114 protein-coding genes are annotated in these 113,787 nt (G+C 70.3%); 55 read left to right on the top strand and 59 right to left on the bottom strand.

The window, feature by feature from the left end:
• Positions 1-273: a hypothetical protein gene (locus tag OG357_RS38595; protein ID WP_329625950.1), complete on the top strand. Its 273-nt coding sequence runs from the start codon at positions 1-3 to the stop codon at positions 271-273.
• 484 nt (positions 274-757) lie between these two features.
• Here OG357_RS38595 and OG357_RS38590 read toward each other — a convergent pair whose 3' ends face one another.
• From OG357_RS38590 to OG357_RS38560, 7 genes are all read right to left on the bottom strand, one after another.
• Positions 758-2,431: an IclR family transcriptional regulator domain-containing protein gene (locus tag OG357_RS38590; protein ID WP_329625949.1), complete on the bottom strand. Its 1,674-nt coding sequence runs from the start codon at positions 2,429-2,431 to the stop codon at positions 758-760.
• 5 nt (positions 2,432-2,436) lie between these two features.
• Positions 2,437-3,045, bottom strand: coding sequence for an RNA polymerase sigma factor (locus OG357_RS38585; protein WP_329625948.1), 609 nt, complete (start codon positions 3,043-3,045; stop codon positions 2,437-2,439).
• Entirely contained in the window at positions 3,039-3,347 is a 309-nt protein-coding gene (locus tag OG357_RS38580) for a hypothetical protein (protein WP_329625947.1), read from the bottom strand. The genes OG357_RS38585 and OG357_RS38580 overlap by 7 nt, the downstream gene beginning before the upstream one ends.
• A gap of 263 nt (positions 3,348-3,610) precedes the next feature.
• On the bottom strand, positions 3,611-3,964 hold the full coding sequence (locus OG357_RS38575) for a hypothetical protein (RefSeq protein ID WP_329625946.1): 354 nt from the start codon (positions 3,962-3,964) through the stop codon (positions 3,611-3,613).
• Positions 3,965-4,109: 145 nt separating this feature from the next.
• Positions 4,110-4,862: a GntR family transcriptional regulator gene (locus OG357_RS38570; protein ID WP_329625945.1), complete on the bottom strand. Its 753-nt coding sequence runs from the start codon at positions 4,860-4,862 to the stop codon at positions 4,110-4,112.
• Positions 4,863-5,067: 205 nt separating this feature from the next.
• On the bottom strand, positions 5,068-6,192 hold the full coding sequence (locus tag OG357_RS38565) for a hypothetical protein (protein WP_329625944.1): 1,125 nt from the start codon (positions 6,190-6,192) through the stop codon (positions 5,068-5,070).
• A gap of 9 nt (positions 6,193-6,201) precedes the next feature.
• Entirely contained in the window at positions 6,202-6,873 is a 672-nt protein-coding gene (locus tag OG357_RS38560; RefSeq protein WP_329625943.1) for a histidine phosphatase family protein, read from the bottom strand.
• 48 nt (positions 6,874-6,921) lie between these two features.
• Here OG357_RS38560 and OG357_RS38555 point away from each other — a divergent pair, with 48 nt between their 5' ends.
• The 5 genes from OG357_RS38555 (at position 6,922) to OG357_RS38535 (ending at position 10,936) form a co-directional block, all read left to right on the top strand.
• On the top strand, positions 6,922-7,866 hold the full coding sequence (locus OG357_RS38555; protein ID WP_329625942.1) for a phosphotransferase: 945 nt from the start codon (positions 6,922-6,924) through the stop codon (positions 7,864-7,866).
• Entirely contained in the window at positions 7,859-8,875 is a 1,017-nt protein-coding gene (locus OG357_RS38550) for a hypothetical protein (RefSeq protein WP_329625941.1), read from the top strand. Before OG357_RS38555 ends, OG357_RS38550 begins: the two co-directional genes overlap by 8 nt.
• 26 nt (positions 8,876-8,901) lie before the next feature.
• Positions 8,902-9,720: a class I SAM-dependent methyltransferase gene (locus OG357_RS38545; protein ID WP_329625940.1), complete on the top strand. Its 819-nt coding sequence runs from the start codon at positions 8,902-8,904 to the stop codon at positions 9,718-9,720.
• Complete coding sequence (locus OG357_RS38540; RefSeq protein WP_329625939.1) at positions 9,717-10,499, top strand: class I SAM-dependent methyltransferase; 783 nt, start codon at positions 9,717-9,719, stop codon at positions 10,497-10,499. The genes OG357_RS38545 and OG357_RS38540 overlap by 4 nt, the downstream gene beginning before the upstream one ends.
• A gap of 182 nt (positions 10,500-10,681) precedes the next feature.
• The gene (locus OG357_RS38535) at positions 10,682-10,936 is read left to right on the top strand and encodes a hypothetical protein (RefSeq protein WP_329625938.1); all 255 of its coding nucleotides are present in this window, start codon (positions 10,682-10,684) and stop codon (positions 10,934-10,936) included.
• A gap of 48 nt (positions 10,937-10,984) precedes the next feature.
• Here OG357_RS38535 and OG357_RS38530 read toward each other — a convergent pair whose 3' ends face one another.
• On the bottom strand, positions 10,985-11,875 hold the full coding sequence (locus OG357_RS38530; RefSeq protein WP_329625937.1) for a helix-turn-helix domain-containing protein: 891 nt from the start codon (positions 11,873-11,875) through the stop codon (positions 10,985-10,987).
• A 42-nt stretch (positions 11,876-11,917) separates the two neighbouring features.
• The gene (locus tag OG357_RS38525; protein WP_329625936.1) at positions 11,918-12,160 is read right to left on the bottom strand and encodes a hypothetical protein; all 243 of its coding nucleotides are present in this window, start codon (positions 12,158-12,160) and stop codon (positions 11,918-11,920) included.
• A gap of 587 nt (positions 12,161-12,747) precedes the next feature.
• Between OG357_RS38525 and OG357_RS38520 the strand changes: the two genes are divergently transcribed.
• Positions 12,748-12,966, top strand: coding sequence for a hypothetical protein (locus OG357_RS38520; protein ID WP_329625935.1), 219 nt, complete (start codon positions 12,748-12,750; stop codon positions 12,964-12,966).
• Between the two features lie 382 nt (positions 12,967-13,348).
• Here the strand turns inward: OG357_RS38520 and OG357_RS38515 are convergent, their stop codons facing one another.
• The 7 genes from OG357_RS38515 to OG357_RS38485 form a co-directional block, all read right to left on the bottom strand.
• Positions 13,349-13,726: a hypothetical protein gene (locus OG357_RS38515; RefSeq protein ID WP_329625934.1), complete on the bottom strand. Its 378-nt coding sequence runs from the start codon at positions 13,724-13,726 to the stop codon at positions 13,349-13,351.
• 64 nt (positions 13,727-13,790) lie between these two features.
• Positions 13,791-14,147: a hypothetical protein gene (locus tag OG357_RS38510; protein WP_329625933.1), complete on the bottom strand. Its 357-nt coding sequence runs from the start codon at positions 14,145-14,147 to the stop codon at positions 13,791-13,793.
• A 149-nt stretch (positions 14,148-14,296) separates the two neighbouring features.
• Entirely contained in the window at positions 14,297-15,181 is an 885-nt protein-coding gene (locus tag OG357_RS38505) for a hypothetical protein (RefSeq protein WP_329625932.1), read from the bottom strand.
• Positions 15,182-15,469: 288 nt separating this feature from the next.
• Positions 15,470-15,916 carry a hypothetical protein gene (locus OG357_RS38500; RefSeq protein ID WP_329625931.1) on the bottom strand — a complete coding sequence of 149 codons (447 nt, stop codon included), beginning with the start codon at positions 15,914-15,916 and terminating at the stop codon, positions 15,470-15,472.
• 168 nt (positions 15,917-16,084) lie between these two features.
• The gene (locus tag OG357_RS38495) at positions 16,085-16,612 is read right to left on the bottom strand and encodes a hypothetical protein (RefSeq protein ID WP_329625930.1); all 528 of its coding nucleotides are present in this window, start codon (positions 16,610-16,612) and stop codon (positions 16,085-16,087) included.
• Positions 16,613-17,396: 784 nt separating this feature from the next.
• Positions 17,397-19,202 carry a zinc finger domain-containing protein gene (locus OG357_RS38490; protein WP_329625929.1) on the bottom strand — a complete coding sequence of 602 codons (1,806 nt, stop codon included), beginning with the start codon at positions 19,200-19,202 and terminating at the stop codon, positions 17,397-17,399.
• Positions 19,203-19,389: 187 nt separating this feature from the next.
• Positions 19,390-19,920, bottom strand: coding sequence for a hypothetical protein (locus tag OG357_RS38485; protein WP_329625928.1), 531 nt, complete (start codon positions 19,918-19,920; stop codon positions 19,390-19,392).
• A gap of 556 nt (positions 19,921-20,476) precedes the next feature.
• On the opposite strand from OG357_RS38485, the gene OG357_RS38480 reads away from it, so the two are divergent.
• Positions 20,477-21,262 (top strand): zinc finger domain-containing protein, encoded by a 786-nt coding sequence (locus tag OG357_RS38480; protein WP_329625927.1) that lies wholly within the window; start codon positions 20,477-20,479, stop codon positions 21,260-21,262.
• Between the two features lie 538 nt (positions 21,263-21,800).
• Here the strand turns inward: OG357_RS38480 and OG357_RS38475 are convergent.
• From OG357_RS38475 to OG357_RS38450, 6 genes are all read right to left on the bottom strand, one after another.
• Entirely contained in the window at positions 21,801-22,427 is a 627-nt protein-coding gene (locus tag OG357_RS38475) for a hypothetical protein (protein ID WP_329625926.1), read from the bottom strand.
• Positions 22,428-22,751: 324 nt separating this feature from the next.
• A complete protein-coding gene (locus OG357_RS38470; protein WP_329625925.1) occupies positions 22,752-22,886 on the bottom strand; it encodes a hypothetical protein in 135 nt (44 codons plus the stop codon).
• A 92-nt stretch (positions 22,887-22,978) separates the two neighbouring features.
• On the bottom strand, positions 22,979-23,452 hold the full coding sequence (locus OG357_RS38465) for a hypothetical protein (protein ID WP_329625924.1): 474 nt from the start codon (positions 23,450-23,452) through the stop codon (positions 22,979-22,981).
• Positions 23,453-23,520: 68 nt separating this feature from the next.
• Positions 23,521-24,363, bottom strand: coding sequence for a DciA family protein (locus OG357_RS38460; protein ID WP_329625923.1), 843 nt, complete (start codon positions 24,361-24,363; stop codon positions 23,521-23,523).
• Positions 24,360-26,993, bottom strand: a complete 2,634-nt coding sequence (locus OG357_RS38455) for a hypothetical protein (protein WP_329625922.1) — start codon at positions 26,991-26,993, stop codon at positions 24,360-24,362. Before OG357_RS38455 ends, OG357_RS38460 begins: the two co-directional genes overlap by 4 nt.
• 980 nt (positions 26,994-27,973) lie before the next feature.
• A complete protein-coding gene (locus OG357_RS38450) occupies positions 27,974-28,234 on the bottom strand; it encodes a helix-turn-helix transcriptional regulator (protein WP_329625921.1) in 261 nt (86 codons plus the stop codon).
• Positions 28,235-28,348: 114 nt separating this feature from the next.
• On the opposite strand from OG357_RS38450, the gene OG357_RS38445 reads away from it, so the two are divergent.
• Positions 28,349-28,999, top strand: a complete 651-nt coding sequence (locus OG357_RS38445; protein ID WP_329625920.1) for an HAD family hydrolase — start codon at positions 28,349-28,351, stop codon at positions 28,997-28,999.
• Between the two features lie 4 nt (positions 29,000-29,003).
• Entirely contained in the window at positions 29,004-29,846 is an 843-nt protein-coding gene (locus OG357_RS38440) for an NAD(P)-dependent oxidoreductase (protein WP_329625919.1), read from the top strand.
• Between the two features lie 7 nt (positions 29,847-29,853).
• Here OG357_RS38440 and OG357_RS38435 read toward each other — a convergent pair whose 3' ends face one another.
• The 4 genes from OG357_RS38435 to OG357_RS38420 all read right to left on the bottom strand — a co-directional run bounded on the left by OG357_RS38435 (position 29,854) and on the right by OG357_RS38420 (position 33,238).
• Positions 29,854-30,423, bottom strand: coding sequence for a phosphotransferase-like protein (locus tag OG357_RS38435; RefSeq protein ID WP_329625918.1), 570 nt, complete (start codon positions 30,421-30,423; stop codon positions 29,854-29,856).
• Positions 30,420-31,457: an AAA family ATPase gene (locus OG357_RS38430; protein WP_329625917.1), complete on the bottom strand. Its 1,038-nt coding sequence runs from the start codon at positions 31,455-31,457 to the stop codon at positions 30,420-30,422. Before OG357_RS38430 ends, OG357_RS38435 begins: the two co-directional genes overlap by 4 nt.
• A 198-nt stretch (positions 31,458-31,655) precedes the next feature.
• The gene (locus OG357_RS38425) at positions 31,656-32,912 is read right to left on the bottom strand and encodes a helix-turn-helix transcriptional regulator (protein WP_329625916.1); all 1,257 of its coding nucleotides are present in this window, start codon (positions 32,910-32,912) and stop codon (positions 31,656-31,658) included.
• Entirely contained in the window at positions 32,909-33,238 is a 330-nt protein-coding gene (locus OG357_RS38420) for a putative quinol monooxygenase (RefSeq protein WP_329625915.1), read from the bottom strand. The genes OG357_RS38425 and OG357_RS38420 overlap by 4 nt, the downstream gene beginning before the upstream one ends.
• 219 nt (positions 33,239-33,457) lie before the next feature.
• Here OG357_RS38420 and OG357_RS38415 point away from each other — a divergent pair, with 219 nt between their 5' ends.
• From OG357_RS38415 to OG357_RS38355, 13 genes are all read left to right on the top strand, one after another.
• On the top strand, positions 33,458-33,847 hold the full coding sequence (locus OG357_RS38415) for a hypothetical protein (protein ID WP_329625914.1): 390 nt from the start codon (positions 33,458-33,460) through the stop codon (positions 33,845-33,847).
• A gap of 606 nt (positions 33,848-34,453) precedes the next feature.
• Positions 34,454-34,675, top strand: coding sequence for a hypothetical protein (locus OG357_RS38410; protein WP_329625913.1), 222 nt, complete (start codon positions 34,454-34,456; stop codon positions 34,673-34,675).
• A 5-nt stretch (positions 34,676-34,680) separates the two neighbouring features.
• Entirely contained in the window at positions 34,681-34,944 is a 264-nt protein-coding gene (locus OG357_RS38405; protein ID WP_329625912.1) for a WhiB family transcriptional regulator, read from the top strand.
• 294 nt (positions 34,945-35,238) lie between these two features.
• The gene (locus OG357_RS38400; RefSeq protein ID WP_329625911.1) at positions 35,239-35,568 is read left to right on the top strand and encodes a hypothetical protein; all 330 of its coding nucleotides are present in this window, start codon (positions 35,239-35,241) and stop codon (positions 35,566-35,568) included.
• A 116-nt stretch (positions 35,569-35,684) separates the two neighbouring features.
• Positions 35,685-36,053 (top strand): hypothetical protein, encoded by a 369-nt coding sequence (locus tag OG357_RS38395; RefSeq protein WP_329625910.1) that lies wholly within the window; start codon positions 35,685-35,687, stop codon positions 36,051-36,053.
• Between the two features lie 66 nt (positions 36,054-36,119).
• Positions 36,120-38,396: a hypothetical protein gene (locus tag OG357_RS38390; RefSeq protein ID WP_329625909.1), complete on the top strand. Its 2,277-nt coding sequence runs from the start codon at positions 36,120-36,122 to the stop codon at positions 38,394-38,396.
• Between the two features lie 130 nt (positions 38,397-38,526).
• Positions 38,527-39,048 (top strand): hypothetical protein, encoded by a 522-nt coding sequence (locus OG357_RS38385; protein ID WP_329625908.1) that lies wholly within the window; start codon positions 38,527-38,529, stop codon positions 39,046-39,048.
• Complete coding sequence (locus OG357_RS38380; protein WP_329625907.1) at positions 39,045-39,287, top strand: carbohydrate ABC transporter; 243 nt, start codon at positions 39,045-39,047, stop codon at positions 39,285-39,287. Before OG357_RS38385 ends, OG357_RS38380 begins: the two co-directional genes overlap by 4 nt.
• A 460-nt stretch (positions 39,288-39,747) precedes the next feature.
• Entirely contained in the window at positions 39,748-42,207 is a 2,460-nt protein-coding gene (locus OG357_RS38375; RefSeq protein WP_329625906.1) for a hypothetical protein, read from the top strand.
• 35 nt (positions 42,208-42,242) lie between these two features.
• Positions 42,243-42,632 carry a conjugal transfer protein TraB gene (locus OG357_RS38370; protein ID WP_329625905.1) on the top strand — a complete coding sequence of 130 codons (390 nt, stop codon included), beginning with the start codon at positions 42,243-42,245 and terminating at the stop codon, positions 42,630-42,632.
• 88 nt (positions 42,633-42,720) lie between these two features.
• Positions 42,721-44,856, top strand: a complete 2,136-nt coding sequence (locus tag OG357_RS38365; RefSeq protein ID WP_329625904.1) for a chromosome segregation protein ParM — start codon at positions 42,721-42,723, stop codon at positions 44,854-44,856.
• A gap of 85 nt (positions 44,857-44,941) precedes the next feature.
• The gene (locus tag OG357_RS38360; RefSeq protein WP_329625903.1) at positions 44,942-45,433 is read left to right on the top strand and encodes a hypothetical protein; all 492 of its coding nucleotides are present in this window, start codon (positions 44,942-44,944) and stop codon (positions 45,431-45,433) included.
• Positions 45,434-45,549: 116 nt separating this feature from the next.
• The gene (locus OG357_RS38355; protein WP_329625902.1) at positions 45,550-46,332 is read left to right on the top strand and encodes a hypothetical protein; all 783 of its coding nucleotides are present in this window, start codon (positions 45,550-45,552) and stop codon (positions 46,330-46,332) included.
• Positions 46,333-46,680: 348 nt separating this feature from the next.
• Here OG357_RS38355 and OG357_RS38350 read toward each other — a convergent pair whose 3' ends face one another.
• Complete coding sequence (locus OG357_RS38350; protein ID WP_329625901.1) at positions 46,681-46,911, bottom strand: helix-turn-helix transcriptional regulator; 231 nt, start codon at positions 46,909-46,911, stop codon at positions 46,681-46,683.
• 134 nt (positions 46,912-47,045) lie between these two features.
• On the opposite strand from OG357_RS38350, the gene OG357_RS38345 reads away from it, so the two are divergent.
• The 16 genes from OG357_RS38345 (at position 47,046) to OG357_RS38270 (ending at position 57,813) form a co-directional block, all read left to right on the top strand.
• Positions 47,046-47,474 carry an RRQRL motif-containing zinc-binding protein gene (locus tag OG357_RS38345; protein ID WP_329625900.1) on the top strand — a complete coding sequence of 143 codons (429 nt, stop codon included), beginning with the start codon at positions 47,046-47,048 and terminating at the stop codon, positions 47,472-47,474.
• A gap of 17 nt (positions 47,475-47,491) precedes the next feature.
• The gene (locus tag OG357_RS38340; RefSeq protein WP_329625899.1) at positions 47,492-48,004 is read left to right on the top strand and encodes a hypothetical protein; all 513 of its coding nucleotides are present in this window, start codon (positions 47,492-47,494) and stop codon (positions 48,002-48,004) included.
• 126 nt (positions 48,005-48,130) lie between these two features.
• Entirely contained in the window at positions 48,131-48,784 is a 654-nt protein-coding gene (locus tag OG357_RS38335) for a hypothetical protein (protein ID WP_329625898.1), read from the top strand.
• Between the two features lie 118 nt (positions 48,785-48,902).
• Positions 48,903-49,214 (top strand): hypothetical protein, encoded by a 312-nt coding sequence (locus tag OG357_RS38330; protein ID WP_329625897.1) that lies wholly within the window; start codon positions 48,903-48,905, stop codon positions 49,212-49,214.
• Between the two features lie 126 nt (positions 49,215-49,340).
• Positions 49,341-50,294, top strand: a complete 954-nt coding sequence (locus OG357_RS38325) for an ATP-binding protein (RefSeq protein WP_329625896.1) — start codon at positions 49,341-49,343, stop codon at positions 50,292-50,294.
• A gap of 91 nt (positions 50,295-50,385) precedes the next feature.
• A complete protein-coding gene (locus tag OG357_RS38320; RefSeq protein WP_329625895.1) occupies positions 50,386-51,231 on the top strand; it encodes a hypothetical protein in 846 nt (281 codons plus the stop codon).
• Positions 51,232-51,693: 462 nt separating this feature from the next.
• On the top strand, positions 51,694-51,999 hold the full coding sequence (locus OG357_RS38315) for a hypothetical protein (RefSeq protein WP_329625894.1): 306 nt from the start codon (positions 51,694-51,696) through the stop codon (positions 51,997-51,999).
• 92 nt (positions 52,000-52,091) lie between these two features.
• Positions 52,092-52,775 carry a GGDEF domain-containing protein gene (locus tag OG357_RS38310; RefSeq protein ID WP_329625893.1) on the top strand — a complete coding sequence of 228 codons (684 nt, stop codon included), beginning with the start codon at positions 52,092-52,094 and terminating at the stop codon, positions 52,773-52,775.
• The gene (locus OG357_RS38305; protein WP_329625892.1) at positions 52,772-53,233 is read left to right on the top strand and encodes a hypothetical protein; all 462 of its coding nucleotides are present in this window, start codon (positions 52,772-52,774) and stop codon (positions 53,231-53,233) included. The genes OG357_RS38310 and OG357_RS38305 overlap by 4 nt, the downstream gene beginning before the upstream one ends.
• Positions 53,230-53,745 carry a WhiB family transcriptional regulator gene (locus tag OG357_RS38300; RefSeq protein WP_329625891.1) on the top strand — a complete coding sequence of 172 codons (516 nt, stop codon included), beginning with the start codon at positions 53,230-53,232 and terminating at the stop codon, positions 53,743-53,745. The genes OG357_RS38305 and OG357_RS38300 overlap by 4 nt, the downstream gene beginning before the upstream one ends.
• A 9-nt stretch (positions 53,746-53,754) precedes the next feature.
• Entirely contained in the window at positions 53,755-54,573 is an 819-nt protein-coding gene (locus tag OG357_RS38295; RefSeq protein WP_329625890.1) for an Lsr2 family DNA-binding protein, read from the top strand.
• Positions 54,574-54,576: 3 nt separating this feature from the next.
• On the top strand, positions 54,577-55,053 hold the full coding sequence (locus OG357_RS38290; protein ID WP_329625889.1) for a hypothetical protein: 477 nt from the start codon (positions 54,577-54,579) through the stop codon (positions 55,051-55,053).
• A gap of 111 nt (positions 55,054-55,164) precedes the next feature.
• Complete coding sequence (gene dnaN / locus OG357_RS38285; RefSeq protein ID WP_329625888.1) at positions 55,165-56,283, top strand: DNA polymerase III subunit beta; 1,119 nt, start codon at positions 55,165-55,167, stop codon at positions 56,281-56,283.
• Between the two features lie 85 nt (positions 56,284-56,368).
• Positions 56,369-56,800, top strand: a complete 432-nt coding sequence (locus OG357_RS38280; RefSeq protein ID WP_329625887.1) for an NUDIX hydrolase — start codon at positions 56,369-56,371, stop codon at positions 56,798-56,800.
• Positions 56,801-56,896: 96 nt separating this feature from the next.
• Entirely contained in the window at positions 56,897-57,310 is a 414-nt protein-coding gene (locus OG357_RS38275; protein WP_329625886.1) for a RapZ C-terminal domain-containing protein, read from the top strand.
• Positions 57,307-57,813: a hypothetical protein gene (locus OG357_RS38270; protein WP_329625885.1), complete on the top strand. Its 507-nt coding sequence runs from the start codon at positions 57,307-57,309 to the stop codon at positions 57,811-57,813. Before OG357_RS38275 ends, OG357_RS38270 begins: the two co-directional genes overlap by 4 nt.
• Before the next feature lie 75 nt (positions 57,814-57,888).
• Here the strand turns inward: OG357_RS38270 and OG357_RS38265 are convergent, their stop codons facing one another.
• Both OG357_RS38265 and OG357_RS38260 read right to left on the bottom strand, forming a co-directional pair.
• On the bottom strand, positions 57,889-58,956 hold the full coding sequence (locus OG357_RS38265; protein WP_329625884.1) for a ParB/RepB/Spo0J family partition protein: 1,068 nt from the start codon (positions 58,954-58,956) through the stop codon (positions 57,889-57,891).
• Entirely contained in the window at positions 58,953-60,101 is a 1,149-nt protein-coding gene (locus tag OG357_RS38260; protein WP_329625883.1) for a ParA family protein, read from the bottom strand. Before OG357_RS38260 ends, OG357_RS38265 begins: the two co-directional genes overlap by 4 nt.
• A gap of 411 nt (positions 60,102-60,512) precedes the next feature.
• On the opposite strand from OG357_RS38260, the gene OG357_RS38255 reads away from it, so the two are divergent.
• From OG357_RS38255 to OG357_RS38245, 3 genes are all read left to right on the top strand, one after another.
• Positions 60,513-62,120 carry a hypothetical protein gene (locus OG357_RS38255; RefSeq protein WP_329625882.1) on the top strand — a complete coding sequence of 536 codons (1,608 nt, stop codon included), beginning with the start codon at positions 60,513-60,515 and terminating at the stop codon, positions 62,118-62,120.
• A 182-nt stretch (positions 62,121-62,302) separates the two neighbouring features.
• A complete protein-coding gene (locus OG357_RS38250) occupies positions 62,303-62,557 on the top strand; it encodes a hypothetical protein (protein WP_329625881.1) in 255 nt (84 codons plus the stop codon).
• A gap of 249 nt (positions 62,558-62,806) precedes the next feature.
• On the top strand, positions 62,807-64,558 hold the full coding sequence (locus OG357_RS38245; protein WP_329625880.1) for a DUF2637 domain-containing protein: 1,752 nt from the start codon (positions 62,807-62,809) through the stop codon (positions 64,556-64,558).
• A gap of 508 nt (positions 64,559-65,066) precedes the next feature.
• Here the strand turns inward: OG357_RS38245 and OG357_RS38240 are convergent.
• The 16 genes from OG357_RS38240 to OG357_RS38165 form a co-directional block, all read right to left on the bottom strand.
• Complete coding sequence (locus OG357_RS38240; RefSeq protein ID WP_329625879.1) at positions 65,067-68,717, bottom strand: LysM peptidoglycan-binding domain-containing protein; 3,651 nt, start codon at positions 68,715-68,717, stop codon at positions 65,067-65,069.
• 6 nt (positions 68,718-68,723) lie between these two features.
• Entirely contained in the window at positions 68,724-69,164 is a 441-nt protein-coding gene (locus OG357_RS38235; protein ID WP_329625878.1) for a pilus assembly protein TadG-related protein, read from the bottom strand.
• Entirely contained in the window at positions 69,161-69,589 is a 429-nt protein-coding gene (locus OG357_RS38230) for a TadE/TadG family type IV pilus assembly protein (protein ID WP_329625877.1), read from the bottom strand. The genes OG357_RS38235 and OG357_RS38230 overlap by 4 nt, the downstream gene beginning before the upstream one ends.
• A 32-nt stretch (positions 69,590-69,621) precedes the next feature.
• On the bottom strand, positions 69,622-70,032 hold the full coding sequence (locus OG357_RS38225) for a TadE/TadG family type IV pilus assembly protein (protein WP_329625876.1): 411 nt from the start codon (positions 70,030-70,032) through the stop codon (positions 69,622-69,624).
• Positions 70,033-70,054: 22 nt separating this feature from the next.
• Complete coding sequence (locus OG357_RS38220; protein WP_329625875.1) at positions 70,055-70,294, bottom strand: hypothetical protein; 240 nt, start codon at positions 70,292-70,294, stop codon at positions 70,055-70,057.
• 40 nt (positions 70,295-70,334) lie between these two features.
• Positions 70,335-71,219, bottom strand: coding sequence for a type II secretion system F family protein (locus OG357_RS38215; RefSeq protein WP_329625874.1), 885 nt, complete (start codon positions 71,217-71,219; stop codon positions 70,335-70,337).
• A complete protein-coding gene (locus OG357_RS38210) occupies positions 71,216-72,136 on the bottom strand; it encodes a type II secretion system F family protein (protein WP_329625873.1) in 921 nt (306 codons plus the stop codon). Before OG357_RS38210 ends, OG357_RS38215 begins: the two co-directional genes overlap by 4 nt.
• Positions 72,136-73,578 (bottom strand): CpaF family protein, encoded by a 1,443-nt coding sequence (locus OG357_RS38205; RefSeq protein WP_329625872.1) that lies wholly within the window; start codon positions 73,576-73,578, stop codon positions 72,136-72,138. The genes OG357_RS38210 and OG357_RS38205 overlap by 1 nt, the downstream gene beginning before the upstream one ends.
• Positions 73,579-73,645: 67 nt before the next feature.
• Positions 73,646-74,488, bottom strand: a complete 843-nt coding sequence (locus OG357_RS38200) for a hypothetical protein (protein ID WP_329625871.1) — start codon at positions 74,486-74,488, stop codon at positions 73,646-73,648.
• Entirely contained in the window at positions 74,488-75,192 is a 705-nt protein-coding gene (locus tag OG357_RS38195) for an SAF domain-containing protein (RefSeq protein WP_329625870.1), read from the bottom strand. The genes OG357_RS38200 and OG357_RS38195 overlap by 1 nt, the downstream gene beginning before the upstream one ends.
• A 43-nt stretch (positions 75,193-75,235) precedes the next feature.
• Positions 75,236-75,613, bottom strand: a complete 378-nt coding sequence (locus OG357_RS38190; RefSeq protein WP_329625869.1) for an ATP/GTP-binding protein — start codon at positions 75,611-75,613, stop codon at positions 75,236-75,238.
• 512 nt (positions 75,614-76,125) lie between these two features.
• Complete coding sequence (locus OG357_RS38185) at positions 76,126-76,590, bottom strand: secreted protein/lipoprotein (protein WP_329625868.1); 465 nt, start codon at positions 76,588-76,590, stop codon at positions 76,126-76,128.
• Positions 76,591-77,026: 436 nt separating this feature from the next.
• Positions 77,027-77,974: a replication-relaxation family protein gene (locus OG357_RS38180; protein ID WP_329625867.1), complete on the bottom strand. Its 948-nt coding sequence runs from the start codon at positions 77,972-77,974 to the stop codon at positions 77,027-77,029.
• Positions 77,974-80,310 (bottom strand): hypothetical protein, encoded by a 2,337-nt coding sequence (locus OG357_RS38175; RefSeq protein ID WP_329625866.1) that lies wholly within the window; start codon positions 80,308-80,310, stop codon positions 77,974-77,976. The genes OG357_RS38180 and OG357_RS38175 overlap by 1 nt, the downstream gene beginning before the upstream one ends.
• Entirely contained in the window at positions 80,310-80,810 is a 501-nt protein-coding gene (locus OG357_RS38170; RefSeq protein WP_329625865.1) for a hypothetical protein, read from the bottom strand. The genes OG357_RS38175 and OG357_RS38170 overlap by 1 nt, the downstream gene beginning before the upstream one ends.
• A complete protein-coding gene (locus OG357_RS38165; protein WP_317592715.1) occupies positions 80,810-81,154 on the bottom strand; it encodes a hypothetical protein in 345 nt (114 codons plus the stop codon). Before OG357_RS38165 ends, OG357_RS38170 begins: the two co-directional genes overlap by 1 nt.
• Positions 81,155-81,695: 541 nt before the next feature.
• On the opposite strand from OG357_RS38165, the gene OG357_RS38160 reads away from it, so the two are divergent.
• The 3 genes from OG357_RS38160 to OG357_RS38150 all read left to right on the top strand — a co-directional run bounded on the left by OG357_RS38160 (position 81,696) and on the right by OG357_RS38150 (position 84,218).
• Entirely contained in the window at positions 81,696-83,267 is a 1,572-nt protein-coding gene (locus tag OG357_RS38160; RefSeq protein WP_329625864.1) for an outer membrane protein assembly factor BamB family protein, read from the top strand.
• A gap of 175 nt (positions 83,268-83,442) precedes the next feature.
• Positions 83,443-83,598: a hypothetical protein gene (locus OG357_RS38155; protein WP_329625863.1), complete on the top strand. Its 156-nt coding sequence runs from the start codon at positions 83,443-83,445 to the stop codon at positions 83,596-83,598.
• Positions 83,599-83,750: 152 nt separating this feature from the next.
• Positions 83,751-84,218, top strand: coding sequence for a hypothetical protein (locus OG357_RS38150; protein ID WP_329625862.1), 468 nt, complete (start codon positions 83,751-83,753; stop codon positions 84,216-84,218).
• Between the two features lie 389 nt (positions 84,219-84,607).
• Here the strand turns inward: OG357_RS38150 and OG357_RS38145 are convergent, their stop codons facing one another.
• From OG357_RS38145 to OG357_RS38110, 8 genes are all read right to left on the bottom strand, one after another.
• Positions 84,608-85,786 (bottom strand): NlpC/P60 family protein, encoded by a 1,179-nt coding sequence (locus tag OG357_RS38145; RefSeq protein WP_329625861.1) that lies wholly within the window; start codon positions 85,784-85,786, stop codon positions 84,608-84,610.
• Positions 85,783-88,461, bottom strand: a complete 2,679-nt coding sequence (locus OG357_RS38140) for a hypothetical protein (RefSeq protein ID WP_329625860.1) — start codon at positions 88,459-88,461, stop codon at positions 85,783-85,785. The genes OG357_RS38145 and OG357_RS38140 overlap by 4 nt, the downstream gene beginning before the upstream one ends.
• Positions 88,461-91,025 (bottom strand): ATP-binding protein, encoded by a 2,565-nt coding sequence (locus OG357_RS38135; RefSeq protein WP_329625975.1) that lies wholly within the window; start codon positions 91,023-91,025, stop codon positions 88,461-88,463. The genes OG357_RS38140 and OG357_RS38135 overlap by 1 nt, the downstream gene beginning before the upstream one ends.
• A 2-nt stretch (positions 91,026-91,027) precedes the next feature.
• Positions 91,028-91,630 (bottom strand): hypothetical protein, encoded by a 603-nt coding sequence (locus OG357_RS38130; RefSeq protein ID WP_329625859.1) that lies wholly within the window; start codon positions 91,628-91,630, stop codon positions 91,028-91,030.
• The gene (locus OG357_RS38125) at positions 91,627-91,971 is read right to left on the bottom strand and encodes a hypothetical protein (RefSeq protein ID WP_329625858.1); all 345 of its coding nucleotides are present in this window, start codon (positions 91,969-91,971) and stop codon (positions 91,627-91,629) included. Before OG357_RS38125 ends, OG357_RS38130 begins: the two co-directional genes overlap by 4 nt.
• Positions 91,971-92,975, bottom strand: a complete 1,005-nt coding sequence (locus tag OG357_RS38120; RefSeq protein WP_329625857.1) for a conjugal transfer protein — start codon at positions 92,973-92,975, stop codon at positions 91,971-91,973. Before OG357_RS38120 ends, OG357_RS38125 begins: the two co-directional genes overlap by 1 nt.
• Positions 92,976-93,064: 89 nt before the next feature.
• A complete protein-coding gene (locus OG357_RS38115; protein WP_329625856.1) occupies positions 93,065-93,289 on the bottom strand; it encodes a hypothetical protein in 225 nt (74 codons plus the stop codon).
• Between the two features lie 110 nt (positions 93,290-93,399).
• Complete coding sequence (locus OG357_RS38110; protein WP_329625855.1) at positions 93,400-94,212, bottom strand: hypothetical protein; 813 nt, start codon at positions 94,210-94,212, stop codon at positions 93,400-93,402.
• Between the two features lie 259 nt (positions 94,213-94,471).
• On the opposite strand from OG357_RS38110, the gene OG357_RS38105 reads away from it, so the two are divergent.
• From OG357_RS38105 to OG357_RS38080, 6 genes are all read left to right on the top strand, one after another.
• Positions 94,472-95,191: a prepilin peptidase gene (locus tag OG357_RS38105; RefSeq protein ID WP_329625854.1), complete on the top strand. Its 720-nt coding sequence runs from the start codon at positions 94,472-94,474 to the stop codon at positions 95,189-95,191.
• A gap of 504 nt (positions 95,192-95,695) precedes the next feature.
• Positions 95,696-99,739, top strand: coding sequence for a hypothetical protein (locus OG357_RS38100; RefSeq protein WP_329625853.1), 4,044 nt, complete (start codon positions 95,696-95,698; stop codon positions 99,737-99,739).
• Positions 99,740-99,918: 179 nt separating this feature from the next.
• Positions 99,919-100,758 (top strand): hypothetical protein, encoded by an 840-nt coding sequence (locus OG357_RS38095; RefSeq protein WP_329625852.1) that lies wholly within the window; start codon positions 99,919-99,921, stop codon positions 100,756-100,758.
• Positions 100,759-101,078: 320 nt separating this feature from the next.
• On the top strand, positions 101,079-102,140 hold the full coding sequence (locus OG357_RS38090) for a DUF6292 family protein (protein WP_329625851.1): 1,062 nt from the start codon (positions 101,079-101,081) through the stop codon (positions 102,138-102,140).
• A 605-nt stretch (positions 102,141-102,745) separates the two neighbouring features.
• Positions 102,746-102,949 carry a hypothetical protein gene (locus OG357_RS38085; RefSeq protein ID WP_329625850.1) on the top strand — a complete coding sequence of 68 codons (204 nt, stop codon included), beginning with the start codon at positions 102,746-102,748 and terminating at the stop codon, positions 102,947-102,949.
• A gap of 400 nt (positions 102,950-103,349) precedes the next feature.
• A complete protein-coding gene (locus tag OG357_RS38080) occupies positions 103,350-103,748 on the top strand; it encodes a hypothetical protein (protein ID WP_329625849.1) in 399 nt (132 codons plus the stop codon).
• A 69-nt stretch (positions 103,749-103,817) separates the two neighbouring features.
• On the opposite strand, the gene OG357_RS38075 is transcribed toward OG357_RS38080, so the two are convergent.
• Positions 103,818-103,940 carry a hypothetical protein gene (locus OG357_RS38075; RefSeq protein ID WP_329625848.1) on the bottom strand — a complete coding sequence of 41 codons (123 nt, stop codon included), beginning with the start codon at positions 103,938-103,940 and terminating at the stop codon, positions 103,818-103,820.
• Positions 103,941-103,959: 19 nt separating this feature from the next.
• Here OG357_RS38075 and OG357_RS38070 point away from each other — a divergent pair, with 19 nt between their 5' ends.
• Positions 103,960-104,163 carry a cold-shock protein gene (locus OG357_RS38070; protein ID WP_329625847.1) on the top strand — a complete coding sequence of 68 codons (204 nt, stop codon included), beginning with the start codon at positions 103,960-103,962 and terminating at the stop codon, positions 104,161-104,163.
• Between the two features lie 263 nt (positions 104,164-104,426).
• Here the strand turns inward: OG357_RS38070 and OG357_RS38065 are convergent, their stop codons facing one another.
• Together OG357_RS38065 and OG357_RS38060 are read right to left on the bottom strand one after the other, a co-directional pair.
• A complete protein-coding gene (locus tag OG357_RS38065) occupies positions 104,427-105,431 on the bottom strand; it encodes a DNA polymerase Y family protein (protein ID WP_329625846.1) in 1,005 nt (334 codons plus the stop codon).
• Positions 105,428-105,661, bottom strand: coding sequence for a hypothetical protein (locus OG357_RS38060; protein ID WP_329625845.1), 234 nt, complete (start codon positions 105,659-105,661; stop codon positions 105,428-105,430). The genes OG357_RS38065 and OG357_RS38060 overlap by 4 nt, the downstream gene beginning before the upstream one ends.
• Positions 105,662-105,779: 118 nt before the next feature.
• Between OG357_RS38060 and OG357_RS38055 the strand changes: the two genes are divergently transcribed.
• Positions 105,780-105,962, top strand: a complete 183-nt coding sequence (locus tag OG357_RS38055) for a hypothetical protein (protein ID WP_329625844.1) — start codon at positions 105,780-105,782, stop codon at positions 105,960-105,962.
• On the top strand, positions 105,962-106,300 hold the full coding sequence (locus tag OG357_RS38050; RefSeq protein WP_329625843.1) for a DUF6233 domain-containing protein: 339 nt from the start codon (positions 105,962-105,964) through the stop codon (positions 106,298-106,300). The genes OG357_RS38055 and OG357_RS38050 overlap by 1 nt, the downstream gene beginning before the upstream one ends.
• A gap of 37 nt (positions 106,301-106,337) precedes the next feature.
• Here OG357_RS38050 and ku read toward each other — a convergent pair whose 3' ends face one another.
• Together ku and OG357_RS38040 are read right to left on the bottom strand one after the other, a co-directional pair.
• On the bottom strand, positions 106,338-107,285 hold the full coding sequence (gene ku / locus OG357_RS38045) for a non-homologous end joining protein Ku (RefSeq protein WP_329625842.1): 948 nt from the start codon (positions 107,283-107,285) through the stop codon (positions 106,338-106,340).
• A gap of 522 nt (positions 107,286-107,807) precedes the next feature.
• The gene (locus tag OG357_RS38040; RefSeq protein WP_329625841.1) at positions 107,808-109,121 is read right to left on the bottom strand and encodes a hypothetical protein; all 1,314 of its coding nucleotides are present in this window, start codon (positions 109,119-109,121) and stop codon (positions 107,808-107,810) included.
• Positions 109,122-109,416: 295 nt separating this feature from the next.
• Here OG357_RS38040 and OG357_RS38035 point away from each other — a divergent pair, with 295 nt between their 5' ends.
• Positions 109,417-110,784, top strand: coding sequence for an AlbA family DNA-binding domain-containing protein (locus OG357_RS38035; RefSeq protein ID WP_329625840.1), 1,368 nt, complete (start codon positions 109,417-109,419; stop codon positions 110,782-110,784).
• A gap of 62 nt (positions 110,785-110,846) precedes the next feature.
• Here OG357_RS38035 and OG357_RS38030 read toward each other — a convergent pair whose 3' ends face one another.
• On the bottom strand, positions 110,847-113,231 hold the full coding sequence (locus tag OG357_RS38030) for a DEAD/DEAH box helicase (RefSeq protein WP_329625839.1): 2,385 nt from the start codon (positions 113,229-113,231) through the stop codon (positions 110,847-110,849).
• Positions 113,232-113,787 lie beyond the last annotated feature (556 nt).

The following is a 113,787-nucleotide window of genomic DNA, read 5'->3' as shown; positions in this document are numbered from 1 at the left end:
ATGACCTTCGCGCTCGTCGCAGCAACGCTTCTCGCGGTGACCCTTCCCTCTTCCGCCTCAGCTGCGGAAGGCGTCCTCACCGTGAATGGCGCCGCGTACGAGAACCCGAGTGGTTGCTACCCGATCGACTGGTTCCCCTCGTCGGTGGCCAACCACACCGATGCGATCGCAGAGGTCCACTCAGGCCCCGATTGCACTGGTCAGGTGGAGTGGCTCGTGTACCCGGGCGAGACGTACAACACTGAGACCGCCCAGAGCGTCTTCATCCTCTAAGACAGGCGACTGACGTTGCGGGCGCCAAGCCCCGCTGTCTGGCGGTCTGCCACGTGGCCAGCTCCCGTTCGTCGTTCTCCACGTGTGCGTACGAGGACCGGAAGGCATATGCCGGGGCCGGTTCGTGCAGGACCCTGGCGTACCTGACCGGCCCGGTGGCAGGGTGAACAGCAAGCGGCCCCCGCAGCCCCGTTCCTGCGGTGCGCGGCCGCCGGCCCGGCCCCGTGTCACCCCGCGGGGGCCGGGCCGCGCCCGCCTCCCGGCTCCCCACGGGAGGCCACCGGCGCGCCGCCATACCCAGCCGTCCTAGACGGCCGTGTCAGTGCCCCGTGGCACCCTGACGGAGCCCGGCAGCGCCCATCCTTGAAGCCGATGCCGCCGCCGGGCACCACCCCAGAGAGCGGATGCAGCCGGGTCCCCCCAGTGCGCCGGGCATGCCGCTGCGTCCAGCGGCGCGCGCTACCACCAGGCCCAGACGCGCCCCCTACGGCAAGGCGCGTCGGCGTCGAGGTTCTGCCTGTGGCCATGCGCTCCCCGCGTTCTCCTGAATGCCGTCGCCGAGCAGGTGGACCAGGAGGAGGCCGGTGGCGCGTCGGCTGAGGATGGTGGCGGTGTCGATGAGGCGTAGGTGCTCGTGGACGGGCAGAGAGAGGGCGACGCTGGAGGCCCGGCCGGGCAGGCCGAGGGAGAAGGCGACGCAGAGCACCGTGTCCGAGTACTCAAGGAGGTCGAACTGGGCGGAGTGGGGGCCGGGTCCGTCGAGTTCCTCGATGAGCGTACGCGGGTTGGTGATGGTGCGGCCGGTGAGCTGGACCGAGGGGTAGCGAGTGAGGTGGTCCATGCGGGAGTCGAAGTCCAGCTGGGCCAGGAGGCTCTTGCCGTTGGCGCTCGCGTGCCCGGTGCCGCTGAACGGGGCCACCTCCTCAACGGGGGGTGCGCTCGTGCTGAACGCGGACTCCCGGACCGTGATCTCGCCGTCGGTGTAGGTGCTGAGGTAGACGGCCGCGCCGAGCTCGTCGCGCAGAGAGGCGAGCGTGTCTTTGAGGAGCGAGTGGTCCGGGTCGGCGCGCGTGGCCAGGGCCATCAGATCTCCGGGGAAGTGGGCGCCCGCGACGGTGTCGATGAACCGCTCGCCGCGGAGCCAGTCCAGCAGCCGGACCGCGGAGTTCATCGGCATCCGGGTCCGCCGGGCGAGGGTGCGGGTGTCGATGCCGTCGGCCTCGTGGATGAGCAGGAGCATGTCGCGTGCTCGTTGCGTGGTCTGCCACCGTGCCGGGACGAGGGCTGGGGTGGTGCTGTGGCGTGCCATGTCGGTGAGGACGGCCGGGCGCAGGGCGCTGGCCGACCACCACGGCTCGCCGCGGGAGTCGATGGAACCGTGTACGACTTGGGGGCGCGCGGGGGCTGTGGAGCTCAGGTCGGGCATGGGCAGGGCCAGTCCGCCGGCGAGGGCGGTCAGCCGGGGCCGACCGGTATCCGTCGCCGAGCGAGGGCGCGGGGCGGGTCCGTACGGGGTGGGCAGTACGGGGGCGGGAACGAGAACGAGTCCGGTCCCTCCCGGCTGCCCGTCCTCGTCTTGTGGCTCGGCGGCCAAGGAGGCCTCCGGAGCGGTGCCGGGCTGCCGCCCGGGATCGGGCAGGGCCGGGTGCGGGTCCGGCTGAAGCAGGTGGAGGGGCATATCCAGCAGGCCGCGGAGCTCCTCGAAGAAGGACGGGTCCTCGGGCGGCGCCGGTGCACTGGTGGAGGGGAAGCGGCCGGCGGCCGCGGCGAGCAGCCGTTTGGCGTCGCCGTGTCCGTGGCGAGCGGCTTCGTCGACGAGGAACCACGCGTCGTCCGCGGACCCGGCGCGGGCCCGCAGCACGACCAGGGCGAGACGGAACAGCGCTCCCGGGTGCCCTGCCGAGGCCGCCTCGCCGAGCCAGTCGGCCGCGGCGGGCAGCTCGCCCCGGCCGAGCGCCTTGGAGCCGAGCCGGTACAGCGAGTTCGCCCGCTCCCGCTCCTCTACGTCCAGGCCGTACAGGCGGGTCAGGGATCCGAAGTCGCCGTCCGGGCGGTCCCAGAAGTCCGGTGGCCCGGCGAGCCGGTCGATGAGCGTCCAGAGCTCGGCCCGGGCCTCCGGCGCCGGGCGGCCGCCGCTGTCCTCGTTGAAGCGGCTCACAGCCCTCATCCTTCCTTCTCCACGCGTCGTGTCTTCTTCTTCCGGTGCCCGTCCCGGATGTATCCGCCGAGCCGGCCACGCAGCTCGATCACGGCCATGTACCGGTCCCGGTGAACGCGGTCCGCGCCTATGCCCAGGACCTTGGAGATCTGCGTGTCGTTCAGGCCCTGGCTCTGGAGCTGCACCACCTTGCGGGGTCGGCTCAACGGCATCGCGTCGATCGTGGGGACGACCAGCTCCTCCAGCGGATCGAAGTCGTCGACCGGCTGCCGCTGACCAGGGACCGCCACGACGAGCCCGATGTCGTCCAGCGGCTTCAGCCGCGTCTGCGCCCGCAGGGTGTCGATCGCCAGATTCCGCGACGTCCTGCGCAGGTAGCCGGCAAGCTGCACATCGGGCCCCAGCTGGCCGTTCATGACCTTCCTCGCCACCTTCAGGTACGCCTCGTGCGCGACGTCCTGACATGCCTGGTACGAGAGCTGACGGTTCGTCTTCCTGCGCAGAATTTGCGGTTCCGCCTTCATGAACGTCTCGTAGCAGTCCCGCAGCCGCTGGACCAGGTCCACGTCGGCGACCGCGCAGGGCTCCCCCGGACCCTCGTCACCCGCTACCACGGGCTGTACTCCTTCGCTGGCGGCAGCGCCTGCCCGTCCGCACCGCCGGCCTCGCCCACCCGCACGATCACCGACACCGAAGCGCCGGAGGCCTGGGGCGTGGCGATCTGGACGTGGACGGAAAGGGAGCCGTGCGCCGCGTGCTCGACGCGCGCGGGCACGGGTTCGCCGAAGACAGGGTGCTGCGTCATCCAGGCCCCGCGCTCTCGCCGGTCCCAGTACACCTGCACCACGACGGCCGCCGTCTGCACGGCGGCCGCGATGGCCGGGACGAGCCCGGCCCAGTCCAAGGACGACATCATGTGAGTCGCTCTCCATCTGAGGTTTCAGAGGCGCTTGAGGTGCGCCTTCGACCTCTTGACGGTCGAGCTCCCTGCGTTCTCCTCCCAGGACCGGAGAAAACCGGAACTGACCGGACCGGCGACGAACCTGACCGCTCCTGATCGGATGACGTGCCGGGCAACGTGGACCCGTACCCCGAGCCGCTGTACGTGCTGCCGACTCCCAGTCCTTCGCTTCACCCCTGCCGCCAGACGCCGCTCAGGAGGCACCTGTCCTGCCGGGGTTAGCTGGGCTTGAGGGCGAGGCCTTCGCGGGAGATGACGATCTCGCCGGTGCTCGCCCCGGTGGTGGTGGCGGTGAGGTAGCGGCGCTGGACGGACTCCTGGACGAACACCTCCACGTCGCCGCCCTCCAGAAGATGGGCGAGCGCCACGAGGAGAGCACGCTCCTCCACCTCGGCCTCGATCTGCACTACAACGTCAACGCGGCCGAACCAGGGGCTCTCCTGCTGGGACCGACGGAGCCGTCGGCCCTGACGGCCGGCGTCCTCGGTGGAGATGCGGCGGCGCAGGATCTCGTCGACGATCGCGTCCGCGGCGTCCTGGGGAGCGGCGAAGCCGCCCTGCGGGGTGCTCATACCGTGTGAACGAGTGTCACCACTCACCGGATGCCCTGGAGCCCCGTCCGGCGATGCGGGTCGGTGTTCGGGGTAGGAGCCAGCCGGTACGAGCGCGGCGTCCTACCAGGCATGCCATTGGGACACCGCGCTCGTATCGGCTTGTTCAGCCGATGATGTTCAAGGTGACGCGGTGGTGCAGCTGTGCCGAGGTGATGGTCACGAAGACGGTGCCGCCCCGGGAGCTGCGGGTGATGCCGACGATCCGGAAGCCGGGCGCACCGGCCGGGATGCCCAGGGCTGCGCAGACGGTCTCGTCCATCGGCTCGGCGGTAATCACTGACTCGGTGCCTGCGACGTCCCAGCCGAGCCAGTCCGCGACGCGTACGCCGACTGGTGCCTTCGGTGACGTCTCCCCGGCGGGGGTGAGCATCGGCGGGGTGCCTTCGTACCCGTCGGGCACCTTGGCCGCGATCTCGTACGGCATCAGCGTCATCTTGTGCTGCACGGGCACACCGTCGACCGACCGGATGCGGGTGCGTTCGACGACGGTCGTGCCCTCGGTGATGCCCCACGCTGTCATCTGGGCCGGCGCGTCGAGCTGGCGCACCAGCGTCGTCTCCTCCGTCGCGGTCCCTTGGGCGGTGGGCTTCCACGCCTGGGCGACCGACAGGTCCGGGGGCGTGAAGGTCCCCAGGTGGGCGTCGGACTGCTTGGACGCTGCCACGCGGGTTCCGCTGCGGGCATCGGTGCGGACCAGGCCGAGCGCGCCCAGTGCGGTGTAGGCGGCGGATACGGTCTGCTGGCTTACTCCGTGCTCTGCTGCGAGGTCTCGTACGGTCGGGAGTTTGCTCCCGTGTGGGTACTCCCCTTCGATGATCTTCTGCCGTAGTTGCGCTGCGATCGTGCTGGCGTCCATGTGCCCTCCGACTCGGCGGCGTTCCCTGGCTCGCGCCCTGATCCTGTGTCAAGCCAGGACTTCAACTGTATTGACAGCGTGGGTTGCTGAGAACCGGCCACCGGTGACAGGGCAGATGCGAACTGTGTTGACAGGGTATCGGGGCGTCCCTACTTTCGAGGAACACCCATCGCTCTCAAGGGCGACGCTGCCGGGTCGGCCAGGTTCACCGCCGCCGGCCGACGGCGTCCCGGCCGGGGAAGGCGGGAAGCAGATGTGTCACCGTACGCGCGTCCATCAGCCAGCCCATGTCCCCGCTGCGCACCGCACGCCGCACGTCGCCAGCACGGCCTTCGGTTTCCGAGCCGGAGGGGGCCAGGGAGATCCGGCGGAAGAACTTCACCAGCGCGGGCAGCTTGCCGGGGTGGATGCCGCCCCGCTCACGCATCGCGTACAGCGGCAGGAACCACGACTCGAAGAGCGTGCGCTGCGCGTCGCCCAGCCGGTGGACCTCGTAGAGCCGGCCGAGCAGAGGGTCGCCGTAGGGAACCTTCCCGTGGACGGCGTAGCCCAGCCGGATGCCGCCGTGGCTCCTGAACGGCAGGCCGTAGGCGGCGACGTGCGCGGCGGCGGTCTCGGTGGCCAGCATGACGGCGTGCTCGGCGCCGTGCGGCCCGGCCGCGGCCAGGATCGCGATGTGAAGAGCGGCACGGGGGTCGAGCACCGTCCCGGTCAGTCCGAACGGCGACAGGCTGATTCCGTGCGCGCGGGTGCGGGAGAGGATGAGCTGGTCGGGGACGTTGCGGGCGATGTTCTCCAGGTGCGCCAGGCGGCGCCCGTGAACATCGTCCGGGCCCAGGACCGGGGCGCCGGCGGGTCTGCGGGCCGTCAGCTGGGGCGCGAGCGCCTCCGCCAGTTCGGTGCTGCCGCATGCCTTGCAGGCGAGCGAGCCGATGCCCGCCATGTGATCGCAGGACGAGCACACCACGGTGGCCGTCCTCTCCACGCTCAGGACGCCCGCCTCGAGCCGGTCACGGATCATGTCGTGGGCGAGGCGGGCGACTGCCGGGTCCGCGTCGGTGAGCACTCCTGCGGCGGGCAGCAGGCCCTCGGGGTACTTCGCGCGTATGCGGGCCTGTTCGTGCTGATGCCTGTCCGTGCCGGCGGCCGGTTCCGTCTGGTGCCGCAGGTCCCCTTCGAGGGTGACCGTGTTCCACAGGTGGGGGACCGCGGGCTCACCGAGGAGGGCGTTCAGGGCGGCGGCCGCGCGTATGCCGACGGCCTTGCCGGGCTTGTCGGCGAAGGTGAAGTCGCCGTTCTGGACGGGACCGTTGAAGAAGGCGAGGCGCATGGTTTCCCCTTACGCGGGAGGCTCGATGACCTGCTGGAGCTCGTATCCGCCCGCAGTGGCCCGGTAGACGATCACGGCGGCGTTTGGCAGCTTGCGGGCGCGCGATTCCTCGACGACCTCGGTCACCGGGCGCTTCTCCAGGACGGCGCGGAGACCGAGGATCGCGGTGTGGTGGGTGAAGGCGACCACGTTGCGGCCGGCCTCGACGGCGCCGGACGAGAGCAGCGCCAAGAACGCGGTCACCCGCCCGTGGACCTCGAGGGCCAGGGACTCGCCGCCCGTGCCGGGCGGGGTCCACAGGTGTTTGCGGTTGCGGCGGTCGTCCGCCCCTTCGGGGAAGGTGGCGAACAGCTCACGCATCGTCATGTAGGTGGCGTCCCCGTAGTGCTGCTCGTTCAGCAGCCCCGTGACCTCCGCCTGAACCGCCGGCATTGCGAGCTCGGCGGTGTCCCGGGCACGCCGGTACTGCGAGGTGAACACCACCGGCTGCTCCCCCACCACCGGCGGCAGTGTCCCGCCCAGCCACACCGACTGGCGAAAGCCCCGGGCCGTCAACCCCACGACATCCCGCGACAAGGCGTGCGCCGCCTCACCCGCCCACGGCCGGGGGTCCTGATAGAAGCCGTTGTACTTGTCGGCGTTCTCGACCGACTCCGCGTGCCGCACCACAGCCAGGATCATGCCGCCGCACGCTACGCCCCGATACCTCCCGAGAAAAGAGGAAAGTTCGTGAAAGATGAGTGGACGTTCGTCAAGAAGCGGACCGCGGCCGAAGGCGCCGTCTGGGTGAACCAGGACCGCTCCCGTTACCGGCGCACCGGGGACAGCCGGCTCAAGGCGGAAGCCGCGTTCCAGCAGCGGATCGCCGCCCTGGGCTACCCCGTCCCCGCCGTCTTGGAGACCGGATCCGTCGGCGCGGAGTTCTCCTTCGTGGAGCCTTCGCTCGGGCCGGCCTCGCTGCACGACACGGCCTGGAACGCTGTCGGCGGAGCCTACGGGCCGATGCCCGACGCCGTCGTCGACGCCGCCGCGGCCGTCGGCGCACAGCTGCTTGACGCCCAGGCGAAGCACGCACAGCCCGCCACCCGGGCCGCGCTGCGCTCCTGGTTCGAGGAGGCGGGGTGGACGGGCAACGTCTTCGCGGAAAACCCCGACCTCGACACCCCCCACACCCGCGCCGTCGTGGACGCCGCGCTGGACCGGCTGTCCCACACGCCCATGTGCTGGGCCCACTACGACTACGGGCTGCCCAACGCCTTCCCCGCCGGCGTCATCGACTGGCAGCACCACGGTCTCGCCCCGGTCGGCTACGACACCTTCCCGGCCCTGGAGATCATCGCCTTCAAGGGCGGCACCAAGGGCTACTACGCCACCGGGGCCCAGCGCGAGCGGTACGTGGCCGCGCTCGACGAAGCCGCCCTGAGCGTCCTCGGGAGCCGGCCGAGTCGGCACCTGGGCGAGTTCCTGCTCATCAAGGCCCTGTTCTTCCTCGCGCTCATGAAGCCGGCCGACCTCACGAACACCGACAAGGTCCTGAAGTGGAACTACCGCCGCACCCTGTTCACGATGGGAGTCGAGCAGTATGAGCGCACCGGCCGTATCGACACCGGGACCTTCCCCAGCCTCGACGACTTCGCCGCTCAGCCTGAGCACTGCCGTACCGGCGGTGCGTGACCGGGACTACTTACTCGACCGGCACGGCGTGGTGTTCAAGGTCATCGGCGACGTCCACCCGCCCACCCACTACCTCGGGTACGTGAAGTACTACCCGGACGACAAGGGCGACCGGACCCTGTTCGGCCGCACCTACCGGCAGAACACGATCGTGTCCAAGGCGTTCGGCATCCTCGCCGACCGGCCCGAGTGCTACCTCTACTCCGACACGATCGGCTGTGTCATCACCGGCGTGCCCCGCCAGGACGTCACCCGGCACTACTCGTGCCGCCACGCCCTGACCGCCCTGCACCAGACGCCGGAACTCCTCGGCAGCGCGCCGGTCGCCCGGGACCTGAAGGCCGTCATCGACCGCGTCGTCGACCTCGGCGCGCAGGACGTGATCGGCGTGACCGGCTCGTTCCTCGTCGGCTGCTTCAACGCGCGCTCCGACGTCGACCTCGTCTGCTACGGACGCCGCGGCTACGAAGCCGCCCGCGAACTCTTCTCCGACCGCACGCTCATCCGCCCGTACGAAGGCGACGCCCTCACCCGGCTCTACCTGCGCCGCGCCAAGTACATGACGGGCAGCTCCTTCGACGTCCTGATGCGGCAGGAGACCCGCAAACTGCAGGGACTCACGGCCGGGGCCGACGCCCACATCAACTGCGAGCCCCTGCGCGAGGACGGCGACCGCACCTTCACCGACGTCACCACCAAGGAGGTCGGGGCCATCAGCGTCGTCGCCACCATCACCGACGACGTCCAGGGCCTGGCCACGCCGGCCCTGTACGGCATCGACGTGGACACCGTCATCCAGTCCACCGTCGACGACCCCGAGATCTTCGCCCGCCGCATCACCCACATGCGCTCCTACCTGGGCGCATACACCGGGGCGTTCCGTACGGGCGACACCGTCTACCTGTCGGGCAAGCTCGTTCACACCAAGGACGGGCCCCGCTCCGGCTTCGGCATCGAGCTCACCCCCTGGACCGCCGCCGAGTCCTACCTCGCCACCCTCGCCCGATGACCCCTCCCCCGTGCAGGAGGCACGCCGTGACAGCCAACCCGCCCGAGCTGTTCGCATCGGCAGCGGAGCACTACGTCCGCTTCCGCCCCTGGTACCCCGACGAGCTCTTCGCGCTCCTGACCGAGCGGTTCGACCTCGACGGCACCCAGACGGCCCTGGACCTGGGCTGCGGCCCGGGCATGTCCGCCCTACCGCTGGCGCCCCACGTCGCCCGCCTCTACGCCATCGACCCCGAGCCCGGGATGCTCGCCGCCGGCGCCCGCCTCGCCGAAAAGCGCGGCGTCACGAACATCCAGTGGATCAACAGCGACTCCACCCAGATCACCGCCCTGGATCTGCCCCCGATCGACCTGTGCGTCATGGCCAAGTCGTTCCACTGGTTCGACCGGCCCCGCCTCCTGGCCGACCTCGACCACCTCATCACCCCCGGCGGCGGAGTCGTCATCGCCTCCGCCGGTCCCCCCGGCACCACGCCCCTGCCCGCCTGGGCGGCCGTCATCGCCCAGGTCCGCACCGCCTACCTGGGACCCGTCCGCCGCGCCGGAACCGGCACCTACCCCGAACCCGAAGACCGCTTCACCGACACCCTGCGCCGCTCGCCGTTCTCCCGCGTGGAGCTCACGTCCCTGGACCAGCACGTGACGCGCGACCTCGACCAGCTCGTCGGACTCCAGCTGTCCAACTCTTACTCCACCCCCGCCCTCCTCGGGGACCGTCTGGACGCGTTCACCCGCGACCTGCGCCGTGCGCTCCTCGACCACGACCCCTCGGGCCTCTACCACGAGGAGATCCGCACCGAAGTCCTCATCGCCACCCGCCCCGACCGAAGGAGCACCACCCCGTGACGACCTTCGCCTCCGCCGCACACCACTACGCCGCCTTCCGCCCCCGCTACCCCGAGGAGTTGTTCACGCTCCTCACCGAACGCTTTCAGCTCGACGGGACCCAGACGGTTCTCGACCTCGGCTGCGGACCGGGCACCATCACCGTCCCCCTCGCCTCACGCGCCGGCCACGTCTACGCGGTCGACATCGAACCGGCCATGATCAGCGAAGGACGCAAGGCCGCCGCCTCACACGGCACCGGCAACATCACCTGGGCGTGCGGCGACGCCGCCGACCTCACCGGCATGGGCCTGCCCCCGCTCCACCTGTGCACGATGGGCAAGTCCTTCCAGTGGATGAACCAGCCTCAGGTCCTGGCCGACCTCGACACGCTCATCCGCCCCGGAGGGGGGATCGCCCTCGTCTCCACCGGTCCCAGGAGTAGCACGGTCAGGCCGGCGTGGCTCGACATCATCGAGAGCGTCTGCACCGGCGTCATCGGACCCGGCTATCGGCAGGAGCACGGACCCGTCGCCCACCCCGCCGAAGGACGGGACGACGCATTGCGCCGGTCCGCGTTCCCCCGCATCGAGACCGCCCGCTGGGACCAGACCTTCACCCGCACCCTGGACGAGCTCGTCGGCCTGCAGTACTCCTTCTCCTACTCCAGCCCCGCCGTCCTCGGCCACAAGCAGGCCGCCTTCGAAGAACTCCTGCGCCGTGACCTCACCGCGTTCAGCCCGACCGGCATCTTCGAGAACACCGTCCCCATCGAAGCCGTCATCGCCACCAGGCCGTAGCCGTCCGTCCGCTTGATGAACCGCCGCTCGCCGCCCCTTGCGAGGCACACGACTCGGCAGGCCGGCCTGCGGCGGGGAGCGGCCGGTGTGCCACGCTGGAGGTGCCCGGTGGGGTCGCGCCCGTGAAGCCGACGCCGCTCCGCCGGGCACTGGCCCCCCGATCAGCGCAGGAAGGCCCCTCTGTGGACGGCACCGGTCTCGAGGGCAAGGACGTCGAGTACGAGGTCGTGCTCCGCTTCCGTCCGGGCGGGCCGGCCATCTTCGGCGTGTGGTCCAGGCCCGAGACGGCCGACGAGAAGTTCCTGGAGTGGCTCGGGGCGCATGGACAGCCCGGCGCCGTCCTCACCCTCACCGCCATCGTCGACGGCGTGGTGCACCCGGTAAAGCACTGGACCGCCGAGGGTGGGGTCCAGGCCGGAACGGCCAGCTCCGTGTAGATCCCGCCAGGACGGGACCTACACGGAGATGACGGCGGTCGCCGGCCTCTAACAGGCGCTGCAGTCGAAGCGGCCAGGCCGCTCCTGGGCCACGGCGATGGGCCGTCTGTCACGGACGTGTCCGATGTCCTGACCGCACAGGGGGCAACCGGCGCGTTCCTGCACGACGCGGGTCAGCCGGACCCGGCTCACCTGACCGCAGCGGGAGCAGCGCGCCGACCAGGGGGCGCCGGGGGACCGGGGCGGCCGTTCGACCGGGTCGAGACCGGCCGCCCGCAAAACGGCTTCGGCCCGGCTGCGCCCCGCCCACCCACTCCACTGCTCCCGAGCCTCCTTCGCGGCCCTCTTCTTGGCCACCGCCTCCTCGTGCTCCTTGGCCTTGACCCTGTGGTAGGCCGCGATCCAGTCCCGGAACTGACGCTCGGGAACGTGACACGCGTGCAGGTAGGAGCAGAGCTGCCGGATGCTGCTGGGAAGCTGGCGACGGTTGTAGATCCGGTTCGCCGCGCTCCGGGAGAGGGGCGCGAAACGGTCCTTGTTCCGCCGGAAGGCGGCCTCGGCCCGCTCCTCCATGGCCGCCATGGACGGCGGCTGGTCGCTGCTCTCCTCGCGTACCCGACGCAGCGCGTCGCTGAAGTCGTGACGGTGCTGCACCAGGTGCACCGCCGGCGCGGGGGTGAGCGTACGCCGCTGCCGTCCCGCCGGACGCGACGCCTCCACCCACATCTGCTCCGCCTGGTCGGAGTTCAGGCCGAGGCGGCGGACGTAGCTGTCCACCACGTACTTCTCCGGGGCGCGCCTGCCGGCCTCCGCCCGCTGCACGGTGGAGGAGGAGACGTCCATCACCTCTCCGGCCTGCTCCTGAGTCAGGCCCTTGGCCTGGCGGGCGGCCCGCAGCGCCTGGGCGAGCTGGCCCAGGGCGCTGTCAGGCCGCGGCATCGGCTTCAGGCGCCGAGCCCGATACGGCTTGTCCTCCATGGGTCAGACCTGCGGGGGCGCCTGGAGGACGGCCACGGCGGAGCGGACGAGCCGGGTAAGCGCCCCGCTCGTGGCCAGCCGGACCGTCACCGCCCCGGCCGCGCCCGCCCCGGCCGCGAACAGCACGGCGTCGAGGGGCGGCGTGCCGGTGCGCGCCAGGACGAGCGCGATGACGGCCACGACCACGATGACGACCGCGTCGGGGAAGAGCAGGTGCCGCGTGTGGCGGCGCGTGATGATCCTCATGGGGGTACACCCTTCGTAGATGGGTCCGGCCGTACAGGGAAGCGGCCGAACCGGTGTGCCGCGGAGCCGGATCGGCTCCGCGGCTGTACCGCACTGCATCCCGCGGGGCGTGCCCTGCCCTTGTCGCGGTGACAGAGATCGTGCCACTCCGTGACGGGGTGTTACGACGAATGGGTGCACTTCCTTCACGTCCATCTCACCCGGGAAACCTGGATTCTCCAGAAATTCCTGTAGCCGTATCGGGTCGAACCGTGGCTAAAAGATCATGCTCCGGGTGCACCTCACCCTTGTGACCAGCACATCTGCTCTACCGTCCACACGTTCGGATTGATGGTGGCGGCCTTCATCGTTAGACGATCGTGTAAACACCCATCCGTAAACCAGTTTGGGTTGCCCAGGTCCCGCCGCCGCTGCGAGGATCCGACCACGCCCCTGTACCGCATGGCATAGCTCAGGGACAACGTGGCCCCGGAGTGCCCCCGGACCACGACATCGAGCCGGCGGCCTCCATGGCCGCCGGCTCGACGCGCGTCAGCCCCCCGGACGGCCGGGCCCGCCTGCGAGCTCGATCCTCCCGTACCCCCGCTATGGCGACCGGCGTTGAGAAGGGCATGGACCACGACAACGCCGCCGCACCGGTGGCCGGCACCTACCCGGACGAGACCCGCCTCGCCCTGCTCACGCACGCCGAGGCCCGCGAGACGATCGAGTACCTCCAGCTCCTGGAGCGGCTCGCCCCGGACAGGCGCGGCCAGGCGGCTGGGCAACTCGCCGCCAACCTCGCCCGCCGCCTGCCCGCCCCGTAGCCGTCGCGCCACGGCGGACACCGATGTCGGATCAGCCAGGACGCGCGGCTGCACGTCGGACCGACAGACGAACTCCTCGACCGGGCGGCGGTAGTCGAACTGCAGGCGGCGCTGAGCGCGTGGCTGCACTTCACGAAGGACACCGGACATCCCGCCCCGCAAGGCGACGGCCCCACCTCACCCCGCCGCCGCCCCGAGCCCGGGACGGCGGCCGGTTGACGGACACGTCCGTACGCAAGACCCGCGAAGAGACAGCCGGGCCACAAGAGCCGTCACTACCGTGGCTGACCTGCTGACCCTGGTCTTGGACGTCCTCGAGGAGCTGACCGTCCGCACCTCGTAGTTCTGGCGCAGCACGTGGCGGACCAGGCCGGCTACTTCCTCATCCCCACAGCATCGTCCCTGCCGCGGCCGTCGCACTCGCGCCCGTGGCTCGGGGGATGTAGGCAAACGTCCCCTTCCAGACCACGGTCAGGTCGTCAGGAAGTTCGACGCCAGCGATCCCGCGCACGACCTGCCGCAGGAAGTGCCAGTCCTGTGCCAGGTCGGCCAGCACCGGCAAGCCCGGCACGGTTTCGGCATCCCGCCGTGCCAGCTGCTCGCGTACCCTCCTCTCGGCGAACTGCGCAGTCGCCAAGACGCCGGGCGCCTTGGGATCAAGGCGGGGGAAGAGCCAGCCCAACAGCCTCTCAACCTCCTCGATGGTCAGCTCCTCGACACCGCGCACCACCGCATCCGGCCCTGCCGCTCTCACAGCCACACCCGCTCCCCTCGTTGCTGATCGGGATCTTGGCACGTCAGGGGGGCCAAGGCGACTGTGCGGTTCAGCGGATGCCCTGAAATCCGGGTCCGAGACCGCGCCGCCTGGGCCGAGGACTGCGGGCAGGGCGCGGGTCCGACACCCGCTCTGCCCCGGCCGGCGCCGGATCGGGCTCGACGGGCAGGCCGAAGCGGCGGCGGGCCGTGGACGTCGCGGCAGTCACCGCGGCCAGCACCTCGGCCACCTCCGGGTCGACCTGGGCGAGCGCGGCGGCCAAGGTGTCGATCGCGACCAGGGCGTCATCGACGGCCGCCAAGCTCCAGCCGGACCCGGCTGCGGCGTCCGCGAGCTCGCACGCCGCCTCCGCCACCTGATCCGCCTGCTCCTCGATGCCGGGCCCTGCCCGGTCCACCAGCCCCATGCCGTCCCCAACGCCGCGCGCGGCCGCGGGGACACTGCCAGGAACCCCGGTGCTCATCGCTCGCCCCGGCCTGCGAGGCCGACATGGTCTCCGACCGCGCCCAGCCGACGTATCGATCGGTCTCGGGCTGCTGAGATGTCTGTTCCTGGTCAGTCAGCCATGGGTGCGGGCAGGTGTGGGTGGCCGAACTCTGCGTCGGTGAGCCACCCGAGTCGGGGGGCCGGGAGCTGCAGCGCGGGGGTGGGCGCTTCGCAGAGCGGGCCAGTGTCGTTGCCGGGCGAGACCCATACACCGTTCCATCGCGGGTGTCGGTCGGTGATGGGATCGCCGCAACCGGCGCAGAGGATGACCGGTACCCCGTGGTCGCGCAGCAGCCGTGCGAGCTGGAGGGGCTGGAGCTCGGGCACGTCGTCCGAGTCCCCGAGGAAGCCGGACATCATGGTGGAGCTGTTCCAGGTGGCCGTGTCGACGGTGTCGTCCCAGGTGGTGTTCGGGCCGACGCTGTGGAAGGTGCGCCATCCGAACACCGGGGTGCCCGGGCCATGGGGTTCAGGCGCTTCCTGGAAGGACTCGAGTACGGCAGCGGTGTAGCCGGGCTGGAAATTGCGGACATCCGATTCCGTAATCGGGCGGATCACGGTGTGCAGGACATCGAGAGCGACGAGCACTCCGGCGTGCAGTTCGTCCCGGCCGTGTTCGCCGGCCTGGTGCGCGGCGCACAGCACCATCTGTTCCAGGGCGCCGTCGAGGAAAACGGCCTGCTCAATGAGAGCTTCGCTGTTGTCGGTCAGGACGACGCGGTGGCGCATCTTGGCGCCTTCGACGCTGCCGATCCACTCCACCTCTTCGCCAGCCTGAACGGTTTTCACCGCGTCAGCAGGAGTGGGAAACCGGTCCTTAAGGGATGCGAGCGGGTTGAACTCCTCCTCCGGGGCATCGTCCCAATCCGCCAGTTCTGTGTATTGGGTCGGGGCTGTACGAACTACGGCAGGCTTGTGGGGCGCCTTGCGGTCCTTCTTGCGCTTCTTCGGCATCCTCGTCGCTCTCCTCACCTTTTCGTGGCTCGATGATCCTTGCAGTGGCCAGGTGGCACCTGTACCTCGATCAACTGAAAGGCCTATGTGATCTGCCGGTTGATCGTCCTGCCGCAGTGCTGTCACCCGGCCTGGCGCAGGGCGGGAGCCACGGTCGAGACACCGTCCCTCCCGGCCGCTCGGCGCCGGCCACAGGATCGCGGCGATGCGTACGGCCTCGTCGGCCCAACGCTGCTTAGCCCGGACATCCTCAAGCAACGTCCTTCCGTGCCGTACTCCGGCAGGTGGTTACCGGTCGGGGTGGAAAGCATGGACGCCTGTTCCCTCATACAGCTCGGGGGTGAGGGTGAGGAGGCAGCGGCCGGTGGGGAAGTCGGCGCTTGGACGGGCGGCGTGGATGGCGTGGATGGCGGCCCAGGAGTATCCGGCGTATTGAATCCCAGTGGTGGTGAGCGCGACGGCGGTGTCGAAGGCTTCGATCTGGATGAACCGGCGGCTGTTGATGGAGGCGAGCAGGCCCGGGTGGCAGGCGTCCGCGGCAGTCAGGCAGAGCGCGGGGACGTACAGGGCGCCGAAGCCTTTGCTTGCTTCGTCGTAGAGCTGCTCCATGGCCTTGTGGAACGGGTTGTGGGGATCGTGCAGCGCGGTGGCGGTCGTGTGGTCCAGGACAACGGCGATCGGTGCCGTCGCGCGGGATCCGGGTGTGGCCGGGGCGGGGTGTACCGGGGCGGTCATGGTTCCTCCAAGGGAGAAGCTGGTTGGCTGAGCTGGACGGGGCGCACCAGGGCCGGTTTGTGGCGTGGCATGACCTGGGCGGGGGGCGTGCGAGCGTCCCGCCGTTGTGGCGGGGCGTTCGCACGCACGCCGGTGTGACGGGACCGGCCGGCACCGGGGGCGGCGGGTTCAGGCGGGTGGCTGTCGCAGCGCCAGGAGGGCTGCGATGACCTGGCCGATCGGTTCGCCGTCACGCAGCCGTCGACGGGCGGGCGTGCCGTCGACCGGTACGTCCAGGTCGTCGGTGCCCAAGTTGTGCAGGCGCAGTTGAAGGGCGACGTCGGGCCGGTATGCGCCGATCGTGTCCATCCAGCGGCGCACCCCCTCGGCGGAGGGGTCGACTTGCAGCCACCGGCCGGCCAGCTCGGCGGCTTCCTGGCGCGGGCAGCCGGCTTCGAGGAGGTGGTCCATCACCACACGCAGGGCCGAACGACGGGGCGGGCAGGGGCCGGAGCGCCGCTCGGAACGGGGCCTGCGGGTCATGTCGCCGAGGTCGAGGCCTTCGGCTCGGGCGATGTCGGCCGCGCTTCGGGGGCGCTGGATGCGCCGCGGCATGTTGGCTGGGGTGGGGCGCTGCCCGGTGCGGGGCGGCTCGGCGGCACCGGTCAGGTAGCGGTAGACGGCCATGATGCTGGGGTCGTCGAACGTCGGGTTCATGGAGGTGGCCTCCTTGGAGTGCCCGGATCCGGGCATGCGAAAGGCCCCGTCCGAGATTCGGAGCGGGGCCTGGGGAAGAGAGAGGTGTCCTTGCCCCTTGGGCAGGGCAACAAAAAAGGCGGAGGTCGAGGTGACCTTCCGCCTGTCATGGACAACGCCCTGGATGAGGGCATACGCGATCTGCTGGCATCAGTGTTGCGCTAGCTCCGCAGAGGATCAACCTCCTTTTGTGTCGTGGTGCCGGACACGACGAAGGCCACCGTCCCCGGACGATGGCCTTTACTCCGGCGCAAGGCCTTCGTCGTGACGGGCCGCGCTGCTGTGCCCGATGCCGGTCCAGCGCACCGCGCGGCCGCGAGGCGTCCCGGAGCGCCGCTGTCCGTGAAATGACGAAGGGCCACCGTCGTTGGACGATGGCCCGCATCTCTGGCGCCGGCCGTTTCCGGGCACGCCGGGGCCGCCCTCAGTGTGACACGGAAAACGCCCTGGGGAAAGAGGCTGGCGAAGCCGTATGACCGGCAGTCGGCGGCTCGCCGAGCCGCATATGACAAAGGGTCACCACCCGGATGGGCAGCGACCCTGTGAAGATACGAGTCACGCAAAGCGCAGCTTAGCGAAAAGCCGCGTCAGCCCGCCAGAGCGTCCTCGAAGCCAGGCGGAAGGTCGTCGCGGTGCGGCCTCCATCCCTGCACTGCGGCCCCGTTGTGCCAAGGGCAGGGAGGCAGATCCTGACGGAACACGCATGAACGGCTTCGACGTACCTCTTTCCGGTCGGACTGAGGTCTCAGAAGCGCGGCTCTTGCTGCTCGGTGCGTTCCTTGGCGCGCCTGGAACGCGAGGAGTGCGGTCTGCCAGGTGTGAGGCACCAGGCCCCGGCTTTCTGGTCGCAGTCGGGGCAGGCCACGTCGTACACCTGCCACACGGTCCGGGCCACCTCGTGCTTTTTCTGCTGCTCCTGGAGCTCGCGGATGGTGGACCGCAGCCGATCGGCATGCGGCACCTTCCGTGCCTGACCGGTACGTCGCCCTTCGTCGATGACGCACTGCTGGCCGGGGTCCACTCCGCAGTGCGGGCACGGCCTGGTGTTCCAGTACGCCTGGCCGACCTGCTGGTGGAGCGGTGCGGTCTCCTGCGGCTTGAGCGGCCTGAGTGGTGTGGAGGGTTGGGGCGGGAAAGGCATGTATCGCAGGCGTTGGCTCCACAGCTCGAGCTGAGCCTGCCGGTGCTCCCCGAGTTTGCCGATCCCGGTGGCTGCCTGGAACAGCTGCTGGACTTTGGCCTTCAGGCGCCATGGGTCCTCGTTCGCAGGCAGGCGACTGATGTCCTCAAGGAGGGTGTCCAGGCGTGCGAGCGCGGCCGATACCACGGCGGCCAGGTAGTCAGCGGCCGCGCGGACCGTGTGCTCCTCCTCCTCGGACCGGCCGTCCCGGGTGACCGTCTTCACTTCCGCCAGGAGCGCTTTGACCCTGCCGGTCTTCTGATCGGCCATGGCCTGGTTCAAGCGGGCAAACAGTTCCTGGCGGGCCTCTGTCTCCTTCTTCACCCAGAGCAGGGCGTTGCGGCGGGCGGCGTCCAGTTGGCGCTGGAGCTGTGGGCTCACCCCGGCCAGCTCGGTGATCTCGCGGCACACTTCTTGCGCCAGATCGGTGGACTCGGTCCGACGGGCGTAGAGCAGCCGGCGCATCAGCTCGTGCGCCTGAACGTCCTGCTCCGGTTCCTCCTGCTTCTTGCCCGGAGTCCACACGGTCGAGGAAGGCGTGTTACGGGCCTGGACGATCCGCTCGACCGCCGGGGTGGACAGGCCCCGGTCGGTGATCTCGCATTCGTCCAGGGCGAACCACTCGGTGGGCCGGGCGAACGCCTCGGTGCCGATCCGCACCCGGCGGGTGGTGCCTTCGCTGTCCAGACGGATGCGGTGCACGTACCAGCGGTCGATCAGGGTGTCGGAGTCCACCGGAACAGACACCCCGAGCACCGGCTCGTGCTCCGCGTCCCAGTCCGGCGCCACCTCTTGGTCCAGGTGCACGCGCAGCCTCTTGTGCGGGAGCTGGATGTCGACGACCGACCCGATCGGCACCCCATCCGGCTGGACGAAGTCGAAGCCGGCCTGCGTCCCGCGCCCGCGCAGCCAGGCATCGGCTGCGGCCTTCACGTACAGGTGGTCGGCGCTCGCCACGCCGCGGGCACGGCGTCCGCACAGGTGAGGGTGCCCGTCAGGGTTCGGGAAGTGAGAGAAGTGGCAGACGCGGTCGGTGTAGAGCTTGGTGGTCAGCTGCAGGCCGCAGCCTCCGAGCAGCAGCCCGCACCAGTACGTGTCGTGCTCGTGCTGCCGGCGGAAGGCGTCCAGCTCGATCGCCTCCAGCGGCAGCATCAGCGGCTCCTCCGAGTCCGCGCTGCCCAGAACCGCCGTCTGAATCTGCCGCCTGTCACCTCGCACGAACCCCCACCTTTCGTCCCAACTCAGCGTGCCACCACACACGGCGGCTCCGCAGCCGATCCCGCGTCCGTCTCGCCCGACGCGATTACCAGAGCACTCATCCGGTTCGGCGGAGGGCGCGAGCGGCGGTCTGGCGCTGCTGGGCGCGGACATCTTCGAGCGGTATCGGCACCTCGTCCTCCTGGCCGTCCTCGATGTCGGGGGAGACGATGCCAGGCGAGGTTGTGGCGGCCCCCACCCGCGACACGAACCTCTACCCGTCGCCGATCCCTGGTCCGGACGCGGCCGTGGGCGCGGAGGGGGAGCTGGAGAAGGCGCTCGATGCGCTGGTGGGCGCAGGCTATTCGTCCCAGTCGTCGTCTGGTTCGGATTCCCGGACGAACCACAGGTCGAGGGTGTACTGCTCAGTCGTGGGGCACTGGCTCCACGCTGCTCCGATCTGTTCCGCGTCCCATTGTTCCTCGGCACCGCGCTGGGTGCACGCGTTGTAGTAGGCGGCTGTGGCTTCTCGCCCGCTCCATGCCGCGTGGCCGTCGTAGACGCCGGGTCGAGGCAAGACCATCTCGCCCGCCGGCCCGAAGGTGACCTGGTTGATGACGAGCTGGCCCGTCTCTGATTGCAGAGAGACAGGGACCGTGCCCTCGGCGTCTTCCGGGGGGTTCTGGGGGGTGTCCCAGACCCTGATGATGACCTTTACCGCGATGTCGGGCTGGCGGGTCTGCAGGTAGAGGTGATAGCCGTCTCCGGCGACTACCTGGGTCCTTGACCGGTAGTACGCCTCGTCGCTGCCGACGTAGGCGTCCGAGTCGTACACCTCCACGAGCCCACGATCCGGCCGGGCGCTGGTGATGTACTCGGTGATGAGAGACACGAGGGCTCCGTCACTGATCAGGGGTAAGGCGCGTCTCCATCAAAGACGCGGTTCACGGTGAGCGTGCCGTATACGCGGCGGCCTCAAGGCCAATGTGTCTAGGACGGTCTGCTTTGGCCCCGCTGTGACGGGGTGAGTTCTAGAGCTCGTCGCAACGCAAGACCCCGAAGGTGTTGCAATGACGAGGAAGCGTCGACGAGATCTAGAACTTACCCCGTTCGCCTGGGGCCAACGGAAGCCGTTCAAGACACGCGGACGACCATGGCGCGGCGGTGGGCCGCTATGGCGGCTGCGAAAGCGGTGACGGCTTCGAGCTCGCGGTCGGGTGTAACCGCCGGTTGCTGGAATCCGCCGTCCTAGACACCCTGGCCCGCCGCGTCGGACAGCAGCTCTACGGGGCGGAGCGCGAGTCGTCACGGTCCGCCATGCCGCTCGACGTTGGTCCGGGCGGGTGACAGCAGCCAGACCGCAGGGTCGGGTCGGCCAGCTCGCGCGTTGATCCTCTGTGAGTACACAGAGCGAGGCGCCCGAGTGCGCATGTGCTTCCCCGAACCTCGTGGTCGAGGTAGCCGGCCACCTGTACGCCGCGGTCCCGCTGGAACCGGGAGCCCTGCCGTCGTGCGGATGCTGCAACAACCCCTATACCGGGCCGTGGAAGATGGGCCGGGCCGTCCAGTGGCGCAACCCGGACCTGTGCGGACATCCGAAGAAGACCGGATCGCCCTGCGGCTGGGTCGTGGCCGAGTCGCCCTGCCCGTTCCACGTGACGCCGCAGGAGAAGGAAGCCGAGCAGACCCGCAAGGAACAGGCGGCGGAGAAACTGCGAACCGAGATCGCCCAGGACCGAGCAGAGCGGCGAGACGCGCTGATCGACATCCTGTCGGTGACCTGCCCCCACTGCGGGGCCCCTGCGGCGGTGCTGTGCAAGACCCCGAAGGGCCAGTCCCAGCGGGGGCTACACAAGGCGCGCCGGCAACTGGCCGACTGGAACTGGCCGAAGGAGTTCCTGCTCCAGTCGTATGCGTACGGCCGCCCGAAAGAAGTGCCACCGCCGCTCGACGGCGACCTCCGCGCCATCCTCGACGATCCGCTGACGGACCGTACAGCCGAGATGAACGACGAATTCCAGAAGAAGAAGCAGGCGGAAGCCGAAAGGAAGCTGCAGGCACTCCAGCGCGACGTCTGGCTGGCCGCCGCCCACCGTGACGAGGCTCTTGCAGCGGTGCCATGCCCGCACTGCTCGGCCGCCCCGGGATCGCCCTGTACAGGCAGCGGCCGCAAGCACAGCAGGACACACCCTCAGCGCGTGGACGCCGCCATGGCCGCAGATGAATCCCTTTGAGCCGCGGCGGCATTCCAATGGTGTGCCTCCCGGCCGCCGCCTTGATCCGGATCCACGATGCGACCCGGTTCACCCGCGAGGTGGGTGCTGTCGCCCGATCGTGATCCCAGGGGCGCTGACGACAGCAACGCACTGCGTGCTGATGCCTCGCGGATCAGGTCAGCGCGCTTCCCACAGGTGTGGCCTCTCCGGAGGAGTCGACATCGGCTGCCGTTCGCGCAGCGCTGGACGGATGGCAGTCGGGGCATCGCGCCATGCGGGACGTGTCCTCGCCGGGGAGGGTGATCTGCACCCACCTGAGCCCGAGGTCCGGACCGTCGCATCGGCCGCACCAGTCCGGCAGTGGGGCAAGACGGGCTGTGGGTACCTGCGTCGGTTCCGGAAGAATCTGGCCACGGGCGCGAGCTGCCTTCATGAACCCGGACGCCAGCAGACAGTGGCTGTCGGCTGCCCGGTATCGGCCGCAGGACAGGAGTGCGCGAGCTTGGTGGAGGAGTTCCTCCGCTGCGGTCAGATGGTCGTAGGGGGAAGGCACTGTTCACCTCTCGTCAGGAAGTACAGGCGGACCAGGCCGTTGCCGCCGGTGAGGAAGGCGCCGTTCACGGTCACGGATCTGCGGTGGTGGGACCGCTGGTGCCACCCGTTTCTCATGGGCGACGCAGAAGAGACAGCGCGGGCCGCCGTGGGCCGTCGGGTCGATGGGGGCTCCGGGATGCTGAGGACACCGTGAGTACGAGCGTGGCCGGGACAGTTCACGGGCAATGATGAACGCGCCGTGCACAAGGTCGGCCGCGAACGAGAACTCCTCCCACTCCGACCGGAAGTGCAGGTCGAAGCTGATGTCGTTGATCAGCCGCATCCGCTCAAGCAGCATTTCGTGGGTGTACGGCGGCGGCGGGATCTCGTACACACCAGGCGACCTTGGCGCGCCGCGACGGGCTCGGGGATCGCCAACGCGCCGGTTGCTGTTGCAGAACAGGCAATGCCCCCATCCCTCGGGCGGCTCAGGGTCGACCGGACCGTTCGGATGGGAGTCGCAGTCCGTGGAGTTCCGGGTCGGAGCAAGGTTGCGGACGGTGAGGAACACCTTGTAGAGCGAGTCGGCGATCTCGTCGTACTCCGTCGGATCCCCTTGCCCAGGGATCGCACGGATCCGGTCGTCCACACTCGGGAGACTGGAGCGTAGCTCCGCGAGGAAGAACGGACGCTTGGTCGGCACGCGGTAGGTGGAGTGCTGCGGAAAGTCCACAGCCGACACGTCACCGTAAGTGGTTGATCGCGCGCCAGTAGATCAAAGGGACATCACTCGAATGCCTCGGGCATTCGCTCTTCTGTGTAGCGGTTCGCGTCCACCGACCGCATGACGGAGCGAGGCCCCACAAACCGGGCGCACGGGCCGGTCGGCACCTGTACCTGTGGCACCGGCCGGGGACAGGGGTCGGCCTGCGTCCCCCCCCGTTCCGGATTTCTGGAACGGGGCGACGGGTGGTCAGTCGAACAGGCGGGCCGCGAGGGTGACGAAACGTTCGGCGTCGCGGGTGGTGCGGACGGTGCGGCGCTGGATGAGGCCGGCGACGACGGCGCCGCGCAGGATGCCGATGACGGCGATCACGGTGGCGACCATGGGTCCCCCTCGCGCGCGGATGGTCAGTCCGGATGAAGTTGAAGCCCCGTACAGCGCCCGGATCGTGAGTGCAAGCGGGGCGCGAGAACGGATCAAGCGAAAGCCCATAGATTGCGATGATTGAGTAAGAGAACTCCTTCTTCGTGTGCTTCGCGGACTACATCGGCTTCGTTCTCGGCGAGTTCGAGAGGGTTGCTTAGAAGTTCCTCGACTTCGCGTGCCTGATTTGCGGTGAGTTTGCCGGCTTGGCCGGCCGCCTCCGCGATGAAGCGGAGGGTCGTATCGATCATCTGACCGATCTGCCGGGCTGTGCAGGCGGTGGGCCCTGCGAATGGGTTGTCCATCATGAAGGAGTCGCGCCGGATGGCCTGCTCCAGCTTGAACTCGGCAACGTTGAGAGGTCCTTGGTACTCGTCGAGCAGCCACTGAGCGCCTTCTTCGCTGAACTCCTCCACTAGCCGGTCGTTGTTGCAGAGCCGCTGATAGTCGGCGTGCCTCCTCGTCAGCGTGTCCGGGCTCGTCGTACGTGGAGGCTTCCTTCTGGCTGGCCGGCGCTTCTTCGGCATCAGTCTTTTCCCATCCGGTAGAAGGTGCTCAGGTCTATAACGCACACGCGGACGGGTTGTAGCAGGCTTCACCCGACTTGGCGCAGTACAGGAACGTCGGGCGTACCGGTCTGCCCGGCACGTTCGGCGCGAGCGCGGCGGATCGCGGCCGCGCGCACGGCTTCGGCAGCCTGGCGCTGCTGGGCACGGACGTCCTCGAGCGACGTCGGCACCTCGTCCTCCTGGTCCTGCTCGATGTCGGGGAAGACGGTGGCCGCGAGCTCGCGGCGGACTTCCTCCTGCCGTACGACGGCGGCGGCCAGGGCCGGGTCCTCCTGCCGGGGCGAGACGACCGCGCGATGGGCGGCGAGCGCGCGATGGTAGCCGGCCGACGCGCTCTCCCTCGTCTTCACCGGCCCAGCCGGAACGACTGGCCGCGGTGCCGGGTCGGCGGCGGCCGCCGGGGACGTCGCCGTGGTGACGGTGCGGGAGGCAGGCGCCAGGACATGCACGGCCCGGACATTCGCGTTGGGCACCGCGCTGTTCGCGGCCTCGATGAGCCTCGGGGCGATCCAGCGGACCTTCGTGCCGTACGCGGGGGCGTCGGGTACAACGTCCAGACGGCCGGACTCCTCGTCGAACGCCGTGGCCCGGACATGCCCGGCGAGTTCCGGCGCGGCCGCGGCGAGGATGGTCTCCCACTGGGCCAGGACGCTGCCGCCAGCGGCCGGGGCGACCAGGCCGCGCTCGGTCATCATCATCCCGATCGCCGTGCCGAACGCGAGCGGCGCGCGACCGTCGCGGACAACGATGGTGGTCCGCCGCTTCGGCTTCTGCCGGGCCTCGGTCTTCTTCGCCTTCGCCGCCTCGCGGGCGGCGAGGAGAGCCTGGCGGGCAAGGTCGACACCGCTCGTCTTCGGTGCGGAGCTCACGCGATCACCTCCAGGGTCTCGCCGTCCAGCGAGTGGGCGGCGAGCTCGGGCAGACGCCGTGACCACGGCGCGGGCCTCACCGGCTCGGGAAGGGCCTGGGTGCGCAGCTTCTCCAGCCGCACGGCGAGCAGGTACTCGGCAGTGCGGACCTGGGCCTGCGCGGCGGCTTCGGTCGCGGCACGCAGGGCGTCGTCGCTGTCGGGCAAAGCCTGGAACCAGGGCTTGGCGCGCTCGGTGGCGTACGCCTTGCGGGCCTCGGCCTGGGCCTCCTCGCTGCGGCCGAGCAACACCAGCGCCTGGTGCTGGTACTCCGCGACCGCGCTCTCGGCAGTCAGGAACGCGTTGTGCGCGGCGGTGTCTTCGACAACATCCGGGCCGGCCGCCTCCAGGTCGGCCAGGTCTGTGATCTGCTGGAAATGCTCCCACTCGGCGGCGATGTCGGCCTCGATGGCCGTTCGGACCTCGGCGGCGACGGCCGCGACGGCGGCCGGGTCGGTCAGGTCGGCCGACCATGTGGCGGCGAGGAAACCGGCCTCGGCGATCAGGGCATCGGTCTGCCGCCGGTGGTCGCACGCCTCGCACAGCCCGGTCGACCGCGCCCGGCCGCAGTCCGCGCACGCCACGACCTGCCGGGCCGCCGCCTCGGCCGCCGCCCGCTCCTGCTCGATGGCGGCCTGCGCATCGGCCTGGGCACGGGCCGCCGCTCGCCGCTCCTGCCGCTCCCGGGCCTCGGCCTGCCGGTCCACGAGGTCGGCGGCCTCAACCTCGGTGTGACGGCGCATCCGGGCCTCGATCTCCCGGTAGCGGGCGTCCGTCTCCAGGCCGGGCAGCTCCTGGTCGACCTTGGCGGCGATCCGGACCCGCCATGCCCGGCGCACGTGCAGCACGTTGTCGCAGTTGTCGCAGTCGGCGCCGGTGTCGAGCCGGACGCCGTCGTCGCACCGCCGGTCCGTGCACGACGGCCGGCGCACCAGCCCGCGGCGAGTGATCCACCCGAGCGGGCGGGTGATCAGGGCCTCCCCACCGGTCTCCTCGAGCCGGGACTTAAGCCGGGCGGCCAGCACCGAGGGGGCCTGCGCCGGCCACTCCAGCACGTGCCGCAGCTGCGCCAGCTCGAGCTTCGCGGCCTCCACGACGCGGTCCTGCTGCCAGCGGTTCAGCCCCTGCCACAGCCACGCCACCGGCGTCAGAGCCACCCGCAGGCCAAGATCGGCCGGGAGCTCCGACCTGCCCCGCTGCTGCGCCTTTCGACCACCCACGACCGTCAGCCGAGCACCGGCACCAGCAGCGACAGCGCCCGCCTGCTCCTGCTCGTCGACCGGTGACTTCTTCGGCTGTTCACCGCGAAGCGGGCCAACCCCGGGCACCGAGCTCCCGGACCCGGCAACGCCGGTCTCACCGTCGACGGCCTGGTCCTCGCGCACGCACGCACGCTCCGGCCGACGGCCTTGACCCCCACGGCCTTCGCCGGAAAAACCACAATCAAGCTGCGGAGGAACTACGGAAGTAACCACAGAAGCGTGGTCTGCGTGGAGCTCTGCACCATCGGGACGCTCCTGATCCACAGCATCTCCGGCACTCTCAGCACCGCCGATCCCAGACATACCAAGGGCACCAGCGGCATCGGCCGGAGCATGATCTCCGACTGCACCATCGGGACGCGCCGAAAACACGGGACCGGCGCTCTGGACAGCCTCCACAGAGGCCAGCGTGCGGCCGTACGCGCGGCCGACCGGCAGCACCATTACCCGGGCCCGGCCGTTCATCCGCGTCGACGTCGCCTTGCGCTGCCGCGCCACGACACCGGCCTCCGTCAGCCGCGCCAGGACCTTCCGGGCCCCCGAGGGCGAGCAGCCCAGCAGCCGGGCCAGCGTCGCCGCCCCGCGCCCCTCCTTCGCCTTCACCGAGCCGCCGCACAGCTGCAGCCAGCCCGACGCCCTCGTGTTCAGCACCATCAGCAGCAGCCCGAGCCGGTCGGTCGCCGCACCCTTGCCCCTGCGGCCGGCCAGCAGCCCCGGCGGCGTCGGCTCCTTGTCCTCCGGCGTCCAGCCGTGCCCGAACAGCGCCTCACACAGGCGCAGCAGCGTCGCCAGCTCCGCCTTCGACAGCGCCAACGGGTGCCCCGCTCCCCCGCCGTGGCGGGCGTTCCACAGCGGCATGACCAGGCAGTCCAGCCCGGTCGGATGCCCCTGCGCGTCCCGCACCACCTGCGTGTGCAGCGCGTCCGAGCCACGCAGCACCGGCAGCACCTTGTGGTGGACCGTGGACTCCTTCATGCCCAGCCACCGACCGAGCTCCGAGCCCCAGATCGAGGTCTGGTTGTCTTTCTTCTCGCCCTTCGGCGCCCGCGACTTCGCGTACAGCACCACCGCGGCCAGCTTCGGCGCGTCCTTCAGCCCGGCGATCGACGGGTCCGCCAGCAGCGCCTGGACCGCGTCGCGCAGCCGCAGCCGCATCGTCCGACCGAGGCGCAGCGGGTCGTCCAGGCCACCGTCGCCCGGCTGCCCGGAGGCTGGCACCGACCGCAGCGCGTTCCGCTGCGCGGGAAGCCGGGGCTCGTCGACGGAGTTGTCGACGTCCTCCCACAGGGGGTGGTCCAGCGCGGCGGCCGGTGCCGCCACGGCGCTCATCGAGCACCCCCGGCGGCCAGAGCGAAGGAAGTGACGGCACGGAGGGTCGCTCGGTAGTACGTCGTAGAGATCATCCGGACAGGCTCACCGAGCCGGTTTGTGGACAGAGACGGGCGACTCCAGCGCGAGACACGCACTCGGACCCCGCTGGTCGGGACGGCCACCAGCTTGTCGACGGAACCCAGCAAGGAAGCAGCCACCGCCACCGCAGTCTCAGAGGCCTGTCCTGTGATGAGAGGCGAGCGAGGGAGGAATGAGGCGTCACATGACCGGAAGGGTCGAGGAGACAGTGATTCGTGACCTCGAAGCTCCGTGGCGGGCGTCACATCGTCCGGTGGCGCCGCTGTGGCCGCGCCTCCGTCGGCAGTCGCGCGCTTGGAGGGTCCTGCAGGAAAACCTACTTCCTGCCCAAAAGACTTGAGAGCTGACGATTCGGGCATCGATCCCGCCGTGCGGAACGCGCTAACGAGGCGAACCGCAATGAAACGGTCATTGCTCGGCTTTTCAGGGGACACTAGATCGGGCACTATGAGGACGTCCGCCTCTCTGTATCACTCGGCGTATCGCCGGATGGATGTTTCAGCAGATGGGAGGGCGCGCCCCCTCCGTGAGGAGCGGGCAGACACCGAACTGGGTGGGAGATTTCTCCTCTCGTTTTGGTGGAGCTACGGAGCCCCTGTGGTGGGGGACCGGTGGTTCGACGCGCAGCTGGTTGTTGCTGCGGCCGTGGTGGCCGTGGTTAGTGGCCGGGTGTTGTGGTGATTTGGAAGTGGCTCGATGAGCCGAAGCTCAGGACCGGGTGCTACCGGGACTGAGCGCCGACTGGATGGTTAGTCCGGTCGGCGTGAAGGGCCGCGCGAGGCCGCAGTGGGCGGTTAATCCACTGAATGGCGCGCGCGGCCGGTGGCGGCTACGTCACCCCGACCCCCTCGATACCGAAGGCGAGTCGGCGTACCCAAAAACAGGTGCGAGGGCAGCCCTCATTCGGCAACCCCCTGAGCGACGGCCGGGTGTTCCTTCGCCAGGCGACGGAGCAGCTCCGCGTACTTCAGGCGATTCCCCCGGTGCGGCTGGGTGAGACCAGCCTCCCACCGCACGACGGCAAGGCGCTTGACGCCGATGGCCTCGGCGACTTCCGCCTGGGTGAGATTCGCAGCAACTCGCAGCTGCTGCCGGACGTGAGGCGGGGGCAGCGTGTCAGCATCCACCAGGGCATCAACTCGACGCAGCGGATCCGACATTCCAGCCTCCATCCAATCAACGGTTTCCCGAAAAGATACACCAGGTGATCTCCGCTCGGGAGACCCCGCCACGGCGAACTGTGGTCTGAGCCAGGCCCGGTAGGGTCCTTGACCGTGTCCCGCCTTGCGCTCTTCGATTTGGACGGCACGCTGACCGATCGTCAGTCGGCGCTCAGCGACGCAGTGACTGGCCTCTGTCGCGCCCACGCCCTCCCGCCGACTGCCGAGCATTGGCTTCGCACCGAGCTGGTTGACCGCGCGAACGCCGCCGACTTCATCAGGCTGCAGGAAGCCTTCGACCTGGAGGTACCTGCCGCAGACCTGTGGCACGAGTACGTCGACCTCATGGCGGCCGCCGTCACCTGCCGACCGGAGGTCCTCGAGGGCCTGGCCCATCTGCGCGCGGCCGCGTGGACGATCGGCATCATCACCAACGGGGCCGGCGATATCCAGCGCGCCAAACTCGCAGCGACCGGCCTCGCCGCCCTGGTCGACGGCGTCGCCGTCTCGGGCGACCTGGAGATCCGCAAACCGGACCCGCGCCTCTTTGAACTCGCCGCCTCCCGCTGCGGCGTGAACCTCACGGACGGCGGCTGGATGGTCGGCGACAATCCGAACGGGGACATCGGCGGCGGCCATCAGGCTGGCCTGCGCACGATCTGGCTGCGTGGACGCCCTTGGCCCGAAGACCTCCGTGCTGCGCACCACGTCGTTGATGACGTCACCGACGCCATCGCCATCCTGCTCAACGAGACTGCGGAGTAGCACCGTGGACCAGCCCGTCGTCGGCATCCTCCACCCCGGCAGCATGGGCGCCGCCGTGGCCGCCTGCGCCGCGAAGAACGCCGCCGCGGTCCTTTGGTGCGAGGAAGGCCGCAGCCCCGCCTCCGCGGCGCGCGCCGAGCAGGCCGGCCTGGCGCCGGTGGCCACGCTGTCCGTGCTGCTGGAGCGCAGCGACATCGTCATCAGCCTCTGCCCACCGGCCGCAGCGGAGGACGTGGCGGCTGAGGTTGCCGCAGGGGGATTCGGCGGCTGGTACGTAGAGGCCAACGCGATCTCGCCGGAGCGGATGCAGCGGATCAATGAGCTGTTGAGCCCGGGAGTGAGGGCGGTCGTCGACGGTGCTGTCGTCGGCTCGCCGCCCGTACGCGGTAAGTCGCCGACCTTGTACTTGTCCGGCCCGCTGGACGTGGTCGCCGCCGTTGAGGTGCTCTTCGCGGGTACGGCCGTACGGACGAAGACGCTAGGCGCGGAGGTTGGGCAGGCCTCCGCGCTGAAGCTGGCGTACTCGAGTTTCCAGAAGACGTCGCGGGTCCTGGCGGCGCTTGCGCTCGGGGTCGCGCGCGAGCACGGCGTCGACCAGGAACTCATCGAGGTCGCCTTCCGACGGACCGGCTCGTACCTGGCCGAGCCCGAGTACGTCGCCAAGACCGCAGCGCGCGCCTGGCGCTGGGGCCCCGAGTTGGAGGAAGCAGCGGACGCGCTCGCCGCCGCCGGCCTCCCGCCGGACATGCTTCGCGCGGCCGCGTCCACACTCGCCCGGTGGAACGACGCCAAGGACGACAGCTCGCTTACGCTCGCCGACGCCCTGGACCGGCTCGCCCACCCGTAGCCCGCGCTCATGCCGTCGCCGCTCCTGCCCGCTGCGCCAGCAACTGGTCGATGAGCCGCGCCGCATCCTGCGGGGCGGCCTTCGTGGTGTCGACGACCAGGTCCCAGACCGTACCCGGGTGCTCGTCCAGGTCCTTGCAGGTCGCGTCCCACGCCGCCAGACGTGCCGCTGTGTCACTGTCGCCGCGTCCCGCCGACCGCTGCTCGGTCACCTCGCGCGGGCACCACAGCAGCACCACCGACCAGTCGGCCGCATAGCCGTCGACCAGCGCGCGGATGCCGTCGACCTGCCCGAGGTGCACCACGGGCACCCCGGCCACGAACGCCGCGTCGACGCCGGGCCGGTCGATCACGTACGTGTTGCCGTACCGGAAGTTCGCGTAGACGACGTCGCCCGTGGCCTCCAGCTCGTGCAGCTGCTCCGCTGTGCCCATCCGGTAGCCGGCGGCCTTGCCGGTCCCGACCTTGAGCCGCGTGAACTGCGCGTACTTCGTGTTCAGCTCGGTGAGTGCGGCGGTGACGGTGTCCTTGCCCGACGCCGGCGGGCCGTACAGGATCACGCCCGGCCTCGGGTTCACGCGTTCATCGCCCCCATCGCCTGCCGGGCCTGGTCTGCGAGCGTCACCGCGGTTCCCAGCCGGTTGTCCACCACGAGGTGCGGCACCGCCGGGCGCAGCTCCAAGTCGATCGTGGCCATGTACTCGTCCCACCGCGCCAGCTTCCACGCGTCCCGGGCCGCAGAGCGGAATCCGATGTACTCGCGCATCGACTCTTCGTCGCAGCGCACCCACACGGGGAAGACGTCGACCCCCATCGAACCTGCTCGGTTGGTCAGGCGCTGCATCCAGGCCGGGTCGGTCATCTCGCCAATGAACGGGGCGGTCAGCACCGTGGAGATGCCGCACTTGATGTTTGCCATGGCCGACTGCATCAGGCAGTCGTACTCCACCGGCCGGACCTTCTCGCGGTAGAGGTCGGTGTGCCTGTCGTTCGCGTCGCCGCCCAGCGCGACCAGGAGGCGTTCCACCAGCGGGCGGGTGAGCGGGTCCTTGTCGAGCAGCGGCCAGCCGGTGAGCTGAACGAAGAAGCGAGCGAGCTCGGTCTTGCCGCTGCCAGCGAAGCCACCGACCAGGATGAGCACGGGGCGGTGCGGGTCACCGCCCGTGTGCCGGCGCTTCCACGCGTCGATGATCCGCTGCTGCAAGTCGAAGTGGTCGGCCTCCTCCGATCCCGGCGCGATGCGATGAATGGCGCGCTCAACAGCCAAAACGTGCGATCCGTTAAGGCGGTCGTCCAGCGGCGTGAGCTTGAAGGAGGACTCCTCACCGGGCAGGGCAGTGCGGAACCCCAAATCGGGCTCGGTGGCCCGATAGAGGAGGCAGTAGGCCCGCCGGTAGTGGGGACCGGGGAAGACCTCGCCCTGCTCGTGCTGCCACAACGTCTGAGGATTCGCGGCGGGAATGCCCTTGAGCTTGGCCTGCTCGGCAACCGCCCGTAGGCGCTCGCCCGCCTTCTCCAAGGTCAGGCCATGAGCCTCACGTTGCTCCCGGAGCAGGTCCGGCCTCCACCCTGCTCGCTGCTTCCCCACCCTCTGCCCCTCCGTCATCGTCATGGGCGCGAGCCTAGGGCTCGGGCCCCAAATCCCATGTGTACGTGGATGTTGAAAACCCGTGAACGGAAGTGTGCACGGGCTTCGACAAGCCTCTGTGATGTTTCTTCTCTGCCGTCGCCGGTGTGATTGCCCACACACAACGACGCGGTTGGCAGGGGGTGCAGACCAGTGGCTATCGACCACTCCAGTGGATTTGAACTAGTCCAGGGCATCCGCCCTTTCGGCGAGTTCCAGCAGCTCACGCGATGCATTCGGTCCTGCCACCAAGACGAGCTCTCGGATGGCTGCGCGAGCGGCCTGGTGGGTCTGGATGATCTCGGGGGCGATGGTCTCAGCATCCAGCAGGCAGCGGAGAGCCTCGCCGCCGTGGCGCCTCTGGGCGTGAGCACGACCCAGGTCCATCAGGAGCCGGCCCTGGCGCTCGGGCGAGAGTTCGGCGGCGTCGATGGTGAGGCCGATGTCCAGCGCCTCGCCCGCGTCGCCCAGATCCACGGCGGTGCTGACCGCCTGGATCTCGACGTTGACCGGACCGAACTCCAGGTTGAAGTCGTTGCGGTTCTCACCGAGCTGCGCGGCGATGGCGCGGGCCTTGGCGATCTCCTCCTTGGCTTCGGTTCGCGCACCGGCACGGGCCCGAACGAGGGCCAGGGCCAGGTGGAGGGAGCCGAGGACGGACAAGGACTCTGGCGACTGGCTGCTCTGCTCTCCCAGGGCGTTGATCGCGGTCTGGGCGGCGTGTTCGGCCTGTTCGAGGCTGCGCAGACGGACGAACGCCTGCACCATACGGAACACGCTGGCGCAGACGTGCAGAGGGTCGCCGGACCGCTCGGCTGCGAGGACCGCGCGGTCGGCGGCTACCCAGGCGGCATCTGCCACGTCCTGTCGCACGAACGCCGCGGACAGGGCCTGGTAGGCCCGGGACAGCAGCAGGTACAGCTCCGCCTGGTGCTCGCTGGGAGCTGTCCGAACCGTCCGCTCCAGCTCGGGGAGCAGCTGTACCGCGAGGGTGCTGACCTGTGCGAGCTGACCTGCATGGGTCAGGTCCCAGAGGTCATCGACGTCGCTCCGCAGGGGTTCGACGGTGCGCGCCGCTCCGGCGTTGTCACGGCCGGCGGCCAGCAGAGTCTGAAGCGCCGGGTGGCCGGACAGCAGTCGACGGGTCTCGTCCAGATCGTTGGAGAGCGACTGAGCGGTGGGTGCCTGTGATGGCCCGTCTGCCGGAACGCTGGGACGCAACTGCTGGACAGACACGCCCAGCTCGTCCGCGATCTGCTGGAGCAGGTCCATGCGTTGGACGGGCTGAACACCCCGTTCGACCTGGGAAAGCCAACTGCTGGTCTTCCCGAGCGCTGCCGCGAACTCGGCTTGCGTGCGTCCTCGATCCTTCCGGAATCTCTGGACGCGCTGCCCAAAGGCGCGATCCTGCGGATCGACATCCTTGCCGGTCGGCTTCACGACTGCTCCGTCTCGGGTCGCTTGCTCAGGTCCTCCAGCTCGTTGAGGAACGTCACTTCGACGTTGCTCAGGAGCGCCTCGCGGCCTGCGAGGAAGCGCTGAGTGTGGGCCTGGTCCTCGTGTGCCTGGAACGCGTCGCGGTCGGCGTACAGCTCGTAGAAGACCCGGACCAAGGGCTCGTCCACCGGGGTGTGCACGGCGTAGACGAGCGTGCCGGCCTCGGTGCGGATGCCCTCGATGGTCTGGGCGACCAGGCCGTCGAACTGCAGGGCTGCCGAGGTGTCTCGCAGGGTGAAGCGCACTACCAGTGCGTATCCGCTGGCCACGAAGTCTTCCTCTCCACGTCGCGTAAGCATGCACACATTCTCACACCTAAAGCAATGGTGCTAGGTCGCAGTCAAAGTGTTGACTCGCACTCACAGTGCTACTACTGTCCAAGGTGTTCCACCCCGCAAGGGATGGGCCGCCAGAAGGCGCTTATTTGGCCTGCCCGAATGAACCTGACCCGCCTCTGCGCGGGCTCCTACCGAAGGGAGCTCCACCCCATGAACACCACCACCACCACCCGCCGCCCCGCCGCCAGCCTCGCCACCGAGACCTTCGACGCGGAGACACTCGCGCTCCTGGAGGCGATCGAGGTGCCGCTCCCCGCCTTCACCGCCCTCGACATCGACCTGGACGTCACCTTCGGCACACCGCTTGAGATGTACGAGCTGTGGGCGACGCCCCGGGAGAAGGCGGAGTCCCTGGTTCGTCCGCACGCCGAGGTCCTCGGCGACTTCTTCGCGCGGCGGCACGCGGCCATGGACATCCTCGCGACCGACCCGTCGATCACCGCGCTGGTCCGCGAGCGCCTGGTCGATGTCCTCCTCCCCTACGCCGAGCAACTGCGCACCGCGCCGCTGGCCGCCGTACCCCTCCCGATCGCGGCCTGACTCTCCCTCGCACCACTGCCGGGTCTTCGGACCCGGCTCCCCCACCCGGAACCGCCCCGCAGGCGGCGCCGGATGAGGGAGCCGGAAGCGACTCCCGACACCATCCGCCCGGAACATCCAGCCCTCGGGCTGGCTCTGGAAGGCAGCGGCCGGTCTTTGAGAACTCCATAGCGTGATCCACCACCGCAGTACCGGCCGTGAACGCTCCGGCCGGGGGTGAGTGGAAACCCGTCGCGAGGTGCCATTACCGCTGGTGGTGGCAGCCGACACGTGCAACACCGCAGGGCTCATTGCTGTGGGAGAGCGCGGAGGGTCGACACCCTCGCGACGTTAAAGAACGACGCGGCCAACCTTCACCGCACATGCCCGCCCGGACGGATCTCCCGGTCGGAGCCGCGGTCCGCGTCTTCACGAGATCTGGCAGCCCGTCTCCGGGCTTGCCGCGCACCGAGGTTTTCGCAGCCCCGCGCTGCCCAGTCGCCCGCCGCCCGGCCTTCAAGCCGGTTCGGTGGGCGGTGGAGAGCGCGGTGGACACCCGCTCTACCAACGCGACAGCCCCAGGGATGAGGCCCCCGGGGCTGTCCAGGACCTGAATCGGAGGGCCTGATGCAGCTCAGCATGACACGTGCGGCGCCCCGGCCGAGCGCCGGGATCATCGACGACATCGAGGACGCGGACAACAAGAAGGGCTTCGAGCCTGACGACCTCACCGCGTTCCACCAGCTCGTCCGCCACCTCGTCGTCGACGGCGACCGCCGCGCGGCCGACGCCGGCCGCAGGGCCCGTCGCACGCTCGCCGACATGGCCCTCGTCGGACAGAGGCGGTGACCGGGATGGACTGGCGCCACAACGCGGTCTGCCGCGAGGAAGACCCGGACCTGTTCTTCCCGGTCGGCAACACGGGCCCCGCCCTGTTGCAGATCGAGGAAGCCAAGTCCGTCTGCCGCCGCTGCCCGGTTATGGAGGCGTGCCTGCAGTGGGCGCTGGAGTCCGGTCAGGACTCCGGCGTCTGGGGCGGGCTCAGCGAGGACGAGCGGCGGGCGATGAAGCGCCGTGCCGCCCGCAACCGGGCCCGTACCGGCCGGGAGGCGGCGTGAGCACCGTCCTGGCCAGGCTCTTCACTCCCCTGCGACACCTGTGGCAGTGCTCCAGGTGCAGCGGCTGGTACGAGAGCCCGCAATGCCCGGTCTGCTGATCTGACACACCGAGCGCCGCTTCGCCGGCTGTCGGGCTCCCGGCCACCGTGACCGCCTGCCGGGAGCTCGACCGAGATCCCTGCCCGCCTGACCGCACGCGCCTTGACCGGCCGCCCGCCTGACGGGCCGCCGGTCTTTCGCACGCCCTCTATCGGGGCATCGGCCTGGGCCGACGTCCTTCATCCAGGAGGCACCATGCGCACCATCCGCCGCGACGGCTGGACCGCCGCCGACTACGACTCCGAGCAGATCCTCCACCAGCTCGGGCACCGCGACGCCGCCGCCCGGGTGAACCGGGCCCGCCGTCGGCGCCCGCTCCGCCGGGCCTGGCACACGCTGCGCGCCCGGCTCCACCGCCCCGCCACCACCGTGACGCCGGCGGCGGGCATCGACTGGGACGCGGCCCGGGCGGCGGCCGACGCCGTCAACCGCGGCGACGTCGCCGAGGCCGACCGCATCGTCCAGGCCACCGCCGACCCCCGCACGACCGCCTTCGCGGCCTTCCGCTTCGTCGGCGTCAAGTGACCCCTTCCCGCCTGGCGGTTGCCTTCCCCGCCCGTCCCGGCCTGTTGTGCCGGTACGGACGGGGCGAGGGGAGCCGGGCAGCCCGGACCGCACCGCCAACTCCTTGAGGAGATGCCGTGGACATCAGCACCCAGAAGACCACCAACGAAGTCACCGTCTTCAAGGACGGCGACTTCGTCCTGTACCGCGCCCCGGAGCTGTACTGGACCGGGCAGAGCGGCCACACCTTCGTCTGCAAGGTCACGAAGGCGTGGGCGACCGGCACGTACACCCTGACCGCGCTGGTCTCCGGCCGCCTCGTCGAGTTCGTCAAGCCGGACTACATGCGGCTGCTGCCGCCGATCGACGCGATGCGCGACATCGACACCGCCCCGCTGCACACCGACGGCGCGGCCACCGACATGACCGCGGCCGCGCTCGCCTGGCTCACCCGGCAGCACGCCACCGCCAACATGCCGCCGGAGCTGCCCGCCCCGCGCGGCTGACCTCGCCCACCCCGCACAACCGCCGCCCCGGCCTTCGGGGCGGCACCCGACATGGAAGGAGGCGGCGTGGCCGCCACTCGAACCCGGACCAAGAGGGCCACCGCCCGGACCAAGAAGCCGGCCACGACGGTCGCGCAACCCGCCGCCTCCACCCTGCCCATCCCGGCCCCGACCCTGACCCCCGAGACGGAGACGGCCTCGGAGACGGCGGCGGTGCTGGAGACGGACTGGGCGGCGCTGGTCAGGGTCGCGGACGCCCGGGACCGGGCCGCCGACATCATCGACACCGCCCGCGACCAGGCCCTCGTCCTCCAGACGAAGGCCGAGGAGCAGGCGGCGCGCACCGTCGCCGACACCCACGAGCAGACCACCGTCCTCCTGGCCGACGCGCGCACCCACGCCGAGGCCGTCACCGCCGGCGCCCAGGAGGAGGCCACCGCCCAGCGGGCGGCGGCCACCACCGAGACCGAGACGGCGCGCGAGGAGGCGCAGAAGCAGCGCGGCGAGGCCGACCGGCTCCTGACCGAGGCCCGCGACCGCGCCGACCAGCTCCTCGCCCGGGCGCGTTCGCAGGTCGCGGAGCTGACCGAGCTGGCCGCCGCCGACCACCAAGCCACCGCGTCGGCGATCGCCGAGCTGCGGCGCCTGGCCGAGACCGACCTCACCGAGATCGGCGCCCTGGTCGAGGCCCGCCGCGCCGAGGCCGGGCAGATCCTCGCCCGCGCCCGAGAGGAGGCCGACGACCTGCTCGCCGCCGCGCAGAAGGAGGTTGACCAGGCCCGCGAGCGCCACGCCCAGCTCGCCAAGGCCGCCGCCGAGCAGTACGACGCCCGGCGCACGGAGGCGGAGGCGCTGTACGCGGACGCGGTCGAGGCCGCCGCCGAGCGGCGGCGCGAGGCCGACGCCCACGTCGCCGCCGTCCACACCGAGGCGGAGAAGGCCCGCGCCGAGCTCCGCGAGGAGCTGCGGGAGCTCGGCGAGAAGTTCGACACCGAGGCCGCGGCCAAGCGCCAGGCCCTGGCGGGGGAGCTCGCCGGACTGAAGACGGCGTGTGACCAGCAGCGCGAGCGGCTGCGGACCGAGGCCACAACCGTCGCCCAGGAGCTGCGCGCGGCCGCACAGAAGGAGGCCGAGCGCATCACCGCCGAGGCCGAGCGCAAGGCCAAGGGCATCACCGAGCGGGCGCAGGCCGACGAGGCCCGCGCCCGCCGACTGCTGACCGAGGCCCGCGAGGCCAAGCAGGCCGCCTCCCGGTGGCGCGGCTGGCGACAGGGCCTCAGCGGCAAGTTGTGGAAGGCGGCGCCGTGGGTCGCGCTGGCCGCCGGCGTCGGACTCGCCGCCTCTGGCGAGTACGAGCTCGCCCGGATGGTCGGCATCAACGAGTACGTTGCCCCGCTCCTGCCGGTGTCGATCGACGTCTACTGCGTCACAGCGTTCCGCACCAAGCGGGACATCGCGCCGGCGCTGCTGCTGATGGCATCGGCCAACGTCGTCTTCCACCTCTCCGAGCAGGCGCACCTCGTCCCCGAGGGCGGGGCGGCCCCGTGGCAGCTCACCACCTTCGTCGTGCTGATCTTCGTGGCCGTCATCTGGCGCGTACACACCCTCATGCACGACGACGGTACGGACGGACACGGCGGTACGGACACGCCGTCCGATACGGCCACCGGTACGCAGGGCCGCACCGGTACGGACGGCGGAAACGGAACACCCGCCCGTACAGGTACGCACCGCCGGACGGACGGTACGGACAGCGCAACGTCCGTCCGTACACAGCCCGCTCACAGCGACCTGTACGCCGCGAACAACGGCGGACGAGCGGACGGTACGGGCGCCGGACACGACGGTACGGACCCCGCACACGCCCTCTCTCACCCCTCGCACCATGACGGGAGCGAAGGTTCGCTGACCAGCCCGTACAGCGACCGTACATACGGCGTACACACCACCCCTGACGGGGCGGCGCGTACAGGTACGGCGCCCCGGGGGCGTACCGGTACGGCTCACGCGGCCGTACAGGAACGCACCAGCACGGTCAGCGCCCGTACACAGTCGAGCCGTGACGCCGTGCAGGGCGGCCGTACCGGTACGACGACCGCCTCCTCCCGCGCAACCGGAACGAACGGTGCGGGCCGTACAGGCGGTACGGACCGACCCGGTACGCCCGCCCGTACCGACGCCGAACTCCTCCCGCTCGTACAGGCGCTCCCGCGAGACGAGGACGGCTACGTCACCCTCTACCGGGCCCGTACCGACCTCTCGGTCAACCAGACCCGCGCGGTCCGGCTTCTGAAGGAGGCCGGCCTGCTGCGTCCCGAGGACGCGGACAAGTACCTGACCTGACCCACCCGTCCGGCACACACCAGTGAGGGCCAGCCCGATCGAAGCGGGCTGGCCCTCCGCTGCGACTGCCGGAAGCAGTCCACAGCCCACCGAGTACACCAGCTCACCCACCTTCCTGGAGGACGAACCCGTGAACCAGCCCGAGCACCGTCCCGGAGCGGCCCCGCAGGGCCGGCAGCCCGGGCAGGACACCCCCAACCCGCTGCAGGACGTGGCGGCCAACGCGGACGCCACCGGCCACTACCTCGCCGACATCCAGCGGGTGGTGCGCGACACCGAGCGCTACCTGGCCACGCTGTCGGACGAGACCAGCGTCCACCTGCGCGGTACCCACCTGAAAGGCGACCGCTTCTGGCACGCCAAGAACCGCGCCCGGCCGGTGGAAAAGGCCCTGCGGAAGGTGTTGAAGGACGCCAAAAACCTGGCCGCCGACCTCGAGGCTGCCGCCTACAGCCGTCGCGCTTTCGACGAGAACTGCGCGAACACGGTGAAAGAGCGAAAGGAAAAGGAGCTGGAAAAGCAGCGGAAGAAGAACCCGCCGCAGATCCCGCCCATGCCCGCCACCCCGCCCGGACTTCACAACAGGCCGGTAAGCGGCTACACTTCCCCCGTGTCGAACATTCACGACCTGCGAGGGCGTGAATCAGCGTGAGCAACGCAAGCCGCCCGCTGACCCGGCACGAAGTGAAAGCGCAGAACTCCCGGAACTACCTGCTCAAGCAGCGGACGGATTTCGTGGAGAAACACGGGGAAGACCTCGGCGCTTTCTACTTCCTCATCATGCTGCTGCAGACACACGGCAGGAAGATGCTGCGGCGAGGCGACGTGCAGGGACTGCGGCGACTGGCCCACGACCTGCACGACCTCTACGTGAAGCACACCCAGCAGTAGCACCCACCCGCACAGCCCCGGAGGGGGCCGGCCACCACGGCCGGCCCCCTCCGGCGTGCTCCCAACGCCCAGGCGCCCACACGCCCGCACGCCCAAGCGCGCACACGCGTATACGCGAGGCGCCTCGACCCTGTCAAGGAAGGAGCCCCACCCGGTGTCCAGCACCTCGGACGGTCCCGGCGACGGCCCCGGCCAGCTCATCCCCTTTCCCCCGGGAGGCGATGTCACCGACCGGCCCGTACCGCTCGCCGATATCGACCGCCTCATTCCCCCGCCCAGTGAAATCCCCCCGGAAACCCCGATGGAGCGGACCATCGAACTGCCGCCCATCAGAGAGCCCATTTCCCCAGAAAGTGTTCTGCGCGCCGAATCCGCCCCGGCCTATTCCCCGGCCCCGGCAGAATCCGACAGCGGAGAAGAGGGGGACGGTGAATTCGAATACGAGCCGAGCCGCACCTTTATGGAAAGGGTCGGCGACTGGCTCGAATACCGGATCGCCCGGGGCCATGCTGGTCTCGAGGCCGAAGGCCCCTACCGCGAGGCGGTCATCGAGGCGAAAGTCGCCCGCCTCAAATCGGAAAGCGACCGCGAAATCGCTCTGCTGGAGGCGCACAACAAACTGCGCCAGGCCGGTATCCAGGCGGCGACGGACAAGAAAGCCGCCCAGGGAAAGGGCGACGCGGCCGCAATGAAGTCCGGCTCCGGCACCTCCGCCTCCGGCGGTGGCCGGGGCGGGACCGGCGGCGCGCGCGGTGGTTTCGGCGGCGGTCGCCCCGGAGGCAGCCCGAACGCCTCCGGGTCGGGCGGCGGCCGGGGTGGCGCGGGATCCGGCGCGGACAAGGGCGGCCGCAAGGACGTCAGGTCCTCCGCCGCCTCGCCGTCCTCGGTACGGGCGGACGACAAGGGCCGCGAGCAGAAGGCCAGGGCCAAGGCGGACCAGCAGGCCACAGCTGCGAAGGCGAACGAGGACAAGCGCCGCCACAAGGACCAGCTCCGTCAGGAACGGCAGCGCGCCAAGGAGCAGTCCCCGGCCGGAGGCGGCCGGGGCGGAACCGGCGGTGGCCGGGACGCCAGGGGCTCCGGCGGTGCTTCGCCGCGTCAGGAGCGGATGGCGGCCCGGCAGTCGGCCCGCGCCGAACGGCATGCCGATCGGGGCAAGGCCCGCGAGGCGAGGCGGGCGGCCGAGCACGCCGCCGGCCTGCAAGACCGCACGAAGGACCGCGACCAGGCACGCGCCGAGAAGCAGCGGGCCGGGGACAAGGAGTGGGCGGACCGCGAGGCCCGGCAGGAGCAGGAGAAGAAGGACCGGGCCGAGCGCGGCGCCGCCCGCGCGGCCCGACGCCAGGAGCGCAAGGCCCGGCGCGAGAAGAAGAAGGCGGCTGAGGCCGGGCGTACGACGCTGAGCGCGGCGGTCGGGGATGAGGCGCAGCGGCGGTTCGACAAGCGCCGCGAGGCCGCCGAGGCCGCCCGGGTTGCCAAGGACAAGTCCGGTGAGGGCAAGTCCGGTACGGAGAAGGACAAGGAGAAGGCCGGGTCCGAGAAGGTCAAGGACGAGACCGACACCGGGAAGACGGAGAAGCCGGGGTCGGACTCCGAGGACGGCACGAAGGCCGGCGGCAAGGACGAGTCCGGCAGCAAGGAAGCCGACGAGTCCAAGGCGGCCAAGGGATCCGGCGACAAGACGACGGAGCCCGGTGGGCCGGAGAAGGACAAGGCCGAGAAGAAGGAGCCGGGCGATCCCGGCACGGCCAAGGTCGCCAAGGAGGAGGAGAAGGAGTCCGGCAGCGACGACAGTGAGACCGGGAAGCCCGCCGGGCCCGAGGAGTCCACGGCCGCCGCCAAGAGCCCTGAAAGCCCCTCAGAGCCCCCGGCAAGTGCGTCTACGGGCACGGAGCCGGAAGAGGCCGAGATCGTCGAGGAGAAGCCGTCTGACGGCTCCGAGAAGACGGGTGCAGGCGAGGAACCGGCCCCGGGAAAGCGGTCGTTCGGTGAGCGCGTCAAGGACCGGCTCACCAAGAACAAGCCCCCCGTCGAGGAGGGGCCGCGGGCTCCGCTGTGGATGGAGGCGGAAGGCGAGCGTGCCCGCCCGCCACTTCGCCCTAAGACCGCCGATGACGTCGTCGACGCCGAGGTCATCAGCGACGGCGACCGCATCGACGCGGAGAGTTGGAATCCCGAGGAAGCGTCCCCGAAGGGTGCCGCCGAAACGGGCCCGGAGGCTGCCTCCAAGGAGAGCCCCAGCGAGCCCGCCGAGGAGAGCAAACCGGCCGAGAAGGGCAAGCCCTCTGGCTCCGGCGAGGCGCCCGGCGGCAAGGCCGACCCCCTGGAGGGCCTCACCGAGACCCAGCTCCTGGGGTTCCTCGTACCGGGGCACTCCCGCCCGCCCGCGCCTTCGACGCCTGTCTGGGACGGCAACAGCGCCCCGGCCGGAAGCGGCCCCGGGGCGGGGATCCCGGCGCAGTCCGTACCACCCGACACCACCCCCAAGGAGGCCCCGTCGATGGGCAACACCCCGGCCTCGGCCGGCTCGCAGCTGGCCGCGAAGCACCGGACGGACATCACTCTCGACCAGTACCTGGTGGAGATGACCAACATCGCCCTGACCGCTCTCGGCGACAAGGAGACGGCCGAGGACATGATCGGCCGACTGCTGGCCACGGCCAAGGCGCTCCAGGAGATCGCCGACGACCTGGCCGACGACCACAACGTCGACAAGCAGATCATCTCGCAGATCAGCGAGCTGTCCGAGGCGCTGAACACGATGACGGCCCAGGCCGGGCGGTGCGCCCAGGAGTGCGCGGACGCCGCCGAGGCCGCCGTGCAGGCCGCCGCCGGCGTCGCCCGCGTCTACGGCCAGGACATGGACGCCAAGCGGGACGCGGGCCTGGCCCACGCCTCGGCCGCCGCCCACCACGACTGACCCGACCCGAACCATCGAGAGGAGACACCGTCCCGATGAGCACCGACGAGATCACGAGCGACGACAACGGCTACAAGGCCACCCAGGCCAAGCTGGACAAGCTGTCGAAGGCACTGGACGACAAGGCCGTCGAGCTCGAGGTCCTGCTGCGCCGGATGAAGGCCAACGCGAAGAAGGCCGAGGACACCGCCCAGGCCATCGAGGCCGCCGACCTGGACCCGCGGTTCGTGGAGCTGACCTTCGCGGTCTCCACCGCGCTGGGCGGCGCGGCCGTCCACATCCAGCGCCTGGCCGAGGACGCGGTCGCCGGCGCGGCTCACTCCCGCGTGGTCCAGAACTCGCACGCCAAGCTCTACGGCCAGCTCGACGAAGTCCGCTCGGGCCGCCGGGAGAGGACCCCCAAGCCCGGGTTCCTTGCCGAGTAGCCCCACCCCACCCCGCCTCGCCCATGTCAGGGGCCGGACCGCCACCGCGCGGTCCGGCCCCTGACCCTGTTTCCCAGGAGAGTCCCCGATGGTCCTGCCGCGCAGTGTGGCGCTCGAACGCCTCGCCTACACCTTGGCCGCCCCCGCCGTGGCCATCGCCCCGAACCTGACCCCCGACGGCCCGGCCAACATCGCCCTGCTCCTGGCGGGCGCCGCCGGAACCGCGAACGCCCTCCACGCTGGCATCAGCCGCCTGCCCGGCTCCGGCCAGCGGATCCTGCGCTCCATGCCACTGGCCCTGGCCGCCGGGGCTGACCTGGCGGCCGTGTGGACGCCGGGATACGGCCCCTGGCAGACCGACGTCCTGCTCGCGGCAGGCTGGGCGCTGCTCTGCGGCACGCTCGCGCCGCTGTCGCGCACCGGACGGCGCGGCCACCGTCCCGCCCTGTCTGCCCCGGCCCCCGTCCTCCCGGCCGCCGCGCCCGCGACGGCGGCCCTGCCCGCCCCGGCCGAAGCGGAGAAGGTGCCGCTGCACCCCGAGGACGGCGCCCCCCTCTACACCCGCAGCGCACGCGAGCTGTGGGAGCGGGCCGGCCTGCCGGGCGGCACGCTGCTGGTGAAGGCGATCCCGCACCCGGACACGGCGAAGGACCTGACGATCCTGCTGCGCTCCAGGGACCCCGGACGCCCGATCAAGTCCCTCTCCAAGGCCGATGTCGCCGCCGCGTTCGCGGTCTTCGAGGAGGAGGTCGCCCTGGCGCCGGTAGAGCAGCAGCCGGACGGCAGGCAAGGCGGGCCCGGCTGGCTCCAGGTCCACATCACCCCCGACGCCACCGCCCGCCGCGCCAAGGCCCCCACCCTGAACGAACGGTGGGCCGACAAGGTCGCCGGCGCCAAGGGCGGCGCCCCCGGCTCCGAGCTCGTCGCCCGCACCCGCGATGAGGAGCGCGGCGTGACGTTCTACCGCGGGCGGATGACGGACGAGACCGAGGAGCCGCGGATCGACCTCGCCAAGGTCTGCCGCGGTCTTGGGGTCCCGGCCGACGACTCGTGCGTGTTCGTCCTCATCGACGGCCACGAGTTCCTGATCAGCGTCTTCGACACCCCGCCGCTGTCGCAGACCTTCCCCGCCACCCGCGAACTGCTCACCCCCGATGCCAAGGGGATGTACGTGTGCGGGTACACCACCACCGGCCAGCCGGTGAAGAACATGATCTACCAGCACGACAAGAACGCCCCCTGCCACGGCCTGATCCTCGGCGTCTCCCGCAGCGGTAAGACGCAGTACTTCGCCCTGGCGATGGCCGCCCAGTCGCTGGGAGGCGGGGTGTCGTGGCTGTCCACGGTCCGCAAGGACGAGAAAACATCCGTGCTGGGCCAGTACATCGACCGGCAGGGCTCCAACGCGCTGTGGATGGCCCGCTCCCTGCGCGCGGCCAGGGCCCTGTGTGAGATCCGGGCGGAGATGCCCTGGTCGCACGATGGTCAGCCGCACGACTTCAAGCCCGGGGACCCGCGCTGCCCCTACCCGCAGCTGGCGGTGTTCGCGGACGAGTTCATGACCGCGTCGCAAGACGAGGAGTACGGCGAGTTCATCCAGAAGGACGGTGACGACCTCACGGTCACCGGTCTGAAGTACGGCATCGGGTTCGTCCCCGCCGGACAGAGCCCCTTCGCGCACGACGGGTTCTCCTCCGGCATGAAGGCCAACCTGCGGCAGAACTCCCGCGCGGTGGTGTTCAACATGGGCAACCCCTCCTCCACCCGCAAGGCCGTCGAGGGCGCCATGGAAAACCCTCACGACGTCCCCTCGATCCCCACCCGCTACTCCCAGCAGGAGGGCTCGGTGATCGAGCGGGCGATGCGAGGCGAGGCCGACCCGGAGAACGGAGTCTCCACCGGCGGCGTCGCGGTCATCATCCTGGACAACGGCCGCGCCGTCCTTATGCGTTCGCTCTACGCCGACTTCGACACCGACCTCGCGCAGATCTTTCCCGACGAGGTCGTCCGGCTCACCGATCACGAGATCACTGAGCTGGACAAGCGGGGCCTGTGGTTCGACTGGAACGAGCCCGAGCGTCCGGGCGAGTTCCACCCCGCCCCCGACGACGGCGACGAGGACGGACCGCGCCGGCGCGGCGGCGGGAAGCCGGGTGGCAAGCGCCGGGCCGAGGTCACCTCCGCCCGCCAGGCCCTCGAAGCCATCAAGACCCTCGTCCCCTGACCCAACCCTCCCGCTCCCCCATCCCCGTGGGCCCGGCCGCGTGCTGCGCGACCGGGCCCACGCCCATCCCCGATCGGAGACTTGCATGCACTACCGCCCCGCTCCCGGCCGACCGATGTCCGACCCCGAGGCCGCTGTCGAGGCCGAACGGATTCTGCGTACCGAGTTCCGCGACCAGCCGTCGGCTCCGGTCCCGACGTCGTTCCGGGACGAGACCCCGCTGCCGGCCTTCGGGCCCACGCCGCCGGTGCTTCAGCCCGAGACCCGGATCGTCCCGGCCTGGGCGGCCGGGACGGCCGTCGCCTCCATCGGGATCGGCGCCGGGATCACCGGCGCGGGCTGCGGCGTCTGGCTGGTCCTCCAGGGCCTGGCCGCCGTCACCCTCACCAGCGTGCTGATGGTCACCCTGCCGCTCGCCGCGCTCGCCGCTCTGGCCACCGCGATCGGCAGTGCCGTCCAGCACGCCCGCGCGACCGTCACCCGCACCGAGAACCACTACGCCGGCCCGGTCACCCAGCACGTGCAGCACACCGAGCAGACCGCCCGCGGGTTCTTCGGCCGCATCACCAACCGCTGAATCCGGTCGTTCCGCCCGGCTCTCGTCCCCGCCCCACGGCGGTCGGCAGGACGAGAGCGGGACAGGCCGCCCGGCCCAGCACCACCACCGTCCCCTTCCTGAAGGAGCACCCGGCGATGCAGACCGGACTGAAAAGCACCCCCGAACTTCCGACCTCGAAGCCGTCCGCGAAGAGCAGCGTGCGGGCGCGGCTGGACGCCGCCGGCGCCTGGTGGAACCGCGCCTGGGATCAGGGTGGTGTCCTGCACGGCGTGTGGGAGGACATCCGCCGCGCCCCGAAGGCCGACTGGCACGGCCTCGCCCACTGGATCAAGGCCCTTGCGCTGGTGGTCGCGGCCGGGGTGGTGGTGATGCTGCTCAGCGCGGCTGGCAGCGTGCTGGGCGCCATCGCCGAGGTCATCACCAGCACGGTGCCCCGCCCTCAGATGGACCTGGGGCACGACACCGGCGGCATCTGGCCCACCCTCACCACCCCGATTCGTACCTTCCTCGACGGCCAAGCCGCGTACCTGCCTGCCCTGTCCGGCGCCACCGTCTACACCCTGTGGCAGGCCACCGGGCTGATCGGTCTGATCGGCGGATACTTGCGCATCACCGGTGCACGCATCCTGTGGGCCCTGTGGGGCACCGGCAGCATCTGGATCGTCTGGACCGCTTCCCCGGCCGGTGGTCGCCTTCTGGCCGCCGCGCTCGCCGCCTTCGTCTGGGCGCTCACCAGCATCCTCGCCCTGCGCGGCCTGACCTTCCGCCCCGTCATCCACAACCATCAGGCGGCCCCGACCGCGCCGGTGTTCAGCCCGGAATTCCGCCCCGAGCTCCACCTGCACGCCACGCTGCCCGCGCCCACCCCGCCCGGCGACGACACCCCGCCGACGGTGATCCGCTTCCCCAACCTCTGACCCCCGGTCGCTCCGCCTGGCCTTCGCCCACCCCTGGGGTGTGCGAAGGCTGGACAGGCCGACCGGCCACCCACCCCACCCCTCCGCGCCCCGTCGACGACTTCTTCGTCGGCGGGGCGCAGCACTGCCCGCCGTCCTCCCTGTTGGAGGACACACCGTGCTCTTCCCTCGCCCGCGCCGCCGGATCGGACGGCCCCGTCCGCAGCGCCCCGGCCCCCGCTACCCGCGGCACCCCGACCGGCTCCCCGGCCCCTGGAGCCGATGACGTCCGGTCCGGCCTCACACAGAAGCGCGCCGCACGGATGATCCGTACGGCGCGCTTCCAGCTCGAGGCCTGTCGTTGTGCTGCTACTGCTGCGGGGCGGATCTGGGAGGCCGGCCGCCGACGTTCGTACGGTCCCAGCCCTTCTCCCACTCCTCGATGGCCGCCCGCTCCCACACCCGGCCCGCCTTCGTCCGCGCGAGGAACGGCGGGAAGTCCGGCCTGGCCACGAGGGCGTTCGCCCGCTGGCGGCTGACGCCCAGCATCTCCCCGATCTCCGTGACGCCGACGTGCGCGGAGGTATCCGAATTCGTCATGCCTACGAGGATCAAGCCATCCCACCAGCCTGTCAACGTCTTTCGGCTGTTAACCCGTTGACATAGTAAACCCCTTTACAGCATGGTGGTGGTGCACCGAGCGAGACCACCCACTCACTCCGGGGGAGGCACCCGTGCACGCCCACGACACCGACGAGGACCTGGTCGACGTCGATCCGCACGACCCCGGCGACGGTTCCCTGCCGGTCTTCCGGTGGCGCCAGGCCGGCCCCGGGCTCGCGACCCGCCGTCAGCTGCGGGAGATGGGCCTGCGCCCCGGCGGCCAGGAGCCCGTCGCCCGCATCGAATGCCGCGGCGGCCGGCGGTTCGCGTGGCTGTACCGGATCGACCTGGCGAAGCCGAAGTTCCCGATGACCCTCGCCAAGGAGGCCGCGCTCGACAAGGCGATGGCCAAGCGCCAGACCTGCGGCACCTGCCGCCGGCGCTACTTCCACTGCATCCCTCTGAAGGCCTTGGGCTCGTGCCTGGAGTGCTACGACGGCACGCCCGCCGACCCCGCCTCCTACCTCGCTCCCCCGGCCCCGCACCTGCTGGCCGCCTGAACCGAGAGGACCACCTCATGCAGGCTCACCGTCCCGCCGTCTTCGCCGCCCTGCTCGGACTGACCCGTGCCGGGAGCGCGATCGGAGATTTCTGGGTGCAGAACGATTTCTGCGCCCGGGTGAAGGGCGCGTCCGACGACCACCCGGTCACCTACGAGGACCCGGTCACCGAGAAGAAGACGGTCCACGGCACGGCTGACGGCCGTAAGGCGTGCCTGGAGCACTGCCTGACCTACGCGGCCACGCAGGCGATCGTCGCCGGGCTCGGTGTCCGCGCGCTTGGCATCCGGGTCCACCCGGCCGCCGCCGCGCTCGCCCTTGCGGTGTCCTTCGGCACCCACTACGCCGCGGACCGGCGCGTCCCGGGCGAGGGCCTGCTGGAGAACCTCGCCACCAAGGCCGGCAAGGGCGGCTTCTACCGCCTGGCCGACTACGGCATCAACGGCGCGTTCCACCTCGATAGCGCCTGGCACCACGGCTGGGAGACGGTCGCCGCCCTGATCGCCACCACCGGCGCGAAGACCCGGTAACCGGCCGCTCCCACACGCTCCTCCGCCCGCGCCGCCCGGCCGGGCACGACGAACCGCCCTCCTGACCCGCCTTGAACCGGCCCGCAGTTCTGCGGGCCGCCCTTACCCCTCCCGAAGGAGAACCCCGTGCGCGCATCCGTTCGCCGTTCCATCCAGGCCCTGCTCGACGGCGCCGACATGGTCACCATGCTGGCCGGTGCCGTCAGCGGCGCCGTGGCCGGCTACACCTACTACCCGGCCACCTTCGACGCCGACCTGCGTCTGGCCGCCGCCGGCGCCATCTCGCTCGGCGGAGTCTTCGTCTTCACCACGGTCGCCGACGCGATGCTCGCCCCGCTGCGCCGCCGCTTCGCCCAGGCCGACGTCGCCGAGATGCGTACCGCTGCCGAAGCCCGCGCGGCCGAAGCCCGTGGCGTCGCCGTACCGAGCGGCCTGAGCGAGGCGCTCGACCAGGTCGCTGCGGCCGCCGAGGACGACGCCGCACGCCGCGCCGCCCAGGCCGCCTACCGCATCGACCTCAGCGACCAGCTGCTGAGCAACCCCGGCCGGTGGCGCGGCTACACCAACGGCGAGGCCACCTACTACCTCGCCCCCGGTGCGGTCCTGCACTACAGCCGCGAGGAGGACGAGCGCGGCACCCCCGAGCACCGCTACACGCTCCTGACCGCCGGCGACCCGACGCCGGTCCCCATCACCAACGTCCGGGACATTCTTGAGGACCTCGCCCCGCGAGCCCGCAAGACCGAGGCCCTCGACGCGGTGGCGCCGAGCACGGTCTGACGGCTCCCTGTGCCGCCCCCTGGCCCGCGCACCGCGCGGAGTCCGGGGACGGTGCGGAGGACCGGACAGCCCGGCCCGGGCCGTACGACGGCCTCACCCACCGCGCAGGAGAACGCCGATGACCGCCACCGTGCTCACCGCCGAGACCCTCATCCGCCGCTACGCCGCCGACATCGGCTACGTCACGCAGCAGACCCCGGCCACCGACCTCGCCGCCCTCATCAGCCAGCTCGATACAGCCGCCCCGCGCTACGAGGCGGCCGGCATCAACGGGCACGAGGACCTGGAGACCGCCTCGTCCCACCTCGACGAGGCCCTCAACAGCACCGACGAGACCTCCCGCGACGTGTTCCTGAGCCGGGCCCACGAGCTCCTGCGCCCGCTCGTCTGGGACATGACGCAGGAGTACCGCACCGCGGCCGGTGACTGACCCGAACCGCCCGGCCCGCTCCGCGTGCGCCCCGCCTTCCTCACGACAGGGCGGGGCGCACGGAGCGGCGACCTCTCCTCCTCACCGCTGCCCTCGCTCTTCGTCCTCCCAGGAGAACTCGCGCTCATGGCCCGTACCTTCACCGCCACGCTCCAGCCGCTCGACACGACCATCCCCGACCCGGCCGTCGTCGTCCTGATCGGTGCCGCCGGTTCCGGCAAGTCGACCTTCGCCTCCACCTGGTCCCCGTCCCAGGTGTTGGAGCTCGACGCGTTCCGGGCGATGGTCTCGGACGAGGCCGGCGACCAAGCCGCCACGGTCGACGCGGTTGCCGCCCTGCGGACCGTCCTGGAAGCCCGCCTGGCCCGCAAGCGCACCACGGTCATCGACGCCACGAACTGCGAGAAGGCCGTACGGGCGGGGCTGGTGCAGGCCGCCCGCCGCCACGGCGTCCCCGCGGTCGCGGTCCTCATGGGCACGCCGGTCTCCCTCTGCGTCATCCGGCAGACCGCCCGCACGCCCGACCGCGCCGTGCCCGCCGATACTGTCCGCGCCCAGCACGCCGCCGCCGTCACTGCCTTCCCCGGCCTGCGCAACGAGGGCTTCGACCACGTCGTCTTCGCCGACACCCTCCACCGCCTGGAGCCGCTGTTGCAGCGGGCCAGCGACACCCGCCGCGCCGACCTCGGCTGGGACGGCCACCCCGGCCTCGGCTCCCTTCTCCTCGTCCGCCGCGTCTTCGGCGATGCGGTCCTGCCGCTGTGGCGGTGGGTCGACGGCTCCACGCTCGCCGGCGGAGACCGGGTCGCCGAGATCACCCTCGGCGCCGACCGCCTCCGCCTCGCCCTGCGCGAGAACGTCGACGGCGAGGGCGATTACGGCTTCGACCTGCTGACCGCCTGCCCCGCCGACGACGAGTGCACCGCCCCGGCCTGGACCCCCGCCCACTCGGTCACCACGCTCCTCGACGCGATCACCGGCGCCCTCGACGAAACGGACACCGTCTGCACCGTCCACGGCGGCCCCGCCGACTACGACCAGGACGACGACCTCGAGTACGCAGACGCGATCCGCGCGTAAGCCGCGCCCCAACGCCTCGCCGGACAACCACAACCCGCCGCGACCCGGCCCCGCCGGGCGCCCGCCGTCACCCCGGGAAGGACACCAACGCATGAACATCACGATCACCAACACGTACGGCAACGCGCACAACGTCAGCGAGACCAACCCGGCCCACGTCACGAGCTGCAACTCCTACCGGCTGCCCCTCGTCGGCACCATTGCCCCGGGAAACCCCGGCTACGAGGACATGGTCGAGATGCTGCGGGAGAACGGCCACGACACCCGCCCCGAGGGCTACGGGCTGATCTTCCTGGAGTCCGAGGAGTTCAGCGCGATCTACTTCGGATCGATCGAGCAGATCGAGCAGTACAAGCGCGAGAACGCCGACGGCAAGGCGACCTTCGACGCCTCGCAGGGCGTCATGTACGCGAAGTGGCCCCACGGCAAGGGCTGGGACGACTTCGTCCCCCGCGTCTTCTGGAACCAGGCCCAGCGTGGCGCGCTCGCGGACGGCGTCGGCCTCGTCACCGCCTTCGCGCACACCGAGATCCCGGGCGCCGAGGTCATCGTCTACGAGTTCGAAGGCACGTGGAGCCGCGGCGGCACCCCGCAGCAGATGGTCACCTACCACTGCACCGCCTGCCACCTGGACACCTTCCACAGCGGCGGGGACGTGCACGAGAACGCCGGCCCCGACCGCCGTCGCTGGGCCGCCCGCCAGGCCCGCCAGCACATCATCAGCGCCGCCCGGCACGGCGTCGGCGGCACCAACAGCGCCTGCCGCCCCAACAACGGCGCGATGCTGCGCGCCGTGAACGCGGTTGCCCGCGACATGTGGGGCACCCCGGGCAACGCCCTGCCGGACACCGACGACGCGTACTGCGCCACCAAGGGCCCCTGCTCGATCATCCGCGAACTCCGCGCCGGAGTCCGCCCGCCCGTCTACCGCGCCTGACGGACACTCCGCGCCGACCCGCCTTCCCCCTTCCGACTCTCGCCGGGCCGGGCCCTTCCCACCACGGGCCCAGCCCGCTCTTCTCCCGCGTGAGGAACACCCACATGCACCTCGCTTCCTCTGCCGACCGGCTGCCCGAGATCCGGGCCCGTCTCGCCGCGCTGCCCGACACCGCCTGGCGCCAGCGCCCCGGCGACAGCGGTCTGATCGAAGACCCGCGCGCGACATCTACCGCCTGGTCGCCCAGATGGTCGAGACGGCCGACGTCGTCGACGACCACCGCGGCTACTGACCGCCCCCGTGACCGCAAGCGCAACCGTTCCGGCCCGGCCCCCCTGGGCCGGAACAGCCCCCCTTCCCTCTTCGTCGCGACCGCGACGGGCTTCCACGCCGCCCCAGCCACCAAGGCCGGGGGGACGCGGTGGCCCCTCACGCACCAGACAAGGAAGGAGATGGGTCGTCATGCCGAACCCCGAGTTCTACGAGGTAGACGTCCCGATACACGACACCGCCAACCCGGCCCGCAGGGGTCTGCACGTCTTCACCGGCGTCGCTGACTCCCCGGCCGCGGCCCTGCGCCGCGCCCACGAGGTGTACGACGCCGCGCTCGCCGCGCACGGGGCCGGCCTCGAGATCCCCGGCAAGCAGCCGGACAGCTGGGGAGCGTCCGGGCTGCGGCCCGGCTGGCAGATGGAGTGGACGGCCGCGAAGGCCGGGCCCTGGCACAACCCGCTCAGCTGCACCACCCGCAGCGGCTTCGCGCTGTAGCTCCGCCCCGGGACAGACGCACATCGGCGTCCAAACCAGTCCGCCTGCCCCGGGTTCACCCATCCCGTACGAGACGAGAGGGAGATCCAAGTATGGCCTCCGTCACGCGCGTTCCGGGCCCGATCGGGCAGCGCGCTCTCCTCATCACCACCCTCGCGGTCCCGCTCACCGGCTGGACCCTCCACGCCCTCACGCTCCACCGGCGCCTCGCGGCCGAGCGCCGCGACCCGCTGACCGGCGCCCAGCGCCGCGCCGCGTTCGAGCACCGCGCCCAGCGCCTCCTCGCCCGCCACCGGCAGGACTCCCTGCTCTGCCTGGTCGACCTCGACCACTTCAAGGGTCTGAACGACACCCACGGCCACGCCGCCGGCGACGCTGCGCTCGCTGCGACCGGCGAGCGCCTCGCCCACTGGGCCGGACCCCACGGAGTCGTCGGCCGCCTGGGCGGAGACGAGTTCGCCGTCGCCACCCGCACGGACACCCTCGTCGGCGAGGACGCGATCGGGCAGCACCTCCAGGCCCTCGTGGACGCCCTGCACGAGCCCGTGCCCACCGAGGCCGGGCCCGTCGCGGTCGCCGCGTCGGTCGGCGCCGCCGCCCCCGACTACCTCGGCATCCACGCCCTGCCCGCCCTGATGCGCGGCGCGGACGTCTCCATGTACCGCACCAAGCACTCCGGCCACTACGGCTGGGCGGAGATCGAGGACCTCCAGACGCCGACCGTCAACGGACGTCGCGTCGGCCGGCCCGGAACCGCGCTGGAGCGTGCCGCATGAGCGACCCCACCCTTCCCGCCGACCCGGGCACCTGGGTGCGGGGCATCACGAACCGCCAGCCCTGGACCACCTGCGTCCTCGCCGGAAAGACCATCGAGAACCGGCCCGTGCACTGGCCGTGGCGCGGCTGGCTCCTCCTGCACGCCGGACAGACCACTGAACGCGCCCCGCTGCGTGACCCGCTGGTCGCCACCGCGATCCGCGGCCGCGACCTGCACACCGGCGCCGTCATCGGCATCGCCCGCCTGACCGACTGCCACCAGGACCCGGCCGGCACCCCGCCCTGCTCCCCCTGGGCCCAGACCGATGCCTGGCACCTGGTCCTGGCCGACGTCCACGAGCTCCCGCTGCCGATCCCCGCCGTCCGCGGGCAGCTCGGCGCGTGGAAGCCGACGCAGGCCCTCGTCGACCAGGTCCGCCTCCAGCTCCCCCAGCTCACCCCGGAGTCCGCGTCATGAGCCGCATCCACCACACCGAGCCCACGCCCGACCCCCGTTTCCCCTTCCCGCACACCCCCGCCCCGACCCGCTGCCGCACGCGCCCCGAGCTGTTTGACCTCGGCTTCGGCGACCTCAGCGGCGACACGAAGAAGGCGGCGCACAAGAGGCTGGAGCAGGCGCGGCGTGCCTGCTCCGCCTGCCCGGTCGTCACCGCCTGCCTGCGGTGGGCGCTGGTCAACGAGACCCCGGAGAACGTCTTCGCGGGCACCACCCCCGCCCAGCGCCGCGTCCTGCGCCGCCGCCTGGCCGACCGGCTCGGACCCGACTGGGTCGACGTCCTGGCCGCCCGGGACCAGGCCCGCCGCGAGCGGGCTGCCGCTGCCCGGCACACCCCGCTGCCCGTGTCCCAGGCCCGCATCGTCCACCTCGACCGCGAACTCAACGGCCCCCTTTACGTGCTGCCGCGGCTCACCTCCGAGGAGCAGCGGCTCAACTGCTCCCGGCTCGAGGCCTGCCTCAAGGCCGCGTAGGAGGCGCCCGTGTTCAACGACCTGACCGTCAGCGCCCAGGCCGGAGCGCTGGCCGTGAACCCCAGCCCGGCGCCCCAGCTCACCGCCGCCGCGCGGACCGTCGCGCGTCACGCCCGCGACACCACCGACCTCGCGCTCCTCCTGGACGTCCTCGGACTGCCCGCCACCACCCACCCGCTCCCGGAAACCGGAGAACCCGCCACCATGACGACCACCACCACCGGCACCCTTTCCGCGCACCAGTCCGTCGCGCTGTCGATGCACGCCGACGGCGCCAGCGAGCAGGCCATCCGCGAGACCACCGGCCTGACCGAGGCCGAGCTGAGCGACCTCATCGCCGACAAGGTTCTCGAACTGCCCCGCGCCGGCGCCTCCGTGACCCCGGTGATCGACGTGCCCGTCATCCCGCTCCCGGGCTCCGACTCCCTGAAGAAGCTGATCGACTGGGCGACCGCGCACCCGGCCGCCTCGGTCCGCAAGAGCGCCGCCCGCATCACCGCCGCCCTCACCGAGCTGTCCGCCCGCCGCGACAGCGAGGCCGCGCAGCGCGAGGCAGAGGCCCGCGTCGCCAAGGCCCGCGAGGCGCTGGAGAAGGCGGAACAGGAGCTGCGTGCCGTGAGGACCGGCACCCGCAACCCGGCCGCCGTCGCGCCCACCCCGATCCGCACCGGCACCAGCGGCGCCTACAGCCGCGACGAGCTCACCGCGATCCGGACCTGGGCGCGCGAGAACGGTCACCAGGTCGCCGACCGGGGCCTGCCGAGCAAGACGGTCCTGGACAAGTACGCCGCCGCCCACCCCACCGCCCCGGCCCGGAAGGCGGGCTGAACCGTGACCGCGATACCCCTGCTTCTCGACGGCTACCTCGACGAGCTCCCCGTCCGCGGCGACGACGGCCTGACCGCCCGCTTCCGGGTGATCTCCTCCCCCACCGACGACAACGTCGACGAGACCGTCTGGGCCTGCCGCACCGCCGACCCGCACCTCGCCCACGCCCTGCTCACCCTGATGCAGCCCGGCGACCTGCTGCGCATCGGCGGCCACCTCGCCGTGCCCGGCCCCGGCGACGGGGGCGGCCCGCGCCTTGACGTCGACGCCCTGGAGCTCCTGGCCGCCGCACCCGCCCGACACCTGGCCGACATGGTTCTCGACCGCTACGGCCCCTACCTCGTCGTCTTCGACCCCGAGGTAGACACCGTGCCTGTCTTCACCGAGACCGGCGCCTGGGTCGGCACCGCCGAGAACGCGGACGCCATCACCGACCTGATCCACGCCCACGAGACCGGCAGCCCGCCCCCCAGCTCCTGAGCCCTTCACCCGCCCACGACCGGCGGAGCCGCCCGCACACCGCCGGGCGGCTCCCCGCCCCGGCGCCCACGCAGCTGCTCCTCGACCTCACCGCCCCGAAGGGACACCCTCGTGAAGCTCACGATCGACCACGCCGACCTTGCCGCGGCCGTCGGCTACGCCGCCCGCACCCTGCCCTCCCGGCCGCCCGCCCCGGTCCTGGCCGGCCTGCTCCTAGACGCCACCGGCGGCGAGCGCCTGTGCGTCCGGGCGTTCGACTACGAGGTCTCCGCCGACACGGCCGCCTCGGCCGCCGTCACCAAGCCCGGCCGCGCCCTGGTCCCCGGACGGCTGCTGGCCGACATCACCGCCACCCTCCGCGGCGACGTCCACCTCGACCTCGACGACACCCGCCTCACCCTGCGTGCCGGCAGTGCACGCTTCACCCTGCCGCTGCTGCCCCTGGAGGAGTACCCCACCCTCCCCGAGCCCGGCACCACCACCGGCACCTTGTCCGCCCCGGCCTTCGCCGAAGCCGTCGCCCAGGTCGCCTGCGCCGTCAGCCGCGAGGAGGCCCTGCCGGTCCTGACCGGCGTCAGCCTGCGCCACGACCACGAGGCCGGCACGCTCACCCTCTCCGCCACCGACCGCTACCGCTACGCCGTACGCACCCTGCCGTGGAAGAACGCCGCCCTCCCCGACACCAGCGCGGTCATCCCCGGCCGCGCCCTCCTCGACGCCGCCAAGGCCGCCGCCGACGACGCCACCGTCGACCTCGCCCTCCCGGCCGGCAGCGGCCTGTTCGCCCTGCGCGGCGAGCAGCACACCACCACCATCCGCGCCCTGGACGGCGAGCTGCCGAAGTACGCCGCGCTGTTCCCCACCGAGTTCGCCCACACCGCCACCGTGGAGATCGCCGCCCTCAAGTCCGCCGTCCAGCGCGTCGCCCTCGTCTCACCGAAGAAGGACGGCCCGGTCCGGCTCACCTTCACCCACGACGGCACCCTCGTCCTGGAGAGCGGCAGCGGCGACGACGCCCAGGCCCTCGACGCCGTCGACACCGCCCTCAACGGCGACGGGCTCACCATCGCGTTCAACCCGACCTTCCTCCTCGACGGGCTGAACGCGCTGACGGACGAGTCCATGACCTTCGGCTTCACCTCGCCCACTAAGCCCGCCGTCCTGCGCGGCCACAGCAGCGACGCCCAGGCCCTGCGCTACCTCCTCATGCCGATCCGCCAGACCGACTGACCCACCCCGGGGGCCGGGACCAACGCGGCCCGACCCCGTTCCACCCGACCCGATCCCCACCGAGCACCCGTTCAAGGAGCCGACCATGACCGACACCCACGAGAACCACGCGACCATCCGCTACACCGCCGACGTCGTCGCCGTCACCGACGACGACCGTGTCCTGCTCATCAAGCGGAACTGGGACCCCTACGAGGGCCACTGGGCACTCCCGGGTGGCCATGTCGATGACGGGGAGACCGGCCTCCAGGCCGCCGTCCGCGAGCTGGAGGAGGAGACCGGCGTCCGCGTCGCCGAGGACGAGCTGCGCCTAGTCGGCGTCTGGGACCAGCCCGACCGCGACCCGTGCGGCCGGTACGTCACCGTCACCTACCTCGCCACCGTCCCCGCCAACACCCAGGCCACCGCCGGAGACGACGCCCGCGACGCCCGCTGGTGGCCCCTGACCGACCTCCCCCAGCCGCTCGCGTTCGACCACGCCGACATCCTCAACGCCGTCCTGCGCCCCACCCGCTGACCCCACCGCGCCCACACCCACGTCCGACGGAGCCGCCCGAACACCACAGGGCGGCCGCCCCCGTTCCCGCCCTTCACCTCGAGCAGGAGATTCCCCTTGCACCCGATCCGTCTGATCTCGTTCGGCTACCTGCACCTGACCACCGGCCCGGACGGCCAGCCCATCCCGCCCGCCGCCGACCGGATCGAGGACGTCCGCGACCGCCTCCGCGACCCCGCCGCCGCACGCGACATCCTCGACCTCGACGGCCTCAACCCCCGCGTCCAGGACATCGTCCTCAACACCCCCGGCGCCCGCGAGCTGCTCGCCAACCTCGCCGAGTACGCCGACCTGCCCGCCGGCCCTCGCCGCATCGCTATCGGTTGTGCGGGCGGGAAGCACAGGGCAGCCGGCCTCGCTGAACTCCTTGCCCGAGAACTCCGCGCCCGCGGCCGCCAGGTCGACGTCGACCACCTCCACGTCCATCTCCCCCGCGTCCTCAAGCCGGCCGACACCGGGGCGAGCGCATGACCACCACCGGCCTGTACGACCTCGTAACCAGTGCTGGCGACAACGGCACCATGCACCCCGCGGAACAGATCTGGACACCTGACCAGGACTCGGCCGTCCTCGGCTTCACCCCGGTCCTCGGCGGCCTGCACATCATCGGCCTGCCCGCCCCGGATGCCGACGAAGGCGACCACCCGGCGCTCTTCGTCCTCCTCGGCCACCACCGCTGGGCCACCACCATCCACGCCGCCGCCCTCTACATGGACCGCGCCCACGCCTGGAACCGCTGGTGCCTCTACCCCGGCGACGACCCCGACGAGGCGATCCCCCGCATCCCGCGGGCCGTCCACGCCCACGCCGCGATCCAGCGCCACCCTGACGACACCTGGTACCTCGTCTGGGCCCGACCCGACGAGCTCGGCACCGTCCAGGTCACCGCCATGCGGCACCCCGCCGCGCTGGCGACCGCAGCCGCGATGCCCGATCCCGATCGGGACCCCCAGGTCGCGGTCTGGGCCCGTTGAACGCCGCAACACCAAGAAGGCCGGCACCCCACGAACCCGTGGGGTGCCGGCCTTCCTGCGTTTCAGGGTGGTCGGCTACGCGCTGACCTTCTCGGCTGCGGAGACGTTGGAGACACGATCGAGCAGCAGCTCCGCTACAGCCAGCAGATCTTCCGAAGAGAGCCCTGCCACCAGGGCATCCACGACCTGCTCCGGGGAGGAGCACGGCACGATCAGCTGCTGCTGGCCTGCCACCGCCGGCCCCGGGGTATTAACGGCGTTAACGGTTTCGCCCAGACTCCCCTGCTCGTCGACTCCGGCGGTCGGGGTATTAACGGCGTTAACGGTTACGTCCGGGGTCGTCTGGTCGTCGGTTCCGGCAGCTGGGGTATTAACGGCGTTAACGGTCTGGCCCTCGTTGGCCTCCGAACGAGGGGACCGTTGGCGGGGCGTCTTGGCCGCCGTGATGGCCTTCTGCGCCTCCTCGGCCTGCTTCTCCTTGGGCAGGCGGCCGATCCGGCGGGCTGGCTCGACCTTCAGATTGCCGGTCTCGACCTCCTTCTGCAGGTCGTCCGTGAGCTCCAGAAGTGCGAGGCGCTGCGAGACCCAAGGGGGGGTCATGCCGAGCCGTTTGGCGACCTTCCCCTGCGAGCCGTGGAAGCGGACTAGCTCCTGCAGGGCCCGCGCCTGGTCCAGGGGAGCGACATCCACGCGGTGGACGTTGGCGATCAGAGCGGTTTCGAGGATGTCCGCGGCCGTCGCCGCGAGGGCGTCGTTGACGTCGATACGAAGCTCTTCGAGACCGGCCTCCTTGGCCGCTGCCAGTCGACGGTTACCGTCGAGGACGACGTATTCCGCCTCCCCGAGGGCCTCTTCCTGCCCAGGGTGAGCCGACAGGAACGCTGCCCGCCGTGCCACCGTGACGGGCTGGATCTGTCCCCGCTCGCGAAGGGACGCCGCCGTCTCTTCGATCTCGGTGAGTTCTTCCCGGGGGTTGAACGGGTTGTGCGCCAGGAGCTTCAGCTCGACCGACGCCGGGGGCCGCTTGCCCTCGCCCTTCATGATCTGGTCGCGGGTTCGCACCCGCCGTGGTGCTGGCTTCTCGGTGCCCTCTTCGCCGTCCACGCTGAATCCAGCGGTGACGCGACGGGTCGGCCGGGTCATACGGCAAGCTCCTTCGCCAGTTCGCGCATCACGTGCGCATGCTCACTGTCCGGGGCGTACTCAAGCAGCGGGATCTCGCCGTCTGCCGCCTCCCGGCCTTCCTTCAGGTCCCCGATCACCGCGAGGACGGAGGGGGAGCTGCTCTTCTCCCACTCCTGCTTGTTGTGCTGCACGAGCTTCCCTCGGCGGCTGTCGTAGGCGTTGACGATCAGCCCGAGGTAGTCGACCGAGATGCGGCCCTTCTTCTGCAGGTCCTCCATCTGGGACCTCAACAGGCGGAAGGCGCGGTGCGAGGCCTTGTTGGCCCACACCGGGGTGAGCACCCCTGAGCGGTCGGCGAGCTCGCCGTCGCGCCGGCGGACGTAGTACAGCGCGGTGTCCATGTTCAGGCCGAGGCTCGGCGGCCCGTCGATGATGACGACGTCGTAGTCGTTCTCGATCGGCTCCAGAGCGCGCTCGAGCGCCGCCTCGCTGAAGCTCACCTTCGACAGGACCACGTCGCGCAGGAAGGCGTCGTCAGAGGCGGGCAACAGGTGCAGCCTGTCTCCGAAGATCTCGCCGTCGAGGGCGACGAGCAGCTCGCCGATGTGCGCCTTGGCTGATCCGTCCATGTGCATCATCAGAGTCTCGACGTCGTCCTCGTACATGAGGTCCTCGAAGCCGAGCTCGGCGGTCATGTGCCCCTGAGGGTCGTAGTCGACGAGCAGCACGCGCTTGCCGGCCTCGGCGAGCGCCTGGGCGATCCCGGAGGACAGGAACGTCTTACCGACCCCGCCCTTCTGATTGGCGATCAGGATCCGGACGACCGGCTGAGCGACCAGAGGTGCGGACGGAGAGGGGTGCCTCTCGAGCCACAGGGTCAGCGCCTGCGCGAGCCCCTGGACGTAGGTGACCCCACGCTCGGAGCAGGCCGCTTTGAAATTGTCGGGCTCGCCGGCCGGGAGGAAGGTGCCCCAGGTCTTCGCACCCTCGGTCTTCACCTCCGGCAGATCCTCTTCGGTGTACCAGGCGTTGATGGCGTGCTCGGCCGCGTCCTGGATGTCCATTCCGTGCTCAAAGGCCCGGATCTTCAAATGCCTGCGCAGCTGAGGAGTGAGGGAGGTAATTAGCTTCTCTCGCTCCCCTCGGGGGTTGGGGATGCTCATGCAGCCGAACATTACTAGGTCGACTGTGTCTTGAAGTAGCCGCCACACCGCTGTGCGCCCCTCTCGGGGCCTGGTGCGACTCTTGACGCCCCTTCATGTCGGCGACCATGAGATCGGCCGTACAGACCCCCATTCTGGGCGTCGCTTTTCTGGCGATCTAGGGTGTTCGTCCGTTTCGGGCGACCGGTGACCCGTCTCATCGAAGTTTGACGAGTCTCGCCGAAGCTTGACCGGTGAGGGTTTGTCTCATCGAAGTTCGCCCACTGGTTCAGAACGTGTCGTCTTCGATGGCGTTGGGGTTTTCGTTTAGGCGCGCTCGGCGTCGCGGTCGCGGAGGCTGCAGGAGAGACAGCGTCAGGTGATCTTGACCAATTGGACCGCACAGCCACGTCGTCCTGGAAGAATCCCGGCATGGCACGCACCCCCCGACCGCGACCGGCGGACCAAGCGCAGGTCCGCCTCACCCCACAAGACCTTGAGAAGCTCAAGGCCGTAGTGCTCGACGCGAACGCCTACGGCCACGCGCGGCCCGACCTCGACCAACTCGGCCGCTGGGCTCGGCGCCTCGCTGGGATGGGAGTCGAGACCTGGGTGCCAGAACCCGTTGCCTGGGAGTGGGCGGAACACCTGGCCAGCGACTGGCAGGTCCTGAAGGGCGCGGCCCGCAGCGAACGAAAGCGGCTGCAGAGCGCGGGCCTCGACGTACCAGCGCCAACCGGATACGCCACTCGCGACGACGTGATCACAGCGGTGCTGGAAAACCTCGCCAAGGTCCCTAACGTGAAGATCATCAAGCTCACCGGCCGCAGCGCAATCGAGGGGTTGAAGGACCAGGTTCTCCTCCGCCCCCCAGCGAAGCGCAAGGGAGCGGCAGACCCCGCCGAGGCCATCAAAACGGGCGCGAGCGACAGCGCCTGGCTCCGTGATGTCCTCGAACTCGCTGACCCAGACGAGGTCCTCATCGTCACCAGCGACGGCGACGTCCCCGCAGCGTTTGAGGCGTGGAAGAAGCCCGTACCCAATCTGCGGACCTTGGCCCAGCTGCGTCCGACGCTTTTCGACCTCAGCGTGGACGACGGGCACGCGCGCTCCGCGATCATCCGCTACCTGACCGCGCTTCTTCCCGCCGATCAGCAGGACGAGGATGCGCTCGACATCGGCCGCATCGTGGGGCTGGAAGCGGCCTTCACCCGCAAGCTAGATGAGGAAGACACCGGCCTCAGCCCCAGCAGCTACGGTGCCTCCGTGACCGGCCTCGTCGCGCTGGCCGGCATCGGGGTCGTCCGCGTAGAAGCGGGTGAGAGCGCAGAGCAGACGCCAGCCGACCGGAGGCGTGAACCCACCGACCCCGGCACGGCGAATCGGGAGACCGCCGACGCGATGGTGTTCTTCCTGGCGACCGGCGAGGCAACCATCCAGAGGCTGCTGCACGGCGGCGACCCTGAAGTAGCGGTCGTTCCGATCAGCAACGTCCTGGTGCGCGCCAACCTCACGTTCCAGTTCGCTGATGGGGTCATCACCTCCATGTCGGCCGACACCGACGCCACCGCCATACTCCTTGAGCGGGCCTTCGACGAGAGCGACGAAGCGGAAACTGATCTAATCGAGGCCCTGAACACGGTCCCCGGCATCGCGGTGAAGGACGGAGTTCTCGAGGACCGGCAGCAGTTCGACATCCCGGGAACGGGCGCTCACGTCGTCATCGACGTGACCCGTGACGGCGAGAACTGGACCGCGGAGATCGACCTCCGGCTCGGCAACGATGACGAGGGAACACTGGTCGGCACGATCGGCGTGGAGTGCGAGTACGACGCGGACACCTGGTGGGGCGGCAGCCGGGACGGCTTCCAGAGGCCCGACGCCTACCCCGTGGCCGTGTACGGCGATGAACTGCACGAACGCCACGGCATCTGGTCTCTCCCGGCCTGGCTGCTCGAGCACATCGCCTGGCCCAGGTTCCCGGTGCTCGCCGCGGAGACGCAGCCAGCAACGACAGATGACGAACCCGCCGACACCTGAGCGGACGGACGGCTGTCACTGTACTGGCGTCCACGCCACTGCCAGTTGCGGTCGAGTGACCTCGTTAATGGCCGGTCAAACTTCGTTGAGACTGCTCAAACTTCGGTGAGACAGGACACTCCTGTCTCACCCTGAGTGCGTCTCACTGGAGTCAGAGCGGTCCGGGTGGAGGGCTGGCGGCGATGCCAAATTTCTCAGCGAGGGTTGAAGCGTGCCGCCACCGAGTTGCCGCGTACGTCACCACTTTCGTGCTGGTCCTCGCCACGAACAAGGCGCTGGTGCTGAGCGGGACTGTTTCCTACAGCGTGTGGGGCTGGATCTGGTTCGCGCCCCTCCTGCTGGCCGACGCGAAGCTCAAGCAGGCCCGGCGGCTGGCCCGGCAGCGGGTGATTGCTGCGATGGAGGCCCGGCACGCCGGAGCCGCCGCCGCGGGCTAGGTTTCAACAATGAACGCCGCAGGCTCTCGTGCCAGCATCCAGGGGCGCCGCACGAGCGCGGATGGCCTCAGATCGAAGACGACGAGCCCGCGGCTCCCACGCAATGTCTAGCCGTGCATGTCGAGCCCATGCAGCGTTGCTGCGGACCATCGCCTCGACCGGCCAATGCTCCACTCCGCAGAGCGGAGCGTCGCTCCGGGAAGCGGCCCCCGCGCTCCGGCTGTCCGTACCTGCAGGCAGACTGTGCGGATGCGTGATGTGCTGACGGAAGACCAGGCTCCGGCTGCCCCGCGGGCGATGGCACTAGCCGCTCCGGGGGCAGACGAGTCTGCTCCGGGGATCCAGCCGACCGTTCCGCCTGCACGGAACAGCGTTCCGCCCACAGGCGGAGCTGTTCCGCCCGCAGGTGGAGCCCCGACCCGGGCGGCCTCCGGGGAGAAGGCCGATACCCCGGCCACGCCCAAGCCTTGGTCGATGAAGGCGATGCGTTGGGTGGTCGTCATTTCTGGCGTTTGCGCGGCCGGTGTCGCCGGTATCGGGTTCGCCGGTTCCTACGCCGCGCTGCGGGACCTTGCTCAGTTTCATGGATTCGGTGCCTACTCGTACGTCTTCCCGATCGGCATCGATGCGGGGATCATCGCCATGTACGGCCTGGACCTGGTTCTGGTCTCGCGGCGGATGCCCAAGCCCGTGCTGCGGCTGGTGGCCCATATCCTGACCCTGGCCACGATTCTGTTCAACGCGGCCTCGGGTGATAAGCCGGTGAAGGATGACCCGCTGGGCGCCTTCATGCACGGCGTCCTCCCGCTGCTCTTCGTCGCCGTCGTTGAAGCCCTACGCCACCTGATCATCCGCACCAACAAGCTGGTCCTGGCGATCGAGTCGGACGGCATCCCGCTCCATCGCTGGCTGCTGTCCCCCTGGAAGACCTGGTTCCTGTTCCGGCGGATGAAGCTCTGGGCCGTCACCTCCTATGCCCAGATGGTCGCCATGGAGCAGGAGCGGACCGTCTACCGGGCCTGGCTCCAGCACCAGCACGGCCGCCAATGGAAGAGGAAGGCCGGAGCTGCCGAGATGCTGCCCTTCACCCTGGCACCCTTCGGGCTGGGTGTGGAGGAGGCCCTGGACCTGCCCCGCAAGCAGCAGGAGGACGCCGACCGGCGCCTGGACGCCGAACAGGCGAGGATCGCGGCCGCCGCCGAGCGCGATGCGCAGCGCGCACTGGAAGAGGAGGAGCGCCAGGCCGACGCGACGATCCGGCGCATGAGTATCGGTGCGAAGGTGACCACGGCCGAACATCACATCGCGGCACAGACCGCCACCTCCGAGACGGAGGCCCATGCGGCCGAGGCATCGGCGAAGGCGGCAGCGGAGGCAGCGGAGAAGACCGCTCTGCTCTCGGCGGAGTCGGCCCTTCGGCTGGCGGAGCGGCAGGCTGCGGAGGCGGAACGGAAGGCAGTGGAGGCGGAGCGGCTGGCCGCGGAGACGGAACGCGAGACCGTGGAGGCGGAGCGTGCCGCGGCACGGCAGGAGCGGGCGGAGAAGACGGCCACCGAGGCCGAAGCCGAGGCTCGGGCCGCGGCCGCCCGGCTCCGGTCCGAGGAGGACCGCTTGATCCGCGTACAGGTGGAGGCGGAGACAGCCCGGGCAGAGGCAGCAACGCAGACCGCGGAGGCGGAGCGCAAGGAAGCCGTGGCACGACAGGCGGAGGCCGACAGGCGTACCGCTCTCGCCCGCGAGGCAGCGGCCCGGGCCGAGCTGGCCGCGCAGGAAGCCGACGACGCCGCCCGCCTGAGCCCCCGTGAGCGCGGCGAGCGTCAGGTGGCCCGCATGATCCTGGCCGCTCACCATGCTCTCCCCGAGCACGAGCGGCCCATCGAGCCGGACATGTACGCCGTGACGCTGGAGGAGATCGGCAGCGTTCTCAATGTCGCCCGTACGGCTGCCAGCGAACGCCGGCAAGCTGCCGCCGACCTCATCAAGAACGGCTACACCGGCTGACCCGCTCCATCTGGTTCGGCCGCAGGGCGGCACCCGTCTCTCTTGAGGGGTGCCGCCCTGCGGCGTTCGAGGACGGACACCTGGCATCAGGCAGCGGCACGTCGCCGGCCCGGAAGGCCTATCGGTCGAGGCAGGAAGCGGGCCTGCGAGAGGACCGTCAAAGCCTGCTCACCGTCTGCTCAACCGGCGACAGGATCCGGCTCTGCCGGTGATTGGGCACCCTCCCGCTCAGGAGTGACCCGACTGCTCTGACCTGTGCTTCTAGTGGTGGGTCACTGTTTGGGTCACCGGCGGAACAGCAACCCACGCAGTGACCCAAACAGTGACCCACCACATCGCCGGCTTCCTCGGAAGGCGGCCACCGGACAGCCAGGGCGAGTGCGTGGCCCGTCTGTGATCACGGACGGGTGAGCCGTGGCCAAGAGAGCGCGCGGCGCCCCGGAGCCGGTCGGGAACGGAAAAGGGTGGGACCACCGGCTCGGCGGTCCCACCCCTTTGCGGTGATGGGTCAGCGGCGGGTGGCCTGCACCATACGAATGGCCTCGGAGGTCTCCTCTTCCATGGCCCACCCGTGGTCCACGAGGAGAGCCTCAAGCCGCTGAATGGCTTCCTCGAGTCCGGAGTGGTCACCCAGGAGAGCCAGGGCACGGAAGCGGTGGCGCCAGAGCTCCTCGCGTTCCCGGGCTACCTCCAGGCCGCGGCTGGCGGCCCACAGCGCGCCCGGGCCGTCACCGGCTTCGAGGTACCAGTTCGCCAGCAGGCTGGCGCTGTTGACGACCTTGTCGTTGATGTCCTCCACGATCGGCTCGGCCCAGCTGTAGTAGGTGGAGCTGACGCCGGAGAAGGGGCGGCCGCGGACGAGTTCGAGCGCGCGGCGGAGCAGCCCCTGGCCTTGGTCGCGGGGGACCTGGAGAGCAACGTCGTTGAGGAGCTGGAACTGGATCCAGTCGCACTCCACCCCGACGAGCCGATGGCCTTCGGTGTGCTTGGCCATGCGCCGGAAGAAGGGCTGGCCCTCATCGTCGAGGCCGAGCCACCGCCGCACATCACGCAGGCGGGTGTTGCGGGTATTGGGGTTGGTCAGCCCGCCGCGAGGCGAGAGGACCTCGTCGATCTGAGGGGCTGTGGCGCCGGGGTGAAGGACGAGGTACGCGGCCAGTTCCATGGCCCGGGTGCGGCGGTTGGAGTCGACCGTGCCGCGGGCTCCGGTGACCTCCACCGTGCCCAGGATGCTGACCACGGGCCGGTCCTGGGGGAAGTTGACGTCCGGTTGCTCTGCCCCGGGTGAACCGGCTGCGAGCGCGACAGCGTTGGCGGGAGACTGTGCTGGGGGAGTGGACGGGACTGGGCTGGGCAGCCGGACACTGATCTGTGGCAGCGCTCGCGAGGAGGGGAGGACCACGTGCCCCGGCGCTGCGGAGGCAGGCATCACCGGCACTACCGGAATGACGCCAGCGCTGCCGACGGTGGCACCGGCAGAGGGTGCGGAAGGAAGGGCGGTCGCCGAAGCCTCGACAACGGTTTCGCCGTCGGCCTCAGACCGGTCCTCCTCTTGATCTTCTTCCTCACCCGCGTCTTGAGGATCCTCGTCGAGATCGGCGAGGACTGACAGCAGACTCGTCGCCGCCCTACCTGTACCCGGGCCCGGCTCCGGTGAGGGAACGGTGGCCGTGGCGGTCTCGAGACCGGGGAGGAGCTTGGCCAGTGGGACAGGTTCTGCGGCAGGTACGCCGGTGGGGGAGTCCGCTGTCACCGCGAGCGTGAGGATGTCGGCGTACTCGTCGTCGCTGCACATCGACAGCACGCAGTGCAGCGAGGTGTTCGGCACTGTAAGGACGGGGGCATCGGTGTCGATCTCCCACACCTCATTGGCGGCCGCACGGGCGGGCTGCGCTCCGCTGGTGATCACCGCGGTGGACGACAGAGGCTCGGCGTCCAAGATGTTGTCCAGCCGGCTGACGGCTTCGGGAGCAGGGCAGGTATCGAGATCGGAGAGCACCACCAGGGGCTGGAACTCCTCGGCGTCGTTCGACACACGGGCGTGGAACAGATCCGGCAGATCCACATCGGCCATGAGCTGCTGCTGGTCGGCGTGGTGTGCACCCGCTGCGGCGGCGGCCGATTCGAGGTCCTGATGCGGCTGGACCCGCTGGGCGTCGAGCAGCGACAGACCCGGGGCGGTGTCCTCACCCGCGACCAGGACATCGACCTGGCCCAGCGGAGACAAGGCCAGCGAGATGCCCAAGGTGCGCAGCATCTGCAGGCGGCGGCTTCCCGTCAGGTGCAGCGCACCGAACTCCTCCAGGTCGATGAGGAGGACGCCGCCGTTGGTGTCTTCCCCCAGTTGTACGAGTCCCGGGTACGGAGCGGCGACCTCGGCAAGCTCGTCGTTGTCCATGAGCTCGGTGGAGCTGGCCGGGCACCACCACAGCTCTGGCCGGTCCTTGACGGCGGTGAACGGAGCCACCGCCTCGAGCGGGTTCTTGGCATCGCTGTTGTCCGTGGTCTCGGACAGGTGCAGCAGGATGCCCTCGGCACCCAGTTGAACGGCCGCCAGAGGCGGCAGCGCCCGATCCTCGGCAGCAAGGCGGGAGGCGAGCGTACGCAGCGCGGTGTCCAGAAGCAGCAGTTCCGAGGTTGAGTCCATGCTGCGCAGTGCCTGCTCGGTGACCGCTGCACGACCGGTGGGCATCACGATGGCTGTGCCGTTTTCACGGCGGCGCCGCTGCAGGGTGCGCCGTCGCCGGAGCATCAGTACCACGCCCCCCGCGACCAGAGTGCCCCCCGCTGCGGACAGGAAGATGCCGGCGGAGTCGTTGGCGCTCGGATCGACGGCGGGCACTGGAGTTCTCGTGGCGCTGGGGGTGGGGACGGGGGCCGGGCTGGTCGGGGGCTGAGCGGTGGGGGAAGGAGACGGGGTGGCGGCGGGCGGGGCGTCCTGGTCGGCCTCGGAGCCCGCTCCGGGGGTACTCGGGGATGGCAGCTCCTCCGAGGGCTGGGTGTCCTCGGTCGGAGCGGGTGTCTTCGGCTTGGCCGTGCTGCGGTCCGGGGCCGGTGCGCTGGGGGTTTTGGTTCCGGGTAGGTCCAGCACTTGGCCGGGGAGGATCACGTCGGGGTTGTTGAAGGTGCCGCCGCCCGGCATCGGTTCGCCCTTGTTCGCCTCGTAGATGGCGGTCCAGTTCTCGGGGTTGCCATGTGCGCCGGCGATCTCCCAGAGGCTGTCACCTTCGCGAACCGTCACTTCGGTCGGCTGCTCGGTACCGGCTGCACCCGCGGGGAAGCGGCTGTCACTGGTGTCCCCGGCCGCCGGACCTGCGGTGTGCTGCAGCCCGGGCTCCGTCCCGGACACCACCGTCTGGCTCGCCGCAGCGTTGGCGCGGGTGGCCTCTCCCGTGCGCTGGTGAGTGCTGCTCCCTTCCTTCACCGTGTGCATGGTGGGACCTGCGGCAGCCGGGGGCGTGGTGTCTGTGGGGGCGTGGGGGAGAGCGAGGATCCATCCGGGCTGGATCGGGGCGTCGACATTGAAGATGGTGCCGTCGGCCATTCGCTGGCCTTCGTTCGCGTCGGCGATCTTCGTGTAGAGCTCGCCGTGTCCGTAGAGCTTCTCGGCGATGCTCCACAGGCTCTCGGCCGGCCGCGCGTCGCGGACGGTGTACGTAGGCGCTGCCGCCCGCTCCGTACCGGCCGTCTCGGCGGCGCGCTCGGACGGTGCTGCCGTCGTCACAGAGCCCGGGTGGACGATGTCAGCCGCCGCGGTGGCGGTGATGGGCGCTGCGAGGGCGGGGGTCGCGGAGGCGAGGGTGCTGGAGGCGAAGAGAACGAGAACCCCGGAAACGAGCGTGCCGGCGGCACGTTGTGACAGGCGCAGTCCGGGAAGGGCTGGGGCGCGGCGGCCGCGGAGTTGGGCGGGGATCTCGAGCAGGACGGAGAGGGTGAAGCTGGCCCAGGCGATCCAGCCGATCGCGCACAGGGCGAGCATGAAGGCGGCGCCGGTGTCCTGGCGGGTGAGCAGGTGGGCGATGGCGTCGGTGCCCTGGCCCCAGACGGCGGTGGTGGTGGCGTAGAGGAGCCAGGGCAGGCCGGCCAGGAGAGCGGTCAGGACGACCGTGGACACCAGGGCGCGCAGCAGGCGCCGCCCGAGGGAGCGGGGAGCGGGCATCAGCGGTCAGTCCTTCACAGGTCGGGTCGTGCCGTGTAGCAGGGTCGCGGAGCTGCTGGCGTGGACGGTCCAGGTGTTGGGGACGAACACGCCTTGGTAGGTGCCGGTCGCGCGGATAGTGATGCGGCGGCCGTCACCGGAGACGGTGACCGTGCCGTGGACCCCGGCCTTGCTGAGGTATGCGCGGGCGGCGGAGGCGGCGGTCTCGGGGTCGGCGACGACGCCTTCGCCGGTGACGGCGCGGGCGGGGTCGATGGCCTGGGCGGCTGCGCGGGCTGCTTCGGTGGCGATGCCGTCGGTGCGTTCGTGGGCGCGGGTGACGCCGAAGGCGTCGACGGCGAGGAAGCCTCCGAGGAAGAGCAGAGGGACGGTGATGATGGCGACGAAGGGGGAGATCGCGCCGCGGTCGTCTTTCCAGTTCCACCGTCTGGGGTGCTTGGGGCTCATCCGCGCTCCCGGTAGGCGTCGACGATCGAGGTGAAGGAGGAGGTCATCGTGCGTACGTCGGGGCCGCCGCCGAGGAGGAGCAGGTCGCCCAGGGGGACGGTGCACGAGACGGTCACGGTGACCGAGGAGACCTGGCCGAGCTCGGCGCCCAGGCCGCTGGTGTCGGTCGTGACACGGGTGGCGGAGCAGGCCTGGTTCCGCTCGCCGAGGGCGTCGGCGGCCGCGCGGCGGGCGGCTGACTGTCCGGCAGCGGGGGTGCGTTCGAGGGAGGCGGCGCGGGCGGCGGCCTGGGCTGCGGCGTCGGTCTTCTGCCCGGCGAGGGAGAGACGGGCCCCGGCCATGACGACCAGGGCGATCGCGATCAGGAGGGGCACGACGATGACCGCCTCAATTGCAGCGTCGCCCCGGTCCGCGTCGTGTCGCACGGATCGACGAAGGCGGTGGAGTGGGCTGCGCATCATCGGCCTCCTGCGGCGGTGGTCCATCGCTCGACGGGCCCAGACGCGGAGGCGGTGACCGGCCAGCCGCCCATGCCGGGGAGGAGGGAGATCGCGCGGCCCTGGACGGATATCCGGATGCGGTCGGCGGTGCTGCCCGTGGTGGATACGTGGCTGTCAACGAGGAGGTCTCCGCCGAGCGTGTTCACCGCTGCGCGTGCCTTGGCCGCCCCGTCCCCTGGCCCTGCCCCGTACATGCGGCCTGCGGAGACGCCTTCGCGGGCGGCGGTTGCGGCGACGTTGTGGGCGTAGGCGACGAGGAAGCCCTGCACCATCGCGAGGATCAGCAGGATCACGACCGGGAAGAGGATCGCCACCTGGAGCGGTGCCGATCCCCTGTCCCGGTCGGCGGGGTCGAGGGCGGTGAACACGAGGCGTCTGAGTTCTCGGGGTTCAGCCGCCGAGGATGCCGCTGAGCTTGCCGTTGGCCCGCGAGTAGGCGAGGGCCAGGCCGCCGGCGATGATGACGGCTCCGGCGACGGCGGCGACGATGATCACCACGGTAGAGATCGGGCTGTCGCCGCGGTCACCACGGGCCTTGGCGTCCTGGTGGGCTTCTTCGAGGCGCGAGCGGATGGCCCAGGCGCGGGTGGTCACGGCGGCCTGGGCGCGGAGCAGCGGGCTGGTCTTCATGAGGTGGGTTCCCCCTTCGGGTGGTGGCGGGTGGTGTGGGTCAGATGGAGAAGATGTTGAGGACCGCCGGGAACGCCATCGCGATCATGACGATCACGGCGAGCAGGGCGGCGGGGGTGTGGAGTTTCTCGCTGTCAGCGTTGGCCCGGGCGGCCTCAGCGGTCAGGAGTTCGTTGGTGAGGCTCTTGGCTCGGTTGCGCAGGGTGTCGTAGACGGAGGCGCCGTCGTCGGAGGACAGCCGCATGATGTCGGCGACGTCGTTGAGGACGGGCAGGCGTAGCTGGGTGCCGAGGTCGGCGAGCGCCTGCCACGGGGAGGACTTCTCCGTACGGGCGCGCAGGAGGGCTTCCTGGAGTCGGGTGAAGGCCCAGCCGTGGCCGATGCGGGCGGCGTCTTCCAGGGCCTGGTCTGCGGCGACGTTGGAGGCCATGCGGGTGGCGACCAGGTCCATCCAGGCTGCGGCGGCGTGGGCGAACTCGGTGCGGGCCTTGGCCGCTTCGCTCGCGACGGCCCAGTCGGGCACGAACCACAAGACGGCGGCGAGCAGCAGGCCGGCGACGGCGGGGATGAAGAAGGGGACGGGCAGGCCCATCAGGAGCCAGGCCACGGCCGGGACGAGCGGGACGAGAAGCCCGAGCAGGGCGAGGGCGGTCTTGTTGGTGAAGAACTGCTCCGGGGTCTGGTGGAGCAGATCGAGGTCGGCGCTCGGCACCCGTCCGGGCATCCGTTCCGCAAGACCTCCCGCCCACGCGGCGCCGGCGGCGTTCGTACGGCGGGCCTGCTGGTCGCCGGGGCGGACGACGGGCGGGTCGAGGCGGCGCAGTGCCGGCCCCAGGCGGGGTGCGGAGGGCACGAGTTCGCGCACGAGGAGGGCGATGCCCGCACCGGTGGCGGCGCCGCAGATGATCAAGGCGGTCTGGCTCATGGGGCCGGCACCTCCGCGGGTTCGGCGGGGCCGGGCTGTTTGACCTGGCTGCGCGGGTCGTTGATGAGGAAGCGGGGTACCGGCTGGTGGCTGGCGAGCTTGCGGGTCCACCACAGGACCGCGGCGAACGCGGCGCCGAGCAGCGCGAGGACGAGCTGGCCGAGGAGGGTGGCGTACGGGGCGGTATAGGGGATGAGGAAACCGACCACGACCAGGGCCATGCAGATGAGGGTCATGGTGCGCATCGCGGTGCGGGACTTGGCCCGGTCGGCCTCGATGCGGCGGCGTGCGGCGACCTCCTCGCGGACCTGGGCGGCGACGTCTTCCAGGACCTGGGCGAGGCCGGGGCCGGGGTCGACCGCGCACAGCATCAGGGCGGCGCAGGCCTTGTCGCCGGTGACGTCGTCGAGACGACCTGCGAAGTCCCGGAGCGCGTCGACAGGGAGCCAGCCGGCCTTCAGCTTGTCGGCGAGCTCGCCGACCTCGTCCTCGATCGCCGGGGGCGGGTTCTTCCGGCTGGTGATCAGGGCCTGTTCCAGGGCGAAGCCGAGGCGGAGGATCTCGGACAGGCGCTGGGTCCAGTCGGCGAGCGCCTCCAGTTTGGCGATCCGGCCCCTCGCGGAGGTCGCGGACGACAGAAGCCACGGCACCCCGATCACAGAGCCGCCAAGGAGGACCGCGGCCACGAACACGCCGGAGACCAGCCACACCACGGCCGTCGTCGCTCCCGCGGCAACGAGCAGGGCGCGGCGGCGGGCGGCGCGCTTGGGTCCGTCGGGGCCGCCCGACCACTGCGCCCGCCACCGGGCCGTACGGCCCTGGCCCTTCGGAGCGGTCGTGCCGATCGTAGCGACGGCGGCGGCCACGAGACCGCCGGCGAGCATGGCTCCACACAGGGTCCACCACAGGGCGCCCATCACAGCCCCCTGTTCCAAGCCGCGGCCTGGTCGAGGACGTGGGTGGAGAAGCCGGCCAGCTCCAGACGCCGGCGCGAGCGCGGCGAGAGCGGGGCGGCCGGGACGGCGCGCAGGTCTTCCTCGGAGGCGGGGCGGAAGATCTCGTTGTAGGCGGGGCGGCCGTTCTCGCCGATGCCGGTGATCTCCCACACGTGGCTGACGAGACGCCTGGGGGCTGGGCCGGACTCGTCGACGGACATGAAGACGACGAAGTGCAGACCGTTGGCGATCTGCCGGTAGGCCAGCTGCTCGGAGAAGTTGCCCCGGGCCAGCAGGTACAGCTCGGCGATGCGGTCGAAGACGACGTGCGGCTCGGAGGCGTGCATCGTGCACATGGAGCCGGGCCGGTCACTGGTCAGGGCCTGCATCATGGCGGTGATCTCCGGGCCCCGGACCTCACCGACGACGACGCGCTTGAGAGACATGCGCTTGGCCCGATACATCAGGTCGAGCAGCGTGATCTCGCCGACCGCACGGCCGTCGACGCGCTCGCCGTTGGACTCGCGGGCCTCCATCGGCACGACCTGCGTGTGGTAGCCGTTCTGGTGGGCCCACAGCTCGAACTCGGTCTCCACCGTGCCGAACCGCTCGTGCCGCGGGATCTCCCGCAGGAGCGCCCGCATCAGGGTCGTCTTCCCCGACGACTGCTCGCCCACCACGATCACGTTCCGCCGGGCCCGTACGCAGGCGCGCAGCAGACCGGCGACAGTGGTGTCCATCGCGCCGGCCGTGACGAGGTCGTCAAGGGTGGCGTTCTGCAGACGGTGACGGCGGATCGTGACGAACGTCCGCTCCCCGGTGATCTCCGGGTGCAGCGCCTGGAGCCGAGAGCCGTCAGGCAGGCGGATCGCGGCGTCAGGGGACGCGGTGGAAAACGTCCGGCCGGACTGACCGCTGGCGCGGATCAGATCACGGACGAGCTCCTGGAGCTCCTCCTCCGATTCGGCGACCGGCTCGGCCGCGACGGGCTCACTGTCGCCGCTGTACTTGAGGAACACCCGGTCGTGGCCGTTGATCCAGATGTCCTCCACCCGCTGGTCGTCGAGATGGCGCTGGAGACGGCCGGAGCGGAAGAGCATGTCGAAGACGAGCGCGGCCAGCTGCTGCTCCTCGCCGGCCGTGACCGTACGAGAGGTCCGGGCAGCGTCGCCCCAGACCGCTACCCGCTCGTTGATCAGAGCGCGGGCCCGCTGCTCACGCACGGCGCCGACCAGGCCGCGGTTCAGCTTCGCCTCAGCCAGGAGCAGGTCGTTGACCTGCCGCTTGATCTCACCAGCCGCACGGGCGTCGACCCTCACCTGGGGTGCGGAGACCGCGTTGACCATTGTCGGCGCGGCGGCCTGCCCACCACGGTGGGGGGCGTAGGCGGCACCCGGCAGCCCCGGAAGCGTGACGGCTCCCATCCCGGGAACGTGAGCCGGAGCCTGAGACGGAGCAGCGGGCGGAGGGACGGCAGCGGGGTACATCGGGTCAGCGCGCATCAGTCACCGCCTTCATCAGCCGCTGTTGCAACGGGGAGGCGACCCGCGCACGCCGGGAGGCGACCTGCTGTCGAATCGGGGTCGACGCGTCACGCGCGGCACTCATCAGCTTCGACGTCATGAACCCACGGCCCTCGGACGCGCCGTCGGACAGCACGGCCGCCTCCTCCGGCCGGTACGGCAGCGCAGCGACAACCCGCACGCCGAGCTCGTCCTGGACCTCGCGGGGGCCGTAGGGGCCCTGTCGGATGAGGAGGATGCCGAGCGCGCCGGCTCCCTGGCCGGAGTCACCGTCCATCAGGGTGCGCAGGGCCTGGATGCGGGAGCGGGCGGCGTGCATGCTGCGCAGCGTTCCGCGCATCACCACCAAGACCATGTCCGCACGCAGGGCGAGGACACCGGGCGGGCCGAACGCGCCGGAGCGTCCGAGGTCGACCAGGACGTCGTGGCCGTGGGTCTCGATCCCGGTGAACAGGTCGGCGAGCTGTCCCCATACGGGGGCGAGGCTGGAGGCCTGGTGCAGCGCGGTCAGGCCGGGCAGCAGCAGCCGGTTGCGCTCCGATCGCTTCTCGTCGTTCTCCAGGGCGATCAGCTGCGGCCAGAACGCCGTGACGAGATCCTGCGTACGGGAGGACTCCGTCAGATTCCGCAGGCCACGGTCGGCGACCACGGTGCTCTGGAGAGCACCTGGCAACACGGCGCCACCGTCCGGGTCGCACTCCGCAAGGACCAGTCGTCGGCCGGCTTCGAGCGGCCAGGTCCGCAACAGTGCGAGCGCCGTACTCGTCGCTCCCGGAGCGCCCGGGAGTCCGACCAGGGTGATCACGGCCATCAGGACTCTCCCGGTCCGTCGACGACGAGCGCGACGTTCCCGGTCGCGGCCTGCGCCGCGAGCGCGGGCCCGAACTGCGAGGGCACCGCGACGTCGACGACCTGCTCGCCCGTGGTTTGCTGCCGCTCTCCCACCCGCACGACCCGGGCGGCGATCTGCTGCGGGGCGGCGTCCTCACCGGCTTTCTCTCCGGCGATCTGGCCGTCGGCGGGGGTGGAGACGACGAGGATCTTGTCGCCGGGCGAGAGACGGCTCGCGGGCATCTGTGACGTCTTCAGCCCGATGCCGACCAGCCGCTCACCCGGCTTGACCAGAGTGCGAGTGGTGACCTGGCCCTGCGTCAGCAGTGCGCCCGGTGTCAGGGCGACTGAGGCCCGTTTGCCGACTACCTTCTCCCGCTCGGTGGCAAGGACCGGCTTCAGCGCCGGGTCGAGCTGGACTTGGGCCTCGATCAGGTCGGAGTCCTTGATGACGTCCCCGGCCTCAACGCCCTTGGCCACGGCCAGGACGGGGGTGCGTTCCCCTGTCGCCTGGAAGGCGAGGAACCCGCCGCCTCCGCCGGCCGCGATCAGCGCGATCGCCAGCGCGTACATGCCGGGACGCCGCCTTCGCGCCTTGAACCCGACTGCCGCACTCGGGATCTGGGAGTGCGTCGGCTGCGCGGGGACCTGGCCCGTGCCGGCCGGAACCGCCGTCTTGCTCACGATCTCTCGCCTTCGCCTTCTTCGTTGGAACCGACGGGGTGCTTCAGCTGCCGACGGCTTGGAGCTCGCCGACCCGGATGTCCACGGCACTCTGCCGGGTCTGGGACATTTGCCCGGCCTGCCCGGTCGTGGCCTGCCAGTCGATCGTCCAGGTCGACGTCGCGACCACGTGATACGTCCCGGAGCCGGCAGTCGACGGCTTGGCGTATCGGTGACCGCAGTCCGGCGAAGACTTCGTGCCGTAAGAGGCCTTGTAGGGGGTGCCGGGGGTGGTGCAGGTGACGGTCTTCCCGTCGCCCATCTGCCACACGATCCGCGCCACCTTCGCCGTCGCGGTCACCGTGATCCCACCCGCGGACGCGGAGGCGACGTTCGGCCCGTACGTCTCAGGGCCCCGCTCCGTCCACAGATAGACCGGCATCCCGACCAACCCCATGCCACCCGGCTTCGGTGTGATCCCGATCTCCGGGCCGCGCAACACCATCTGGTCCACGGCCTGCCGGGCCAGGACGGCTGGGTCGACAGCGGCCGCGCCAGGGGGAGCGGCAGCCCAGACGTTTCGCACGAATGTCGTGGGGCTGGGGCCATCGTTGAAGGTGCACCGCTCCTCGTAGACTGCGCCGTCCCCGGGCGTGTGCCCTTCCCAGTCCAGACTCCCAGCGGGCGGCTGAGGGTTGAGCTTCGTGTACGTGCATACACGCTGGGTGGCTGGCGTCTCGCCGCTCTCTCCCCCGCCTCCCCCCGAGCTCCCGCCTGGGGCCGGTGAACCGCCACCGTTGCCGCCGGAGCCAGGCACGTCGACTTCCACCTCGCAGAAGAAGGGGCCGCATTTCGTACCGCCCGTTCCACCGGGGTCGTCTGCGTAAGCAGGGGCAGCGGAGAACGCTGCGGCGACGAGCACGAGCACGCCTGGGACTGCTGCACTCCGAGGGGTCAGCACTTCTTGCCTTGCGGCTCATCGCGGATGACGCGCCATCCCTCGGGCCACTTCTCGATGGTCGCCTTGATCACGTAGCGAAGGAGCCTGTTCTTAGGCAAGGCGGCCGGCTTCTGCGTGTCGAGGTCGGTGACTGTCCACCGGGAGATATCCAGGCAGCTGGAGAGAATGACGTGAGGGATCTTGCGGTTGATATCCGCGCTCGTGGCGGTCGGGTTGCCCACGGCGACCGTTCCCAGAACGATCGCGTTCTTCTTCCGCATGTCTGCTGCGCCCGTCTCGACCTGGGAAAGAGCGGCTGAGGCCGCGTACTTCTTGAGGTCGCCTGCCTTGCCTGCCTTGTCGGCGTAGCGCTTCTCCACTTCCTTCCAGTGCGAAAGGTAGGTGGCGATCGCTTCCTTCTTCGCTGTCTCCACCGGGTCCGCAGGAGCCACCGGGATCTCCGTCTTGGACGGCGCCACGGTGGGTGTGGAGTGCGTGGGCGGCTTCGCCTCCGGCGTCTCTGGATCACTGCTGCATGCGGTAAGGAGGAATGAGCCAGCGAGGAGAAGTGCTCCTGCCGGTTGGAACGACGTCATTCGCGAGCGAACGCGTCGCATGTGCGTATGGGTCATCACGATGTCTCCCGATGCATATGCGGTCACCCGGCGCCACCTGCGCTTGTCGATGCTGAAGCGTTCCCTGAGTACCGCAGGACCACGTTGAATATGCGAAGGCCCAGACTACGCAAGATCACACCAACCACACCGGGCGTAACGGCTGTTGAGACCGAGGGATGCGATGCAATCAGCCAAAATCGGGCCGAGAATGGATGGGACTCTGTCAGGTCATCGCGGTCTGAGGAGACGACGCTGGCCAGATCCCGGCACGCTCGTCGGACAGCAGCTGCACTGTGCCTCATGAGGCCGACGGGGTGGCGAGGAGGACATCGCCGGGAGTGGGTTCGCCGAGGAGCGGGGTGACGATCGGCGCGAACGGGCCCTGGGCTGTCAGCTGGCCGAGGGTGGTGATGCCGACGGCGAGCTGGGGGGTGCGTCGGACGCGGGTGTCGGCGGCGGCCAGGGCGCGCAGGTCCTCGGTCCGGCGTCGCAGGACCGTTTTGCTGGCTCCGGTGAGGACGACCAGGAGGCGGGGTACGGCCGGGTAGCGGTCGCGCCAGGCCTCGCGGCCGGCGCCCGTGGCGGTGGCGAAGCGGTGACCGGGCGGGGGAGCGGGCACGTAGGTGGCGTAGCGGGCGTAGGAGGTGAGCTTCCGGCCGAGGCGTCCGACCTGCATGGTGGCCCGGTCGATCTCGAGGAAGTAGGTGAGGAGCCGGCGCCCGGTGGGTGTGGTGCGGGTGTAGCGCAGGACGGCGTCAGGGATGAGCAGGGCGTCGTCTCCGAGCCGGTTCTCGCCGTCGCGGACGCGGTGGACGAGCTCCGGGTCCCAGTCCAGCGGCCCGCACTCGTCGCCGAGAGCCTGGGCCCAGGTGCTGAACGCGAGACCGGTCTCGACGACGGCTAGCGTGTGCTCCTGGAGCTGGGAGGCTGCGGTCTCGGGATTGATGCGGTAGGCCCGGGAGGTGACTTCCCGGCTGGCCTCGACGATGTCTGCGCCGCGCGGGGTGACGAACCACAGCAGTTCAGGGCCGCCCAACTTCCCAGCCCGGCGGGCGGTGTAGTCCGCCAGTCCCTGGGCGCGCATCTGGTTCAAGACGCGTCGAAGGTAGACAGGTCGTTGAGTGTGCGGGGTCAGCATCCGGTGAAGCTGGCCGGTGGCGACCAGGCGGTGCTGGTAGAGGATGGGCAGCAGCTGCTGCCCCAGGCGGGGCAGGCTGGTGCCGGCGGGGGACAGCACGGTGGTCATCAGCCGATCTCGCTTCCGCTGGCCGCAAGCCGGACTCCGGCCGCGGGCATGGTGGGTTCTGTGGGTCGCTCCGGCCGCGTTTTCGGGGCGGCCCGGGTGGTGATGAGCTCGGCGAGGATCCGGTCGTCCAGACCGGGCCGGCTTCCCGTGTCGTCGCCTTCGAGGTCACGTAGGATCTCGCCGACCGTGCGGCGCCGCAGGTTGTCGTCCACGGCCCGCTCCAGATCGGTCAGGAGCTCGGGGTGGTGGTAGTCGGCGAGGGCCTGGTGCAGGGCCACGCCGGCGACACGGAACGGGGTGGTGCGCTCGCCGTGGAGCATCGTGGACATCACGTAGTTCCACTTCGGCAGGGACAGCAAGGTCTGCGGGGAGACCGGCTCCATGCGCTTGGTGACGAACGCCGCCTCGTCGCTGTCAGCTGCCGACGCGGACAGCAGCGACTGGTTCTGCATGAGCGCCATCCGCGTCTCACCGCTCAGCCGCATCGCCATCTGGGTCATCCCCATCAGCCTCAGCTCGTACTTGCGCAGCTGCTCCAGGATCGCGGCGACGTAGCCGCGCGATGCCCCGTCGATGGCGGTCAGCTCATCGCAGAACGCGAACATCGTCTCCAGCAGGTCCTGGTCGACGCCCTCACGCGAGCAGCCAGCCAGAAACAGGTCGAACAGCAGCAACGAGGTGATGACCTGGTCGGATGAGCCCGTACCGGAGCAGCGCAGCAGCACGATCTTCGAAGTGTCCATGGCGTGCCGCATGTCGTACGTCGACCGCGGCTGGCCCAGGAACGCCCGCAGCGAGTCCGATGTCTCCAGCTGCTCCAGCGTCTGGGTGACCACCGGGACCGCGCTCCCCTCGTACTTGGGGAACGTGGTGGTCCAGAACCGGCGCAGCTTGACCGGGAGATGCTCCAGGACGTCGCCGCGCCACTCCTCGTCGGTGAGCAGCCGGGTGATCGAGAAAATGGTGGGCTGCAGATCCGGCCGCCCCCGCCGGCACATCTCCAGCGCCAGATGCGCCAGAACCTGCACCGCGTGGGACAGGATCGCTCGAGCGCGCGGCGCACCGTCGCCCCAGCCCTGCGCCGACGCAAGCCCGCCCACCACCGCGCCGATCACGTCCTGGACCTGCGCGGCGCTGCGGTGCTCCATCGACAGCGGATTCCACGCTCCGACCCGTGCCGTGGGGTCCTTCACACTCAGGTCGATGACCCAGACCCTCTCGCGCAGCGCCGGATGGGCCAGATACGGCATCGCCCGCTTCACTGCCGCACCATGCGGGTCGAGGAACCACACCCCCAGCCCGCCGTAGGCCAGAGAGATCGCCTGTAGCAAGGCCAGTTCGCTCTTGCCGAACCCGGACTTCCCGAACGAGGCACCGAACAGCACGTCCTTCTGCGGCACCGCCGCCAGGCGTGCCCGGCCGTCCGCACCCAGAACGCGCCCCAACGGCACCACGCCCGGTTGCCCGGTCCACTCCGGCAGCCGCGGCGGCGCCGGCGGAACCACCCCGCCGGTACGCACCACGTTTGCCGCCTCGCAGTGCGCCGAGGCCGGCTTCAGCAGCGCGGCGATCTCCCGCACCGTCACCCACTGCCGCCTCGACGGGGCGAACTCGCCAGTGCGGAATCTGCGGTCAAAGGAGGACCGCCGCCACCACACGTTGCTGTACGGCCGCCACCCCGTACGACGCGGCCCCACCGGACGCCACCAGTTCTCCCCACTCCAGGCATCCATCACCGCCATCACCTGATGAACCAGCGCCTGAGCCCGCGCCGGATGCCGCGCCTCGACCCGGACGAGGACCTGCACCGCGAACACCTGTCTGTCCACTCCGGGCAGGAACTTCCCCACGCCGTCGGCCAGGTCCGTCTGCCGCGGCCGCGGCGCGGACCCGCCCCGTGAGCGACCGGATCCGAACGCCTTCCCCCCGTTCAGCCCCTCCATCATCTGACCGAACACCGACCCCGACCGGCCACCGCCCGGACCGGCCCCGAGCTGCTCCCCGTACGCCGACGGTCCCCGCTTTGCCGCTCGCCGCATGAGCCGGCGCCGCCACCGCGCCACCTTCCGGCCGGACACCGGCACCAGATCCACGACCAGTTCGGCCTGCTCTCCCCGGTCGCTGTCGACGTGCGCGCAGGCGGCCGCCATCATCTGCAGCGGATCGGGATCGAGACTGGCCGCCGCCAGCCGCCGGTGATCCGGGCGGGCGAGCACGAGCTCCGCCCGCGCCACATAGACCCCGCGCCCTTCCCGACTCGACTCCCCCTTCTCCTCACGCCGGCGACCGGGGCGGGCTGGGGGAGGGGTGACCTTTTCCATCAGTACCTGGCTCATCAGCCCTCCTGCCCGTTGTCCGTCACGCCGAGCGGCGCGATGTTCGTGAACCGGATCGGCCGCACCTCGCTACGGCCGCGGTCAGCCTCCAGCACATCCACGTCCGGGAACGACGACAGACGCAGCAGCCCCGCAGACCGCGTGGGACCTTCCAGCCGGGTCGCCAACTTCCCCTCGACGCTCACGTGCCGCATCCGCACCCCCGACGCCCTGCGCGGCAGCCACCCGGCAGCCGCCGGCACCCGCGCCAGACGCGCCGCGTGCCGCCCGATTTCCTCCACCGACGGATCGAAGCCCCGCGACGGCACCAAGTCGACCACCGTCCGATGCCCGAGCGCGGCATGGGCCCGGCGTCGCCACCAGACCCTGCACACACCCCACAGAACGGCCCCGGCCAGCACGGGCAGCCCCAGCCACCACAGATGGGCCTGGACGTTCTCCATCACCGATGTAGCCACGGCCGACAAGGACCTGACCGGGGCGAGCAGGACCTCACCCATTACCAGTTCGCCTTCGACAAGGGGAAACGAAGCGGGCCGCGCCGATACCGCTGCCCCGGGTCCATCCCGCGGACCCGGTCAGCGGCCGCATACCAGCCGCGCCGCACCAGGAAAGCCCCGCACGTCATGAACAGCAGCGGCACCTCGGGCCAGCCCCGGTGCTCGGCCGCCGCCTTGGCCACCGACTCCCCTATGAACGGCAGGTTGCTCAGGTCACCACCCCACCACCAGCCCGGAAAGCAGCCGACCACGAATACGACAGCCACGAGCCATCCGATCCAGTCGACCAGCACGTCGACCGCCGCATCCCGCCGCCCGAGCAGGCGCTGATCGTCCGTTGTCATTGGGCACTCCCCGCAGGCCGGAGCGGCCTCACGCCGCCCGTACACCACCCGCAAGGACCCGCAGCCCTGAGAACGTGACCGGCTGGCGCCATGAACTTTGAGCGCCTTCATCTGAGTCTGAGGAACAGCGGAGCGAGAATCACCTCCGGAACCGAGCCCTGGCCATGAAGACGGGAACTACTCGTGAATGGAGCCCGACGGCGGCCGCGGGGGCGCCTTCTGTCGAGGTCACATCAGGTCGCCAAAGGGCTGTCCCGCAACTGCTGGTCAGTGAGCCGTGAGGGCCGAAGGTGGCGTGGACTGCCCGTGGACTGCTGCACCTCTCACGGGCGTAGGGCGGAGAGCGGAATCCTCAATTGGGCCAAGCCCGGGAAGGCCTTCCCGTAGGAGCGGCGTGAGCGCCTGATCTGCAGGGTTCAAGATCTCTGCAGCGCGATTTCATTGCCGGAGTGTAGGTGTTTCCTAAGGGGTTCTCGCGTACTGGGCTCCGAATCCACTACACCGGCATGGCGGTGAACGGCTCCTCCGGGGGAAGGGCAACATGAGCGGTTCAGGCTCGGCTCAAGGGCTCGGCGCGAAACAGGCCCACGAGCCCTGGTACAGGCACCGCCCGCCGCCTTGGCCTGCGCCGGACAATCCGTACGCGCCCGAGGGCTACGGCCCGCCGCCGCCCCGCCCGCGCCGCCGCCGGTGGCCGGTGGCCGCCGCGGCCCTCGCCCTGCTGCTGCTCGCCGGCGCCGGCGTGTGCGCCATCGGCGAGCGCTCCGGATCGGACCGCGCGGGATCGGACAGCGCCGCAACGAAGAGCCCCGCCCCGCCCACCACAGCGCCGCCGACGCCGAGTGCCCGCCCCACCCCGACGCCCTCCCGCATTCCCACCACCCAGGAGATCGCGCAGCGGCGCAAGTCCGGCGAGGCGAGCGCCTGGATCGTCGACGACCGCACCGACCTGCCCCGCCGGCAAATCCCGACCCAGGACCTGTGGATCGTCGGCGACACAGTCGTCCAGGCCATCTACAAGAAGGTCGTCGCCCACCGGCTCAGTGACGGCGCCGAGTTGTGGAGCGTCGCCCTCCCGACCCCCGTCTGCGAGACCCCGGTCAACCCGACCCCGGACGGCAAGGTCGTCATCGTCCTGCAGAACTTCGAGGCCTGGAGCGGCGTCCGGTGCAACCAGCTCCGGATGATCGACCTGCGCACCGGAAAAGCGGGCTGGCACAAGCAGCTGACCGAGACCGGCTCCGGGAACGACGACACGATCATCGTGGACAGCGCGATCAGCGGCGGCACCGTCGCGATCGTCCAGAGCATGAAGGCCGCCGCGTACCGGGTCGCCGACGGGAAGAAGCTGTACGACATCCCCATGGAGAACCCCGGCAAGTGCTACCCCGGCAGGGTGGCGGGCGGCAGTCGGCTCCTGGTGGTCGCCGACTGCGCGATCACCGCGCTGGAGAAGGCGTACGACCAGATCCGGGAGATCGACCCGGCCACGGGCAAGGTCCGGTGGCGCTACCGGACAGAGCCCGGCCGGAGAATCGGCCAGGTGCTCTCCGTCGCCCCGGCCGTGATCACCACCGCACATCGGGAGACCCACGCCGAGGACTGGCGGGTCGTCGCCCTCGGACCGGACGGCCGGGCCCGCAGGACCATCGACCCCCGGCCGCAAGGCTTCAAGCACTGCGGCGACTCCATGGACACCAGCGCCAACGCCCAGGCATGCCGGGAGGCCGTCGTCGGCGCGGGCCTCGTGATCCTGGGCGGCGACGACCGCGTCGGCGCCTACGACCTCACCACCGGGAAACTGGTCTGGGGCGTGAAGGCAGGGGGAACCGCGCACGGCTACTTCCCCCTGCGCGTCGGACCGGGCAGGACCGGGCTCGTCTACCGCCTCGGCACGTACAGCGAAGCCGGGCGCGTCTTCAGTGTCGGTCCGGGCAGCATGGACTCAGTGAAGGACGTGCTGCGGCTTCCCGTGTCCACCGCGAGGGCCGAGTTCGGGATGGGGGTCGTCGGGGAGAACGCCTACGTGGGCAACCGGCTCGTGATCGCGCCCGCCAACCTGAGCGGCGACGACACCCAGCACGAGCCCCGCATGCTCTCCTTCGCTCCCTGACCTCGGGGCATTCGGCTTCCGCGAATGCGCCGAAGACATCGGTGACGCGCCGGATCAGCCGCGGGATGGACGCGGTTGCTCTCCTCGCCGGAACTCTGTGCCCCTGCCCGCCGCAGTGGGCATGGGCGGTGGTGCTCAGCAGCGCGGCCGCCACGGAGCGCCGCCGGAGATCCCGGTGGAGGTGGAGTGGGCGGCGCGGTCGTTCGAGGCGGTGCGGGGCGGCTTAAGTGACGAGGAGTTCGCACAGTGGGTGCGGGTGCTGGATGAGTCGCTGGCGGCGGTGGGAGAGGAGTTGGCTGGCTTTGTTGGTGAGTTGCGAGAACGCCTGTAGCTCAGCGGCGAGAGCACCCTCTTCCACGGGAGAGTGATGTCGCTGAGTTTCGAGATCGCCTCGATGCTTGCTTCGGAGCCATGGTCGTGCTCTGCGCGGCAGCAGCGGCGCGTCGGCCACGTCCGGTCGCCATCAGACGCTGTGATTGCGGCATGTCGGACAAGCTGGCCTTCGCAGCTCTCCTTGCCCAGGTGATTCCCGTAGCCATCTTGGCCGTCGTTCTGGAGGCCAAGAGCGGCCACGAAACCCGAGTCCGGTTGGCCGAGAGAACACAGGCGCCCGTCCAAGTGGATCCCACGGTCGGTTGGACCTTGGTGAAGGAGCTGGGGATCCTCGTGATCTTGGTGTTCCTTGAAGTGGCGGCATTGCTGACAGCAGCCGATCAAGCCGGGCCGTTCATCGCATGGTTTGCCGGTCCTCCTGGCGCCATCGGAACCGGGCTGCTGCTGGTGGTGGTGGGTCAGCTCTATATCGAGAACCTCACCTGGGCCTACGACGGTGTGACAATGCGCCCCGCCGGGCAGACGCTACGTACGGTAGCCAACAGTGTCATGTGGACCGCTGTGGGATGTGGTGCGCTAGCAATCTTGCTCCTCTGGATGCCCTGGTCGCCGTGGTAGGACGCCTCCCGTTCTTGCTTCTCATCAACATGCGCAGGGCCGGCGGCCCATGGTCGTTCTCAGAAGTCGTCAACAACCGTTCTTGCTTGTGACCTACGCAGCCAGTTGGCAGGGTGTCCTGACCGGGTGTGATGGTGGGCCTCGCGCCGTGCGATGTACGCGGGCCCACCACCGTGATCGCCCTGTGGGAGGGGTGTTCCGACGGTACGGGGTGCTGCGGACCGGCGGCGCGGGGAGTTGGTCCGGACGGGGTCCTGGCCCACGGCCTGGATCGTGAGGGGCGAAGGCCGAGGGTCCGCCAAGGCGCAACAAGTTGGAGAGGTGCGACGACGCGCTCCCGCCCTCAGGAACATCCCTCGGCAGGGCCGCTGCCACCAGCATCCGACGTTTCATCCGCCCTGAGGGAAGTACGGCGGTGCCCAGCCGAGGTAGGTGGCGCCCCAGACGGTTTCGATGTCGGTGGCGTTGACGACGTCGATGTAGCCGCTGCGGCGGATGTCGTTGGAGGCGATCTTCCCGCCACCGAGATAGAGCGCGACGTGACCGGCTCGTTGTCCGGTGTCCCAGTACATCAGGGCTCCGGGAGGGGGAGTGCGGTCGCGGTCGTGGCGCATGGAGACGGGCATCTGCCGGTAGTGGTCGACGGCGTACTGGACGCCGGAGTAGGACCAGCCGTACGTACGGGCGACGAACGCGAGACAGGCCCGGTACCAGTCCCGGCCTCCGCCTGTGGTTTCCTGGCGCGCCCAGCCGATCGCCCCCGCTGTGGAGCGGGGGTTCCTGACAGAAGCGGGCCAGCCGGCGGCGCCGTCGTGGAACGCCGCACCACCCGGTGACGTGCCGGCCGGGCCGGAGCCGGAAGGGTCGAGCTGGTCGTAGGCGTGTGCGTGTCCGATGACCTCGTCCGCGTACGCCCCGGACTGGTTGTAGCGCAGCACCGACTTGCGGAGCTGCGCGTCGTCGCTGAGGTTGCTGCTGCCCGTGCCGCAGAGGTAGACGGCGGTGGCCTGGGCCGCGTCGAAGATGTTGTGCGGGTCTTTGACTCCGTCGCCGTTGCCGTCCTGCCCGGAGGGGCCCTGCCAGGTGGCGGGGATGAACTGCATCGGCCCCACCGCGCGGTCGTAGAGGGTGTCGCCGTCCAGGGCTCCGCGGTCGGTGTCGCCATGAACGCTGGTGTTTCCGCCGGCCCCTGACCCGTTGAGCCGCACGCCGTAGATTTTGGGAGCCACGTCACCGTTCGCCGTGAGGGTGCGCCCGGAGGCGTGGCCGGACTCGACCTTGCCGATGCCGGCGATGACGGACCAGCGCATCCCCTTGCACTTCGGGCGGAGCGTGGTGACGGCGTGCGCGGCCTTGACGTAGGCGTCGAGGACCACCGGACCTATCCCGGAGACGCTGGACGGAGCCGCCCCGGCCGGCCCCCGGACGGAAGCGCCAGATTCCTTCTCGTGGCCGGAGGCCCCGCTGGCCACGGCGGCGATGAAGAGGATCAGCAGCCCGACAACGAAGACCAGCGGGGCGAGGAGAACCGAGCCGATCGTCAGGGCGGTCTTCGCCGTCGGGCTCACGGTCGTCTCCGTCGGCGGCGCCGCGCCGGATTGAGAGGCGGCGCCGGTCGGGCCGGGCGAGGTACGGCCCCGGGAGGCGTGGGTGCGGCCGTCGGGTGCGGCGTCGGCGGGGGAGTTGCGGTGGGGGACTGCTGGGTCCGGATGCGGTGCAGCTGCTGCCGAAGCATGGCCTGGGCCGGTCCGGCCGGTGGCTGTACGACCCGTGGTGGTGCCGGACGTCGGCGTACCGCCGGCGTTGTGGCGGGGGTGGGGGCGACGACTGGCGGGGGAGTCGTGCGCGGGCGGGGCGCCGGACGCGCACGGCGTACGGGCGGTACGGGCGGGTAGGGGCCCGGGCGGCGCGGCGCGCTGTAGCGGCCCAGTCCGCCTCGGCCGGTCACGATCCGGCCGAGCGAGCGCAGGTTATGGGTGTATTCCCCGCCGAAGTCCGCCACCGGCGCCACGACGTTCTGATGCACCGCCTGGACCGTCTCCTGAACACCCTGGACCGCACTCGCGCCCGCGGAAGCGGCCCGGCCGGGCAGGGCGACGGCCGCGGCACCGACTCGGCGGGCGGCACGCGGCCCGTACACCGGCAGCCCCACCGTCGCCTTCAGCCCGAACGCGGTGGTCTTCGCCGCGCCCTTGACGCCGGCGACGGTGGTGCGGCCGGCGAGTTTCGCCGTCCCGGCCACCGCCCGGCCCGTACCGCGCAGCGCCCGGCCCCCGAGACCGACGGCCGTACGGCTTGCCCCTGCCCGCCCGGCGGCTCCGACGACCGCGCTGGTGCCGCCGGACGCGGCGAGCGCACCGAGCATGAGCCCGCCCATTAGCAGCTTCTTGCCCACAGAGCGCTTCGGCCGGCCGACCTCGGGCGCAGTGACGGCACCGCCAGCCACGCTGTTGCCGACCCGGACCCGGGCCCGCGCGGTCATGCTGCGGGTGACGCTCGCCAGACGCTTGCGGTAGAGGAAGGCGCCGACGGCGACGCAGTCCAGAACGACGAATCGGATGGTGATCCCGCCGGGGATGTCGGTCTCGGAGGCGTTGAGGACGGCGTTGACGACGACGATGAACACGGAAAGGGCGACGATCGAGGCGATCAGGAGCCCCAGGGCGCGGGCGATGGAGGCCACGCGGTCCCAGAGCCAGCCGCGCCCGGGCCCAGGCAGGACACCGAAGGCGAGTCCGACCTTCGCGATCATCGCCTCGATGGCGATCCGCAGCTGGGCGTAGAGGAAGCTGAACGTCAGCACGATCATGAAGAAGCAGGTCAGAAACGTCGCGATGACCATGAAGAAGGCCCCGCCGACCTTCTCCATGCTGGCCTTCTTCGCGGAGGCGGCGTCTGCCTTGACACAGGCGGCCTCGAACGTCTTCAGCGGCCCCTTGGCGGTGAGCCGTTCGCGGATGGCCGTCAGACCGGGCTGCGCCGCCGTGTCGACGACATCGGTGATGGTGCCCCCGATGAAGGGAACGTCCTCGGCGAACCCGGTGCCGGAGGCCAGGATCTCGTCGATCCTCTTGTCGAAGACGGCCTGGTGGACACGGGACTGGCGGAACAAGGTGCCGCACTTGGGCCCCCGGCCGTCCTTCGGGTCCTCGAAGGTCCGCCCGTAGGAGAGCATCATCGCCGGGCGGGCGACGAACGCGTCGACCAGGGCGTCGGTGATGGGGCGGGAGATCGAGCTGGCCGAACTGCGCATCCGCTGCCCGACCGTCGCACCCTGTCCGGCCTTCTCCCACGTGCTGTCCGTCGTCGTGGCGGGGCTGCCGGCGTCGATGGCCTGCTTGTCCAGGACGAGCGCGGCGGTCTCCACCGCCAGGTCGCGCACCGCGGCGACCGCGCCGTGGTCCTTGGACAGCAGCATCTGAGGCGGCGAGGCGAGCGCGCCGACGGCGAGTGCGGAGATGACCATCGCCGCAGCCATTTCGCCCCAGCCGCGGGCCCGGTTGCCGAACAGCAGGTGCCAGGACGCCACCACGGCCGAGAACGTCAAGAACAGCGCGGGCAGACCCAGCTGCATGACTACCCCGCCATACAGCGAGGTCGAGATGTGGAGTGCGGGCTTGAGGAGCAGGCCGGCCAGGGAGAACGACAGCGCCCAGCTGATCAGGAAGCAGGCGAAGGAGACCAGCCACTTGTTGCCGAGGAACATCATCTCGACGAGGAAATGCTCGACCTTCAGGTCCCAGTCGTTCCAGTCACCGGTGCCGGCATAGACCCGGTAGGCGGAGACGGGGATGTTGTTGCGGTCGGTGACCTCGAACGCGGACAGCACACCGCCTCGAGTTGCCTCGTTCTTGAGGTAGTCGGCGACCGCTTTGTCCCAGGCCTCTTTCGTCTTGCGGTCCTGCTCCTTCTTCTCGTCAGCCGCCCGCCGCTCCGCCTCTTGACCCATCTCCTCCAAGGAGGTGCCGTCCGTGGGAGGGGTGAGGACCGGGGTGGGAGCGAGCGGGTTGTCCGGATCGACAGGCGGCACCAGCCGGCTCGGCGCGGACGCGGACGGGGAGGGCTCCGGCGCGGCGGTGGCCACGGCGGCAAGCATCAGCGACGAGATGCTGGCGATCATCAGCAGCGCCACCGCTATCAGCAGTGCCCGGCCCGGACGGGCCCACCGCACGACCGCGATGGCCCGGCCTCCGACGTATGCCCCCAGCCGCGCCATGGAGTACATGGGGGACTGCCCGGCCATCAGACCGCCTGCCGGACGGGCTGGGAGTGGATGTTCTCGGCGGCCTCCTGGTCGGCGGGGATGGTGACCTGCATGGCGCCGATCCGGCCGGTCAGATCGCGGTGCAGGCACTCGCCGGCCCGTGCGGCCCGCTCCCCGTCGGTCATGTCCGGCCGGTTGGGGGACAGGCCGTTGGTGACAAGGGTGAGGAGGTCTTCGTCGTCGGGGTTGCACCCCAGGAACGCGAGGCCTCGCCGGGCGAGGTTCCGATTGGTGTGCCGAAAGAGGCACTTGCGCGGGATCAGCCCACGCAGGATCTGCCCCTTCTCGCTGGAAGCAGGGCCGATGTCGTCCTCGTCGTGCCCGCCGAACCATGCGCCGGCGTTGTGCTTGCGGCCGTCCTTGACCAGCTCGATCGCCAGGTCCAGGCCCTCGGGCGAGGACGTCAGCCACCAGCACTCGTCCCACACCACGACCGCGAACTCGTCCGGCCGCGCGTAGACGATCTTCCGGCACAGCGCGGCGATCAGATACATCACCGCACGCCCGAAGGTCTTCTCGAACTGCAGCTTCTCCAGACGCCCATCCTCCAGCTCGCTCTTCGTCGGCAGAGCCAGGGACGCGACGGCGAAAACGACGCTGTCCGCGGTCGAGTTCCGCACCACCGGCAACGACTCGTCGAACACGGCGCGGGCGAGATCCTTGCGGCGGGCCGCCGCCAGCCTGCGCGCGGCCAGCGCCGCGAACGTGTCCCCGCCCGCACCCCGGTTGGTCAGCTCCTCCACCAGCACCCGCATCGACGGATGCGGTTCCCGCAGAACCGCCTCGATCGCCTCCGACAGCGCGATGCCCTCCTCGCTCATCGGCGACAGCCCCAGCAGCAGGGTCAGGAACGACTCGGCGAACCGCTGCGCCTCGGCCGCGCTGGTGAAGATGCGCAGCGGGTCCAGGGAGATCCGCGCCTGATCATCGATTGTGATGATCTCCGTCTCGCCGGGGCAGGCCTCGGCGAAGCGCACCCACTCCTGCTGCTCGGTCCGGTCCACCACCACGGCCCGGCCCCGGCTCACCCCCTGCCAGCGCCGCCCGGCCGAGAGCACCGAGAACATCGCCGACTTCATGGCCACCGACTTGCCGCTGCCCAGCTCGCCGACCCACGCAGCCGCGGCCGACACGTTCTCCCTCGGACCGCGCGACCAGTCACACAACACCGGCCGCACCCCGCCGTTGGCCAGTTGCAGCCCGTACAACGGACCGGTCTCGTCCCCCAGCGCGCTGCCGGTGAAAGGAGAGGCCATCGCGAAGTCCCGGGCGAGGAGGTACTGCGAGTACTGCGCCATCACCGACGGCGTACGGGCGCCGGGCAGCATCCCGTACCAGAGGTTCTCCTGCTCACCGCGAGGCCGGACGAATGTGTACTCGCCGCCGGCGAAGTGACTGGCCAGCTCGCCAGCCCGCCGCTCCGCCTCCTCTGGCGTCCCGCCCCATACGCACAGCGCGGTCATCGCCCGGACCTCGACCTCCGTCTTGGAAGACGTCAGCCGTTCGCGGAACTCGTCCAGGCCAGCCGCCGCCTTGTCGACGCTGGCCGGCACCCCGGCAGTCTCCCCGTCGTACTCCTGGTACTGGTTGGCCAGCTCCCGCGCTTGGCGCCGGCTCTTGGCCTCCGCCTCCGCACCGCCCGCCACCTTCAGACGAACCACCCAGTCCACGGGGAAGGAGAACTCATCGAGCTGCCCGAGGTACTCCGAGCCGGGAAACACGAACGCCTCAGGCATCTCCGCGAGCGCCAGCATCGCCTGGTACGACGACCCCCACTCGGTTGTCACCTCCAGCCACCGCCGCGCGAACGGGTTACCCCGCCCCTTCGTCCCGCGCCCGCCGGCCACGTCGCCGTCCTGGTCCTGCCCGGCACCAAGGCGGCCGCCCTCGGCAAGGACCACCTGCCCCAGGGCGCCCGCACCCCGCCCGCGCCCCCGCATCCGTTGCTCGCCCTGCGCACCACCGGGCAAGGCCGGCTCGGCCAAGCCGCGCCGCGCGCTGTGCCCATAGATCCACAACACCTCGGCAGTCGAAGCGGGACGCACCGCGATCCCGCCCGGCCACATCGAGGCCAGCCGCGCCGCCTGCTCCAGACGCAGCTCCTCCTCATCCGCGGACACGGGCCGCGGAAGCAGCCCCAGCGACAGGGCAACCCCGGCGCGCGCGGCCGCGAACACCTCGCGCGCCGACTCCGCCCGCTGCATCGGCAGCGGAAGGGCCAGCCAGTCCGACCGTCCCGTCAGCTCCAACTGCTCCAGCTGACCGCGCAGAACCTCAACACTCTCCCGATAGCGCGGCGACGCACCCAGGTCGATGTCCTCGCACATCTTGGCCACCACCGAAGCCGGGTCCACCGCCGGACATAGGCTCAGCAGCATCGACTCCCCCCGCAACTGCTTGACCAGCGCCTCCAGATACCCCAGCCGCTGCTGCCTGGCACGCCGCGAGGCGTGAGCCGTATCAGCGCCCTGCACCCGGAAGACCGCCCAGACCGTCCCCTGCGTCGTCCACATGACGTTCCCGGCCACATGCCGGATCGGCATCCTCACCGCTCACACCCCCGCCCATCCGTGCGCACCCCTCGGGCGGCACGCTCCTGACGCAACGCCAGAAGACCCGCAGCCGCCGACACCGGTCGACCGGCCCCCGACCCCGAAGCAACAACCTCTCCAGCCAAACGCGGGACCTGCAGGCCCACCCGCTCCTTGACCACGCGCCGCTCCTCCGGCTGAGGCGCCGCAGGCCAGGTCACGCTGCACACACCCACCAGGGACCGACCGGCCCCCAGCGCCTTCACCGGCCTTCCCCCGAGCCGCCCCCCGCCCGGCGCCACCACCACTCCGACCGCACTCACGGCGACCAGAAGCGGATTCCGCCCGTCAACGTGAACGTGACGCACCAGCAGCGACAGCCCGTACGGCACACCGATCGCGACAACCAGGTTCACCAGCCCGAAGTGCGCCCACGCCGAGCGCGTCAGCATCAACACCCCGAACACGACCGCGATCACGATCACCTGCAGCACCGTGTACGGCCCGCCCCAGATCCGCTTCCGGCCTCCCGGCCACTTCCCGATCATCAGCGGATGCCGACGCGCCTTGGTGTAGCACCGGCCGACCAACACCTCGTCCTCAGCCGCGGCGCTCACTGCACCTCACCGCCAGGACCCGAACCGACCACCGGCTCCACACCCCGGACGACCGCCGGCCCGCGCCCCTCGGTCACCGGCGACACACCGCCCCCGCCCGGCTTGATGGTCTCCCCGATGCTGTCGCGGAACACGACCGCGTTCATCACCGCGAACCACAGCGCCGCCGCCCCCAGGAACGCCGTGCCCGCGGCCAGCACCGAATTCGTCTTCCTCCACGTCACGATCACGGAGGCCACCAGCATCAGGGACATCACCGTGCCGGCGAGCAGATCCCGGATCCGCACCCCCAGCCCATCGACGTCGGTGAGGACATCCGCCAGCACCACCACGTTCCCCATCAGCTGTCTCCTTCCTTAGCCACACCAGAACCACCCGACACGACGAGAGGGGCCGCCTCGACGGCCTCCACCTCCCACCGCCCATCCCGCGCCTTCAGCGCGATCGCATACGTCAGAGGCCGCTCGACCCCCGCGCGATCAACCCCCGCGACGTCCACCAACAGCCGCCGACGAGTTCCGTCCGCAATCTCCGCACCCTCGGGGAAAGCCGCCCCCGGCGCGTTCGTCCCGTACTCCGCGATCCGCACCAAACTCACCGACGTGTACGGCGCGGGACCGACCGATGTCAGCGTGCTGCCCGGGGACATGTACCGGTCCAGCTCCCCATCGCCCGCCAGATACGACCCGAAGAACCCCCCGAGCGTCCGCACCCCGGCATCCGCCTCACTGGGCTCACCGCCCCGCCCGTACACGAGCGCGGGCGCCTTCCCCAGCGCCGGCGCACCTACCTCCGCGGGCAGAGAAACCGCCGCGAGCGCCCCTGAGAGCCCGGACCGCACCGGCACCCGGAAGTACCGCAGCACCGCCGCTCCCGTGCCGCTCCGCTCCTGTGTCGCCGCAGACTCCGTGGACGCGGCCTCGACCGGGCGGACCCGAGCGGCGACCGTCACCGCCCAGTAGCCGTCCGAGACGGCACGCACCCGCACCGCCGCGGCCTGCTCCACCACCTGGCTTCCGGGATCGGCAGACAGCACCACCGACTCCGCACCCGGCAAGAACGCCGTGAGCGACCCCTCCGTCCCCTCCCCGGCTTCCAGGTACGCGCTCACGAACAACTCCGCGAAACCGCTCGGACCTGCCGAGGAATCCACCACAGCGGCAGCGCCCCGCTCTGGCACCGTCGTACCCACCACGACGTCCGGCTGCGCGAGCAGCGCCCACGCCCCCAGCGCCGGCCCGGTCAGCAGCAGAACCCACGCCGAGCGCCGCAAGACCGTCACCGCGTTCGCCGCAGCACCCAGAGAACCCAGCGCCCACCCGCCGGCCTCCCCGGGCAGGACCACCGACGCCTCCTTCGACCGACGCCCGCCCCGGCGACCGGACCGACGGTCCACACCTCCACGCTCACGCGCCGAGCCCTCCACCCGGCGCCTCACGACAGGGCCTCCCGCAGCAGCGCAGCACGCGTGCGCCGGGTCTGCTCCGGCAGCTCCACCCACCGGGAAAACGCCTCACGCACACACGGAGCCTCATCCCGCAGATAGGCGCGCATCGCCTCCTCCGTGCCCGCCGAGAACGGCGCGACCTCCAACAACGAGGCCAGCTCCCCCAGCCGACGGCGGGCCCGCACCAACACCGCCTCGTCCGTCTCCACCACAGCCGACTCCTCCAGTACCGGATCACCGGCGGCCGATCCGCCGTACCACCCCCGCAAGGAGCCGCCCAGGCCCGAACGTGACACCCCCGCGCTAAGCAATCCGCGGAACATCACGCCGCCTGCACCCACTGCTCCGCGACCGACCGCAGCCGCGCAACGCTGCGGCTGCGCCGCTTGCGCCACGTCACCGCCGAAACCCCCGCCGCAGACCGGGACTCCTCACGTACTTCGGCCGCGATCTGGCGCGCCCGCGCCTGCGTCAGCAAGCCCTTCTGCATCCCCCACAGCAGCAGCTCGGCCAGCTCTGCCTGCGCCGTATCCAGCTCCCCGGGGGAGTCCGCGAGTCCACTGGCCACCGCCTGCTCCGCCAGGGCGTTGCGGCACGCAATCTCCGCGACGTTCTCGGTACCTGGACGTTCCGCCAGCGTCGGATCCCACTCCAGCCCCGCAGGGTCGTCGTCCCGCAGCTCCCGGCTCGCGCGGTGCAGCGTCTCCAGCAGCAGGTTCGCGGCGACCTTCTGACGGCGGTGCAGCGGATAGGAGCGCACCACCCTGTACAGGCTCGCCACCACGACCTGCCCGACCTCGTCGAAGTCCCGTCCGGGCCGCAGCAACGAGAGCGTCATCCTCACCGCCCCGTCCAGCATGGCCTGGACGACTACTCGAGCCGCCAGCCGCGCCTCCGCTCCTTCGCCTGAGGCCTCCGCGAGAAGAACCCGCATCCACTGGTCGCTGTGCTCACGGCCCAGCCGCCGGTCCCGCACGCCGATCCAGCCGAGCAGCTCCTCCAACTCCGCGGGGCCCTCGCCCCGGCGCAGCACGCCGGCCTGCTCCAGCCAGCCCCGCACCTGCTCGCCCGAGCCCGGCTCAGCACACACCAGTGCCCACTCGGCGTTCAGTCCTTTGAAGACACGGATGTCCACGACACGGCCCCACTTCCTTGATGACGTGTCGTCGACTGTCCTCAGCACCCATGACCCAGAAGGTGACCCAGAGCAGCAAAACTGCAGGTCAAACGGTTGCCCAATCGGCAACCCAACCCCGACCCCTCACCGGGTCACCTCTCGGGGCAGGACGGCGTCGCCCCTCGGCGTACGGACGAGTCATCCCTGACTCCGCGTACTCGGCGGTTGCTCAGACCCGAACCGCCCGACACGTGAAGCCGTCTCGTACTCTCGCCACGTGACCCAGCTGATGCTCCTCGCCGCCTTCTACGGCATCGCAGCCGGCATCCTCATCCCGCGTGTCGCCTACCGCCTCGCTGTCGAGCCCGAGACACCCTGGCGCGCGATTTGCCCGCAGGGTCACCCGATTCGTACCTGGGCCGGCCCTGCCCGCTGCGCCACTTGCACCGCCCCCTACGGGCCATCCGTTTTTCCGATCACGCTGACCACCGCGCTGGGTTGCGCGCTCCTTGCTTACGTCACCGGACCGCGCCCCGAGCTGATGGTCTGGCTGCTTGCCGCGCCGGTTCTTGTCCTGCTGGGTGTGATCGATCTGACGGCGCATCGCCTGCCCGACGTCCTCACTCTGCCGCTCGCTGTCTCTGCTCTGGCCGGGCTCGGTGTCGCAGCTCTCCTCCCCGGGGCGGGCGGATCTTTCACCGGGGCGCTTGGGGGCATGCTCGCGTTGGCGGGCGGATACTTCGTGCTCTTTCTGTTCAGCCCGCGCAGTCTCGGATTCGGTGATGTGAAGCTGGCCCTGGCTTTGGGCGCCGTGCTCGGCTGGTACGGCTGGACGTCCCTCGTGGCGGGGGCGATGGCCGCGCAGGTTCTGGCCGGCGTCTACGCACTCGCACTGCTCATGTTCCGCAAGGCGTCCCGCACGTCGTCCATCCCCTTCGGGCCGTTCCTCGCGGGCGGGACGCTGCTCGGCGTGCTCCTGGGCGCCGCTGGCGCTTGAACCGGTTGCCCCATTGGTTGCCTCGCCGGTTGCCCCATGGGTTGCCTCATCTGTTGCCAGGCTGGTTGCCTCACCGGTTGCCGACCTGTTTCACGGCACTGCTTGTCGTCGCAGGTCAGCCCCTGCGGGTCACTCTTTGACGACGCCGACACCTCTTCCTCTGCGCTAGTCGGAGGAAGAGGCAGTTGTTCACTCCAAGTCGGCTGGGCCCAGAGTTCGGCCCAGCTCGCCAGGGTCCGTCCGTATCCGGACGGACCCTGCGGCGGCATTGCTGCCGCCGGCGGGACGCCGGCCCGCCGGCGGCCCGCCGCCGGGACGCGTTGTGGGACGGGCTTGCGCCCCGACGGAGGGTACGGGTAGGCCGCTGACCAGCGGAGATTCTTGAACGCGCGCCCCGAAACGCTTCCCGTCGGTGATGAAACTGCGGTATATTTCTCTCGTTGGTTGGTCGGTGGCACGGCCCCAGCGCCGAAGCATGTACCCCCTTACGACGGAGGAAGTCGCATGGTCATGATCACCACCCCCGCCCGGACCGCCATGGAGGGTCACGGGCTCACGGACGCCGCAGTGATCCTCGACGACCGGCGCACCGCAGTTGCCTACTCCGTACTCAATCCGGCGACCGGGCGATACAGCCTCATGACGCTGGACGGCCGATGGGTGCTCCCCGGGACGGAGGGATACAAGACCCGCGGCCCGGCCACCACCTACGCGCGCAAGAGCATGGCGGAACTGCGCCCGGAAGGGCTGCGCGTGTACGAACCGGTACGACACGCGGCTCGTCCGCAGGTCGGTCGGTACGGAGCGCGTCGGGCCGGCATGTGCATGGGACAGGTGCAGTCGGGGACGACAGTCGGCTACGAATGCGGCTCGTGCCGCGCGTTCGTCTCGCTCGACACCGTATGGCGCGACGGGTTCACCATCGTGAGGGACGGCCGTGGAACGCACACGCTGTCCTACGCCCTCGACCGCGAGCACGCCCGTCCCTTCGGTGAGGGAGCGGCCCATCGGGTCACTTCCCCGGAGGCAGAGACGGCGATCGCCGAGATGATCAATGAGCTTGAGACGATCCGTCGCGAGATGGACAGCATCAAGTCCCTTGCCGCGGAGGCGGAGGCATACGCGACCACGGCGGAATCGGGCAAGGGTGCCGCACTGGATTCCCGCAACGTCGCCGAGGCTTACGCGGGTGCGATCGCCGCTGCGGACGCGCACCGCGAGTTGGCGTTCCTGGTGAAGCTCGCGATTCGCCGCTGTGAGGCTCTGGACAAGCTGCGTACAGCCTTTCGGGAGCGTGCGGAGGCGGTGACGGCGGACGGGTACGAGCGGGATGCCGACCGGCTCTACGCCGACGCTGGGAGTCTCATCGACTCTGCGTGGGAGTACTGCGGAGTTGTCGAAGAGTCGCAGGGCACTGCGTCCGCTGCGGCGAAAGCGGCGAGCGCCGAGTATGACCGGCGGTGTCTGAAGTGCGGCACGTTCTACCGTCAGCCGGCCCGTTCGGGCGGGAGCCCCATGGTGCCGTGTGCGTGCTCCGCCATGTACGCGGGAAGCGTGGCAGACGTGAGCGACCCTGCCACGGCTCCCGCTCCGTGGGAGTGCCAGGGACAGCTGGAGTTCGGCGAGGCGGAGCCGGACGTCGACGCGCCGGACGACGAGATGCCGGTCGCTCCGGTCGCCAACGCTGCGGAGGAGGTTCCGACATGGCTTGAGACGTCGGCTCCGGCAGTGCGAGTGACGGACCGCTCATGGTGGGTCGGCCGATACGCGCAGTGGACCACGAGGACGCTGCGCGCCAATGACGCACCCCGGGCGGTAGCGCGATTCGCGCGCGTGGCCGAGAGTGCCGGCTGGTCGGTCGTACTTCGTGCCGGCACAGACGCGACGGACGACGACACGTGCGTCGGCGTATGGGAAGTCGAGGCAACGGGACGGTGCCACGACAACGCGGCCGGCGGGCAGAGCGATGCTGTCATGTCGGTGATGTGGTCCCAGAAGCACGACGGAAGCCGGTGGACGTTCGACCGTGAGCGGTCGGTGGCCGAGATCGGGGGTCGCGTTCTCCACGGAATGGTGACCCTGTCCGACTACGAGCGGGCGGCTCGTACGGCGCGGCCCATGAAGCCTGAGCCGGTAGCGGAGGCTGCGGGGGACGCGGCGGAGACTGTGCTGGCGCCGGTCTCCGCTGCGACACCGACCGCTGCAGAGCACCCCGCAAAAGAAAACGGTACATGTACCGAACGGTCCGCAGACGCTGCACCTGAGACTGCTGCGGAGGCTGTGTCGGTGGCTGCTGGTCCGCTGGTAGTGCCGGTTACCGAGATGGTTCGGCGTGCGCGGGGCGCGCAGGTTCAGGCTGAAATGCTCGCGTGGGACGCGCAGACGTCCGTAAATGATCTTGCCGAGGTGTACGGGGAGCGTGGGTCTCTCGGGCTGTCGTGGGATCAGGAGGAGGGTCTGCGGAAGTCGCTCGCGCGGGAGCGTGCAGTGGCGGCGCAGGTCGCCAATGAGGCATTCCGAGCGCGAGTCACCGCTGAATCGTGGGAGCGGGACATCGAGCGGGCGACCGCGGACATGGACGCGATGCGGGAGCGGACGGCGCGGCTGTTCTCTGCTGAGGGGGATGACCGGTCCCGGTGGGTGTCGTCGGACGGTAGGACGGTCATTGCGCTCGCACCATCTGCGGAGCAGGACGTTGCAGCAGGGACTGCCGCGCGCTTCGCTGCTGCGCTCGCCGGCGCGGTTGCTGCGAAGGATGCCGGCCGCATGCTGAAGTCGACGGACGTCCCCACCAAGGCCAAGCATGGGCGCGGCCGCGAGCCGGAGTTCAAGCAGGCTGTCGCCCGTGCGTCGCGTCCGCTGCTGCAGCCGTGGAAGGCACCGCGGGTGCCGGAGGAGGGTAAGCCGCTGAGCGGGGCTGGTCTTGCCGCTCTGGACGCTGACGGGGTGTGCGCAGAGGTAGAGACGGCGCCCGATGTGTGGATGCCGCGGGCTGCTGTCTACATGGCTGAGACCGCAGCGGCGAACGGATGGGCGGTTGCCATGGAACGGTGCGCGTCCGGCGCCGTCACTGTGCGTGTGGCGGGCGTGGTTGCCCGGGAGTCGGGACCGGTGGCCGGTGAGATCGTCGCCGTCTGGACGGACGGGATGTACGACGTTCGCCAGTCGAGCGCGTACGTGAACGGTGAGCAGCTGGCCCGGCCGGCCGACCTGGAACGGGTGTTGACCACCATCGGCCAGAACGCAGAGGCAGGGAGCATCGCAACGGCTACCGCACCGAAGCAGGTCAGCGCACCGGCACCGGAGGGAGTCTCCGACCCGTGCAGCGCCGACGTGTGGGAATCGGACGGCGGCGCCTGCCTGGACGTTGAACCGCCCGTGGCGCCTGGCGTCGGACGGGCGACTGCACCCGCCCGAATTGCTCTCTCTCCGGAAACCGGTACATGTACCGCTTTGGCCGTCGACGAAGTCCGGAAGCTCCCCGACGTCGTGAGCATCCCGGAGGCCGTCGACACCTGGGACGGCGAGGGCGGCGCCGTGCCCGGAGTTGAGACCCCGCATGCCCGACCTGCCCAGAATCTGAGCGGCCAAGACGCCTACGCGGTTCGCCCGGATGTGGCCGAGTGGGCCCCCGTACCCGGCACGACCCGCCAGACCGTCGAACTGACCTGCGCAGGGGTAAAGTACCACGTCGTTCACGCGCCGGACGCGGTGCTGCCCTACACCGTGCGGCGGAACCTCGGCGGCGCCGACGCCGATCTGGGCGGCTGGACCGACCTGGACGATGTGCGTGCGATCGTCCGGGCCGACCGCCGGCGCTCCGCCGCCCTGGAAGCCCACCGCCTCCGTACCGAGCAGCAACAGCGGCGCGTGGCGTACCGGATGCAGGGGGAGCGGCGGCAGGCTCCCGTGCAACTGACGGAGGAAGGGCGCCGAGCCGTTGCCCGTAGGGATGAGGAGAGGCACCGTCCCGTGGCCGCGGAACTCTACGTCTCGCCGATCACGGGAAGCGCGGTGCTGGGCTTCGTATGCGGGACGTGCACAACCACGCACGATGACCCCCGCTGGCGGCCACGCACCCTCGGCACGGGCCACCCCACTGCGTCGTCTGTCCGACGGGACATGCTTGCTGCGGCGGTGGAGAAGCAAGGCTGGATCGTGAGCGGCCCGTGGGCGGCCCATGGGACGCGGGGAGACACCCTGCGCGCACCGGTCGCCCCGACGCCGGCCTACCTTGCATGGGTAGACGCGCACCACGGGGCGAACCCGCGGACGCCCGAGGTAGAGCCGGGTGAGCGCATCACCCCCATCCAGCGCGGATGGTGGGAGGTCACCAGTAGGGAGGGGCGCCGCTACGAATTCACCTGGCAGGCGACCCCGACCGGAGTGGTGTGGCGCGTGCGTCATCACAGTTCCGACGGAGTCGAGCGCGTCGCCAGGACCGATCTGGCAAGCACCGCTCTGACGGCCCTGCGCCTCCACGCCGCTGGGCGGGGCAGCCAGCGCCAGGGCATGGCGCTCCGCCAACCGGTACTGATTGCTGGCTGATGGCCCCAGAGTGACCAGCCGCTCGGCCTGCAGGCCGAGCGGCTCGGCCCGTGGCATAGGCGAGCGGCCGCGAAAGTTGGAGCCGCAGGAGCCCCAGGGTGACACCACCAGCAGGTGGTGACCAGCACGTTTCGAAATGGAGTTGACCCCAGCGAAGCATGAACTGGTACATGTACCGGATGAATGCGCGCATCAAGTGGCAGGGCATCATCGACCGGGCACGCGACATCGTCGACAGTTACGACGACGGGGTGACCGTACGGCAGGTCATGTACCGGCTTGTCTCCGCAGGGCTCCTGCCGAACACCGCTCCCACCTACCGCAGGCTCTCCTCCCAGCTCGCTCAGGCCCGCCGCGACGGGCGCTTCCCGGACCTGATCGACACGATCCGCGAAGTCCACGTTCCGCCCTCATGGCCCGATGCCGCCGCGTTCGAGGCGGACATGCCGCAGTGGTTCCGTCTCGACCGCACCCGCGGTCAGCAGTGGGCGCTGTACATGGCGGCTGAGAAGGACACGCTCCGGCAGCTGCTGACCAGATGGCTGGCCGAGTACGGCATCCCGGTCCTCGTGGTGCGTGGATTCGGCAGCCAGTCCTATGCCGACGTCGTCCGCGAACGTGTGCGTAGCGACCCCCGTCCGGCCGTACTGCTTTACCTCGGCGACTTCGACGCCAGCGGCTCCGACATCGAACGTGACTGGGTGGAACGCACCGCCTGCTGGGAGCGGGTGGAGCGGGTCCTGCTGACGGACGGACAGATCCGCGAATACGACCTGCCGCCGGCCGAAGGGAAGAGGAACGATCCTCGCTGGCCGCAGTTCGCCCGTCGCTATGGCTTCGACATCGACCGCCCCGTCCAGTGGGAGGTCGAGGCGCTTGAACCGGCCGAACTCAAGCGGCTGGTCCTGGACGCCGTCGACCCGTACTTGGACCGGGAGATTCTCGCCCAGGTCATGGCCGACGAGGAGCAGCAGCGAATTCGGCTCACTGAGATCCTCGGCCAGCACAGAGACGGCTGAACGAGGGCGCTGGTCTGGCGACGAGGGACGACCTGCTGGGGCGAAGCCACCCTGGCCGGGCTGGGTTGGGGCGGCGGGCATTCATGGTCCAGAGGCCAGCCAGCAAACGAAAGCGGCCGGCGCCCATTCCGCCGAAGCGGGTGGCAAGGACGCCGGCCAACCGAAGACACACACCACTCAGGAAGTTAGACCTGCGCGGACTGCATCGCCCTTCGAGTGTAGTGGCGCAACCGGCACCTTCTTGCTCGCGATGACGAAAGTCCGGTAGATTTCTTTCGCTGAGGAATGTCGGCGCTGTGCCAGCCGAACAGAGGAAGACCATGATCCGCGCCGGACGCCGAAGGTACGCCCAGAACAGCGACGAGCTCGCCGCAGCCATGGGCATCAGCGTCGGCACCTTCCGTAACAAGCAGCCCTACACTGCCGAGGACTTCCCGCCCCTGATCAGCTCAGAGGGCGCGCGCTCGAAGCTTTGGGACAGAGCGCAGACCGCGGCCTACCTGGGCGGCCGCCCCGTCCCCGCCCTTCCGAAGGACGACGACGACCAGGACCTCCTCGACCGCAACGAAGCCGCTACCCTGCTGAAAGTCACCCCCAAGACCTGGGACACCTACAAAGCAGACATCCAGATCGCCTCTCATCTGACCAAGGTCAAGGGCGTGGAGCACTGCCCTCGCGGCATCGTGCAGGCCTTCAAGGAGTCGAGGACCAGCGGCAGCGGAGCGGGCCCCAAGGGACGCCCCAAGGGCAGTAGGGACGTGGTCCCGCGGGACGCGATTTCAGCCCGGGTCAGCGAGCTTCTTGACGACGACCCAGGGGTGACGCTTGCAACCGTCCAGGAACGTGTCGGCCTGTCCTACGCCGCGGCCGCGCGCGCACTGCCGAGGTTGCGAGGAGAACGGATCGCCGACTTGCTGCAGACTGAACCGGACCTGACGCTCGAGGACGCCGCTGCCCGTCTCGGTTGCCCGACCGCAGTGCAGCGCACGGCCCTCGCCAGCGCCGCCACCGAGCTGCGGGCCCGCCAGATCCAGCCGTACCTCCAGCGCGTCGTCAACGCCCTCGTAAGCGCCGACCAGGCCGAGCAGCAGGACGTTCGGGTCCAGCGTCTGGAAGACGACGTGCTTGCCGCGGTCATCCTGCTGAGCAGCCCCCGGACCCCAGCTCTCGTGTGGGACGAGCGCTACGGCTGGCGAACCGCCATCAGCCGGCGCCACCCGGTCGGCAAGGAATCCGGCACCCCGCCCGAGGGCGATGGCATCCGATACCTGAGCGAGAACCAGCAGCCCGAGCCGGCCGAGCTGCTCGGAGCGCTCACCGACGGCCGGCGCGGGTCCCGGCAGCCCAAGACCATTCACCCGCCGGTGCCGTCGAGGACCTGAGCGGACGGGGCCGCGCGGCGGGAGCATCAGGCCGGCCGGGCGGCCCCGCATGCCGGCCGCTTACGGTGCGCCAGTCCTCGAACTGACTGAGGGATGGGTTGCGGCGATGTGGTCGAGGAAGTCGCCGAATGTGCCGAGTGGCTGTTCTGGCTGGGACAGGGCTTCGGTGACGGCCTGCCAGCGGTCAGGGTCGGCTCCGCACAGGCGGATGAGTGCGTCGGGGGCTGCGGACGAGTCTGGCCTCGAGCTGGCGTACCAGCGCATCGGTGCTGTGCCGTGATGATGCGACGGCATAAAGGCCAGCTGCTCTACTCCTCACCGGGGCTGGCCCTCCGCGCTGCCCGGCGGGACGGTGACGGCGCCCTGGTGGTGACCGGCTCCCCCTGCCCGCCGCCGAAGCGCACAGCCCGGCCGCCCGGGCAGACGAACCCGGAGCGGTGCCGCCAGATGTTCTTCGACCCTGTGCCGGTGGGAAGCCCCGGGTCGTTGAAGTCGTGTCCCCGAAGGGCGCCAGTCCACCTCTGATGACGTGATGGGCATTGGCCTCAGCGAGTCCGTCCGTCGTGGCGGGTGACCCCGCCGTGCCGGGTGGCGTTGAGCCCGTTATGACCATGACGTCCGCGACGATGCGGCCCACCCCCGTCATCGGTGTCCAGCGGGGGAGCGAGGAAAGGGTTCTCTGTTCCGGCCTGGAGCCGATCTTCAGCGAGCTGGCCCGGCGGTGGGAGACCGATGGCCGTCTTGTGCCCGGCCGCCCGGATGAGGAGTGGACCCTCCTCGCCTGCCGTTCCCCCTGGCCCGGACGCTGACCGTGCGGTGCGGGCACGGCCCCACCCGGCACCGCACCCGCGAGGAACCGCAGGCGCTCTCCGGCGTTTGCGGTTCGGGGCTGCCGGGCCGGTACACCGTGGTTGGGCCCACCGGTCCGGCAGTCCCCCCATCGGTTCAGGGCGTGCTGAACGGTGCCCGGCAGCACGAAGGCCCTGGTTCCGAGGGAGACCAGGGCTTTCGGCGGTACGGTCCGGGAAGGGGAAGCCGACGGGCCGTTGACGCGGCCCCGTTGCCAGAGCGCGGAAGCGGGGCCGCGGACCTCACCCGGTCCCGACGTGGGGCGTCCGGACCAGCGCATGTGTCACAGAGACCAACACCCCACCGGCGCGCAAGGACACGCTCTGCGTCAACGCGAAGCGCCTTGTGTCTCCTGCGAGGATGCTGCTCATGCAGCCGCTGCCGGTCCCCTGCCCCGCCGACCGGATCCCGGACGCGACGGGCATGGATGCCTTCACCACCGCGTACAGGGCGGCCAAAGAGCAGCGGGTCGTGTTCGTCGCCATCGAGCGCCAGGGCCCGCGGTGGACGGTGAAGGCCGACGCGATCACCGCACCGCAGCTCACCCTCGACACCACGGTGCACGACGCCGTCCGCGACGCCGTCAGCCACCTGATCGACTCCCGGCAGATCCGCCCCGACTCCTTCGCCGACCCCGTCTACGTCGTTCTGTACGACGTGGACGGCGAGGGACGGGCCCGGGAACTGGCCGCCGCCCTGCACGCCGCCTTCTACGGCGACCTCGAACCTCTGGCCCGCGCCGTACCTCTCACGTCCTGACGGTCATCTGCCCCTGAGACATGAGGTGTTTCCGGTGGTCACAGTGGGTGCGTGCGTGTAACGTCCCGGTTAGCTGTCGTGGTTCGGATCTTCCCCTTTGCCCATGCCTTCGGCGTGGGTTTTTTTGCTGTGCTGTGCCGCAGGGACCAGGGCGATCACCTCCGCCTCCCACACCGTGTGGGCGGTGTTCATCGACTGGAAGGCATGAGACATGGCTACGGGAACTGTGAAGTGGTTCAACGCGGAGAAGGGCTTCGGCTTCATCGCCCAGGACGGCGGCGGCCCGGACGTCTTCGCTCACTACTCGGCGATCAACTCGACGGGCTTCCGTGAGCTCCAGGAGGGCCGGGCCGTGACGTTCGACGTCACCCAGGGCCAGAAGGGCCCCCAGGCGGAGAACATCAACCTCGCCTGAGCCCACCCCCCCCGTCGGCGGGACCGGGGCAGACGCAGTGCCTCGGTCCCCGCCGTTCGCACGGGGCGGGCGGCGGGCACCGTTGCGAACCGGCCGTACGGCGACGGCCCCTCCAGCCCTCGCCCGCGATGGCCGTCTGCGGCCGCAGCCCCGTCCTGGCAGCGCAAGCGCAGCGCGCTTGAGACCCTGCTGCTTCGGGGACACGCAGCCGTCTCCAGGGTCCGGCACCCGGTCACCTGCCGGAGTAGACCGGCGGTAGTGGGTCAGCTGGCCTGGCGGTAGGCGCCGGCGGGCCCGGTGAGGCGCCGTCCGTACCGCTGGTTGATGCGGTCGATGACCGGCTCCAGCCGTAGGCGCATCTCGCGGGCGTGGTCGAGGGAGAGCTGGGTGCCGGGGCCTTCGTCGGCCGGGCGGAGGTCTTCGGCGATGAGGGTGAGGCGGCGGATCCGGGCACGTTGGAAGGCCATCGCGTCCAACAGGCGGAGCACGGTGGTGCGGAGGTCTTCGGTGTGGGCGGAGGGCTGGGGCAGGCGTCGGGTGCGCTGGGCGGTGGCGCCGCCGGCCATCCGTACGGCGAGGGTGAGGCCGCGGGCGATCTGGCCGCGGCCGCGGATCCGGCCGGCGAGGGTGACCGTCAGGTCCAGGAGGGCGGCGCGGACGATGACCGGGTCGTACATGTCCCGGTCGAAGGAGAACGACGTGCTGGTCGACTCGGGCATGCGCTCGACGGCGACGGCGCGGGGGTCGATCCCGCGGGCGCGGTCGCGCAGGGTCCGGCCCGCTTTGCCGCCGAGGATCCGGCATGCCACGGTCTCGTCCATCGAGGCGAGCGCGGCGATCGAGTGCAGCCCGTAGGCATGGAGCTGCTGGGCCTGGGCGGGGCCGATGCCGTGCAGGGCCTGGATCGGGAGCGGGCCGAGGAACGCCTCGACGGCGCGGTGGTCGGGCAGGTGCAGCACTCCGGAGCGGCCGACGCGCGCGGAGGCGGTCGCGGCGGTCGCCCAGGTGTCGGCGACACCGATGTGGGTGTCGACGCCGACCTGGAGCAGGGCTCTGACCCGGAACTGTTGGGCCAGCGCTCCCGCGTCCACGCCGAACAGCTTGAGCGAGCCCTTGACCTGCGCGAGCGCTGCCGTAGGCGGGAGGGGTTGGACGAGTGGGGTGAACCCTGTGAGGAGGTCCAGGACGTGCCGGTGGCCATGCGGGGAGGTGTCCGGCCGGCACCGGACGTGCCACACGGTGTGCGACGTCGACGTCGGCCCGGTCATGCCGCTCTCCCCGCGTGCTCGCGCTCGGCCTGGACCAGTCCCGCCAGGTCCGCCCGCCCGGCCGCCGTCCGCGCCCAGTACGGGTGGTAGTACACGCGGCCCGACAGTGCCAGGAGGCGGCGGCGCAGCACTGTCGTACGGGCCGTGCCGGGGCGGGCGAGCTCCTCGTATGTCGCGGCCCAGGATCGCTGAGCGGTGACGAGGTCGTCGGGGAAGGGGTGGTGCCTCATAGAATGATTAGAGCATCTGTTCGAATTCTTGTGCACGTCGTGCCACACCCAACTCAGGGGAACGCGAGTTCTACCCTCTGCCGGGACGGCACCCGGCCCGACCCCGAGGAAGTGCGCCATGGCCACCCCGACCCCCGCGCCGCGGAACCTTCCGCCGCAGCTCTGCCCGCCTCAGCTCAAAGGCCGCTGCGCGAAGTGCATGGCCGAGTGCCACCAGTACGGCTTTGGCGGAAACCCGCTGTGTCAGGAGCACCAGGCAGAGGTGGCCGCGCTGCAGAAGCCGAAGCGTCCGGTGGGCTGATGTCCGAGCTGCCGCCGGACCTACCGCGTCTTCGGACCCTCGAGCACTGGCTCGTGCTGTCCCTGGACCGCGTCCGGGCGCGGATCGCCGAGGTCGAGAAGCGCGAGGCCGCGATGCGTCCGGTCCGGGCCCTGCCCGAGGGCCCGGGCTGGGTGCTCTCGTACCTGCGCGAAGGCGGCCGGCCGGTGGCGGACAGCATCCACATCGGGGACTGCCGCATGGCCGGCAGCCACAGGAAACCGCTGAGCCGTGATGAAGCCCGCCACGCCCTCACGAGCGGCGGGATACGGGCCTGCGAGATCTGCCGGCCCGACTCCGACCTCGGCATCCTCGAGTAACCACGCTCCAGGCCCGCGCGGCAGGGTGACCCCAGGGTCAGGCGGATTTCCGGCGGCGGGGCGATGCCGTCTTCTTCGCCGTGGTCTTCTTGGCGGCCGCCTTCTTCGCCGGCGACTTCGTGGCCGCGGCCTTCTTCTTCGTCTTCGGCATCTCGTGGACGGTGGCGTGCTCGCCGGTCTCGCCGCGGGCTTCCTTGGCCTTGGCCACGGACTCCTCGAGTGCGGCCATCAGGTCCATGACCTTCCCGGCTGGCGCAGCTTCCTCGCCCTCCACGACGTGGGGTTCGCGGTGCTCGGCCTTCGCCTCGATGACCTCGCCCAGCGCCACGTGGTAGTGATCGGTCAGCGCAGACTCGTCCAGGTCGTCGAGGTGCTCGACGGACATCGTCTCCAGGAGCGCGAGCGCGCCCTCGATCTCCTCCTCGGTCAGCGGCGTCTCGTCCGGGCGGAGCTCGTCCGGGGACCGTACTTCGTCGTCCCAGCGCATCGAGTGGAGCAGCAGCGCGTCGCCGTACGGGCGGAGCAGTCCGAGACGTTCGCGGCCACGGAGGGCGAACTTGGCCACCGCGACTTTCTCGTTCCTGCCGAGCGCCTGCCGCAGGAGCGTGTACGGCTTGGCCGCGACGGGGCCGTCAGCGGTCAGGTAGTAGCTGGCCTCGCCGATGTGACGGGGGTCGATGGTGTCCCAGGGCACGAACGCGGCGATCTCGATCGCCTTCGCGGTCGGCAGAGGCATGTCGGCCAGGTCCTGGTCGGTGATCGGGATGATCTGGTCCTTGGAGACCTCGTACCCCTTGCCGATCTCGGCCTCCGTCAGCTCCTCACCGTCGACAGCACACACCTTCTTGTTGCGGACGCGGCCGCCATCCTCGAGGTGTATCTGGCGAAAGCTGATGCTGTGGCTCTCGGTGGCCGCCTCGAGCTTGCAGGGCACCGTGACCAGCCCGAACGAGATGGCTCCGCTCCAGATCGGACGACCGGGCATCAGTACCTCCAGGAGCCCCCCTGGGGTCTGACCTCAGGCTATGCAGAATCCAGCCGTGATCGCACACCCTCCCAGGCACCCGGCGTTATGCGGTGGCCGGCTCCGTACTCCGAGGCACTCAGCGACCTGGCGGCGCCTTCCGTACTGGTTCGGCGCCGCCGAGACGAGCGCCTCCCGGCTCCCACGATGCACGACGACGTCCGTGAAGCCATCAGTCATCTGATCGACTCCCGGGAGATCCGCCCCGACTCCTGGCAGTTCATGACCACCTCGGAGACGAGCTGGTGAACCGCCTGCCGTAGCGGCTCGGGCATCTGGGTGTCGTCCATGGCCCGCACGCAAAAGGGACCCGACCCCGGACACTGGGAGTCGGCTCCTTCACTCACCCGCTCGGACTAGGCTCTCCCCCGGCCCGCGCCGGAATGGAGCGCGCGGGACAGGCCCCGGTCCCCGTGACGGGACGCAGTACGGCCGGGGCCGCCCCCACATCCGAGGTTCTGAGGGGCGAGTTCGGTTCGTCGACTACTTGAGCTCCTTGTCGGCCAGAAGCAGGAAGTCGACAGCGCAGCTGATGCGGCTGTGGAGGTCGTTGAGGGTGTACCAGGAACTCGGGTTCAGCGCCGAGAGATCGGGCTGGTCCATCAAGCCGTACTGGACTCGGCGGTGGTGGGCCCCGAGTCCCTGGAAGATCAACGGCACCAGCTTGACCATGCGGACGTCCGTCGCCCCCGCGGTGATGAACCACCCACCCTGGATAGGGAAGAAGCGGTCGAAGGCTTCGAGCGCCGTCGGGATCTCGTCGACCGGGATGCCGGAGTACTTCGACATCCACTCGAACTCCTGCTGCTCCCGGTCGTCGAGGTAGAACCCGCCCCATCCCCAGAGAAACTGCTGCCAGAAGGTCGCGTAGCACCGGAAGTTCGGCTGCTTCCGCAGCCACTCCATGCCCGAGCGGAAGCTCGAAGGGAGGGCGTGGTAAGTCAGCCCTTGGAAGATGAAGACCTTTCGGTCCTCCGACATGCTGAACTCCGGCGCGCCGTCGGGGTGCGCGAGCGCGTAGTCGACGGCGGCCTTGAGGATGGCCAGGCGGGCGCGATGCTCGAGGTACGTGCACGCCTGGAGTTCCGGATGCTTCCCCTTGAGCATTGCCTTGTAGCTCGGGCTTTCAGCAGGCGCCGACTGCGGGTCGAACGTGCCCCCGTCGAGTTCGTGCGCGTAGCCGCGAGTCAGTTGCGGATGCTCCTGGTATGCCTCGTACAGCATCGCCGCCGACTCTTCGGGGGCCCGTGAGAGGAAGGTGCCGTTGTTGATCTGGCGATGGTAGGTCTTCGCAGCCGCGGCACCCTGCTCGCCCTTCTTCGCCCGCCCGTTGATGAGATTGACGAACCGACGCTCCACACCGTACGAGAACCGCCACAGGGCAATGAGTTGCGGCTCCATGAAGGTGCCGAAGCCCTTCTCCGAGAAGTGCTCCGGAGCGGCTTGGAAGTCGTCGAAGCAGACGACCTCCAGCCCCAGCGGGCTCATCCGGGTAGGGGCGGTCTTGCGGTCGTCCCAACGGGTGTGGAAGAAGGCACCATGCTCGATCTTCAGGTACCGCATCCAGCCGACGACCTTGAAGAGATCGGTGTACCCCCACTTGCCACCTTTGACCTCGATGAGCCGCCGCGCGGCTTGCTCACCTGCGTAGTCAGTCGTGACGATGTCCAGCTCAAGGAGGTCCGCAGGGTCGGACTCCACGATCTGCTTCTCTACGAAGTGGCCCGATGCTTGAAACAACGCGGCGATGTAGTCCTCAAGCTCCTCGCCGGCCCCCGGGATGTCCGGCAGCGTCACGACCCTTTTGCTCATCAACCACCCTCTCTGTGCCGAGCGACCATACCGGCGCTGATCACAGGGCGGCTACGCGTTTCTAGAACGCTGCCTGTCATTGCGCCAGAGCCCCCGGCGCGGACATCGAAGCCGACGGCGGCCGCCAGCGAGCGGACAGGCCGTGGACGGCGAAACTCCGAGACCGCTGGGTGAGTGGAACGATCTCCAGACGATCCACGCGACTGGTCTGCCCGGTTGGCGAGCTGGCTTGTCAGTGTGGTCCCGCATGCTTGGAGTTCACCTGGCACGAAGGACATCCATGACCCTGGACTTCAACGCGGACGAACCGGTAGTCGGGCTGGCGCGGCAGCGAGAGCTGATACGCGCCGTCGGGAACGCCAGCAGCGCGGACGAGACGCGCTGGCTGGAGTGGAAGTCCCAGCACGACGTTTCGAAGGCGGCGGGAGCCTTCGCCGTGTCGAAAGCGATCCTCGGCTTCGCCAACCGGATGCCTGATGTGGCGGAGCAGTGGGCTGGAGGCCACGCCTACCTCTTGGTAGGGGTTGATGAAGACGCGATCTACGGGGTTCCGACGCACGATGTCGAGAAGGTCGACAGCTGGCTGAGGCGCTACCTGGGCGAGTTCAGCCGCTACCAGTTCACGTACGTCCCCATGGACACCGACGAGGGCAAGCGCCACGTCATGCTCGTCGACGTCTCTCCTCCCCGGTGGGGCGACCTCATTCACCCCCTCCACAAGGAACATCAGAACTACCGCCCGGGCACCGTCTTCCACCGATACGCCGGCAAAACCGAACCCGCTCGCCCAGCGGAGATCTACGCCCTCACGGACCGCGCACGCCGAGCAACGAAGCGCGTGAACGTCGACGTCACCATGACCACCGGCACCGTCGCCGTACTGGCCCCGACCGAGGACGCCCGCCGAACGATCACCGACTACCTCCGCGAGGCGATTATGAGGCAGGTGGACGCCGCGGACGAGAAGAAGAAGGCGGCGGCGTCCAACCTGTTCAAGGACTTCAGCGCGCTCCAGAACCTGTGGCCTGACTCCCGATCCCCGGAGGAATTCCGGCAGGAGGTGGACGAGTACCTGGGGGACTTCGACCTCGCGATGCAGCATGCCCTGGCACAGGCGGTCAGCGCCGCAGGCACGCCTTTGACCCTCACGCTGACCAACCCCGGAGAAGACAATCTCGCGCAGGTCGAGGTCGTGCTGAGTCTCCCCGGCACCGTTACGGCCCATGTCACGGCCGACGCAGAGGAAGAGGTCGACTGGCCTCATCAGCCGGCCAAGTACGGGGAGGGCACCATGCCCGGCTTCGCCGGCCTCCCAGCGGTGCTCGGGGTGCGGCCACCGGCCTACCATCTGCTGTCCCCGCAATCCCCGGACATCGAGCAGCAGGATGGCCGCACCGTTATCCGCTTTGCCCCGGTGGACCTGCGTCCCCACGAGGCCGTGGCTCTTGATCCGATCACGGTTTACAGCAGTCAGGAAGCCGACTCGTTCCTCTCGGAGTGGCGAGCGACTGCGACCAACGTCAGCAGCAAAGTACAGCGGTCCTTGTCCATCCCCGCTCAGCGGCTCGAGCTCGACCTACGGGACGCGCTCCGGGCCATGCACGGAATCGACGACGACGCAGAGCAAGAAGAGGGCGGGGACGGCTAGGAACGGCACAAGGGTCCGCGCCGGCTGTCTCCAGCGCGGACCCGCGGGGTCTCCAACGAGGGCTACGCCGCCCACTCCAGCCCGAGGCTGGCGAGCGCGGCCAGCTTCTCCGCCGTGAGCTTCCCGCGCCTGCTCTTGCTGTTGCTCAGGAACACCCCGAGCTTGACCTCCGTGCCGTCCTCCAGCCGCTCTACGTGGGCCCTGGGGACCTTCACAGAGCCCTCCCGGGCCTTGTACTGCGCCAGGGCCGCCACACCCTTCTCGAAGGCGCTGACGCCCGCTGTGGACGGCTTCGCGGGCGCTTCCGGCTCCGGCGCATGGGGGAGGATGCCGAAGGCTTCCAGGCGCTCGCGCTGCCCGTCGGACAGGGCTGCCCACGCCTCCGGCTTGCGCTGCTTGGCGAGCCACTTCCCGATGTCCATGCCGTGGACGGTGACGCCGGGTTCGACGTAGGCGAGGATGGTCTCCTCCGCGAGCATCTCCCGCACCACCGCATAGTGCCTTTGCCACTCCGGCGGCCACGACGGGTTCCAGTCCCCGTCGACCGCCTCCAGCGCTGCCTTCCACTCGGGGCGATCGTCCAGGGCGCCAGGCCGGCGGAGGTTGGCCAACCACTGCCCCACCGGCCTGTCCAACATGGTCGCGGACCTCGGCGCGCACAGCGTCCAGTGCTGCTCGTAGTACGCCTTCGCGGCCTCCAGGTTCTCCTGGAACCGCTCATCGACCAGAGACCAGACCATGCCCAACTGTTCCAGCCTCCGGGCGCGCTGGCCGGTCATCTGCCCCGCCCCGTACGCCCGTCGCTGCTCCGCGACCCACTGCCCCAGCGGGTACGCACCCTCCTTGTGCCCGTACGGAACCCGGGCGTGAAGCTCACGCTCGGTGAACTTCTTGAGTGCCGCCCAGCCGCGTCCCCAGTCCTGGCGCTCCGTGTCGATCACGTTGAAGGAAATCCAGTCCGCGACCATCACAGGGTCACGGGGAGCGGCAAAGCGGAGCAGCAGACGGGATTCGTCCTCGCCTTCCTCGGGCGGCGGACCGATGTACTCGGACGGCTGCGCGACGTCCTTCTGAGGCTCCTGCGGAATCGCGAGCAATTCGATTGCCTCTTCGTCGTGAGCCCGCAGACCCTCCAACACCTTCACCAAAGGCCGATACGATCCGGAGGTGAACATGTCTTCCGGCTTTTCTCCAGGCTGGAGAAATACCGGCACGATCAAAGAGGCCACCTTGCCCTGTCCGGGCTTCTGACGGAGCGCCCGGCCAATCGCCTGGACGATGTCGTGCGGAGCGCCCTTGGGGTCCAGAAGGGCCACCGAGTCCACCGCCCGGATGTCCACGCCCTCGCCCAGGACACGGCAGTTCGAGAGCACCGCCCGCTGCGCGGTGGACCCGAAGCCGCCCAGGACTCCCCGCCGGCGCTCGGGCACGTGCTCACCACACAGCCAGTCCGCCCAGATCGCCGCCGGGTACTTCTCGGGCTGGTCGGCGTGCAGCTTCGCCGCCACGCGCTGAAGGCCCTCCGCGTACGCCTGTGCCTCTATCGTCCGGTGGTGGAAGGTGATGCACGTCGACAGGTCGTGCTGCGCCATCGTGTGCAGCAGCGCGGCCTGGAGCGCCCCGAGGCGCTCACCACGGACCTTCTCGCTGTGCCGCTCCTCGCCCATCAGCCGATCCGGGGTGACGACCGGGTCCTGGAGCTCCAGGACGATGATCTGGTACCGCGCCAGCAGCCCACGCGACACGGCCGACGCCAACGAGAGCTTGTAGAGGACCGGCCCGAAGACCCTCTCGTCGTCCATGGAGGCCGCCATCTCACGCGGCAGCGGGTCACGCACCCCCTCCGAGACCTCGCGGTTCAGCCGCTCCTCCCAGATCCGCGGCGTGGCCGTCAGGTACAGCCGGCGGTGCGACGGGATGACACCCTGGTTATGAACGTCGGCCCACGCCTTACCCATCGAGCCCGACGTCCGGTGTGCCTCATCGACCACCGTGAGGTCCATCGGGTCCAGCTGCTGCCCGTAGGCGCCCTCGAAAGCCTCCGCCAGAACACCGAGGCTGGCGTACGTCCCGAAGATGGTGACCGGCCCCGAGCTGTGCCACAGAGCCAGCTGCACGGGATTCGTGGTGGAGCGCACCTTGAGGTTCCACAGCTCCGGGTCGTCGGTGAGGCTGCACACCGCAACCGCCGGCCCCGAGTGCCCAGCGCCGCGCCACGCCTGCACCGTCTGGGTCAGAAGGTCCAGCGTCGGCACCAGGACGAGAATGCGGCCCTTGGGCACAATGCGCTTCGCCGACGTCGCCGCAATGATGGTCTTTCCCGTGCCACACGCGGCGTGCACCTGCCCGCGAAGGCCATTCACGGGGATACCGCCCGGCGGGATATCGAATCCCCGCACGATGGCGGCAACTGCCTCGATCTGGTGGTCACGCAACTTCACGGCCATTTCCCGTGTTCTCCTTTTCGTGGAATGTCGCGCGTAATCAGAATGGAAGGTCCCGGCGCGATGGTGTGGCCCGGGGTTGTAGTGTCTGGTCCCAAACACTACACAGGCACGGCACGTGATGCATCACCCGCACGCCAACTTTCACCCCCAGGGTGATACATGGCTGAATCTTACCCAGAAGCGGCTGGTTGTCCTGTATGCTGATGGGGTATTGGTGAGCTTGACCGGGCAGTTTCGAGGGTGGGGGAGTGGTCAGGGTGGAGCGCAGCGGAACCCTTCACTGCGGTGCGGCCGGCACCCGATCGGGCCGACAGGCCGTCACATCCGTTGCGGGGGTGGTGGCCAGGAACCCCAAGCCCTACACAGGGCCGCGCGCGATGCACCTCCCCTTGTTGCCAGCCCAGGCGACCGCGCTTGCGCGGGTGCCTGCAATGAGCGCTTGCGCGAATTGCATTCCCTCTGGGAATTCCGTTTACGGAATTCCATTCCGGCGCTTGCGCCGGAATTCGAATTGCGCTTGCGCAATTCATTCACTATGACCCGGCTTGCCGGGTCA

The sequence above is a fragment of the Streptomyces sp. NBC_01255 genome, assembly GCF_036226445.1.
In the GTDB taxonomy this organism is placed as follows: domain Bacteria; phylum Actinomycetota; class Actinomycetes; order Streptomycetales; family Streptomycetaceae; genus Streptomyces.
The sequence above is the reverse complement of the archived record's forward strand: the minus strand, read 5'-3'. Positions and strand labels throughout refer to the sequence as shown.

Coding starts and splice junctions, on each gene's coding strand:
- OG357_RS38595 (WP_329625950.1), top strand. CDS start 1: ATGACCTTCGCGCTCGTCGCAGCAACGCTTCTCGCGGTGACCCTTCCC.
- OG357_RS38580 (WP_329625947.1), bottom strand. CDS start 3,347: ATGATGTCGTCCTTGGACTGGGCCGGGCTCGTCCCGGCCATCGCGGCC.
- OG357_RS38575 (WP_329625946.1), bottom strand. CDS start 3,964: ATGAGCACCCCGCAGGGCGGCTTCGCCGCTCCCCAGGACGCCGCGGAC.
- OG357_RS38570 (WP_329625945.1), bottom strand. CDS start 4,862: ATGGACGCCAGCACGATCGCAGCGCAACTACGGCAGAAGATCATCGAA.
- OG357_RS38565 (WP_329625944.1), bottom strand. CDS start 6,192: ATGCGCCTCGCCTTCTTCAACGGTCCCGTCCAGAACGGCGACTTCACC.
- OG357_RS38560 (WP_329625943.1), bottom strand. CDS start 6,873: ATGATCCTGGCTGTGGTGCGGCACGCGGAGTCGGTCGAGAACGCCGAC.
- OG357_RS38530 (WP_329625937.1), bottom strand. CDS start 11,875: ATGCCGCGGCCTGACAGCGCCCTGGGCCAGCTCGCCCAGGCGCTGCGG.
- OG357_RS38525 (WP_329625936.1), bottom strand. CDS start 12,160: ATGAGGATCATCACGCGCCGCCACACGCGGCACCTGCTCTTCCCCGAC.
- OG357_RS38520 (WP_329625935.1), top strand. CDS start 12,748: ATGGCGACCGGCGTTGAGAAGGGCATGGACCACGACAACGCCGCCGCA.
- OG357_RS38510 (WP_329625933.1), bottom strand. CDS start 14,147: ATGGGGCTGGTGGACCGGGCAGGGCCCGGCATCGAGGAGCAGGCGGAT.
- OG357_RS38505 (WP_329625932.1), bottom strand. CDS start 15,181: ATGCCGAAGAAGCGCAAGAAGGACCGCAAGGCGCCCCACAAGCCTGCC.
- OG357_RS38500 (WP_329625931.1), bottom strand. CDS start 15,916: ATGACCGCCCCGGTACACCCCGCCCCGGCCACACCCGGATCCCGCGCG.
- OG357_RS38495 (WP_329625930.1), bottom strand. CDS start 16,612: ATGAACCCGACGTTCGACGACCCCAGCATCATGGCCGTCTACCGCTAC.
- OG357_RS38490 (WP_329625929.1), bottom strand. CDS start 19,202: ATGTCCGCGCCCAGCAGCGCCAGACCGCCGCTCGCGCCCTCCGCCGAA.
- OG357_RS38470 (WP_329625925.1), bottom strand. CDS start 22,886: ATGGTCGCCACCGTGATCGCCGTCATCGGCATCCTGCGCGGCGCCGTC.
- OG357_RS38465 (WP_329625924.1), bottom strand. CDS start 23,452: ATGCCGAAGAAGCGCCGGCCAGCCAGAAGGAAGCCTCCACGTACGACG.
- OG357_RS38455 (WP_329625922.1), bottom strand. CDS start 26,993: ATGAGCGCCGTGGCGGCACCGGCCGCCGCGCTGGACCACCCCCTGTGG.
- OG357_RS38450 (WP_329625921.1), bottom strand. CDS start 28,234: ATGTCGGATCCGCTGCGTCGAGTTGATGCCCTGGTGGATGCTGACACG.
- OG357_RS38430 (WP_329625917.1), bottom strand. CDS start 31,457: ATGACGATGACGGAGGGGCAGAGGGTGGGGAAGCAGCGAGCAGGGTGG.
- OG357_RS38415 (WP_329625914.1), top strand. CDS start 33,458: ATGAACACCACCACCACCACCCGCCGCCCCGCCGCCAGCCTCGCCACC.
- OG357_RS38410 (WP_329625913.1), top strand. CDS start 34,454: ATGCAGCTCAGCATGACACGTGCGGCGCCCCGGCCGAGCGCCGGGATC.
- OG357_RS38405 (WP_329625912.1), top strand. CDS start 34,681: ATGGACTGGCGCCACAACGCGGTCTGCCGCGAGGAAGACCCGGACCTG.
- OG357_RS38400 (WP_329625911.1), top strand. CDS start 35,239: ATGCGCACCATCCGCCGCGACGGCTGGACCGCCGCCGACTACGACTCC.
- OG357_RS38375 (WP_329625906.1), top strand. CDS start 39,748: ATGGAAAGGGTCGGCGACTGGCTCGAATACCGGATCGCCCGGGGCCAT.
- OG357_RS38370 (WP_329625905.1), top strand. CDS start 42,243: ATGAGCACCGACGAGATCACGAGCGACGACAACGGCTACAAGGCCACC.
- OG357_RS38365 (WP_329625904.1), top strand. CDS start 42,721: ATGGTCCTGCCGCGCAGTGTGGCGCTCGAACGCCTCGCCTACACCTTG.
- OG357_RS38360 (WP_329625903.1), top strand. CDS start 44,942: ATGCACTACCGCCCCGCTCCCGGCCGACCGATGTCCGACCCCGAGGCC.
- OG357_RS38355 (WP_329625902.1), top strand. CDS start 45,550: ATGCAGACCGGACTGAAAAGCACCCCCGAACTTCCGACCTCGAAGCCG.
- OG357_RS38350 (WP_329625901.1), bottom strand. CDS start 46,911: ATGACGAATTCGGATACCTCCGCGCACGTCGGCGTCACGGAGATCGGG.
- OG357_RS38340 (WP_329625899.1), top strand. CDS start 47,492: ATGCAGGCTCACCGTCCCGCCGTCTTCGCCGCCCTGCTCGGACTGACC.
- OG357_RS38330 (WP_329625897.1), top strand. CDS start 48,903: ATGACCGCCACCGTGCTCACCGCCGAGACCCTCATCCGCCGCTACGCC.
- OG357_RS38325 (WP_329625896.1), top strand. CDS start 49,341: ATGGCCCGTACCTTCACCGCCACGCTCCAGCCGCTCGACACGACCATC.
- OG357_RS38320 (WP_329625895.1), top strand. CDS start 50,386: ATGAACATCACGATCACCAACACGTACGGCAACGCGCACAACGTCAGC.
- OG357_RS38315 (WP_329625894.1), top strand. CDS start 51,694: ATGCCGAACCCCGAGTTCTACGAGGTAGACGTCCCGATACACGACACC.
- OG357_RS38310 (WP_329625893.1), top strand. CDS start 52,092: ATGGCCTCCGTCACGCGCGTTCCGGGCCCGATCGGGCAGCGCGCTCTC.
- OG357_RS38305 (WP_329625892.1), top strand. CDS start 52,772: ATGAGCGACCCCACCCTTCCCGCCGACCCGGGCACCTGGGTGCGGGGC.
- OG357_RS38300 (WP_329625891.1), top strand. CDS start 53,230: ATGAGCCGCATCCACCACACCGAGCCCACGCCCGACCCCCGTTTCCCC.
- OG357_RS38280 (WP_329625887.1), top strand. CDS start 56,369: ATGACCGACACCCACGAGAACCACGCGACCATCCGCTACACCGCCGAC.
- OG357_RS38270 (WP_329625885.1), top strand. CDS start 57,307: ATGACCACCACCGGCCTGTACGACCTCGTAACCAGTGCTGGCGACAAC.
- OG357_RS38265 (WP_329625884.1), bottom strand. CDS start 58,956: ATGACCCGGCCGACCCGTCGCGTCACCGCTGGATTCAGCGTGGACGGC.
- OG357_RS38260 (WP_329625883.1), bottom strand. CDS start 60,101: ATGAGCATCCCCAACCCCCGAGGGGAGCGAGAGAAGCTAATTACCTCC.
- OG357_RS38255 (WP_329625882.1), top strand. CDS start 60,513: ATGGCACGCACCCCCCGACCGCGACCGGCGGACCAAGCGCAGGTCCGC.
- OG357_RS38250 (WP_329625881.1), top strand. CDS start 62,303: ATGCCAAATTTCTCAGCGAGGGTTGAAGCGTGCCGCCACCGAGTTGCC.
- OG357_RS38245 (WP_329625880.1), top strand. CDS start 62,807: ATGCGTGATGTGCTGACGGAAGACCAGGCTCCGGCTGCCCCGCGGGCG.
- OG357_RS38240 (WP_329625879.1), bottom strand. CDS start 68,717: ATGCCCGCTCCCCGCTCCCTCGGGCGGCGCCTGCTGCGCGCCCTGGTG.
- OG357_RS38235 (WP_329625878.1), bottom strand. CDS start 69,164: ATGAGCCCCAAGCACCCCAGACGGTGGAACTGGAAAGACGACCGCGGC.
- OG357_RS38220 (WP_329625875.1), bottom strand. CDS start 70,294: ATGAAGACCAGCCCGCTGCTCCGCGCCCAGGCCGCCGTGACCACCCGC.
- OG357_RS38215 (WP_329625874.1), bottom strand. CDS start 71,219: ATGAGCCAGACCGCCTTGATCATCTGCGGCGCCGCCACCGGTGCGGGC.
- OG357_RS38210 (WP_329625873.1), bottom strand. CDS start 72,136: ATGGGCGCCCTGTGGTGGACCCTGTGTGGAGCCATGCTCGCCGGCGGT.
- OG357_RS38205 (WP_329625872.1), bottom strand. CDS start 73,578: ATGGGAGCCGTCACGCTTCCGGGGCTGCCGGGTGCCGCCTACGCCCCC.
- OG357_RS38200 (WP_329625871.1), bottom strand. CDS start 74,488: ATGGCCGTGATCACCCTGGTCGGACTCCCGGGCGCTCCGGGAGCGACG.
- OG357_RS38190 (WP_329625869.1), bottom strand. CDS start 75,613: ATGCCGGTCTATCTGTGGACGGAGCGGGGCCCTGAGACGTACGGGCCG.
- OG357_RS38180 (WP_329625867.1), bottom strand. CDS start 77,974: ATGACCACCGTGCTGTCCCCCGCCGGCACCAGCCTGCCCCGCCTGGGG.
- OG357_RS38175 (WP_329625866.1), bottom strand. CDS start 80,310: ATGAGCCAGGTACTGATGGAAAAGGTCACCCCTCCCCCAGCCCGCCCC.
- OG357_RS38170 (WP_329625865.1), bottom strand. CDS start 80,810: ATGGGTGAGGTCCTGCTCGCCCCGGTCAGGTCCTTGTCGGCCGTGGCT.
- OG357_RS38165 (WP_317592715.1), bottom strand. CDS start 81,154: ATGACAACGGACGATCAGCGCCTGCTCGGGCGGCGGGATGCGGCGGTC.
- OG357_RS38160 (WP_329625864.1), top strand. CDS start 81,696: ATGAGCGGTTCAGGCTCGGCTCAAGGGCTCGGCGCGAAACAGGCCCAC.
- OG357_RS38150 (WP_329625862.1), top strand. CDS start 83,751: ATGTCGGACAAGCTGGCCTTCGCAGCTCTCCTTGCCCAGGTGATTCCC.
- OG357_RS38140 (WP_329625860.1), bottom strand. CDS start 88,461: ATGGCCGGGCAGTCCCCCATGTACTCCATGGCGCGGCTGGGGGCATAC.
- OG357_RS38135 (WP_329625975.1), bottom strand. CDS start 91,025: ATGCCGATCCGGCATGTGGCCGGGAACGTCATGTGGACGACGCAGGGG.
- OG357_RS38125 (WP_329625858.1), bottom strand. CDS start 91,971: ATGGGGAACGTGGTGGTGCTGGCGGATGTCCTCACCGACGTCGATGGG.
- OG357_RS38100 (WP_329625853.1), top strand. CDS start 95,696: ATGGTCATGATCACCACCCCCGCCCGGACCGCCATGGAGGGTCACGGG.
- OG357_RS38095 (WP_329625852.1), top strand. CDS start 99,919: ATGAATGCGCGCATCAAGTGGCAGGGCATCATCGACCGGGCACGCGAC.
- OG357_RS38090 (WP_329625851.1), top strand. CDS start 101,079: ATGATCCGCGCCGGACGCCGAAGGTACGCCCAGAACAGCGACGAGCTC.
- OG357_RS38085 (WP_329625850.1), top strand. CDS start 102,746: ATGACCATGACGTCCGCGACGATGCGGCCCACCCCCGTCATCGGTGTC.
- OG357_RS38080 (WP_329625849.1), top strand. CDS start 103,350: ATGCTGCTCATGCAGCCGCTGCCGGTCCCCTGCCCCGCCGACCGGATC.
- OG357_RS38075 (WP_329625848.1), bottom strand. CDS start 103,940: ATGAACACCGCCCACACGGTGTGGGAGGCGGAGGTGATCGCCCTGGTC.
- OG357_RS38070 (WP_329625847.1), top strand. CDS start 103,960: ATGGCTACGGGAACTGTGAAGTGGTTCAACGCGGAGAAGGGCTTCGGC.
- OG357_RS38065 (WP_329625846.1), bottom strand. CDS start 105,431: ATGACCGGGCCGACGTCGACGTCGCACACCGTGTGGCACGTCCGGTGC.
- OG357_RS38060 (WP_329625845.1), bottom strand. CDS start 105,661: ATGAGGCACCACCCCTTCCCCGACGACCTCGTCACCGCTCAGCGATCC.
- OG357_RS38055 (WP_329625844.1), top strand. CDS start 105,780: ATGGCCACCCCGACCCCCGCGCCGCGGAACCTTCCGCCGCAGCTCTGC.
- OG357_RS38050 (WP_329625843.1), top strand. CDS start 105,962: ATGTCCGAGCTGCCGCCGGACCTACCGCGTCTTCGGACCCTCGAGCAC.
- ku (WP_329625842.1), bottom strand. CDS start 107,285: ATGCCCGGTCGTCCGATCTGGAGCGGAGCCATCTCGTTCGGGCTGGTC.
- OG357_RS38035 (WP_329625840.1), top strand. CDS start 109,417: ATGACCCTGGACTTCAACGCGGACGAACCGGTAGTCGGGCTGGCGCGG.
- OG357_RS38030 (WP_329625839.1), bottom strand. CDS start 113,231: ATGGCCGTGAAGTTGCGTGACCACCAGATCGAGGCAGTTGCCGCCATC.